General features: G+C 53.9%; 104 protein-coding genes, 4 pseudogenes and 1 riboswitch (1 of these 109 running past the window's edge). Of the genes and pseudogenes, 50 read left to right on the forward strand and 58 right to left on the reverse strand.

The window, feature by feature from the left end; translation table 11 throughout:
• Positions 1–443: 443 nt before the first annotated feature.
• The gene (locus HZZ01_RS12735; RefSeq protein ID WP_179897861.1) at positions 444–1,640 is read right to left on the reverse strand and encodes an MFS transporter; all 1,197 of its coding nucleotides are present in this window, start codon (positions 1,638–1,640) and stop codon (positions 444–446) included.
• A 305-nt stretch (positions 1,641–1,945) separates the two neighbouring features.
• On the opposite strand from HZZ01_RS12735, the gene HZZ01_RS12740 reads away from it, so the two are divergent.
• A complete protein-coding gene (locus tag HZZ01_RS12740; protein WP_179897863.1) occupies positions 1,946–2,695 on the forward strand; it encodes an NAD(P)-dependent oxidoreductase in 750 nt (249 codons plus the stop codon).
• 123 nt (positions 2,696–2,818) lie between these two features.
• On the opposite strand, the gene HZZ01_RS12745 is transcribed toward HZZ01_RS12740, so the two are convergent.
• The gene (locus HZZ01_RS12745) at positions 2,819–3,712 is read right to left on the reverse strand and encodes an ABC transporter six-transmembrane domain-containing protein (protein WP_179897865.1); all 894 of its coding nucleotides are present in this window, start codon (positions 3,710–3,712) and stop codon (positions 2,819–2,821) included.
• A gap of 104 nt (positions 3,713–3,816) precedes the next feature.
• Here HZZ01_RS12745 and HZZ01_RS12750 point away from each other — a divergent pair, with 104 nt between their 5' ends.
• From HZZ01_RS12750 to eco, 4 genes are all read left to right on the forward strand, one after another.
• Complete coding sequence (locus tag HZZ01_RS12750) at positions 3,817–4,392, forward strand: TetR/AcrR family transcriptional regulator (RefSeq protein WP_179897867.1); 576 nt, start codon at positions 3,817–3,819, stop codon at positions 4,390–4,392.
• A 473-nt stretch (positions 4,393–4,865) separates the two neighbouring features.
• The gene (locus tag HZZ01_RS12755; RefSeq protein WP_179897869.1) at positions 4,866–6,251 is read left to right on the forward strand and encodes a diaminobutyrate--2-oxoglutarate transaminase; all 1,386 of its coding nucleotides are present in this window, start codon (positions 4,866–4,868) and stop codon (positions 6,249–6,251) included.
• Positions 6,252–6,265: 14 nt separating this feature from the next.
• Positions 6,266–7,732: an aspartate aminotransferase family protein gene (locus HZZ01_RS12760; RefSeq protein ID WP_179897871.1), complete on the forward strand. Its 1,467-nt coding sequence runs from the start codon at positions 6,266–6,268 to the stop codon at positions 7,730–7,732.
• Positions 7,733–8,003: 271 nt separating this feature from the next.
• Positions 8,004–8,510, forward strand: coding sequence for a serine protease inhibitor ecotin (gene eco / locus HZZ01_RS12765; RefSeq protein WP_179897873.1), 507 nt, complete (start codon positions 8,004–8,006; stop codon positions 8,508–8,510).
• Positions 8,511–8,680: 170 nt separating this feature from the next.
• On the opposite strand, the gene HZZ01_RS12770 is transcribed toward eco, so the two are convergent.
• Positions 8,681–10,018 (reverse strand): MFS transporter, encoded by a 1,338-nt coding sequence (locus HZZ01_RS12770; RefSeq protein ID WP_370463482.1) that lies wholly within the window; start codon positions 10,016–10,018, stop codon positions 8,681–8,683.
• 183 nt (positions 10,019–10,201) lie between these two features.
• On the opposite strand from HZZ01_RS12770, the gene HZZ01_RS12775 reads away from it, so the two are divergent.
• On the forward strand, positions 10,202–10,510 hold the full coding sequence (locus tag HZZ01_RS12775; RefSeq protein ID WP_179898361.1) for a VF530 family DNA-binding protein: 309 nt from the start codon (positions 10,202–10,204) through the stop codon (positions 10,508–10,510).
• 71 nt (positions 10,511–10,581) lie between these two features.
• Here HZZ01_RS12775 and mqo read toward each other — a convergent pair whose 3' ends face one another.
• The gene (mqo, locus tag HZZ01_RS12780; protein ID WP_179897875.1) at positions 10,582–12,231 is read right to left on the reverse strand and encodes a malate dehydrogenase (quinone); all 1,650 of its coding nucleotides are present in this window, start codon (positions 12,229–12,231) and stop codon (positions 10,582–10,584) included.
• Positions 12,232–12,582: 351 nt separating this feature from the next.
• On the opposite strand from mqo, the gene HZZ01_RS12785 reads away from it, so the two are divergent.
• Complete coding sequence (locus HZZ01_RS12785) at positions 12,583–14,172, forward strand: sensor histidine kinase (protein ID WP_218928201.1); 1,590 nt, start codon at positions 12,583–12,585, stop codon at positions 14,170–14,172.
• Complete coding sequence (gene dcuR / locus HZZ01_RS12790; RefSeq protein ID WP_179897879.1) at positions 14,169–14,888, forward strand: two-component system response regulator DcuR; 720 nt, start codon at positions 14,169–14,171, stop codon at positions 14,886–14,888. The genes HZZ01_RS12785 and dcuR overlap by 4 nt, the downstream gene beginning before the upstream one ends.
• Here the strand turns inward: dcuR and HZZ01_RS12795 are convergent.
• Both HZZ01_RS12795 and HZZ01_RS12800 read right to left on the reverse strand, forming a co-directional pair.
• On the reverse strand, positions 14,882–15,844 hold the full coding sequence (locus HZZ01_RS12795; protein ID WP_179897881.1) for an FAD:protein FMN transferase: 963 nt from the start codon (positions 15,842–15,844) through the stop codon (positions 14,882–14,884). The genes dcuR and HZZ01_RS12795 overlap by 7 nt on opposite strands.
• A gap of 64 nt (positions 15,845–15,908) precedes the next feature.
• On the reverse strand, positions 15,909–18,689 hold the full coding sequence (locus tag HZZ01_RS12800; RefSeq protein WP_179897883.1) for a flavocytochrome c: 2,781 nt from the start codon (positions 18,687–18,689) through the stop codon (positions 15,909–15,911).
• A 592-nt stretch (positions 18,690–19,281) separates the two neighbouring features.
• Here HZZ01_RS12800 and HZZ01_RS12805 point away from each other — a divergent pair.
• Entirely contained in the window at positions 19,282–20,790 is a 1,509-nt protein-coding gene (locus tag HZZ01_RS12805) for a DASS family sodium-coupled anion symporter (RefSeq protein ID WP_179897885.1), read from the forward strand.
• Positions 20,791–20,946: 156 nt separating this feature from the next.
• Positions 20,947–22,593, forward strand: coding sequence for a class I fumarate hydratase FumA (gene fumA / locus HZZ01_RS12810; protein ID WP_179897887.1), 1,647 nt, complete (start codon positions 20,947–20,949; stop codon positions 22,591–22,593).
• 46 nt (positions 22,594–22,639) lie between these two features.
• Here fumA and HZZ01_RS12815 read toward each other — a convergent pair whose 3' ends face one another.
• Both HZZ01_RS12815 and HZZ01_RS12820 read right to left on the reverse strand, forming a co-directional pair.
• Positions 22,640–23,296 carry an SDR family oxidoreductase gene (locus HZZ01_RS12815; RefSeq protein ID WP_179897889.1) on the reverse strand — a complete coding sequence of 219 codons (657 nt, stop codon included), beginning with the start codon at positions 23,294–23,296 and terminating at the stop codon, positions 22,640–22,642.
• A gap of 87 nt (positions 23,297–23,383) precedes the next feature.
• Positions 23,384–24,451 carry an SDR family oxidoreductase gene (locus tag HZZ01_RS12820; protein ID WP_179897891.1) on the reverse strand — a complete coding sequence of 356 codons (1,068 nt, stop codon included), beginning with the start codon at positions 24,449–24,451 and terminating at the stop codon, positions 23,384–23,386.
• Between the two features lie 100 nt (positions 24,452–24,551).
• Here HZZ01_RS12820 and HZZ01_RS12825 point away from each other — a divergent pair, with 100 nt between their 5' ends.
• The 4 genes from HZZ01_RS12825 (at position 24,552) to HZZ01_RS12840 (ending at position 29,162) form a co-directional block, all read left to right on the forward strand.
• Complete coding sequence (locus tag HZZ01_RS12825; protein WP_179897893.1) at positions 24,552–25,454, forward strand: LysR family transcriptional regulator; 903 nt, start codon at positions 24,552–24,554, stop codon at positions 25,452–25,454.
• 320 nt (positions 25,455–25,774) lie between these two features.
• Positions 25,775–27,217, forward strand: coding sequence for a sugar porter family MFS transporter (locus tag HZZ01_RS12830; RefSeq protein WP_179897895.1), 1,443 nt, complete (start codon positions 25,775–25,777; stop codon positions 27,215–27,217).
• 96 nt (positions 27,218–27,313) lie between these two features.
• Entirely contained in the window at positions 27,314–28,141 is an 828-nt protein-coding gene (locus HZZ01_RS12835) for a TIM barrel protein (RefSeq protein WP_304622171.1), read from the forward strand.
• Positions 28,142–28,151: 10 nt separating this feature from the next.
• Positions 28,152–29,162 carry a Gfo/Idh/MocA family protein gene (locus HZZ01_RS12840; protein WP_179897897.1) on the forward strand — a complete coding sequence of 337 codons (1,011 nt, stop codon included), beginning with the start codon at positions 28,152–28,154 and terminating at the stop codon, positions 29,160–29,162.
• A gap of 117 nt (positions 29,163–29,279) precedes the next feature.
• Here the strand turns inward: HZZ01_RS12840 and HZZ01_RS12845 are convergent, their stop codons facing one another.
• The 4 genes from HZZ01_RS12845 to HZZ01_RS12860 form a co-directional block, all read right to left on the reverse strand.
• On the reverse strand, positions 29,280–29,753 hold the full coding sequence (locus HZZ01_RS12845) for an OmpA family protein (protein WP_179897899.1): 474 nt from the start codon (positions 29,751–29,753) through the stop codon (positions 29,280–29,282).
• Positions 29,754–29,766: 13 nt separating this feature from the next.
• A complete protein-coding gene (locus tag HZZ01_RS12850) occupies positions 29,767–30,975 on the reverse strand; it encodes a diguanylate cyclase domain-containing protein (protein WP_179897906.1) in 1,209 nt (402 codons plus the stop codon).
• A gap of 1 nt (position 30,976) precedes the next feature.
• Positions 30,977–31,531 carry a YfiR family protein gene (locus tag HZZ01_RS12855; RefSeq protein ID WP_179897908.1) on the reverse strand — a complete coding sequence of 185 codons (555 nt, stop codon included), beginning with the start codon at positions 31,529–31,531 and terminating at the stop codon, positions 30,977–30,979.
• Between the two features lie 264 nt (positions 31,532–31,795).
• Positions 31,796–32,701: a LysR family transcriptional regulator gene (locus tag HZZ01_RS12860; protein WP_179897909.1), complete on the reverse strand. Its 906-nt coding sequence runs from the start codon at positions 32,699–32,701 to the stop codon at positions 31,796–31,798.
• A 156-nt stretch (positions 32,702–32,857) separates the two neighbouring features.
• Between HZZ01_RS12860 and HZZ01_RS12865 the strand changes: the two genes are divergently transcribed.
• Complete coding sequence (locus HZZ01_RS12865; RefSeq protein ID WP_179897912.1) at positions 32,858–33,151, forward strand: DUF1330 domain-containing protein; 294 nt, start codon at positions 32,858–32,860, stop codon at positions 33,149–33,151.
• 264 nt (positions 33,152–33,415) lie between these two features.
• Here the strand turns inward: HZZ01_RS12865 and HZZ01_RS12870 are convergent, their stop codons facing one another.
• Entirely contained in the window at positions 33,416–34,774 is a 1,359-nt protein-coding gene (locus HZZ01_RS12870) for a heavy metal sensor histidine kinase (RefSeq protein WP_179897914.1), read from the reverse strand.
• Entirely contained in the window at positions 34,767–35,447 is a 681-nt protein-coding gene (gene hprR / locus HZZ01_RS12875) for a response regulator transcription factor HprR (protein ID WP_179897916.1), read from the reverse strand. Before hprR ends, HZZ01_RS12870 begins: the two co-directional genes overlap by 8 nt.
• 136 nt (positions 35,448–35,583) lie before the next feature.
• On the opposite strand from hprR, the gene uraH reads away from it, so the two are divergent.
• The 4 genes from uraH to HZZ01_RS12895 all read left to right on the forward strand — a co-directional run bounded on the left by uraH (position 35,584) and on the right by HZZ01_RS12895 (position 38,590).
• Entirely contained in the window at positions 35,584–35,988 is a 405-nt protein-coding gene (uraH, locus tag HZZ01_RS12880; RefSeq protein WP_179897917.1) for a hydroxyisourate hydrolase, read from the forward strand.
• Between the two features lie 5 nt (positions 35,989–35,993).
• Entirely contained in the window at positions 35,994–36,485 is a 492-nt protein-coding gene (locus HZZ01_RS12885; RefSeq protein ID WP_179897919.1) for a heme-binding protein, read from the forward strand.
• Between the two features lie 255 nt (positions 36,486–36,740).
• On the forward strand, positions 36,741–37,133 hold the full coding sequence (locus tag HZZ01_RS12890; RefSeq protein ID WP_179897921.1) for a VOC family protein: 393 nt from the start codon (positions 36,741–36,743) through the stop codon (positions 37,131–37,133).
• 281 nt (positions 37,134–37,414) lie between these two features.
• Positions 37,415–38,590, forward strand: coding sequence for a dienelactone hydrolase family protein (locus HZZ01_RS12895; RefSeq protein ID WP_370463470.1), 1,176 nt, complete (start codon positions 37,415–37,417; stop codon positions 38,588–38,590).
• A 226-nt stretch (positions 38,591–38,816) separates the two neighbouring features.
• Here HZZ01_RS12895 and HZZ01_RS12900 read toward each other — a convergent pair whose 3' ends face one another.
• Positions 38,817–39,593 (reverse strand): thioesterase family protein, encoded by a 777-nt coding sequence (locus HZZ01_RS12900; RefSeq protein WP_179897923.1) that lies wholly within the window; start codon positions 39,591–39,593, stop codon positions 38,817–38,819.
• Positions 39,594–39,812: 219 nt separating this feature from the next.
• Positions 39,813–40,456, reverse strand: a pseudogene (locus tag HZZ01_RS12905) (transposase); the annotation flags it as partial.
• A 270-nt stretch (positions 40,457–40,726) separates the two neighbouring features.
• Between HZZ01_RS12905 and nhaA the strand changes: the two are divergent.
• The 3 genes and pseudogenes from nhaA (at position 40,727) to HZZ01_RS21195 (ending at position 42,983) form a co-directional block, all read left to right on the forward strand.
• A complete protein-coding gene (gene nhaA / locus HZZ01_RS12910; protein ID WP_179897925.1) occupies positions 40,727–41,908 on the forward strand; it encodes a Na+/H+ antiporter NhaA in 1,182 nt (393 codons plus the stop codon).
• A 460-nt stretch (positions 41,909–42,368) separates the two neighbouring features.
• Positions 42,369–42,649 (forward strand): annotated as a pseudogene (locus HZZ01_RS21190) (histidine phosphatase family protein); the annotation flags it as partial.
• 52 nt (positions 42,650–42,701) lie between these two features.
• Positions 42,702–42,983 carry a histidine phosphatase family protein gene (locus tag HZZ01_RS21195; protein WP_370463471.1) on the forward strand — a complete coding sequence of 94 codons (282 nt, stop codon included), beginning with the start codon at positions 42,702–42,704 and terminating at the stop codon, positions 42,981–42,983.
• Between the two features lie 312 nt (positions 42,984–43,295).
• Here HZZ01_RS21195 and hemH read toward each other — a convergent pair whose 3' ends face one another.
• Positions 43,296–44,267 (reverse strand): ferrochelatase, encoded by a 972-nt coding sequence (hemH, locus tag HZZ01_RS12920; RefSeq protein ID WP_179897927.1) that lies wholly within the window; start codon positions 44,265–44,267, stop codon positions 43,296–43,298.
• 624 nt (positions 44,268–44,891) lie between these two features.
• On the opposite strand from hemH, the gene HZZ01_RS12925 reads away from it, so the two are divergent.
• On the forward strand, positions 44,892–45,323 hold the full coding sequence (locus tag HZZ01_RS12925) for a diaminohydroxyphosphoribosylaminopyrimidine deaminase (RefSeq protein WP_179897929.1): 432 nt from the start codon (positions 44,892–44,894) through the stop codon (positions 45,321–45,323).
• A 278-nt stretch (positions 45,324–45,601) separates the two neighbouring features.
• On the opposite strand, the gene HZZ01_RS12930 is transcribed toward HZZ01_RS12925, so the two are convergent.
• The 3 genes from HZZ01_RS12930 to HZZ01_RS12940 form a co-directional block, all read right to left on the reverse strand.
• On the reverse strand, positions 45,602–47,539 hold the full coding sequence (locus HZZ01_RS12930; RefSeq protein WP_008924516.1) for a methyl-accepting chemotaxis protein: 1,938 nt from the start codon (positions 47,537–47,539) through the stop codon (positions 45,602–45,604).
• A 324-nt stretch (positions 47,540–47,863) separates the two neighbouring features.
• Complete coding sequence (locus HZZ01_RS12935) at positions 47,864–48,658, reverse strand: NAD(P)H-dependent oxidoreductase (protein WP_179897931.1); 795 nt, start codon at positions 48,656–48,658, stop codon at positions 47,864–47,866.
• Positions 48,655–49,560: a DMT family transporter gene (locus HZZ01_RS12940; RefSeq protein ID WP_370463472.1), complete on the reverse strand. Its 906-nt coding sequence runs from the start codon at positions 49,558–49,560 to the stop codon at positions 48,655–48,657. The genes HZZ01_RS12935 and HZZ01_RS12940 overlap by 4 nt, the downstream gene beginning before the upstream one ends.
• 144 nt (positions 49,561–49,704) lie before the next feature.
• Here HZZ01_RS12940 and HZZ01_RS12945 point away from each other — a divergent pair, with 144 nt between their 5' ends.
• Positions 49,705–50,514, forward strand: coding sequence for a helix-turn-helix domain-containing protein (locus HZZ01_RS12945; RefSeq protein WP_218928191.1), 810 nt, complete (start codon positions 49,705–49,707; stop codon positions 50,512–50,514).
• A gap of 340 nt (positions 50,515–50,854) precedes the next feature.
• Positions 50,855–51,754 (forward strand): alpha/beta fold hydrolase, encoded by a 900-nt coding sequence (locus tag HZZ01_RS12950; protein WP_179897935.1) that lies wholly within the window; start codon positions 50,855–50,857, stop codon positions 51,752–51,754.
• A gap of 204 nt (positions 51,755–51,958) precedes the next feature.
• On the opposite strand, the gene malT is transcribed toward HZZ01_RS12950, so the two are convergent.
• Positions 51,959–54,661, reverse strand: coding sequence for an HTH-type transcriptional regulator MalT (gene malT, locus HZZ01_RS12955; protein WP_179897937.1), 2,703 nt, complete (start codon positions 54,659–54,661; stop codon positions 51,959–51,961).
• Between the two features lie 282 nt (positions 54,662–54,943).
• On the opposite strand from malT, the gene malP reads away from it, so the two are divergent.
• Together malP and malQ are read left to right on the forward strand one after the other, a co-directional pair.
• A complete protein-coding gene (gene malP / locus HZZ01_RS12960; RefSeq protein WP_179897938.1) occupies positions 54,944–57,346 on the forward strand; it encodes a maltodextrin phosphorylase in 2,403 nt (800 codons plus the stop codon).
• 8 nt (positions 57,347–57,354) lie between these two features.
• Entirely contained in the window at positions 57,355–59,430 is a 2,076-nt protein-coding gene (gene malQ, locus HZZ01_RS12965; protein ID WP_179897940.1) for a 4-alpha-glucanotransferase, read from the forward strand.
• A gap of 231 nt (positions 59,431–59,661) precedes the next feature.
• Here the strand turns inward: malQ and malM are convergent, their stop codons facing one another.
• From malM to malK, 3 genes are all read right to left on the reverse strand, one after another.
• Positions 59,662–60,600, reverse strand: coding sequence for a maltose operon protein MalM (malM, locus tag HZZ01_RS12970; protein WP_179897942.1), 939 nt, complete (start codon positions 60,598–60,600; stop codon positions 59,662–59,664).
• Positions 60,601–60,704: 104 nt separating this feature from the next.
• Positions 60,705–62,006, reverse strand: coding sequence for a maltoporin (locus tag HZZ01_RS12975; RefSeq protein ID WP_179897944.1), 1,302 nt, complete (start codon positions 62,004–62,006; stop codon positions 60,705–60,707).
• A gap of 44 nt (positions 62,007–62,050) precedes the next feature.
• Entirely contained in the window at positions 62,051–63,160 is a 1,110-nt protein-coding gene (malK, locus tag HZZ01_RS12980; protein ID WP_179897946.1) for a maltose/maltodextrin ABC transporter ATP-binding protein MalK, read from the reverse strand.
• 362 nt (positions 63,161–63,522) lie between these two features.
• Here malK and malE point away from each other — a divergent pair, with 362 nt between their 5' ends.
• The 3 genes from malE to malG are packed head-to-tail and all read left to right on the forward strand — an operon-like array spanning position 63,523 to position 67,195.
• Positions 63,523–64,713, forward strand: coding sequence for a maltose/maltodextrin ABC transporter substrate-binding protein MalE (gene malE, locus HZZ01_RS12985; protein ID WP_179897948.1), 1,191 nt, complete (start codon positions 63,523–63,525; stop codon positions 64,711–64,713).
• Between the two features lie 55 nt (positions 64,714–64,768).
• Entirely contained in the window at positions 64,769–66,295 is a 1,527-nt protein-coding gene (gene malF, locus HZZ01_RS12990; protein WP_179897950.1) for a maltose ABC transporter permease MalF, read from the forward strand.
• Between the two features lie 9 nt (positions 66,296–66,304).
• A complete protein-coding gene (malG, locus tag HZZ01_RS12995; protein WP_090964585.1) occupies positions 66,305–67,195 on the forward strand; it encodes a maltose ABC transporter permease MalG in 891 nt (296 codons plus the stop codon).
• An 85-nt stretch (positions 67,196–67,280) separates the two neighbouring features.
• Here malG and HZZ01_RS13000 read toward each other — a convergent pair whose 3' ends face one another.
• The 7 genes from HZZ01_RS13000 to HZZ01_RS20985 all read right to left on the reverse strand — a co-directional run bounded on the left by HZZ01_RS13000 (position 67,281) and on the right by HZZ01_RS20985 (position 72,358).
• The gene (locus HZZ01_RS13000) at positions 67,281–67,889 is read right to left on the reverse strand and encodes a TetR/AcrR family transcriptional regulator (RefSeq protein WP_179897952.1); all 609 of its coding nucleotides are present in this window, start codon (positions 67,887–67,889) and stop codon (positions 67,281–67,283) included.
• Position 67,890: 1 nt separating this feature from the next.
• Positions 67,891–68,481, reverse strand: coding sequence for an NAD(P)H-dependent oxidoreductase (locus HZZ01_RS13005; RefSeq protein WP_179897954.1), 591 nt, complete (start codon positions 68,479–68,481; stop codon positions 67,891–67,893).
• Positions 68,482–68,617: 136 nt separating this feature from the next.
• A complete protein-coding gene (locus tag HZZ01_RS13010; protein ID WP_179897956.1) occupies positions 68,618–69,286 on the reverse strand; it encodes a methionine ABC transporter permease in 669 nt (222 codons plus the stop codon).
• The gene (locus HZZ01_RS13015; RefSeq protein WP_179897958.1) at positions 69,274–70,062 is read right to left on the reverse strand and encodes a methionine ABC transporter ATP-binding protein; all 789 of its coding nucleotides are present in this window, start codon (positions 70,060–70,062) and stop codon (positions 69,274–69,276) included. Before HZZ01_RS13015 ends, HZZ01_RS13010 begins: the two co-directional genes overlap by 13 nt.
• Entirely contained in the window at positions 70,055–70,858 is an 804-nt protein-coding gene (locus HZZ01_RS13020; RefSeq protein WP_179898365.1) for a MetQ/NlpA family ABC transporter substrate-binding protein, read from the reverse strand. Before HZZ01_RS13020 ends, HZZ01_RS13015 begins: the two co-directional genes overlap by 8 nt.
• A 22-nt stretch (positions 70,859–70,880) precedes the next feature.
• The gene (locus tag HZZ01_RS13025; protein ID WP_179898366.1) at positions 70,881–71,900 is read right to left on the reverse strand and encodes an isopenicillin N synthase family oxygenase; all 1,020 of its coding nucleotides are present in this window, start codon (positions 71,898–71,900) and stop codon (positions 70,881–70,883) included.
• A gap of 335 nt (positions 71,901–72,235) precedes the next feature.
• Entirely contained in the window at positions 72,236–72,358 is a 123-nt protein-coding gene (locus HZZ01_RS20985) for a hypothetical protein (protein WP_255434225.1), read from the reverse strand.
• 19 nt (positions 72,359–72,377) lie between these two features.
• On the opposite strand from HZZ01_RS20985, the gene proP reads away from it, so the two are divergent.
• Positions 72,378–73,844 (forward strand): glycine betaine/L-proline transporter ProP, encoded by a 1,467-nt coding sequence (gene proP / locus HZZ01_RS13030; protein WP_179897960.1) that lies wholly within the window; start codon positions 72,378–72,380, stop codon positions 73,842–73,844.
• Between the two features lie 431 nt (positions 73,845–74,275).
• Here the strand turns inward: proP and HZZ01_RS13040 are convergent, their stop codons facing one another.
• The 5 genes from HZZ01_RS13040 to HZZ01_RS13060 all read right to left on the reverse strand — a co-directional run bounded on the left by HZZ01_RS13040 (position 74,276) and on the right by HZZ01_RS13060 (position 78,238).
• Complete coding sequence (locus HZZ01_RS13040; RefSeq protein WP_255434226.1) at positions 74,276–74,719, reverse strand: cupin domain-containing protein; 444 nt, start codon at positions 74,717–74,719, stop codon at positions 74,276–74,278.
• A 124-nt stretch (positions 74,720–74,843) separates the two neighbouring features.
• Positions 74,844–75,314: a cyclophilin-like fold protein gene (locus HZZ01_RS13045; RefSeq protein WP_255434227.1), complete on the reverse strand. Its 471-nt coding sequence runs from the start codon at positions 75,312–75,314 to the stop codon at positions 74,844–74,846.
• A gap of 175 nt (positions 75,315–75,489) precedes the next feature.
• Positions 75,490–75,855 carry a hypothetical protein gene (locus tag HZZ01_RS13050; RefSeq protein WP_370463473.1) on the reverse strand — a complete coding sequence of 122 codons (366 nt, stop codon included), beginning with the start codon at positions 75,853–75,855 and terminating at the stop codon, positions 75,490–75,492.
• Between the two features lie 997 nt (positions 75,856–76,852).
• A complete protein-coding gene (locus tag HZZ01_RS13055) occupies positions 76,853–77,524 on the reverse strand; it encodes a class I SAM-dependent methyltransferase (RefSeq protein ID WP_179897962.1) in 672 nt (223 codons plus the stop codon).
• Positions 77,525–77,689: 165 nt separating this feature from the next.
• Entirely contained in the window at positions 77,690–78,238 is a 549-nt protein-coding gene (locus HZZ01_RS13060; RefSeq protein ID WP_179897964.1) for a YbhB/YbcL family Raf kinase inhibitor-like protein, read from the reverse strand.
• 256 nt (positions 78,239–78,494) lie between these two features.
• On the opposite strand from HZZ01_RS13060, the gene HZZ01_RS13065 reads away from it, so the two are divergent.
• On the forward strand, positions 78,495–79,373 hold the full coding sequence (locus tag HZZ01_RS13065) for a LysR family transcriptional regulator (protein WP_179897965.1): 879 nt from the start codon (positions 78,495–78,497) through the stop codon (positions 79,371–79,373).
• A gap of 14 nt (positions 79,374–79,387) precedes the next feature.
• On the opposite strand, the gene HZZ01_RS13070 is transcribed toward HZZ01_RS13065, so the two are convergent.
• Positions 79,388–81,025 carry a dihydroxyacetone kinase subunit DhaK gene (locus tag HZZ01_RS13070; RefSeq protein WP_179897967.1) on the reverse strand — a complete coding sequence of 546 codons (1,638 nt, stop codon included), beginning with the start codon at positions 81,023–81,025 and terminating at the stop codon, positions 79,388–79,390.
• Positions 81,026–81,282: 257 nt separating this feature from the next.
• Between HZZ01_RS13070 and fucO the strand changes: the two genes are divergently transcribed.
• The 5 genes from fucO (at position 81,283) to glsB (ending at position 85,560) form a co-directional block, all read left to right on the forward strand.
• Positions 81,283–82,431, forward strand: a complete 1,149-nt coding sequence (gene fucO, locus HZZ01_RS13075) for a lactaldehyde reductase (RefSeq protein ID WP_179897969.1) — start codon at positions 81,283–81,285, stop codon at positions 82,429–82,431.
• A 308-nt stretch (positions 82,432–82,739) separates the two neighbouring features.
• Positions 82,740–82,913, forward strand: a complete 174-nt coding sequence (locus HZZ01_RS13080) for a GhoT/OrtT family toxin (RefSeq protein ID WP_008924737.1) — start codon at positions 82,740–82,742, stop codon at positions 82,911–82,913.
• A gap of 104 nt (positions 82,914–83,017) precedes the next feature.
• Positions 83,018–83,188 carry a hypothetical protein gene (locus HZZ01_RS13085; protein ID WP_179897971.1) on the forward strand — a complete coding sequence of 57 codons (171 nt, stop codon included), beginning with the start codon at positions 83,018–83,020 and terminating at the stop codon, positions 83,186–83,188.
• A 174-nt stretch (positions 83,189–83,362) separates the two neighbouring features.
• Entirely contained in the window at positions 83,363–84,562 is a 1,200-nt protein-coding gene (locus HZZ01_RS13090; RefSeq protein ID WP_179897973.1) for an MFS transporter, read from the forward strand.
• A 44-nt stretch (positions 84,563–84,606) separates the two neighbouring features.
• The gene (glsB, locus tag HZZ01_RS13095) at positions 84,607–85,560 is read left to right on the forward strand and encodes a glutaminase B (RefSeq protein ID WP_218928192.1); all 954 of its coding nucleotides are present in this window, start codon (positions 84,607–84,609) and stop codon (positions 85,558–85,560) included.
• Between the two features lie 189 nt (positions 85,561–85,749).
• Here the strand turns inward: glsB and HZZ01_RS13100 are convergent, their stop codons facing one another.
• The 4 genes and pseudogenes from HZZ01_RS13100 to HZZ01_RS13115 form a co-directional block, all read right to left on the reverse strand.
• Complete coding sequence (locus HZZ01_RS13100; protein ID WP_179897977.1) at positions 85,750–86,394, reverse strand: DUF2931 family protein; 645 nt, start codon at positions 86,392–86,394, stop codon at positions 85,750–85,752.
• Positions 86,385–88,264, reverse strand: a pseudogene (locus tag HZZ01_RS13105) (phospholipase effector Tle1 domain-containing protein). Before HZZ01_RS13105 ends, HZZ01_RS13100 begins: the two are co-directional and overlap by 10 nt.
• A gap of 55 nt (positions 88,265–88,319) precedes the next feature.
• Positions 88,320–88,789, reverse strand: a pseudogene (locus tag HZZ01_RS13110) (resolvase); the annotation flags it as partial.
• A gap of 160 nt (positions 88,790–88,949) precedes the next feature.
• A complete protein-coding gene (locus tag HZZ01_RS13115) occupies positions 88,950–89,888 on the reverse strand; it encodes a D-2-hydroxyacid dehydrogenase (protein ID WP_179897979.1) in 939 nt (312 codons plus the stop codon).
• A 219-nt stretch (positions 89,889–90,107) separates the two neighbouring features.
• Between HZZ01_RS13115 and HZZ01_RS13120 the strand changes: the two genes are divergently transcribed.
• The 3 genes from HZZ01_RS13120 (at position 90,108) to HZZ01_RS13130 (ending at position 93,107) form a co-directional block, all read left to right on the forward strand.
• The gene (locus tag HZZ01_RS13120) at positions 90,108–90,515 is read left to right on the forward strand and encodes a DUF2946 domain-containing protein (RefSeq protein WP_179897981.1); all 408 of its coding nucleotides are present in this window, start codon (positions 90,108–90,110) and stop codon (positions 90,513–90,515) included.
• Between the two features lie 57 nt (positions 90,516–90,572).
• Entirely contained in the window at positions 90,573–92,303 is a 1,731-nt protein-coding gene (locus HZZ01_RS13125; protein ID WP_179897983.1) for a DUF2534 family protein, read from the forward strand.
• A 126-nt stretch (positions 92,304–92,429) separates the two neighbouring features.
• A complete protein-coding gene (locus tag HZZ01_RS13130; protein WP_179897985.1) occupies positions 92,430–93,107 on the forward strand; it encodes a pirin family protein in 678 nt (225 codons plus the stop codon).
• A 42-nt stretch (positions 93,108–93,149) separates the two neighbouring features.
• Here HZZ01_RS13130 and HZZ01_RS13135 read toward each other — a convergent pair whose 3' ends face one another.
• Complete coding sequence (locus HZZ01_RS13135) at positions 93,150–93,377, reverse strand: hypothetical protein (protein WP_179897987.1); 228 nt, start codon at positions 93,375–93,377, stop codon at positions 93,150–93,152.
• Between the two features lie 173 nt (positions 93,378–93,550).
• Here HZZ01_RS13135 and HZZ01_RS13140 point away from each other — a divergent pair, with 173 nt between their 5' ends.
• The 6 genes from HZZ01_RS13140 (at position 93,551) to crtB (ending at position 100,052) form a co-directional block, all read left to right on the forward strand.
• On the forward strand, positions 93,551–94,081 hold the full coding sequence (locus HZZ01_RS13140; RefSeq protein WP_179898369.1) for a YtfJ family protein: 531 nt from the start codon (positions 93,551–93,553) through the stop codon (positions 94,079–94,081).
• A 209-nt stretch (positions 94,082–94,290) separates the two neighbouring features.
• Positions 94,291–95,199 (forward strand): polyprenyl synthetase family protein, encoded by a 909-nt coding sequence (locus HZZ01_RS13145; protein WP_179898370.1) that lies wholly within the window; start codon positions 94,291–94,293, stop codon positions 95,197–95,199.
• A gap of 9 nt (positions 95,200–95,208) precedes the next feature.
• A complete protein-coding gene (locus HZZ01_RS13150) occupies positions 95,209–96,504 on the forward strand; it encodes a glycosyltransferase (protein ID WP_179897989.1) in 1,296 nt (431 codons plus the stop codon).
• Positions 96,491–97,651, forward strand: coding sequence for a lycopene beta-cyclase CrtY (gene crtY, locus HZZ01_RS13155; protein ID WP_179897990.1), 1,161 nt, complete (start codon positions 96,491–96,493; stop codon positions 97,649–97,651). The genes HZZ01_RS13150 and crtY overlap by 14 nt, the downstream gene beginning before the upstream one ends.
• Positions 97,648–99,126 carry a phytoene desaturase gene (locus HZZ01_RS13160; protein WP_179897992.1) on the forward strand — a complete coding sequence of 493 codons (1,479 nt, stop codon included), beginning with the start codon at positions 97,648–97,650 and terminating at the stop codon, positions 99,124–99,126. The genes crtY and HZZ01_RS13160 overlap by 4 nt, the downstream gene beginning before the upstream one ends.
• Entirely contained in the window at positions 99,123–100,052 is a 930-nt protein-coding gene (crtB, locus tag HZZ01_RS13165) for a 15-cis-phytoene synthase CrtB (protein WP_179897994.1), read from the forward strand. Before HZZ01_RS13160 ends, crtB begins: the two co-directional genes overlap by 4 nt.
• Here crtB and HZZ01_RS13170 read toward each other — a convergent pair.
• Positions 99,991–100,518: a sterol desaturase family protein gene (locus tag HZZ01_RS13170; protein WP_179897996.1), complete on the reverse strand. Its 528-nt coding sequence runs from the start codon at positions 100,516–100,518 to the stop codon at positions 99,991–99,993. The genes crtB and HZZ01_RS13170 overlap by 62 nt on opposite strands.
• A gap of 147 nt (positions 100,519–100,665) precedes the next feature.
• Positions 100,666–100,935, reverse strand: a complete 270-nt coding sequence (locus HZZ01_RS13175; RefSeq protein ID WP_179897998.1) for a hypothetical protein — start codon at positions 100,933–100,935, stop codon at positions 100,666–100,668.
• 316 nt (positions 100,936–101,251) lie between these two features.
• Here HZZ01_RS13175 and HZZ01_RS13180 point away from each other — a divergent pair, with 316 nt between their 5' ends.
• Together HZZ01_RS13180 and HZZ01_RS13185 are read left to right on the forward strand one after the other, a co-directional pair.
• Positions 101,252–101,794, forward strand: a complete 543-nt coding sequence (locus tag HZZ01_RS13180) for a thioredoxin domain-containing protein (protein WP_179897999.1) — start codon at positions 101,252–101,254, stop codon at positions 101,792–101,794.
• A gap of 222 nt (positions 101,795–102,016) precedes the next feature.
• The gene (locus HZZ01_RS13185; protein ID WP_179898001.1) at positions 102,017–102,430 is read left to right on the forward strand and encodes an ASCH domain-containing protein; all 414 of its coding nucleotides are present in this window, start codon (positions 102,017–102,019) and stop codon (positions 102,428–102,430) included.
• Positions 102,431–102,438: 8 nt separating this feature from the next.
• Here the strand turns inward: HZZ01_RS13185 and HZZ01_RS13190 are convergent, their stop codons facing one another.
• The 8 genes from HZZ01_RS13190 to HZZ01_RS21000 form a co-directional block, all read right to left on the reverse strand.
• A complete protein-coding gene (locus HZZ01_RS13190; protein ID WP_179898003.1) occupies positions 102,439–103,407 on the reverse strand; it encodes a HesA/MoeB/ThiF family protein in 969 nt (322 codons plus the stop codon).
• A gap of 9 nt (positions 103,408–103,416) precedes the next feature.
• A complete protein-coding gene (locus HZZ01_RS13195) occupies positions 103,417–104,172 on the reverse strand; it encodes a thiazole synthase (RefSeq protein ID WP_179898005.1) in 756 nt (251 codons plus the stop codon).
• Positions 104,173–104,174: 2 nt separating this feature from the next.
• Positions 104,175–104,372, reverse strand: coding sequence for a sulfur carrier protein ThiS (gene thiS / locus HZZ01_RS13200; RefSeq protein ID WP_090964665.1), 198 nt, complete (start codon positions 104,370–104,372; stop codon positions 104,175–104,177).
• Complete coding sequence (locus HZZ01_RS13205; protein WP_179898007.1) at positions 104,356–105,300, reverse strand: FAD-dependent oxidoreductase; 945 nt, start codon at positions 105,298–105,300, stop codon at positions 104,356–104,358. Before HZZ01_RS13205 ends, thiS begins: the two co-directional genes overlap by 17 nt.
• 131 nt (positions 105,301–105,431) lie before the next feature.
• A riboswitch (TPP riboswitch) is annotated at positions 105,432–105,551 on the reverse strand.
• Positions 105,552–105,614: 63 nt separating this feature from the next.
• Complete coding sequence (locus HZZ01_RS13210) at positions 105,615–106,160, reverse strand: cysteine hydrolase family protein (protein WP_179898009.1); 546 nt, start codon at positions 106,158–106,160, stop codon at positions 105,615–105,617.
• A 245-nt stretch (positions 106,161–106,405) separates the two neighbouring features.
• Entirely contained in the window at positions 106,406–106,720 is a 315-nt protein-coding gene (locus HZZ01_RS13215; RefSeq protein ID WP_010247494.1) for a helix-turn-helix transcriptional regulator, read from the reverse strand.
• 16 nt (positions 106,721–106,736) lie between these two features.
• Positions 106,737–107,855, reverse strand: coding sequence for an alkene reductase (locus HZZ01_RS13220; RefSeq protein ID WP_179898011.1), 1,119 nt, complete (start codon positions 107,853–107,855; stop codon positions 106,737–106,739).
• 151 nt (positions 107,856–108,006) lie between these two features.
• The gene (locus HZZ01_RS21000; protein ID WP_255434230.1) at positions 108,007–108,960 is read right to left on the reverse strand and encodes a hypothetical protein; all 954 of its coding nucleotides are present in this window, start codon (positions 108,958–108,960) and stop codon (positions 108,007–108,009) included.
• Between the two features lie 152 nt (positions 108,961–109,112).
• Between HZZ01_RS21000 and HZZ01_RS13230 the strand changes: the two genes are divergently transcribed.
• Positions 109,113–109,643, forward strand: coding sequence for an AAA family ATPase (locus tag HZZ01_RS13230; protein ID WP_179898372.1), 531 nt, complete (start codon positions 109,113–109,115; stop codon positions 109,641–109,643).
• Between the two features lie 86 nt (positions 109,644–109,729).
• On the opposite strand, the gene HZZ01_RS13235 is transcribed toward HZZ01_RS13230, so the two are convergent.
• On the reverse strand, positions 109,730–110,359 hold the full coding sequence (locus HZZ01_RS13235; protein ID WP_179898373.1) for a LysE family translocator: 630 nt from the start codon (positions 110,357–110,359) through the stop codon (positions 109,730–109,732).
• A 137-nt stretch (positions 110,360–110,496) separates the two neighbouring features.
• Complete coding sequence (locus HZZ01_RS13240; protein WP_179898013.1) at positions 110,497–111,006, reverse strand: GNAT family N-acetyltransferase; 510 nt, start codon at positions 111,004–111,006, stop codon at positions 110,497–110,499.
• Between the two features lie 63 nt (positions 111,007–111,069).
• Here HZZ01_RS13240 and HZZ01_RS13245 point away from each other — a divergent pair, with 63 nt between their 5' ends.
• Positions 111,070–111,648 carry an XRE family transcriptional regulator gene (locus HZZ01_RS13245; protein WP_090964680.1) on the forward strand — a complete coding sequence of 193 codons (579 nt, stop codon included), beginning with the start codon at positions 111,070–111,072 and terminating at the stop codon, positions 111,646–111,648.
• Positions 111,649–111,742: 94 nt separating this feature from the next.
• Here the strand turns inward: HZZ01_RS13245 and HZZ01_RS13250 are convergent, their stop codons facing one another.
• From HZZ01_RS13250 to HZZ01_RS13265, 4 genes are all read right to left on the reverse strand, one after another.
• On the reverse strand, positions 111,743–112,198 hold the full coding sequence (locus HZZ01_RS13250) for a GNAT family N-acetyltransferase (protein WP_179898374.1): 456 nt from the start codon (positions 112,196–112,198) through the stop codon (positions 111,743–111,745).
• A gap of 312 nt (positions 112,199–112,510) precedes the next feature.
• Positions 112,511–113,542 (reverse strand): methionine synthase, encoded by a 1,032-nt coding sequence (locus HZZ01_RS13255; RefSeq protein WP_179898015.1) that lies wholly within the window; start codon positions 113,540–113,542, stop codon positions 112,511–112,513.
• A gap of 27 nt (positions 113,543–113,569) precedes the next feature.
• Positions 113,570–114,550 (reverse strand): DUF1852 domain-containing protein, encoded by a 981-nt coding sequence (locus HZZ01_RS13260; RefSeq protein ID WP_179898018.1) that lies wholly within the window; start codon positions 114,548–114,550, stop codon positions 113,570–113,572.
• A gap of 322 nt (positions 114,551–114,872) precedes the next feature.
• A protein-coding gene (locus HZZ01_RS13265) for a GNAT family N-acetyltransferase (protein WP_255434231.1) crosses the window boundary here: on the reverse strand, positions 114,873–115,343 show its 3' portion. It continues 72 nt past the right edge of the window; 471 of the gene's 543 nt are visible here — the last part of the coding sequence; the start codon falls outside the window, past its right edge; it ends in the stop codon at positions 114,873–114,875.

The following is a 115,343-nucleotide window of genomic DNA, read 5'->3' on the forward strand; positions in this document are numbered from 1 at the left end:
AAACCAGTCATTTTATTAGACATCGATATTTCCTTAATTTATGAGCCACTACGTGGCGAAGATGGCCTGTCTTTCAGAAGGTAACTTACCAGGCTTTTAGGAGGAGACTCACAAAGAAAGGGTATCTAGAGATATCGCTTGCACTGAGGGCTGCTTTACTAAAACTGCTTTGATAAGGTCTGTGTTCCAAACCGATGGCGCTATTAAGCCATGCCCGATCGACTTTGGCAAACATTATTTAATTTAATTCAAACATCCGGACGTCCGGACCCCCCGTATTGATTTGCTTGTCCTTTTTATATTCCGGCGTCGGAAAAGGATAATCATCACTGAACGGTCAGAGAATAAAAATCACAGCGCTCAATCGTTGTTGAAAAACTATACGGCGCATTTGCCATAACGCGCAGCGACAAACAGTATCGCTGCGCCCTGCTCTTTCACTGTCAGGCAAGTTGAGCCTGCTGACGGGCGGCATGTCGCGCCGTCATCACAAAAACAATAAGACCGGCAACACCCAGCGCAACGCCCACCCAGGCAGTAGAAATCCACCCGTAGCCCAGCGACACCGTCAGGCCACCGAGATATGCACCCATCGCATTGGCAATGTTCAGCGCCGAGTGGTTCATCGCGGCTGCCAGGGTTTGCGAATCATTGGCAACATCCATCAGGCGAATCTGCAGGGACGGCAGCAACACCGAGCAGGTGCCGATCAGGAAGGTCGCCAGCAGTCCGGTTGCCACATGCTGAACCAGCACCGGGAAAGCCAGCATTACCAGCACGTTCCATAACAGCGTCCAGCCAATAATGTTCAGCACCGAACCATCAGCCAGACGGCCGCCGACCAGATTACCGATGATCATCCCCAGCCCAAACGCCACCATCGCCCAGGGGATCAGCGAGGGAGCGATGCCCGCAATGTTAATCAGCGTCGGCGCGATATAACTGAAGATAGCAAACATGCCGCCAAAACCCACTGCACCCACCAGCAGGGTCAGCAGCACCTGTGAATTTTTCAGCGCGCCCAGTTCACGCAGCGGATGCGCATCTGCATCGCCAGCCGTGTAAGGCACATAGCGGCCAATCAGCAGGCAGGTGAGCAGACCAATCGCGCCGACAAAGGTGAACACCACATGCCAGCTGAAAAGCTGCCCTATCCAGGAGCCCAGCGGCACGCCAATCAGCGTCGCGACGGTCAGTCCCAGCATCAGTGACGCCAGTGCACGACCACGCCGTTCAATCGGCACCAGTGAAGCCGCCACCAGCGACGCGACGCCAAAATAAGCGCCGTGTGGCAGGCCGGTGAGAAAGCGCGCTACCAGCAGGCCGTGATAGCTATCAGCCATCGCACTGGCGACATTGCCGATGCTGAACAGCGCCATCAGGATCAGCAGCAGTGACTTACGCGCCATCCGCGCCGCCAGTACCGCAATAAACGGTGCACCTACCACCACACCCAGCGCGTAACTGGCGATGGCGTTGCCCGCCTGCGGTTCGGTAATTGCCAGAGAGCGTGACACATCCGGCAGCAGGCCCATCATGATGAACTCACCGGTACCAATGCCAAAGCCGCCCAGCGCAAGGGCCAGCAATGCCCAGCGGACAAAACCGGCATCGTCGGTTTTATGATTTTTTCTTAACACAATTGATTCCCAATGGCCTGAGCTGAAAGAACGGAAATGAGCCGGAGGGAGAAAGCAGAACGTGTTCCCGTCCGGATGAAGCGGTCAGACTATAAAAAGGAAGAACACGCTTAGCAACCCATTTTGTGATCAGGCGCACACTTGAGACTGCAACAGCGAAAGCTTTAATCCGTGCAGCTCTGGCGCAAATTGCGCGGTGTCAGTTCACAATCCTGAGAGGTCATCAGGGTGTGTGTCAGGAATGTCTGCTTAACTCGTCGGCTAGCGTTAACTGACGTAACCGGACACTTAACAGGACTCAGTAAATGACGACCAGAGTTATTCTTCTTACCGGTGCCAGCGGGCGAATCGGCCGGACGTTCTTTGCAGCCAGCCAGAATCACTACCGTTTTATCCTGACCGATCGGCGGGAGCCGGACTACGTAATCCCTGTCCCCCACCGTTTTGTCGTGGCGGATCTGTCACAACCTGATATAGCGGCGACCTTACTGGCCGAAGAGCCTGTCGATACGGTTATCCATCTTGCCGGTATCCCTGATGCACAGGCCAGTTTCGACGATTTGTTGCCGGCGAATATCCTCTCCACCACCTGGTTACTCAAGGCAGCAGCCGAACATCGCTGTCGTCGTCTGGTCTTTGCCAGCAGTGCGCAGACTATTGAAGGCTATCCGAAAGATGTGCAGATCCATCCCGGCATGGCCGTTTCACCTGCGAATCTCTATGGTGTCACCAAATGTTATGGTGAAGCGCTCTGCGCTTTCTATGCCAGCCAGCATGGTCTGAGTAGCGTGGCGCTAAGAATCGGGGCGTTTGAACCGGCACTGGATAACCGCCAGCATAATGCACGGGATTACAGCGCCTGGCTCAGTCCCGATGATGCCGTCAGATTGCTGAGCGGTGCTGTCGAAGCAGAGAACATAGCCTTCTTTATTGGCTACGGCATTTCCGATAACCGTTTCAAACGCTTTGATCTGACACAGACGCGGGAGATGCTGAGCTATACGCCGTCTGATAACGCATTCCGGACATTCAGGCCGGGTGAACTGGATTATTAAACCGTGCCGATCTGGAGCCGGGTTGTTACGCTTACCCTCCATACCCGCCGGCGAATTCGGCGGGAGTTTCATTGTGACTGCCAGAGACTGAATCCAGACTTAATATGGCCTCAAGGAAGCTACTCATTGCGAGCCTGTATTCACCCGGCGGCCAATGTCTTTCAGCTGTGAATATTTCTCCAGCAGCTGTGGACCATCATCCAGGCTCATGGCAAACATCCACATATAGGTCATGACCGAATAGATGTGACCCGCATCGGTGCCGCCACGGCCTGACATCACCGCGATAGTGACAGCAAACAGCAGCGCCGCGACGCTACCGATCGCCAGATAACCACACGCTTCCCGATCGGAGAGGCGAATCCGCAGGCTGGCCAGCACGCCATAGTGACGGCCCAGAGACGCGGCGTTTGCGTTGCTGACAAAACTCACCTCTTTCTCCAGCCGGTTATTCAGACGACCAAAGAGCGCGTCGTTTTTGCGGGTAAACCCCGGCAGGAAACAGGCGAAGAACAACAGGATCGCCAGGCAGCCTGCGCCGGTCCAGAACTCGATAGCCAGCAGCATCACGGCGGCACCGGTCATCGACGCCAGCGACGTGATCAGCACCGGCAGATGCTTCTCGAAAAAGTCGACAAACTCCCGTGACAACGCCACGCGTGCAGCAATGGTAGATGCGCTGTGGTTTTCGCTACGCTGCGCCACAATTACCGGCACGGCCAGCTCAGCGTAGATGCGGGCAAAGGTGCGGGTATCCACGCTGCGTCGTGCTGCGCCGATGGCCCACATGGTAAAGACCATCGCCGCATAGAGTACCGCGTGCCATGTCCTGCCGGAGATGATCGCATTGATCGCAAACCCCGCCAGCAGCGGATAGAGGAGATACATGAAATTTTCCGCCACCACCAGCAGCAGTGTAAGGAACAGCTTGCGGCTATGGCGACGGCCGAGCATTTTTAATGTCAGAATAGCGCTGCGGGGAGCCGCAACAGTAAGGATCGTTTTTGAGGAATGCATATTTTCTGTTTCTGATATCATCACTCTTGAGCGGTTGCTCAAGTATGAAAAGCAGTCTATTTGAGCAACCGCTCAAAGTCAACGTGACCGTTATTGGGAGAATAATGAAAGAGTCAGCTGAAGCACTGAGAATCAAAATACTGGATGCAGCGATAGTGCTGTTTATCGAAAAAGGGATCGAAAAAGTCACCACCCGGGAACTCACCGAGTCCGTGGGGATTTCGCGCAGTCATATCTACCACTATTTCAGTAACTGGCAGACGCTCTGCCTGGCGGCGCTGGAGCGTTTTATGCGAGTGGATTTCGAAGCGTTTGCTGACTCCCTGACGCTGCTCACGCCCCGCCAGCGTTTACTCACTCTGTTTGAAAGCCATCTGCCGAGCGCACCCGATGCGACCTGGCAACTCTATGCCTCGTTCTGGCAGACCGCTGCCCACAATGAAGCCTATGCTACGCTGGCCGATGAGATGACAACGGTGTGGCAGGGGCTGGTGGAAGGCATTATTCGTGACGGCGTCACGGATAATACGTTTCACTGTGCTGATGTGCCTCGCACTGCCAGGCAGATCAGCGCCATGCTCAACGGTTATGCCGACCTGCTGACCATCAATCCTTCTGAAAAGAAAGCATTTGAGGCACTGGCAGACTTAAATCAATTTATTGATATTGTCCTGTCATAAAACTGTTCATCCGGTTTATTAACGACACGAGAACGGCCAGATATTAATTAAATGTTAATGAAAGGTTTATTATTTTAATTATTGTGCGCTTTTTGCCCGCAATAAATGCGGCTTCGCCAGTTAAACTGACTTATGCTTTTTCCGTCTGAAAAGTCCCCTTTTTGATAGCGTTTTTTGCGGGAAACAGCTGTTTACACAGATTATTATCATTGATTTAGCGCAAGGTGAATCGGGTAAGTTGGTGTTTTTACGCCATTAATTAGAAAACTATGAGCGAAGCGGCAAGGATGTACACGGTCACAAACCCACCAACTGATTGATTACTAAAGCAAAGAATCCGCTATCTGCCGATAAAATTAATCATTGAGTCGGACCTTAAAAACCCCTATATTGGCCGCGCTTTATACATAGCCACCCCTTTTAATTTATTTATTCAACTGTGACGCTACGCCCGTTACGGTTGTAGGAGAGATATGATGACGGATAAAGTCCGTATTGATAGTTTGAATGCACAGAACGTAAACGCAACCAACGAAACCTATTTAGCCCGTCAGGCTGAATTTGAATCAAACGTTCGCAGTTATCCGCGCAAATTGCCGTTCGCAATTGCGAAAGCTCAGGGCGTCTGGATCACTGACGTCGAGAATAATCAGTATCTCGACTGTCTTGCGGGTGCAGGAACGCTGGCACTGGGACATAACCATCCAGACGTTCTGCAGAGTATTCAACATGTCATTACCAGCGGCTTGCCGTTACATACTCTTGATTTAACTACGCCTTTAAAAGATGAGTTCTCTGAGTACCTGCTCTCCTTATTACCGGGCCAGGGCAAAGAGTACTGCCTGCAATTTACCGGCCCATCTGGAGCAGATGCCGTAGAAGCGGCGCTGAAACTGGCGAAAAAGCACACCGGCCGTTCCGGCATCATAAGCTTCTCTGGTGCATATCACGGTATGACCCACGGTGCCCTGTCGGTCACCGGCAATCTCTCTCCGAAAGAAGCCGTTGATGGCATGATGCCGGAAGTGCAGTTCATGCCTTATCCGCACCTCTATCGCTGCCCGCTGGGCATTGGCGGTGAAGCGGGCGTGAAAGCTCTGACTTACTACTTCGAAAACCTGATCAACGACGTTGAAAGCGGCGTTCGTAAACCAGCAGCCGTGATTCTGGAAGCAGTTCAGGGCGAAGGCGGTGTTAACCCGGCTCCGGCTGAGTGGCTGCAGCGCATCCGTAAAGTGACCAAAGAGCATGGCATTCTGCTGATTATCGACGAAGTCCAGGCGGGTATCGCCCGCACCGGTAAATTCTTCGCCTTTGAGCACGCTGGTATCGAACCAGACATCATTGTGATGTCCAAAGCGGTCGGCGGCGGTCTGCCACTGGCAGTGCTGGGCATTAAGAAAGAGTTCGACGCCTGGTCTCCGGGTCACCACACCGGCACCTTCCGCGGTAACCAGCTGGCAATGGCCACCGGCCTGACCACGCTGAAACTGCTGAAAGATAACAATATCGCTGACAAAGTTGCGGCACAGGGCGAATGGCTGAAAGGTAAACTGGGTGAGCTGCAACAGCGCTATCCGGTTATCGGCAATGTGCGCGGTCTGGGTCTGATGATCGGTATCGAGCTGGTTAAACCTGACGAAGCCGCTGACCACATGGGCAGTTTCCCGGCAGACGGCGAACTGTCTGCGCTGGTTCAGAAGAAATGTTTCGAGAACGGCCTGATTCTGGAGCGTGGCGGGCGTCACGGCAGCGTATTACGTCTGCTGCCTTCCCTGCTGATCACGGATGCAGAACTTGACGTGTTTATGGATAAATTTGAAAACGCCCTGCTGTCAGCTGGCGTGAAACCAGTTTGAGTGGAGTGAATGCAATGTCCCGGTTAAACCCGATTCTGGCGGCCTCAGCACAGAGTACCGAGGCCTACCAGCAGGCGATTGCCCAGAGTAGTGCGGCTGTCGTCAAGTGGCTGGAACAACCTGAGATGTATCAGGGAAAAACCGTCGCAGAGCTACGCGAGCGCATCACGCTGGACTTTAATCCTCAGGGCCTGGGCAACCAGGCCGCGATTGAACGCGCTATTGAGTACTTCCTCAAAGACAGCCTGTCGGTGCATCACCCACAGTGTGTGGCACACCTGCACTGTCCGAGCCTGGTCATCAGCCAGGCGGCGGAAGTGCTGATCAACGCCACCAACCAGAGCATGGATTCATGGGATCAGGCACCGTCTGCCACCCTGATTGAAATGAAGCTGATTGAATGGCTGCGTACCCAGGTAGGGTATCAGCCTGGCGACGCGGGCGTCTTCACCAGCGGCGGCACCCAGAGCAATCTGATGGGTCTGATGCTGGCGCGTGACGCCTGGTTTGCCCGTCAGGGACACTCTGTTCAGCAGGATGGCTTAACCGGCGATCTGAAGAAGATTAAAGTCTTCTGCTCAGAGAACGCACACTTCTCCGTTCAGAAGAACATGGCGCTGTTGGGTCTGGGTTATCAGTCTGTCACGCAGGTGAAATGTGACCGCTATGCCCGCATGGATATGGATGACCTGCGCCATAAGCTTGCTGCATCTAAAGCCAACGGCGAAAACATTCTGGCGATCGTTGCCACAGCCGGTACCACCGATGCCGGTGCGATCGATCCACTGCGTGAAATCGCGGCGCTGGCGGCGGAAGAGAACATCTGGGTGCACGTTGATGCGGCCTGGGGCGGCGCACTGCTGCTCTCAGAAAAGTATCGCGACTATCTGGATGGCATTGAGCTGGTGGATTCCATCACCCTCGACTTCCACAAGCAGTTCTTCCAGACCATCAGCTGTGGCGCTTTCCTGCTGAAGGAAGCGCGTCACTATGAACTGATGCGCTATCAGGCGGCTTACCTGAACTCTGAGTTCGATGAAGCCCAGGGCGTGCCGAATCTGGTGTCTAAATCGCTGCAGACCACCCGCCGTTTTGATGCACTGAAACTGTGGATGGGGCTGGAAGCGCTGGGTCAGAAGCAGTATGCCGAAATCATCGATCATGGTGTGACACTGGCACAACAGGTTGCACAATATGTTGATGAGCAGCCTGCACTGGAGCTGGTCATGAAGCCACAACTGGCCAGCGTGCTGTTCCGCTATCGTCCGGCAAATCTGGGGCACTTCAGCAATGCAGATATCGCTCTGCTGAACCAGCGTATTGGTGATGCCCTGCTGGAATCAGGACGTGCTAACGTCGGTGTGACCGAGCATGATGGCGTAACCTGCCTGAAGATGACCCTGCTGAACCCGACGGTGACACTGGAAGATATCAAAGTGTTGCTGACGCTGGTCGAGACCACGGCACAACAGCTGGTGTAATCGCGCCAGGCTGATGGGTCGTAATGAATGAAAGGCTCCCTTGTGGAGCCTTTTTTTTGGTTTTCGCCGGGAAGTCTGACACGTGGAACTCAATGTACTGCTGCTATGTACAAATGAATGTAAATATAAGCATACAGAAAAAATTCAGCGCATTAGCTTGCAAGAGTGACATAAAATAATGAGTTTGAATAAAATAGTAGCGATTGCCACGGAATAAACCACAAAATAATGGACGTTTATGTGGCGCAAACTCCAATTAAGGATCTGATAAATGCGCAGGATTACAACACTCACAATAGGATTACTGGCTGCTACCTCTCTTTCAACCGGCCTTGCAACCGCCGCACAGCCTTTAGCGACGCTTGCGCCCTATCCTCAGGCAGAGAAAGGAAATATTCGACAGGTCATTGAGTTGCCGACACGTCAGAATGAATCGTCTTATAAGATTGAGCTGTTGATAGGCCAGACACTTGAAGTGGACTGTAACCAGCACGTCCTCGCTGGAAAGTTGCAGGTCGGAACCGTACAGGGCTGGGGCTACGATTACTTTGTCTTTAAGACCCCAGAAAAAGCAGATGCTGCCATGACAATGTCGACAATGATGGCCTGCCCCGACGGTAACAAAAGGAAGAAGTTTGTGACGGCTAACCTGGGTACCGCTGGCATGCTGAATTACAACAGTAAGCTGCCGATCGTGGTCTATACCCCGGCGAATGTAGAGGTTAAGTATCGCACCTGGAAAGCAAGCGAAACGCTCGGGAGCGCTCAGCAGAAATAACCGCGGGCTGCTATTGATTAACGCCTCCCGCCCTTAAGGCAGGTGCTCATTGACCTGCCTTAAATCAGCAGACCGCCCTCTGTTCTCTCCGGCTTACTCATACATCATTCCTCTTTTCACCGCCTGACGGCACATTAACACCTGCCATATGTCATGTAATCTCGCGCTTATCAGTGCGCTGGAGGCTCGTCCAGCAGCCGCAAATGGTCATCTTTGTTCAGCGTCATCAGTGCCATAATACTCACCAGCGCTGTCGCCATCACATACCAGGCGGGAATATCGGGATTACCCGTCTCTTTTATCAGCCCGGTGATGATTAATCCGGCGCAGCCGGAAAATACCGCATTGGAGAGCGAATAGGCCAGTCCCAGCCCGGTGTAGCGTACGCGCGTCGGGAACATCTCGGCCAGCATCGCGGGACCCGGCCCTGCCAGCAAGCCGACCACTCCGCCCGCGACAAACACCACCAGCGCTTTTAACAGCAGGCCGGAACTTTCTGACTGCAGCACATTGAGCAGCGGCAAAGAGAGCACCAGCAACAGTACCGCTGCGGAGACCATCACCGTACGGCGGCCAATCCTGTCGCTCAGCATTCCAGCCGGGATAATGGTGGCGGCGAAGCCGAGGTTAGATATCACCGCAATCAGCAGCGCCTGATTAAAGCCAGTGTGCAGCGAAGCCTGCAGGTAAGTCGGCATGATCACCAGCCAGGTGTAACCCGCTGCCGACCACACCATCAGTCGGCAGATGCCCAGCAGAATCGTTTTTAGCGTGTCGCCCAGGCTGGCATCAACTTTTGCTACAGGTTGCGCCTGTTGCTGAATAAATGCCGGCGTCTCCTCCATCTGCATCCGCAGCCAGAGCGCCAGAACACCCAGCGGCAGCGCGACAAAGAACGGGATGCGCCAGCCCCAGCTCAGCATCTGCTCCGGCGTCAGCAGCACAGAGAGCAGCGCGACAATGCCCGCACCGGCCAGCAAACCCAGCGCGACGGTAAAGGATTGCCACGCGCCATACAGACCCCGCTTGCCGCGCGGCGCAAATTCCGTCATGAGTGAAACCGCCCCGCCATACTCGCCCCCGGCGAAAAGCCCCTGCAGGATACGCAGGCCGGTTACGATCAGCGGCGCCAGGATGCCCGACTGAGCGTAAGTGGGAACCAAACCGATTGCTGCCGTCGCCAGCGTCATCATGATCAATACAAAGATCAGCGTGGGTTTGCGCCCGATGCGATCGCCCATCCGGCCAAAGATGATCGCACCAAGTGGACGGAAGAAAAAGGCGATAGCAAATGAGGCATAGGTCAGCAGCAGCCCGGTCAGCGCCGATTCCCCTTCCAGCCGGAAGAAGTTCTGCGCAATAACGGTAGCCAGAAAGCCATAAACCGCGAACTCATACCATTCAATGAAATTCCCTACTGAACCGGCAAGCAGAGCACGTTTACGGCTGGCGGAGCTGAGCAGATTATCGGCGGGTACCGTCAAAGCAGGCGATCCTTTTTGTCGCATCATCAGTTGCTTATGATTACCACACTCGCTGCATGCCTGCGCGCTCTTCTGCCCATCGCGTTAACCCCGACACATAAAAGTCGCGATGATACGTCGCTGGTGAGCTTTTTCACCTTGAGTCCTTGCACATCCGCTTTACGGTTGTCAGGATGTGCGGCATTGACTGAATCAGGCGGATAGATGATGAACGCACACACCTCAAAAGATCCTCTGCATGGCGTAACGCTGGAGATGCAGATTAACAGTTTAGTCGCGCAGTATGGCTGGGCGGAGCTGGGAAAACGGATCAATATTAACTGCTTTAAAAGCGATCCCAGTGTTAAATCAAGTCTGAAGTTTTTACGTCGTACGCCCTGGGCGCGGGCTGAAGTTGAAGCGCTTTATCTCGACTCGTTAAGCACGCAATCCGCAACGCGTGAAGAACCGGCAGACACCGATCAGGCCACTGCTGACGATCCCTGGGGCAACTGGCGCGGTAAAACGCCGGAGTGACACCGATAAAGCGGCAATTAAAAAGCCCGCGCAGGTTAACCTGTGCGGGCTTTTTTTACGTCAGGTCGCTGTTACAGCGCCATATCGTGTTTCGCTGAAGGCGCAGCTTTCTCAGGCTGTGCAGCCGGCGCGTCTGCGGTTTTGCCCTCCATGTTGATCACTGGTGGCGTTGTCAGCTGCAGAGTTGCAGCGGTCTCATTCCAGACCTGCTGCAGCAATGGCACATTGTCATTCAGTTTCTGACCGTAGCCCGGAATCATCTTGTGGATTTTTGCCTGCCATTCAGGTGACTTAAACTCTTCCGGGAACAGTTTCTGCATCACGCTCAGAGAGATCGGCGCGGCGGTTGATGCACCAGGAGAAGCACCCAGCAGCGCAGCGACAGTTTTCTGCTGATCGGTCACAATTTCTGTACCCAGTTTCAGCACGCCACCTTTGTCAGCATCTTTCTTGATGATCTGAACACGCTGACCAGCCTGAATCAGTTTCCAGTCCTCTTTCTTGGCGTCCGGATAGTACTCTTTCAACGCTTCGAAACGGTCTTCTTCCGTCAGCATCACCTGACCCACCAGGTATTTCACCAGGTCGAAGTTATCCATACCCACATCGGTCATCGGCACGATGTTATGGGTGGTGGTGGTGCTCAGCAGATCAAACAGTGAACCATTTTTCAGGAACTTAGTTGAGAAAGTCGCGAACGGTCCAAACAGCACGACGCGTTTGCCATCCAGATAACGGGTATCCAGATGCGGAACGGACATTGGCGGTGCACCCGTTGATGCCTGACCATAAACTTTCGCCAGGTGACGATCGGCAATCGCTTTGTTCTCGGTAACCAGGAATGAGCCGCCCACCGGGAAGCCTGCATAGTTATCTGCTTCCGGAATGCCGGTTTTCTGCAGTAATTTCAGCGCGCCGCCGCCAGCACCGATAAAGACATATTTCGCATCAACAGCACGTTCGTTGCCGTTTTTGGCGTCTTTAATAGTGACATGCCAGGAGTTGTCGCCGTTACGTTTGAAGTCAGTGACCTCAGACGAGGTTTCCAGACGGAAGTTATCATTCTTTTTCAGGCTGCCGATCAACTGACGGGTGATTTCACCGTAGTTAACGTCAGTACCCACTGGCGTCCAGGTCGCAGCCACTTTCTGCTGGGGATCACGACCTTCCATGACCAGCGGTGCCCACTGCGCGATCTGCTTGTGATCGGTAGAGAACTTCATGCCCTGGAACAGCGCGGTTTTCTGCAGCGCAGCATAGCGTTTGGTCAGGAAGTCGACGTTGTCGCCCCAGACAAAGCTCATATGTGGCGTTGAGTTGATGAAAGAGCGCGGATCGTGCATCACGCCCTCTTTAATCTGTGAACTCCAGAACTGGCGTGAAATCATGAACGCTTCGTTTATTTCCAGCGCTTTAGAAACGTCGATAGAACCGTCTTTACGCTCAGGCGTATAGTTCAGCTCCATGTTGGCAGAGTGACCGGTACCGGCATTATTCCAGCCGTTAGAGGATTCCAGTGCCACGCCATCCAGCTTCTCAACCATGATCTGTTTCCAGCCAGGCTGCAGCTCTTCCAGCATGGTGCCCATTGAGGCGCTCATAATGCCGCCGCCAATTAACAGGACGTCAGTTTTTTCTGGTGAGGTTTCAGCATGGAGGGCTGAAGAAACTAACAGGGCCGCGAGGGAAAGGGTGGGAATAACTTTCTTTGAATTCATCATTTTAATCTACAGCTCAGACGGTACTGGTTAAAAAAAGTCCTCAAAGTTTAAAATAATGTTATTTATGAGTTAATGTGAAAATAGTTATAAAATTAAAAATAGCAATTTAGCCTTATTTTAATTACAAAAGGCTTACCGAATTAATTTCATATTTTAACCACACATTAAGGATGTCCTTTGAATTATACAATCCCCTAACACAAATATTGTTAACTGGCGATCGCCCACGCGCAGCCCGCTAAAACTGTACTGATGCGGTGAGTTAGCGTATGTTTTCCGGCGATCTCCCACCCGCGCTGAACATCCATGAAAAGCCAACCACAGAAACGACATGCCGTGACTAAACGACCCATGAAACTCAGTACCCTGACCTCGCTGATGATGACTGCGGTTATCATCACCGTTCTGGTCGCTGTCCATCTGCTCTACTTCGTGCAGATTGATAACTTTGCGCAGTCGCATCTCAAAGACAAGGCGATGGCGGTCGCACGAACGCTGGCAGACACGCCAGAAGTACAGCGTGGTTTACTGTTGCCGGATAGCAGCGGTCAGATTCAGCCACTGGCTGAAGCGGCGCGCAAGCGCAATGGTCTGCTGTTTGTGGTGGTCACAGATATGAAGGGTATTCGATTCTCCCACCCGAACCCGGCGGTGATCGGCAAACATTTTGTCGGCAACGATATCTATCCGGCTCTCGGTGGTCGGGAAAATGTGGCGGTCAATCATGGCGTTCTGGTGGAGGCACTGCGGGTGTTTACACCGGTCTATGACGCACAGCATCAGCAGATCGGTGTGGTGGCGATCGGCATCGCGCTGAATGATGTGGCGGCGCAGATTGCTAAAAGTCGCTGGAATATCGTCTGGACCGTCTTATTTGGTGGTCTTGTGGGCATGCTGGGTATTTTTATTCTGGTCAGGCGACTCAAAACCATCTTACTTGGGCTGGAGCCGCACGAAATTTCCAGCTTGTTCGAGCAGCGACAGGCGATTCTCAATTCGATTAAAGAGGGTGTGATTGCGGTCGATGATCAATCGCGTGTCAGCCTGATCAACCACGCGGCGCAACAGCTGCTGCATGAGACTACGCGCAAAATGCCATTAAGCGGCGATCTGATTGCCGAAGAGAGCGTGATGCACCGCCATCAGCAGGATGCCCTGGATGCGGGCAAAGCCTGGCACGATCAGGAGCTGACGCTGGGTAACCGCATTCTGATCAGTAACACCGTGCCGGTTCGCAGTCGTGACCGCATTATTGGCGCGGTGACCACTTTCAGAGACAAGACCGAGATCAGCCAGCTGATGCAGCGTCTGGACGGCATGGTAAACTATGTAGACGCGTTACGTGAGCGGTCCCATGAATTCATGAACAAGCTGCATGTGATTCTGGGCCTGCTACATATGAAAAATTATGCACAAATGGAAGAGTACATTCTGAAAACGGCCAACGCTTATCAGACGGAGATTGGGTCGCTGATGCAGAAGATCAAATCGCCGGTCATCGCCGGCTTTCTGCTCAGCAAAATCAATCGGGTGACCGATGAAGGCCATCAGCTGATTATTGATGAAGCGAGTTTTCTGCCCGACTGCGGCAGCGAGGCGCAGAATGCCGTCCTGATCACCGTGCTGGGCAATTTAATTGAAAATGCGCTTGAGGCGCTGGACCCGGAAACCGAAGGGGAAATTCATCTCATGCTGCATTATCAGAATGGCTGGTTAGCCTGCGAAGTGAGTGATGACGGGCCCGGTATTGACGGCACACAGCTCAGCGCCATTTTTGAGCGTGGCGTCTCGTCGAAAGGCGATGATCGCGGTGTCGGATTGTTTCTGGTTAAGCAACAAACAGAAAGCCTGGGCGGCAGCGTCAGTGTTGAGTCGGAACCGGGTGTATTCACCCAATTCTTAGTGCAACTTCCGTGGGAGAGAGGAATGATTACCCAATGATCAATGTGTTAGTTGTCGATGATGACGCTATGGTAGCCGAGCTGAACCGCTGCTATATCGGGCAGATCCCAGGCTTTACCTGCTGTGGCACCGCCTCAACCTTACAGCAGGCTAAGGAGCGGCTGGCGCTGGATGAGCCACAGGTTGATTTGATCCTGCTTGATATCTATATGCAGCAGGAAAACGGTCTCGACCTGCTGCCGGAACTGCGCAGCGCAGGTCGTCCGGTCGACGTGATTATTATCTCGTCAGCCGCCGATGCCGCCACCATCAAAACCTCACTCAACTATGGCGTAGTAGATTATCTGATCAAGCCTTTCCAGTTTGCCCGCTTCGAAGAGGCGCTGACCGGCTGGCGACAGAAGAAATCGCTAATGGATAATCATCAGTTCTACCAGCAGTCAGACGTTGATCAGCTGTTACATGGTAATCCGCCAGGCGCCAACGAGCAGAAACGTCTGCCGAAAGGATTAACGCCACAGACGCTTCGCACACTGTGCCTGTGGATCGATGCGCATCCGGGCAGCGAGTTTTCTACCGATGAACTGGCAACGGAAGTAAATATCTCCCGCGTCTCCTGCCGCAAATACCTGATCTGGCTGGCGCAGATTAATATTCTGTTCACCAGCATTCACTATGGCGTCACGGGCCGTCCGGTTTACCGCTATCGGCTGCAACCGGAGTATCACACTCTGCTCAAACAATACTGTCAGTGAACCAGCTGGTAATCGGTGTCCAGTAACTGAAATGAAAAGTGACGTTGTGACGAGCAGATCACCTGCCTGTCACGGGTCACAAAAATCGCTTCAATGCCCCGTTTATCAGCCAGGCAGGCAATCCCCTTTTCGACGCCCAGGCCATAGAGCAGCGTAGTGTAGATGTCGCCATCCAGTGATCGATCAGAGATCACGGTGACGCTCAGCAGATCATTATTCAGCGGATAACCGCTATGGGGATTGAGGATGTGATGATAACAGACGCCCTCAAGCTCGAAATAGCGTTCATAGATACCCGATGTCACCACCGAGCGATTATTCACCCCAATCACCCCAATCAGCTCATCAGCCTCACCAAAAGGTTTTTTCAGGCCGATTGCCCAGCCCGCTTCATCGGGTGGCGCGCCCACCGTCTGCACGTTTCCACCCAGATTAATCAACGCACTACTGACCTGCTGCTGGCGTAAAAACGCCTGAACAAGATCGGCGATATACCCTTTGGCGATGGCACCCAGGTCAATTTCCATCCCGGGCCTTGCCAGCATGACAGTGCGGTTTGCGGCATCCAGTATCACTTCATGCGGATTCGTCAGCGCCATGCGCGCCTGAAGCTCGGTTTCCGAGGGAACGCTGTGGCCCTGAAAGCCAATCTTCCAGCACTTCACCAGCGGGCCGATAGCCAGGTTGAACAGGCTGTCCGGGAGTAAGCTCACCGCATGCGCGCAGGCAATCAAATCAAAAACTGGCTGGCTGACGATGACCGGATGCTGCCCTGCCGCGTGGTTAATTTCCATCACTTCAGACGCCGCGCGGTTAACCGTCAGGAGATTTTCCTGCTGTTTAATCAGGCGGAAAACCTGTCCGGCCAGCGTCTGGTTGTCATCGAAAAGTTTAAGCAGAATGGGCGACCCCATTAAGACAGCGGAGTAAGCATAGACACGCGCATCAGTTAACATAGGCGACTCTGCTTTTAAAAGGAAAATACCGGCACCCGCAGAATGCGGATGCCGGAGACTGCCGTTAATGTCGGGCGTAAGCGGCGGCGTTACCACCGGCCAGAATACCAAAGATGATGATATCCGCGACAGCGTTACCGCCGATACGGTTCGCACCGTGGATGCCGCCAACCACTTCACCACACGCCCAGGCACCGTTGATTACCTGTTTCTGGCTGTCCAGCACGGCTGTTGTGGTGTCGATAGTGACGCCACCCATAGTGTGGTGAACACCCGGAGCAACACGAATCGCGTAGAACGGCGCTTCACTCAGCGGATGACGCAGCGCGGTCTGACGACCAAAGTCTTCATCCTTCTGCATAATGACGAAGTTGTTGTAACGTGCCAGCGTTGCTTCCAGGGTGTGATGCTCACTCATGTTGAGTTTCACCGCCAGTTCCGCCACGGTTGGCGCGCTGATGACAAAGCCTTTGGCGATGTATTCATCAGCCGCTTTGTTGTTCATGCGCACCTGCTCGTCAAATACAATCCAGGCACTCTTCTCTGGCAGCGCGATAATCTGAGCGGAAACTTTGTCGCGGGTTTCCATTTCGTTGTAGAAACGCTCGCCCGCCTGGCTGACAAGAATAGCACCGCCGCCACGAATGGATTCGGAGACCAGATAAGAGGTGGTCTGCTCAACCGTTGGGTGAATCTGGATTTCGCCCATATCCACGGTGCCGGCACCAATTTTTTCCAGCATCGCAATACCGCTGCCGGTGGCGCCTTTATGGTTGGTCGTCACGAAGCCATCAAGTTCAGGACGGTATTTCACCACCAGCTCACGGTTCGCACTGAATCCACCGGTCGCCACAATGACGCTTTTGGCGTTCAGAATACGGCTGTCGTTGTACTCATCAACCACTTTCACGCCCGCTACAGCCCCATTCTCATAGAGGATCTCGGCGACGGAGGTTTCCAGCAGGACTTCGATGTTGCGGCTGTTGATATTTTTTACCAGGCCGCTAATCAGGAACCCACCCACCGCTGAGCGGTCAGCCGGACGGTGAGTACGGTCGATGCTCATTCCGCCGGTAATAGTGATGTCGTTAAGCTCAATGCCTTTATCTGCCAGCCACTCAATGGCCTCAGGTGCCAGGTCAACAAACTCACGCAGCAGCACCGGATTGTTTTTGAACTGGCCTCCTTTCAGGGTCTCTTCATAGAACAACTCTTTGCTGTCTTCAATACCTTTGAGTTTCTGGAAGCGGGTTTCAGCGGCGTTCATGCCTACAGACGCTTTAATCGTGTTGCCGCCAATGGTCGGCATCTTCTCGATGATCACCACGCGCGCGCCTTCATCGTGCGCCTGAATTGCCGCTGCCAGACCGGCACCGCCGCTACCCACAATCACCACATCGTAGTTCTGTGGTGCGTTAGGGTTACCGCCCTCCTCGATCACATGCTCTTTGCTGGAGGTGGTCATCGCGCGGGAAACCGCTTTTTTCAGCGCCTCACTCTGGGTGGTTGCGCCGGTAATTGCATCGACGTGTGGGCTGTTCGCCACCAGGATGCGGCTGCGCAGGCTTTCAAAGGTGGTGGTGAAGTCCACATCCAGCGTGTCATCCGGCACCAGCGAGATGTCGGTGATACGGTCGGTATCCAGCGTGACGTTAATTTTCAGTTTCAGCGCTTCGGCTTCGACTTTTTCCTGATAGACGCCCGCTTTGTATTTACGTCCAGATTCGCTGGTGTCGCGGATCATCGCATCGACCAGTGAGAAGCGCCACAGCGGTTCAGGAATCTGAAGCTCTTCGCGTTTGTTGCTGTCGATGTAGAGTTCAAGGTGCTCATTGTTGATGATGCGATCAGTCCAGTTCGGATAGGCAATACAGGCTTTACCAATCGCCACCAGATCGTAGCCTTTCTCCAGCGCCAGTTCCGCATCGGCTTTATTTACCACGCCGCCAACACCAATCACCGGCACTTTTGCCAGCTCAGGTGAACGCATCGCGACAAATTTCTCAATCAGCGGCGTCGGGTCCTGAGTATCGACAATCGACGGGCGCAGCAGCTGACCCACAGAGAAGTGAACGTAATCGAGTCCACGCGCGGCCAGTTTTTCCAGCAGATACAGCGTGTCATCAAAGCGGATGCCGGGGACTTCAATCTCTTCCGGTGAGAAGCGATAGCCGATGATGAAGGAATTATGAGCGAAGCGTTCAGCCATCTTGTGGGTGATTTCCAGCACTTCCAGCGGGAAGCGCGCGCGGTTATCACGACTGCCGCCCCACTTGTCATCACGCTGGTTAGAGTTGGGTGAATAGAACTGCTGAATCAGGTAGGTGTTGGCACCATGAATTTCAACGCCATCGAAACCAGCCTTAATGGCGCGGTTCACCGCATCACCAAATTTGGTGATCATGGTATCGACTTCTTCGGCACTCAGCGCCAGAGGTTTGGTTGCCCCTTCACGCGGTGCCGCGATAGCGCTTGGCGCAACCGGCGTTTTCCCGCCAATCAGTTCCGGCTCGACCATGCGGCCACCGTGATAGATCTGCAGGATAGCAGTAGAGCCTTCAGATTTGATTGCGTCCGCGATACGTTTCAGACCGGGAATTTTGTTGTCGCTGTCGATAGCAATGGCACCCGGAAATGCCGGGCCACGGTTATCAATAAAGCAGCACTCAACGATCACGGTTCCGATGCTGCCAGCACGTGCGCGATAGTACTCGACCAGCTCGCTGGTGACAGTGCCGTCATAAAAGCCGGTACAGGTGGTCATGGGTGCCATCACCAGTCGGTTTTTTAAAACAGCGCCATTAGGCAGGGTCAGTGGATTAAGGATGGGAGTGAGAGATTTCATTGCGATAAACTCCAAGATTTAAAAGTCTGGAAATTTTTTAGCGGACGCAAGTTATCGCTTAATTAAGTGGTCCGATGTCATGCCGTTAATATACACATTTCTTTGCTTTCATAAGCGATAAATTTACTTTTTTAACTTTTAAACCATCTGGAGTTTTTTATTTGCCGTAAGGATAAAGTGAAGTTATATTGATTGTTAACTAAGCGTTACCAAAAATCAACCAATGATTTACATTAAAAATAAATCTTTTATAATCATTTAGTTAAACAATAAAATTCGATTTCTATGAACTAATGACTTATCGACCAGCTTCACAAAACCGTCAAAATACCGATGTTGTAAATATAAATAAAAAATAAATGTTAAAAAATCGGGAATAATGATTTATTTTCTTTGATCTGGATCAAAATCTATATTTGCAGAAATCGCATCATATTTACATGGATTTAAAAAAGCTGCTCAATGGTTAAGCAGCTGATTATACAAAATCAGTGCATCGCGGTTTATTCACACTATTAAGAATAAGAAAGAAAGTCATCAGTGAAGGTCCGGGGCGCAAATCGCATTCTTCTTAACTTGCAGATAAAACACTATGAAAACACTCTCAGCTGTTACTGAACCCCCAAAAGCCGCTCCCGCGGCGCCCGGTAAAAAGAAAGCTATTATGCTGGCTCTGCCGGTAATCGTTGCCATATTACTGTTACTGGTACCGACACCCGCCGGTCTCGAACCCTATGCCTGGCACTTCTTCGCCATCTTCGTCGGTGTCATTGTCGGATTAATCTTTGAACCGCTGCCTGGCGCGGTGATCGGTTTGACCGGCGTGGTAGTCATTGCGCTGTTCAGCCAGTTCCTTCTTTTCAGCCCAGCCGAGCTGGCTAATCCGAAATTCAAAGTCGCCAGTGAGTCCTTTAAGTGGGCAGTCAGCGGTTTCGGCAACTCCACGGTCTGGCTCATCTTCGGTGCCTTTATGTTTGCCGCAGGTTATGACAAAACGCAGTTTGGTCGTCGCCTGGCCCTGATTCTGGTGAAGTATCTGGGTCGCCGCAGTCTGACGCTGGGGTATGCCATTACCTTTGCTGACCTGCTTCTCGCGCCGTTTACCCCATCAAACACCGCGCGCAGTGGTGGCACTATTTACCCGATTATCGCCAACCTGCCGCCGTTGTATGGCTCTAAACCGAACGACCCGAGCGCCCGTAAAATCGGTTCATACCTGATGTGGGTCGCGATTACCGCAGCCTGTATCACGAGTTCTATGTTCCTCTCAGCACTGGCGCCTAACTTGCTGGCGCTGGCGCTGGTGAAAAGCATCGTCGGTTTTGATATCTCATGGGGCATGTGGTTCCTGGCCTTCCTGCCACTGGGCTTACTGCTGATTCTGACCATGCCGCTGCTGGCTTACTGGTTCTACCCGCCTGAAGTCAAAATCAACGATGAAGTGCCGAAATGGGCCATCGCGGAACTGGAAAAACTGGGCCGACTGACCCGTAACGAAATCCTGCTGCTGGTGTTTGTGGTCTGTGCCCTGCTGATGTGGATTTTCGCGACATCCTGGATCGAGCCGGCGATGGCGGCGCTGCTGGTGGTGGTACTGATGCTGTGGACTGGCGTCCTGAACTGGAACGACATTACCAGTAACAAACCGGCCTGGAACACCTTTGCCTGGTTCGCGACCCTGGTAGCACTGGCCGATGGCCTGGCCCGCGTCGGCTTCATCACCTGGTTAGGTAAAGAGGGAGGCATGTTGCTGCAGGGTTATGACCCGCAGGTTTCAGCGGTAGTCCTGTTGATTGCCTTCTTCCTGCTGCACTATCTGTTTGCCAGTACTACCGCCCATACTACCGCGCTGTTACCGGCCATGCTGACCATCGCAGCCTCAATTCCAGGCATCAATATGCCGGTCTTCTGCCTGATGCTCTGTACCTCTCTGGGTGTGATGGGCATCATCACACCCTACGGCACCGGCCCAAGCCCGATTTACTACGGCAGCGGTTATCTGCCTACCAAAGATTACTGGCGCCTGGGTACGATTTTCGGTGCCATCTTCTTAGGTTCTATGATGCTGATTGCCTATCCGTGGATGGTGTGGATGTTCTGACGGATACAACATGCAGATCAACGCGTTATAAGATACCATTCCTGCACTTCCCCACCGCACCCGCGGTGGGGAAGCATAATAAACGATTAATTCGCCTATGATGTTGCGCCCCGCAGCCTGCACGCGGAGGTTCAGCCGGTCATTAAGTGAGAAAAAATGTCGAACAAACCTTTTGTCTATCAGAACCCTTTTCCGCTGTCCCACGAAGATACTGAATACTATTTGCTGAGTCGCGAGCATGTCTCCGTTGCCGAGTTTGAGGGTCAGGAGATCCTTAAAGTTGAACCTCAGGCACTCACGCTGCTGAGTCAGCAGGCTTTTCATGACGCCTCTTTCATGCTGCGGCCGGCCCACCAGCAGCAGGTTGCCTCCATCCTTGAGGACCCTGAAGCCAGCGACAATGACAAATATGTCGCTCTGCAGTTTTTAAGAAACTCTGAGATTGCCGCTAAAGGCGTGCTGCCAACCTGTCAGGATACCGGTACCGCGATCATCATGGGCAAAAAGGGCCAGCGCGTCTGGACCGGCGGTGGCGATGAGGCTGCGCTGTCACAGGGTATCTACAACACCTACATTGAAGATAACCTGCGCTATTCACAGAATGCCGCGCTGGATATGTACAAAGAGGTGAATACCGGCACTAACCTCCCCGCGCAGATCGACCTCTACAGCGTGGATGGCGATGAGTACAAATTCCTCTGCATCGCCAAAGGCGGCGGCTCCGCCAACAAAACGTATCTCTATCAGGAAACCAAAGCGCTGCTGAGTCCGGGCAAGCTGAAAAATTACCTGGTGGATAAGATGCGTACCCTCGGCACCGCAGCCTGTCCGCCTTACCATATTGCGTTTGTTATCGGCGGCACCTCGGCTGAAAGCACCCTGAAAACCGTTAAGCTCGCCTCGACGCACTATTACGATGGCTTACCGACTGAAGGTAATGAGCACGGTCAGGCGTTCCGCGACGTTCAGCTGGAGCAGGAACTGCTGGAAGCCGCGCAGCAGCTCGGCCTCGGCGCACAGTTTGGCGGCAAGTATTTCGCCCACGACATCCGCGTGGTGCGTCTGCCGCGTCACGGTGCATCATGCCCGATCGGCATGGGCGTCTCCTGCTCAGCAGACCGTAACATCAAAGCGAAGATTAACCGTGAAGGTATCTGGATTGAGAAACTGGAAGCCAACCCAGGTCGCCTGATTCCGGAAGCGCTTCGTCAGCAGGGCGAAGGTGAAGTGTTGCAGGTGAATCTTAACCGTCCGATGGAAGAGATTCTGGCCCAGCTCTCCGCGTATCCGGTCTCTACCCGCCTCTCACTCACTGGCACCATTATCGTGGCGCGTGATATTGCGCATGCCAAACTCAAAGAGCGCATTGATAACGGTGAAGGATTACCGCAGTACATTAAAGATCACCCTGTCTATTACGCTGGTCCGGCCAAAACGCCTGAAGGCTATGCTTCCGGTTCACTCGGCCCGACCACTGCAGGCCGCATGGACTCCTACGTGGATCTGCTGCAGGCCCACGGCGGCAGTAAGATCATGCTGGCGAAAGGCAACCGCAGTCAGCAGGTGACCGATGCCTGTCATAAACATGGCGGCTTCTATCTGGGCAGCATTGGCGGCCCGGCTGCCGTGCTTGCACAGCAGAGCATCAAAAGTCTGGTATGCGTGGAATATCCTGAGCTGGGAATGGAAGCGATCTGGAAAATCGAGGTGGAGAACTTCCCTGCCTTCATCCTGGTCGATGACAAAGGTAACGATTTCTTCCAGCACATTGAACGCGCGCACTGCGCAAAATGCGTTAAGTAACCTATGCGTTAAGAAAGAAAAAAAGCCCCGATTACGGGGCTTTTTTTTAACCACGCTGCAACCGCTTCAACGCCACATCAATCTGCACCTCACCCTGGGTGAGTTCGATGATCTGATACTTAATGGCCGGATTTTCGATTAACCCGACCAGTGTCGCTGCAACATCTTCGCGCGGGATTTCCCCATACGGAATAGCCAGATCGGCATGAACCCGACCTGTACCGGCTTCATCGGTTAGTGTTCCCGGCCGCAGGATCACCCACTCCAGCTTACTCGCCACCAGCTCAGCATCCGCCAGACGCTTCACACGCATGTAATTTTCAAATCCTTCTGACGGCGTTTTGCCACGGCCTGCATCCGGGAATGCTGAGACCAGCAGGAAGCGCGAGACTCCTGCCTGCTCTGCTGCGGCTACCGCCAGCTTTAGCCCGTCACCATCAATGGCATTAGTCAGCTCGATCCCGGCACCGCCCGCACCCGCCGTAAAGACAGCCACGTCATGACCAGTCATAAGATCTGCCAGTGCCGTCACGCTCAGCTGCTGAATATCCCCAGCAACAGGCTTTGCGCCTGCGGCCTGAAGCGTCTCAGCCTGTTCCGGTTTGCGGTGCAACGCCGTCACTGTATGGCCTTTACTACTCAGCTGACGGGTCAGCTGTTGGCCAACCTTGCCTGCCGCGCCGATAATGAAACATGTCGTCATAGGATGCGATCCTTCTTCACTGATTAGGTGCCAGAGTATAACCTCTGCCAGAAACATAACAGGCGCCTGATGCGGCGCCTGCTGGTTTTATTCCGGAATGACTTTTTCCGCTTTCAGCTTATCAAACAGCTGCGTAAAGGAGTCAAGCGTGCTGCGGTAACCGATGAAGCCCGCTTTGCGGCTTTTACTCATATCGGTAAAGGCTTCCATCGGACGACCCAGGTCCGCATCGGTATGCCACCATGAAGCCAGCTTAGTCACATCAGCCTCCCGCAGTTGATGCTGCTCTGCAATCACCTTCCATGCACTGGCGGCTTCCTGCATGCGATTTTCCAGCGGCATCATCTGCGCCGGATAGTCCGCGGCTTCAATACCAAAATAGTCAGCCAGTTTTGGCCACATCCAGTTCCAGCGGAAAACGTCGCCGTTTACGGCATTGAAATCCTGATTCGCGCCATTCGGTGACGTGGCAGCCCAATGCAGCTGCTCAGCCAGCAGGCCCGCATCGGTCATATCAACAATACCATTCCACTGCTCAGGGGATCCCGGGAAGATAAATGGCCAGCCCTTCTCTTTACACAGCGTCGCGTAAACCGCCAGCGTCTGCCCCATATTCATCGCGTTACCCACGGCATGCCCGATGATGGTATGCGGACGGTGCACGCTCCAGCGGTAGTCGTATTTCTCAGCGCCCGCGAAGACTTCATCTTCCTGCGCGTAGTAGAAGTTATCGACCGGCTGACGGCCCTGCTCTTCGCGGAACGGCGTGACCGGCACTGCCCCTTTGCCGTATGCTTCAAACGGCCCCAGGTAATGCTTCAGCCCGGTGACCAGCGCCACATGCGAACCCTTCAGGCGATCGCCGAGTGCCTCAATGACATTACGTACCATGCCGCCGTTAACACGAATGTTCTCTTTCTCATTTTCCTGACGCGCCCAAACGCTGAAGAACAGCGCGTCCGGTTTTACTGTTTTCAGCGCGTCACGGACGGCATCTGCGTCGGTCAGGTCGGCTGTCAGGCTCGTCGCGCCTTCAGGAACGGCACCGCGTCCGCGTGACAAACCGGTCACCTGCCAGCCTTCGTTTTGTAATTTCTCTGCCAGTGCGCGACCAATAACGCCGCTGATGCCCACAATTAAAGCGTGCTTTTTCATTTGATTTCTCCTCGTTTTGCGTAATGCTAAGCCTAATAGAGAATTCAGTTCTTATCTCTGGCATTTATTCACAGCATTCTCAACCTGAGTTCATTAATCAATGCACGATCACCGCCTCAAAGATATTCTGCCGTTTGTTGCCAGCGTCGAGTGCGGCAGCTTTACCGCCGCGGCTGAGCGTCTGCACGTGACCGGCTCTGCGGTCAGTAAAAGCGTCAGCCGCCTGGAAACACGCTTAGGCTCGCGACTGCTGGAGCGCACTACCCGGAGCCTGCACCTCACCGACGCGGGCACCGCTTATTATCAGACCTGCCTGCGCATCCTGGAGGATTTGGCCGAAGCCGAAGCGGTGCTGGCGGCCCAGCGCACTATTCCGTCCGGACGCCTGCGCCTGGCCGTGCCCACCACCTATGGCCGCCTCAACGTCATGCCGCTGCTGATGCCCTTTTGCCAGCAGCACCCGGAACTGGCGCTGAGCCTGAGTTTGTCCGATCGTTTTGTTGACCTGTTTGAAGAGGGTGTGGATGTCGCGGTGCGCATCGGCGGTGCACCTGACCTGCCCGCTTCGCTGGGCTGCCGTAACATGGGCCGCGAGCAGATGCAGTTCTGTGCCTCCCCCGCCTATCTGGCCCGCGAAGGACGCCCGGAGAATGAGGCGGCGTTGCTTAACCACCGCGCCATCCTTTACGAACGCGTGGATGGCACCCCCAAACCCTGGCTGTTCACCACCGACGATGGTCAGCCACACTGGCGCGAGGTGCCGTTCCGGCTGGCACTGGGTGACGTCGATGCCCAGCTTCAGGCGGTGATTGCCGGATTAGGCGTGGCGCAGATGCCCTCCTGGCTCATTCAGCGCGCCGTAGCAGCCGGTGAACTGGAGATTATTTTGCCGCAGTTGCAGCCCGATGGGCTGACGCTGAGCGTGGTATGGCCCCGTCGGAAACAATTCCTGCCCAAAGTTGATGCGCTGTTGTCGACGCTGAGTGCCCTCTCTATTCGCTGATCTTGCTTAATTCCCTCTATCACGGTTGGGATATTTCATCCTGACCGTATTCCACTCCCGGACCCCGACACTATTTTCTGCCTCTTCTGCCCTGCCTGAAAGGCGGCCAGCTCATCAATTCACCGAATAACCCGCTTAAATATAATACTTTTATTTTTGCTTTGATGGGATCCCATCAAAATAAAAAGGGCGAAAGGCTTGAGCTCACATAATGAAAACTAAGTTTCAAATATAATTTAACCCGAAATAAAAATATCAGTAGGGTGATGTCTTCTTCATGTTCTGACGTTTTGTCTTTGCCGTTATTACCAGGAGTATTCATGGAAAAAGAACTCTATATCTCGTCGAACCCGGCCTCCGGTCCAAATAGCGCCACTCGCACCGAGCCTTTTGTGAAGATTATTGCGCTGGTCGCCACCCTGGGTGGATTGCTGTTCGGCTACGACACGGGTGTCGTCTCGGGTGCGTTGCTTTTCATGCGCGGCGACCTGCATCTCACGCCGTTTACCACCGGGCTGGTCACCAGTTCCCTGCTCTTTGGCGCAGCCTTCGGCGCGCTAGCCGCCGGTCATCTGGCAGATGGTCTGGGCAGACGACGTATTATCATTGCGCTGGCACTGATCTTCGCCCTGGGCGCCGTCGGGTCAGCCCTGGCACCAGACGTCACATGGATGATCGCCTCACGCCTGTTCCTGGGCTTTGCCGTGGGTGGCGCAGCCGCCACTGTGCCGGTCTACATCGCGGAAATCGCGCCCGCTAACAAACGCGGCCAGCTGGTTACCTTGCAGGAATTGATGATCGTCAGTGGTCAGCTTCTGGCATACATATCAAACGCCACCTTTAACGACATCTGGGGCGGCGAAAATACCTGGCGCTGGATGCTGGCGCTGTCAATTGTGCCCGCCGTTCTGCTCTGGATCGGCATGATATTTATGCCAGAAACCCCACGCTGGCACGTGATGAAAGGCCGCAGTCAGGCTGCTCGTGAGGTGCTGGAAAAGACCCGCGCCGCTGAAGATGTTGAGTGGGAACTGGAAGAGATTGAGGAAACCATCGAAGAGAACCGTCAGCGTGGCAAAGGCCGTCTGCGCGATCTTGCGACGCCGTGGCTGATGAAAATCTTCCTGCTGGGCGTAGGTATCGCCGCCATTCAGCAACTGACCGGCGTCAATACCATCATGTATTACGCGCCCACCATGCTGACCGCCGCCGGATTGAGCAACGATGCCGCGCTGTTCGCCACCATCGCCAATGGGGTGATATCCGTCATCATGACGCTGGTCGGAATCGGGTTAATCGGCAAGGTCGGCCGTCGCCCGCTGGTGTTGATCGGACAGATGGGCTGCACCTGCTGCCTGTTCTTTATCGGTCTGGTCTGCTGGCTCATGCCGGAATACATCAGTGGTACGGTCAACCTGCTGCGGGCATATCTGGTGCTGGCGGGCATGCTGATGTTTCTCTGTTTCCAGCAGGGCGCGCTGTCACCGGTCACCTGGCTGCTGCTGTCGGAGATCTTCCCGGCCAGGATGCGCGGCATTTGTATGGGCGGCGCAGTCTTCTCACTGTGGATCGCTAATTTTGCCATCTCTATGGCCTTCCCGCTGTTATTAGCCGCATTTGGTCTGGCTGGTGCCTTCTTTATATTCGCGGCAATCGGCATTGGTGGTTCTGTTTTTGTTGTGAAGTTTATTCCCGAAACCCGGGGAAGAAGTCTGGAGCAGGTCGAACACTATTTCTATGCGCTCTATAACGGCAAAAAATAATGCCTGACGCTGCGCACTGAAAAAATACGACCCGCGTCATTACGCTGACGACCCGATTGCTATTAACACCGACACCCTACGTTCAAGGAAATTGTTATGAGCCTGAATATTCCCAACGCGCGTTTTTGCATCAACCGTAAAATCGCGCCCAGCCTCACCCTTCCGCAGTTTTTTAAACTGGTCAGCCAGCTCGGTATTAACAATGTCGAGCTGCGAAACGATATGCCCAGCGGACGCGTGACCGACGACCTCACCGGTGATGAGGTCAAAGCGCTGGCGCGTGAGTCAGGCATCCGGATTGCCACCATTAATGCGCTCTACCCGTTTAACCAGCTGAATGAAGAGGTGCTGCAGCGCGCCCGCCAGCTGTTAAGCGATGCGCAGGCGGTTGGCGCTGAAGCGCTGGTACTCTGCCCGCTCAATGACGGCACGCCCATCAGCGCCGCCGACACGATCCACGCGCTAAAAACCCTTGGCCCACTGTTCGCCGACGCGGGTATTCAGGGGCTGGTCGAGCCGCTGGGCTTTCCGCAAAGCTCACTGCGCTCAGCAACCCAGGCGCAGACGCTAATCCGTGAAGCAGGCGTGCCGTTCAGATTGCTGATCGATACCTTCCATCATCATCTGTTTGAGGATGCGGAGCAGACTTTTGAGCAGAAGATCAACATTCAGCAAATCGGTCTGGTTCACCTTTCCGGCGTCACCGACCCACGCCCGGTCAGTCAGCTCACCGACGAAGAGCGCATCATGCTCAGCGCAGATGACAGATTGCGCAGCAAACAGCAGGTCGAACGACTGGAGAAGCTGGGTTACACCGGTCTTTACGCCTTTGAGCCGTTCTCATCCGTGATGAACAGCTGGCAGGAAGCGGACATCACCCGCGAAATTCGCGACAGCATCCAGCTGTTAAACCACTCAGCTTAAGGGAACCATCATGACAATTAACATTGGTGTAATCGGCACCGGCGCAATCGGCCGTGAACATATCCGTCGTTGCAGTACCGTTTTACAGAATGCGCGCGTGGTGGCACTCAACGACATTAACCGCGATAACTGCCAGCAGATTGTTAATGCGCTGACGCCGGAAGCACGTATTTATGACAATGCGATCGATCTGATCAACGATCCGCAGGTTAACGCGGTGCTGGTCACCTCCTGGGGTCCGACGCATGAGGCCTTTGTGCTGGCCTGTATCGAGGCGGGCAAGGCGGTGTTCTGTGAGAAACCACTGGCGGTCACCGCTCAGGGCTGTATGAACATTGTGGAAGCAGAAATTAAAGCCGGACGTCAGCTGGTGCAGGTCGGCTTTATGCGCCCCTATGACAGCGGCTACCGTGCACTGAAAGCGGTGATCGATAGCGGTGAGATTGGCGAGCCTTTAATGCTGCATTGCGCGCACCGCAACCCGGAAGTGGGCGACAGCTACACCACCGACATGGCGATCACCGACACGTTAATCCATGAACTGGATGTGCTGCGCTGGCTGCTGAATGATGACTATGCCAGCGTGCAGGTAATCTTCCCGCGTAAAACCCGCAAGGCATCGTCACACCTGCGCGATCCGCAAATCGTGTTGCTGGAGACCACCAAAGGCGCACGTATCGATGTCGAAATCTTCGTGAACTGTGAATATGGTTACGACATTCAGTGTGAAGTCGTGGGTGAAAGCGGCGTTGCTCGCCTGCCGGAACCCGTTTCTGTGCAGACGCGCAGCGCGGCAAAACTCTCTACCACCCTTCTCACTGACTGGAAAAAACGCTTTATTGATGCCTATGACGTGGAGTTGCAGGCGTTTATCAACAACGTCATCAGCCGTGAGATGACAGGTCCTTCTGCGTGGGATGGCTACGCCGCTGCGGTAGCGGCGGATGCCTGCGTCGCGGCGCAAACGTCCGGAGAGATTGTGCCGGTTAAGATGGCAGATAAACCGGCGTTTTATCGCTGACAGAAACAGTGCACGGCGGGCTCCGCCGTGCATTCCCTTCTCCATTTCCCCGTTTATCAGCAGCGCGCCACGCTCCGGGACACCCGCCGATACGCACAGAAAAGGGCTGCTGGCCTATCACGGTGCCGTGATCACAATGGCAACACGCCGGTTTTGCGCACGCCCTTGCGCGCTGTTGTTGCTGGTAACCGGCGCACTCATGCCCAATCCACGCGTGACAATGTTTTCTCGCGGAATCGCCGCACCTTCCGCCCATTGCGCCGCTACCGCATTCGCTCTTTTAAACGACAGCTGCTGGTTATAATCGGGTTTGCCGTAATTGTCGGTATGTCCGTCGATGCGCACATGCTGAATGCCGGTCGACGCCAGATTTTTTGCCATCACCTGAAGAGTACTTTTGCTGGCAGGCGTCAGTTCTGATTCGTTTACCCCAAACAGAATCTTATCGGATAAACCTAATCCCCAGCCTTCCATGTTCTGCGTGAATCCAGCACTTTTCATCGCTGCGATTTGTGCCTCACTAAAACGCTCTTTCGACTGACAACCCAACAGAGCCAGAGTAAACAGCATCAGGGAAATGTTCTTCTTCATATTCACGCCTTATTTACGCCTTATTTGTTCGCTTATTCCTGTACATATCCATATCGGCACGTTCGAGAATGGACTCAACCGTATCACCGCGCTGTGACCACGCATAGCCGATGGTCACTGAGGTCGTAATCGGCATGCCGTCTGCAACAACAATTTTTTCCATCATGACGTTATGAATGCTCTGCATGAGTTGCTGTAACTGCTCCTCAACGGCGCGGCTGCTGACCAGCACGGCAAATTCATCCCCGCCTAAGCGGGCGACTAAATCCTGATCAGATGCCAGTGATAAGAGGCGCGATCCTATGGCTTTTAACACGTCATCCCCGGCAGCATGCCCCCAGTTATCATTGATGCTCTTGAAGCGATCGCCATCCAGAAACAGTAGAGCAAAACGCTCATGGGCATATTGCTGCTCAAGGAGCTGAGTCAGTCGGGCAGAAAAGGCGCTGCGGTTAGCCAGGCCGGTCAGCGGGTCTTCCAGCGCTTTGGCGGCCAGCGAAAGATTGTCACGCATCAGCGACGCCTTGAGCGATTGCATCTCCATTAGCAGCGAATTCAGATCATCTGAAAAAAGCTGAAACTCCCGGATCGGGCCGCCCGGAATACGCAGTGAAAAATCGCCAGAATGAATTACATAGTGAATCGAACTGGTGATGGTGCGCAGCGTCGCAATCATTCCCCGATGCAGAAATTCACTTAACAGAAGCGAGATAAGCAGTACGCAGAGCATCCCGCTGGTCAGAATCATGAATGAGTAGCGGATAAAACTGACTGCACCGGACACGGTACCTTCCAGCGTCAACGTACCAACGGCGGCGTCAGCGTGAATGATATTGACGTTGAGGGGCTTGAGGTAAATCCACTCACGCAGCATACGCGAATACCAGCCCGTATTTTCCTGCTGCGCATTCCACTGGACCAGAACAATCTGATCCCGGGTAACCAGTTTTGCCGAGGCGTACATGCCTTCATTACCAAGCCGTTCTATTTTATTACGTGCGTCGTAACTGTCGGCAAATACGGTAGCTGCCGTTAATGTTGTACTCAGAGTCGAACCAATTAATTCGAGGTTCCGTTTCTCATAATTTTTAATAAACAGCAAGGACGTTGAGGAGAGCAACAGCCAGCACAACAGTAATATCACCGCAGAATTGATGGTGCTTATTTTCCGCAGTTTATTGCGGATCGAGGATTTGTCATTTCTTAATTTATCGAATTTCATCTTATTCGCTTCCCTCGCGGGAGAGCAAAAGCACATCCGGACTCACCCTGACACCGCTTCGGGTAAGCGAATCAAGGTTAACGGAAAAATGCGTATGGTCAGGTTGAAAAATCAGGCAAAAAGCGGCGCCCACAGTACACTCCGCATTGTTCTCTGCAAGCGTAAGAACGGCTCTTCCGTGAAACTGCTGAATAGCCTCCACCTGCTGCTGCGGCGTCTGATCGCCGAAATAGACGGCGTCGCAGCGATGCAGCGCGATGTCGTTTACGTTAGCCAGATAGACCACGGTAAAGGTCGCCGCCGGAGATGCGGAATGTTGCGGCAAAGAGAGATGCCGCGCTGAAGATAAAGCACATAATTCAGGGTTTTTTAAACCCGGCCATTGGGTGAAGCTAATAATACCGCTGACAATACGATTGGCTTTGTCGTCTTTAATTTCGGCCCAGGCAAAATGAGGGAGTAGCAACAGAATAAGGGACGTAAAAACGATTTTCCAGATGTGACGCAGCAGAAGCAGCACATCGATTTCATGATGAATTTGATATTTATCTATCATACTGCGTTCCAGTAATACTACGCACGGCGGGAGACCTGAATAAGCGCGAAAATATTAGCACAGCGGCAGTTACAATTGCACACGGATTTTAATCAGTACCAGCCATGACTGTATTTTTATCGTTTATTCCTGATATTAATCTGGGCCATCATTACCCGTCTGGTTGATGTGCAGTTAAGCCATCTGCCCAGATTATGCGCGGTGTCATGATGCGTTATTATCTGTCCGACATGATCTTATCTGGCGTAAGCGTCACGAATCAGATTAGTCGAAATAGGGTTTGAGAATGTCTTCCGTCCATTGCATAAAGGCCCTGACACGTCGCGACAGATTACGTCGGTGGGCGACAACAAATGAGGCACTGAGCGGCTCGGGACGCAGGTCCGGGAGAACTTCCACCAGCGCGCCGCGTTCTATAAAGGGCGCGAGTGTGGCGTAGCCGCCCTGAATCAGGCCCAACCCGGCCAGTCCCGCCTCATGATAGGCTGGTACGCTGTTGACCCGCATCGCACCGGGTAAAAGCAGCATTTTGTAGCCGTCATCGGCTGGATACTCCCATCCCTCAGGCTTTGAGCCAAAGCTCCGCTGGTAATGAACCAGTTTGTGGCCCTGATTGCGCAGATCATCAATGGTCTGCGGCACCCCAACGCGTGCCAGATAGCCAGGGCTGGCGGCATTGATCATGCGAAGCTTTCCCAGCGGCCGGGCAATCAGCGTCTCATCCATGATCGGTCCCAGGCGGATGACACAGTCGAATCCTTCATGAACCAAATCAACCCGCCGGTCACTGCCTGAAAGTTCAATCTCCAGTTCAGGATGGGCTTCAAGCAGCTGTGGCAAGGCGGGGATCACTACGCTCTGGGCCAGCACGGCTGGCATATCAACACGTATCCTGCCCCGCAATGCTATCCCGTCGTGAGCGAACATGGTCTGCAACTCCTCGACTTCCGACAGCAGTTCCCGTGCGCGTGCATAAAAAGCCCGTCCATCCTCCGTTAACTGTACGGTCCGCGTGGTGCGGTGCAGGAGCGTCGCGCCGGTCACCTTTTCAAGTTCCCGGACCACCAGTGATGCACGGCCTTTCTGGATCCCCATGCTTTCGGCTGCCTGAGTAAAACTCTTCATTTCAGCCACACGCGCAAAAATCGTCAGTGCCTCGAGGTTTTTCATTGTTTCCCTTCAGAGTAACAGTGCGTAATTTTTTGCGTAATTTATCACCTTATTAATAGCTAATAGAGTGCTTTCACACCGCAGAATTTATACAACGCGACAACAAGGCAAACCTGCTCACAGAGAAAAGGTTTCCCCTTCAGGAAGGAGAGAGAAATGAACAAAGGTTATTTAATCGCTCACGTGACCGTATCAGATCCTGACGCCTATGCTGAATATGCCAGAGCAGCTGGCGAGGCCATGCAGGAATTTAATCCAAAGATCGTTGCCTGGTCAGGGCACTATGCAAATCTGGAGGGAGAGGCTCATGAACGGCATGTCGTTTTTGAGTTCAGCTCTTTTGACGAAGCCAGACGATTTTATGAAAGCCCTGCGTATCAGGCTGCCAGGTTGTTGCGCGCAGGGGCTGCACACGGGACGTTTGTGCTGGTCGAAGGAGCGAGTCTTTAAACACTTCATCGTCGTGCGCCGATGCAGACGCCAGCGAACCCTGGCCCACAGGATGTCGCCAGAATGCTGAGTGTTGCCTGACTTAACCGGTGAACGCCGCTTTTATTGTTCTTTTAATTGACGCTGCCTGACCACACTGTCGGTAAGGTAGCGTGCAACAGGCAAGAGGATGGCTGTGTCTGGCTTTGTTACTTCCGCAGAGCGTTTCAATCCTCCTCTGCTACTTTCATTAAAGCCACACAGATAAAATTTTCGTACAGACGCTCACTTTCGGGGCAGGTGCAGACCAAAGATATTCTGCCCGCTCTCATGCCGATAGTAAGCCTTTCCACCATGCAGAGCGGCGATTGCGCGCACCAGCGACAGTCCCAGCCCGCTTCCGGCCGTATGACGGACGTTGTCGCCACGCCAGAAGCGTTCAAATAATTTTTCAGGCTCCTCCAGCTCTTCGCCCGCGTTTGACGCCTCAACCTCAACAGAGTCAGCGTGATGATACGTGATGACCTGAATCGTGCCTTTTTCTGGAGAGTAACGAATGGCGTTGATCAACAAATTGCTCATCGCACGCTGGAACAGCATTTTGTCCGCGGTGAGGCTGCCTTTAGTGCTCAGCTCAATGACCTTTTCCTGCTCTTCCGCAACAGGTTCAAGAAAGTCGATCAGTGCTTCCAGCGCATCCTGTAGCAGGAAGTCCTGTTTATTAAGTCTGATATTGTGGTGCGTCGCGCGCGCCAGAAAGAGAATGTTTTCAGTCAGACGCGACAGACTCTCCAGCTCTTCAATGTTGCCTTCAATCAGCGTCTGATATTCAACGGTAGAACGTTCATGACCCAGCGCAACCTGATTCTGGCCCAGTAACACATTAATGGGCGTGCGGATTTCGTGCGCCAGATCGTCGGCAAATTGGGTCAGACGGATAAAGTCCGTGGATAAGCGCTGACGCATAGCGTTAAGCGCGTTGCCAATCGGTAGCAGCTCTTGCGGAATAGCCTGAAGCGGCACGGGCTGATTTAACCGATCACTGGCCGTTTCTGCCACGATCTTACTTAACCGGCCGATCGCCCTTAGCCCTCTGCGAATCAGCAGCGGACTGACAGCGGCGCACAGCAAAATGGCCGCCAGTGAAACCAGAATGCTTTGCTGGCGATAACGTTCCAGCATTAGTGCTCGCTCCCGCGCGACCCTGGCGAGCGTAATGGTTACCGGCCCGAGTGATGAGTTTGCCTGCAAGCTTAACGCCGACGCCTCAGTCTTATCTGCATTAATCCAGCGGTACAGCTGTTTTTCACTGGGTGGAGTGCTGGCTGGCGTGGGCGAGATCACGGGCAACGTTATCCCGGTATGATTAATACTGACGTTTTGCTCATATTGCGAGCGGATGCTGAGAATGTCCTGATGGATATCGACCATCCGATTGAAGTAGAGTGGCAGCGAGCTGGGATGGGCACCATCTTCAAGCAGTTGTCTTAACTGCGCCGCCCGGTTAATCAGCGTTTGATCGTCCCGCCATACCAGTTCGCTGCGTAAAGCTTTATACAGAATCAGGCTAATGCCGCCACAGGCCATCGCCATGATTAGCGTAAAAATCACTGTCAGCCGCAGCGTCAGAGACGGGCTAGTCACCCTCAATCCCCTTTTTGGACAGGCAGTATCCCATGCCCCTTACCGTTGTGATGAGCTTTTGAGGAAAGGGATCGTCGACTTTACGGCGCAAACGGCGGATAGCAACATCGACGATGTTGGTTTCACTGTCGAAATTAACCCCCCATATCTCGCTGGCCAGCAGCGTCCGGGGCAGAATCTCACCGTGACGGCTGGCGAGCAGCCACAACAGCATGAACTCTTTACGCGTCAGCGTCAGAGTGACGCTGTCACGTACAACCTGAAAGCGCGCTGAGTCCATCACAAGATCGCCCACCTGCAGTACGCTACTGTGCGGCTGCTGCTGCCGAAGTTGGTTTCTCACACGAGCCAGAAGCTCCGCAAAAGAAAACGGCTTAACCAGGTAATCATTGGCTCCCAGTTCCAGCCCTTTCACCCGATCATCCACCGAGTCTCTTGCTGTCAGACAAATCACCGGAGTCTGACTGGCGGTACGCAGGGTTTTCAGCACCTGCCACCCATCCATTCCCGGCAGCATAATATCCAGTATCACCAGACTGTAGGGATGTGACAGCCCGAGATGCAGGCCATCCCGTCCATCTGCGGCGTAATCCACGATGTAGCCCGCTTCTTCAAGCCCCTTACGCACCCAGGCGCTCGCCTTCTGGTTATCTTCGATCAGTAATAGTTTCATCGGCGCAGTTTGCCATGAAATTTATGACCGCCCCAGCGTTTCAGCGCCAGATGACAATATGGTCATCTTTCTGTCAGGCAGAACGAACAACCGTACCGGTATAACAGCGGGGTGATTAACACCGGAGTATTAAAAAATGAAAAAGAACCTCACTGCCCTGGCCCTCGCTGCGTTGCTTGCCGTTCCCGCGGTCAGTTTCGCAGCCAGTAAAAATCCGCTGAGCGTTCATGTGCTGAACCAGCAAACCGGCCTTCCGGCCTCAGAGGTTGAGGTGATGCTTGAACAGAAACAGGGAGAAAGCTGGAAAGTACTGAATACTGCCAATACCAACCAGCAGGGTCGGATTGATGCCCTTTGGCCAGCAAAGCCTTTTGAAGCGGGTGATTATCGGGTGATTTTTAAAACCGGTCACTATTTTGTGGTACATCATCAGCAGAGCTTTTTCCCCGAAATCCCGGTGGAGTTCCATATCACCAATACCACCTATCACATTCCGTTGCTGCTGAGCCAGTACGGTTACTCCACCTATCGCGGGAGCTGAAATAAATGAAACGTTTACTGCTAGCATTGATGCTGACAACCGGACCTGCCGTGGCGCTCGCTGCTGAACCAGCCTCCGTCTATGACATGACGCAGGCGCTGAGTAACCAACTGGCAACGGAAGCCTTGTCCGCCTGCCATAATATGCATCGTCAGGGCGTAGTCGCCGTGGTGGATCGGGGTGGAAACCTGGTCACGCTGATGCGGGACGATAACGTGGGTCCTCACAACACCCAGGCAGCCTGGCGAAAAGCGTTTACTGCGCTCTCCACCAAAACGCCGACCAGACAACTGACCATAAAAGCGCAATCATCACCGGAAAGCGTCAACCTGAATACGGTTAATGAACTCTTGCTGCTTGGTGGTGGTGTTCCCGTGCAGTATCGCGGCCAGTGGATCGGCGCTATTGGCATGGCAGGCACCGGTGGCGCGGAGTCAGACGATCACTGTGGGACCGAAGCGATTAACAAAGTGCTGGGTAACAGCAAGCAACCGTAATCATGATGAACGCGTGGCGGATATATTCCTGCCAGACATGGGGAAGAAGCAGTTCCCCGTGCTGTTCAAATACGTCGCCGCCGAAACGTCTGCTATGTTCCAAAAGCGGACGTTATAAACGACTTCTATGTTGAATATCGGAAGCCGCCATCGATGAGATCTTATGGTAAATCGAGTGTTGTCATGTGCCTGGTGGGTTGTTTATCAAAAATGACTAAGAGAGTCTCTTTGGTAATAACAATCAGGAAGGCGACTATGAAGATAACGAAGATTGACCACATACACGTCTACGTCGGGAACATTGAACTGGCAGAACGCTGGTACCAGGAGGTTCCTGGCTTTTCCCGCGACGACTCGCTGTACTTCTGGTTTGAGCAGGGAGGGCCGCTAGTTATCAGAAATAACGGCGCATCACTTTCCCTGTTTCTCAGGAAAAATCAGCATCCCGGGCATACGGTGGCTTTCGCCGTAGAAGCGGCTGCGTTTCTCAGTTTTGTGCCTGCTCTCAACGCTAAAGGCATCCCGTTTACCGTATGCGATCACGATGTATCTATGTCCGTGTACTTTAACGATCTTAGCGATAATAAGATTGAGCTGACCAGTTATGAATATCTTCTGGCAAAGCAGCTATTGGAGAGCATTGTATAGCTTTCTCCATTAACTGAAGTCGGAGCGCAATAGGGTTGTTACGTTCAATATGGCAGAACTTCCCTGTCACTATCATTTTGACGTCCGCATCTCGCTCATAGCTGACATTGCAGGGTAGGTTTTAGTGTTCATTGCTTGTCAGCGTAGCCGCCTCTTTGAACACGTCATCCTCACAGCCTCAGTAATAATTGGTTAAGGAATTTATTCCGCTCAACAGTACTGGCCGACACATTATCGCGCTAACTTGACTTTTCACACCCCAGTAAGCGAGGCCGGGCCGCGTGTTTATATCGTCATCATTAAAGCAGCCATCAGGTGGGTTTCTTTTTCTTCTTTGTACATGGCTTACGGTACATACCACTATTGTTGCCGCTGATTCTGTTAAAGAAAATCAGCAGTTTGAAGGTCTCATCAGAGAACCTCTGATGCTGAGCGTCACACTGCCGGACGGTAAACCTGCTTTACTTGATGCCTTCGTTACCCGGCCGGCCGGATTTAAACGCTGGCCTGTCGCGCTGATCACCAATGGCACAGTGGGTACGGCTGAATTCGATCGCTGGGAAATGAATCCTAACCGAATGTCGGGTACGGCCCTGACGTTCGCTCGCCATGGTTACGCTGCAGTTGTCGTACTCAGGGAGGGTTATGGTTATTCAAGCGGTGGGGCCGAGTATACAGGCGGGACCTGTGTGCGGCCGCAGCATGATCTGGCAAAGAAACGGGACACTGAAGACCTGCTGGGTGCGCTCAGCGCTATCAGGCTCCAGCCATGGGCATCCCGCAATGAGGCGATTCTTGCAGGAATGTCAGCCGGTGGATTTGGCGTACTGGCCGCCGGTGCTGGACGGCCATCCGGTATTAAAGCCATTATTAACTTCGACGGAGGACGAGGTGCTGCAGACAACGCGTCAGTGTGTGACAAAGCGGGCTTGCTGAAAACATTCGCTGCTATGGGGGCCGCTTCACACGCACCCTCACTCTGGCTCTATTCACTGAATGACAGGTTATTCCCGCCTCTTACAGGCATTTCTTTTTTTAACAGTTACGCGTCAGCAGGGGGGTCGGGGAGATTTGTCGTGATGCCACCTTATGGGATTAATGGCCATGTTTTTATGGAATCCGCTCCCGAAAGTTTCTGGTGGGGTCCGGTGGCAAAATTTCTTCGTGAAAAGGGATTGCCATATCGGGAGGAAGTTGCGGTCAGCAGGAAAAAAATGCCATTCCCCCCTTCCCTTAATAACGCAGCGGGAACGTCAGCATTCAGAGAATATCAATCTGCGCAGCTGTATGAAAAAGCATTTGCTATGGATTCCTCAGGAGACTGGGGAGTATCTTACTGGGCGCGCTCAGCCCCGGAAGCCGCAGCGACTGCACTCAGAAATTGCCAGAAACATCTGAAGAACACATGGGGAAAATGTCGGATTTACGCTGTCAACAATGCAGTTGTTCAGGACTGAAAGCCGCCACTTCATCATAAACTACCCAGGCTTGACGTCCGCTTTGTGCCAGAAGCGGACGTTGCAAACCCGGATGAATAGTTTATCTGACTAAATTTAGAGGGTGTAGAAAAAATAAATTAAGCTTTCACTCCTTTGTATGAATAGCCTCCATGGCATGTCTAAAACCGGACGTCCTTTCGGACGTCCTCGCTCGATTGCCGCCGGGTACTATCCCTTTCCCCTCCTAAGCAAAAATTGCAACGGTCTGGCGTCCCAATATGATCAAGTTCCCCTGCTCGTCCCACACCTCCATATCTTGTAAAGAATAACCATGCGCCGCCCAACGACTAATAGATCGCAGCAAGAACCATCCGCCTGGCAAGGCCAGGCGAACGAAATCGATAGTCCACGAAACTGAGCTTATGGGTGCAGGCTTGGTAAACGCAGTAAAAGCTGCAGGCGGCAACGCATCGGCGAGTGCCACAAGTGCTACAGCAGGATGCACACCGTCAGCACTCAAATGTTTTACCCAGACGAGCAACTCTGGATTTTTTGCGCCGGAGATCACTTCTGAACCACCGGCCGGGCGCATTTCAAAATTGAAAGCACAGGCGGGAACAAACCTGGGGTCACGCACTGCTTCTGGATAGTGCAGGGGAGCTTTTACAGATGGTCGCGGGACTTGTTCGTGGGCTATCTGACTTTCGCGTTCTTGGGCGAACAGCATCGTAGTGTGAAGTACCACTGAGTTTCCGGCCAGGCAGTCAGCTCCTATAGAAGTCAGGGACTTGCCACTACGCAGTTCTTTCGAAGCAAACGTCAACTCACCTGTCGCTGGAGCAACAAAAGTCACCTGCATCGTCTTGATGGGGGGTAAATCAGGCTTAGAATGAACAACGGTCTGAAGTGCTAGTGCGGCAGAAAGACCACCATAAACGGTACGTCCTTGAAACCAGCCTGCCGGAACGTGAAAAGGTACTGAAGGATCGAAACCAGTGATAATGTCAGTTAGGGAATGCATGAAGTGCGTCCTCGGTTGGTTGAGATTAGGCTCGTGGCGTAATACATCACTAGGGGGAATACTACCCCTCATTTCCCACCTCGCCATCAAAGCCACCCACGATTCCCAACCACTCTAATGGAGTACTTTGCTCAGGATCATGAATTATTTTTTATTTATACCGAAAACGAGATAGTCATATTTATTGTTGGCCGGACATCTGGGAAGGTGTAGACAAAATCATGTCGTGAGTCGGCGTGCGAGTATTCGAGCCTCGGCCAACCAAACCCATGCCTCGCTTACCGCAAAAAGACGATCGTGATGCATGATCTGTCGCCGAGCCCTCTCATTCCAGGCATGAGTTCGCTCCACTACCCATCGCTTGTGCATGACCACAAATCCAGCCTGAACAGGCCCCACTGAAAATAGATCGCCTTGTTTAGAGTGCCATTGCCCTGTTCTTCTGTCATTCGGGCCACGGGTGACTTGAAAATCGATAGCGTGCAGTTGATGGTGGCGCTGTGCCCATCAACTGCTTACGCACTATCAACAAAGAGCGTGCTCAGTGACGGATGTTTTTCCTTCGATTACGCCACCGCATCATTGGCCACGTCGAGAGCCTGCACGCTTGCAGCACTGATACTTACAGCCAGCAGCAGGCCCAATGTACCGACAACCAAACTCCGTTTACGCCCCTTCACTTTTTTGCCTGCGTCACAGCAGCTGTCACCGCCTTGATGAGAACTACGAGTCGACTGTGAATCCAGGATAGCAGCTGACGGGCTGTCAGCGCGTTCTTCCCGCTCACGCCATTGAGCTCGCAAGTGATCATGCGCTTCCAGTAACGTCCGCCGGGAGTGAAGTGGTGGCACTTTCCACCCTCCCGATACAGCAGCCATGAATGACAGGGAAACGCTTAAAGAATAGCGAATTATTTTCTTAATTGGCTGCTATTTATTCCGGCATCCAGGATGCTTTTTTCTTTACTTTAATTTACCTCTCTGCAGGGATGCCAGGTCAGTAAAATGATAAAATAATGGCAATTGGATTTCATCACAACCTACTGAATTTACTTATTATTTTTCCGATAAATAATCAGATGATTGGGAGGTATCTGTCTGTTTTCTGTTGCCAGCGCTTTTGGGAAATTTTATATGACGCAACAATCTACAGGAGTGGCCGGAAAGGTCATAAAGCCTGTGTCCGACTTTTTCAGCTCGCCGATCGCGGGCGGCATCGTTCTGATACTTGCTTCCCTTGCTGCCATTATTGTGGCGAACTCAACGCTGCATGAGAGTTATGAGTCGTTGCTAAAGCTAAAGGCAGGCGGACTGTCTGTTGAGCACTGGGTCAATGACGCCCTGATGGCTGTCTTTTTCATGATGGTCGGGCTGGAAATCAAACGTGAACTGCTGACGGGGCAGCTGGTTACCTGGAGTCAGCGCGCGCTGCCGGGCTTTGCTGCACTTGGTGGAATGGTTGTACCTGCGCTGATTTACACTGGCTTCAACGTCGGTCATGGTGATGCCCTGGCAGGATGGGCTATTCCGGCCGCCACCGATATTGCGTTTGCGCTTGGCGTACTGGCGCTGCTTGGCAGCCGCGTACCTTCCTCACTGAAAGTTTTTCTGTCTGCGCTGGCTATTCTGGATGACATGGGTGCCGTTGCCATTATTGCGCTCTTTTACACCAGCGACATCTCACTCATCATGCTTGGTGCCGCTACGATGATGGTCATACTGCTGTTTTTACTTAACCGCGCAGGCGTGACTCGCCTGCTACCATACCTCGCGGCAGGCTGTCTGCTCTGGTTCTTCATGCTGCAGTCCGGGGTTCACGCAACCATTGCTGGCATTGTACTGGCGTTCTGTATCCCACTACGGAAGAAAGATCGGGATAATAAAGTACCACTGGACCGGCTGGAACACGCCATCAATCCCTGGGTAACATTTCTTATTCTTCCCCTGTTCGGCTTTGCCAATGCCGGAGTCGCGCTTTCAGGAATGACGATGGACGACCTGCTTTCATCCGTGCCGGTTGGTGTCGCTCTGGGGCTTTTCATAGGCAAGCAGATCGGGATTTTCGGCCTGTCACTGCTGGCTGTACGCCTGGGGCTGGCGCGCCGACCGGATAACAGCAGCTGGACGCAGGTTTACGGCGTTTCTGTGCTGTGCGGCATTGGCTTTACGATGAGTCTGTTCATCGGCAATCTGGCTTTTGCGGGCAATACGCTACTGATAGATGAGGTTAAAGTTGGCGTGCTTGCTGGCTCACTTCTGGCCGTGGTGGCAGGGATGCTGATTCTACGTTTCAGCAGTGCTTCACCAGTGCGTTAATCTGCCAGTTATCTGAGCGGTACAGGGCATTGTACCGCTCAGACTTCAAGTCCTATCGCTTGCGTGTTTTTATGTGCAACGAGCTTCAAGTGCTCTGCAGATGAATACTATTACGCAATGACTGAGCGTACTCTACAAGCAATGATAAGTGATTATTCACCGCCTTCGCACCTGCAACCTGATAGCCATTTTAACTTAACAAAATGCCTTATTGGTCTGTTTCAGTTGCCATAAATATAAAGTCCGTTTTTCGGTCATAGCGGACATTGGCTCGCGTGTTAGTCCGCTTTGTGCCAGAAGCGGACGTTAACTTCGTTCAATGCATCACTCCTGAGATTGAACAGAACAATTTTCATCTGCACGTGTTTCTGCTTTCCGTCCAGAGTAGAAAAATCCTTGCATATTAATGGCATGAGTTTATTTTGGTACTTAAATCAACAGCATTTATGGCCCTTTAATGATGCAAGTGATACTTGTTCGACACGCTGAAACAGAGTGGAATGTGAAAGGTATTATTCAGGGCCATAGTGATAGCGCATTGACTCTTCGGGGGGGCGCCAAACGTCAACCTTACTGGCAGCGTTTGCAGCGAGTGATTACCAGGTAGAATGTGTTTACGCTTCTACGCTCGGCCGTGCCTTGCACATGGGGCAGAGCCTGGCCGAGAGCTTTGGTTGCTCACTGATAGCTGAACTGGCTCTGAAAGAACAGGCATTTGGTGACTTTGAAGGCATGACAACCGTACAGCTCTCGCAACACAATCCGGACGCTGCAAAGGCGTTATTCAAACTTGATGCAGAGTATTGTCCGCCAGGGGGGAGTCTCTCTCACATGCATCGCAGCGAATTATGCATTTTTTATCCAATCTGGAAAAAAACGACATCATCAAACAATATGTATTGTGTCTCACGGGCAGGTCATTCAGGGCTTGCTTGCGATTCTAAAAAGTGGAGCTGTGGATGATTTTCACAGGTTTGGACAACCCAACGCGAGTTACTCCGTTTTCCACCTGAATAATGGCATATGTGACACTCTCAGGTGGGGAATTGCTACACATTTACGTCTCCTGGAATAACCGTTACCTTTAAGTCATTCAGTCATTCAGTCATTCAGTCATTCAGTCATTCAGTCATTCAGTCATTCAGTCATTCAGTCAAAGCTATCATGATTTAAGTACAACGCTCGCTTTTCGCTCATAGCTGACTTGCCCCTGAATAATGACTCATACCCACGCACAAGACAGGTGCTTGCAGCGGGAGTCGCTAGTTTTCCAGCGGCCCCTATAACGCCGTCCCGGCACGTATCAAATACATGTCCGGGAGGGCCCACTTCTGGTTTCACTATGAATGTTGACACCTGCAACATCCTGCCCACAAGAGAGTGAAAATCATGCCTGAAACCGATTAAGGTCCACAAGTTGTCGCAGCATCTCGATATGAATCGGCTTATCATTAAGCGCCGGTATGTACGTAAAGGATGTACCCCCCGCATGCATAAAAATCTCCCTGTTCTGCTCATCAAGCTCCTCAAGGGTTTCTAAACAGTCTGATGCGAACCCAGGGCTGATGACATGCAGGCTTTTTATTCCTTCATTCGGTAGATTTTTAATCGTCTCATCAGTATAAGGCGTTAACCATGGCTCTCTGCCGAATCTTGACTGGAACGTCATCACTATTTTCAATGACGGCATATTGATTGCTTCAATGAGTAATTTTGTCGTTAACTCACATCTTTGAGGGTATTGGTCCCCCTCTTTGACAAACCTGACCGGTATACCATGATATGAAATCAACAATGCATCTGGAATGCCGTTAGCTTCGAAAGATGCCTGAACGGATGCTCTTAACGCTTCAATGTAGGCAGGGTGATCGGCATAGTCATTGATGAAATTTATAGAGGGTGTATACCGGTTCTTCATTACCTGCAGGTGACGACTCACACTATCCCAAACGGAAGAAACGGTCGAAGATGAAAACTGCGGATACAAAGGAATGACGATAATTTTATCGACGCCTTTTTCCAGTAGCCTGTCAATTGCACCACCTATACTCGGCTCGCCATAACTCATCCCCAGCTCAACGGGCATACCTGTCACTTCTTCAAGCGCACGGGCTTGCCTGACGCTGTAAACCATGAGAGGAGAACCTTCCTCCATCCAAATCGAAGAATATAATTTCGCCACTCGTTTTGCACGTAATGGGATAATCACGCCATGTAGAATGGGGCACCAAATGATTCTCGGTAAGTCGACCACTCTGTAGTCATGCAGAAATTTAGATAAAAATTTCTTTACCGCAACAGGCGTTGGTTCTTTTGGTGTTCCAAGGTTAACAATCAAAACACCCTGTTTATTCGTCATTAGGTGGGGCCCTCAAAGCCATTGTCACTAATTCACTCATGTCAGTCACTCCGTAGCAGCTTATCTTAAAGGCCTCAATTTGACCTCATTTTACAGAAGTCATTGAAATGCAGATTTACTGTTTCACGGCTTATGATGCTATGAATCTGATTGCAGCCATCGCTTTGACTCAATGGTCATGATTTTAGGACATTTCATCAGTAAAAACATTACTTTCTCTATCGTCAGATTTAACCGGTGCGGGGCTACACGACGTCATTATTGGAGTCGGCGTGTGGGGTTGGTTGGCTGGAGGAGGTGAGAAAAACCGCATCTGGATGCCCGCGCAGAAGCATGCCTTAGGCTTTATCTTTTTATGCGTATAAGTGATGAAGGCGACTGGCCTGCTACCTGTTAATGCTTACAGAACGCTGTTAGCAATGTCCGCCTCTCGCTCATTGCGGACAAAATATGCGCTGTTACCGTCCGCTTTGTGCCAGGAGTGGAAGTATCAAAGGGTTTGTGTGAGTTAACTTACGAGAGATTGATCATAACTTACGAGCAATTAATCTAAATAATGGGCATTCATGCCGGCTGGTTTGAAAATATTAAGTCTATGATTTTCATATTTGGACATAAAAACGGATGAGCGAAAATTTAGTATTCATGTTGTTAGCGCTTGAAAAATCACGTCAAGCCTTACCGGGCTGCAGGCCAAATCCACCTGTAGGGTGCGTGATTATCCATAAAAGGGCAGTGGTTTCCGAAGGCTTCACTCAACTTCCAGGTCATCATCACGCAGAGATAGACGCCATTTCAAAATTAACAGTTCCAATTAGTGAATGTGAAATCTTTGTCACACTTGAACCCTGCTCCTATCAAGGAAGAACCCCTTCCTGTGCCTTGACACTTGCTGACCTGAAACCACGCCATGTCTATGTGGCCATGGAAGATCCGCATCCTCGAAACCGTGGAGAAGGACTCAGAATTTTAGAAAATGCAGTAGTCAGCTTTACTCTAGGCATTGGTAAACTGGAGGTAGAGAATTTTCTATCTCCCTATCTGGCGAAGTACTAGGCCGTGTGGACATAACAAGACTGTATCAGCCAAAGGTCCGCTGTTCGTTCTGACCTGCTCCATTATGATTCACACAGTAGACTGTTACCAATGTCCGCTTTTCGCTCATAGCGGACCTTGCAGCACGTATGTCCGCTTTGTGCCAACGTTACGTAAGGAAGGAATTAAGCCATCCCGTAGGATGGCTTATGGAATACTGTTACTGAGATGACAGGCCTAAGAAATGCGCCTGGCAGCACGCCGTTTACAGACATATAAAAAAGCACTTAACAGAAATTTTAACCAGCGTTTGTGCGGAACACGCTAACCGCGTCCCTCAGATTAGCGGCTCGACTTGCAAGTTCATCAGCAGACGATGCTGACTCTTCAACGAGCACGGCATTCTGCTGTGTGACCTGATCCATCTGAGTAACGGCAATATTTATCTGCGATACGCCTGCACTCTGCTCTTCTGAAGAAGATGAAATCTCTCTCACCAGCTGTGCTGTCTGTTCAATCGCATCCATACTCTCCTTCACTTTTTCACCTGCATCCCGGGCCATCGAAATGCCCTGCTCAGCATTCTCCACAGACTGTTCGATCAGTCCTTTAATTTCTTTCGCCGCGCCAGCCGAGCGCTGTGCCAGCGATCTGACTTCCGCCGCAACAACCGCAAAGCCCTTACCGTGCTCACCGGCCCGGGCAGCTTCAACAGCCGCGTTTAACGCGAGAATATTCGTCTGAAACGCAATCCCATCAATGACAGAAATGATTTCCTTAATCTGCCCTGCACTGCTGCTGATTTTCTCCATGGAACCCAGCACTGATTCCATTGCCTGACCGCCACGCAATGCCGCGCTGGTAGCCGAGCTGGCCATTTCTGCAGCATGGCGGGTGTTTTCAGCATTGTTGCCGATGATCGAAGAGAGTTGTTCCATACTGGCGGCTGTTTCAGCCAGCGATGCAGCCTGTTCTTCCGTCCTCGCAGAAAGATCGCCGTTACCGCGGGCAATCTCCTCAGATGAGGTGGCAATGGTGACAGCATTACTTTTAATGTTTTCTACCGTCACCGTCAGGCGCTGACTCATCTGCAGTAATGCCTTAAGCAGACCGGCTGTTTCATTGCGTCCTGTCACGGAAAAAGATGCGGTCAGATCGCCTTCTGCCACTTCAAGCGCAAGCTTGGACGCGGCACCGATAGGTCGTGTTACAGAACGGATAATAATCAATGCGAAAACGACAGAAAGCAGGACCATAAAGAGAAGAACGCTCAGCAAACCATACTGTGCATGCCGGTGGTCCGTAATCTGCTGGTTCAGCATGTCATTCAGTTCATTACCGCCCGCAATCGCGTAGGTGCTGAATCTGTTAATCGCGCTGGTAAAAAGTGCGGCATAGTCCTGAGGACTCTGATTCGTCATACTGCGGCTAATAAATAACTCACCTGCAGTTTTCAGGGCATTTTGGGCTTCCTGTACGGCCCCGTCGGCATCGGCACTGAATTTCTGCTTCAGCCCTGTATCAGACGAAAAAAGCTTCTCTGAGTCCTGAGCAAACATATCCAGATTATAGGCACCCGTGCTGATTAATGATTCCATACGGACAGAGTCAGCCTCACTAACGGCTTCTTTCCTGGCAAGCAGTGAAGTCCCGAACGCACGAATTTTACCCAGACTTTCGGTAAGCTCAGGCAATGATGAGAAATTGCTGGTAATCAGGCGGTACGTACTGATATCTGAATCAAGCGACAGACCGTAAAAATCCAGCACGTCGCGGTTTGTGTTAAGAAGTTTGCGGATGAGTTGCGCATGTGCGTCAAGGCTGGCCGTTTGATCCAGTTTCGAAGCATCAATGTCCTGCTGCAGCGCGTCCCACTGTGCACGCACCCCATTAATTTTATCGATTAAACCCGCACTGCCTTCTGTCTGCGCCATCTCTTTCTTGATGACATCGGTGATAGTAACAATGTCATCTCTAACACTTAGACGCGATGAGGTGGCAGGATTTTTTTGCGCAATAGCGAGGGCTGTTTCAGCGCGATGGCGCTGTATCAGATTCAACAGGGCAAGGATTTTGTTTTCAGCAGGCACTCCTGTTACTTCTTTCTGCTTGTCCTGAATATATTTATTACCTTCTGACACAAAAAGCACGGTAGGAACTGAAAAAAGAACAAGGCAAAACAAGCCCAGAATTGCAAACTTAGCGGTAAGATTAATATTGTTAAGAATATTACTCATTTTTACATCCTGCTGAATTAATTATTATAAGAACAAAAATAATGCAGATTGAAAGCATCTTAATCATCATTATCGGTTAACTGTTCATTAACTTTATAGCAGGCGTAAGAAAGGGAATGTTTAGGTTGAATTGCAACAAGGTCTAACCTGTCACCCAGTAATTAGCCCATGTTGATGTTATTAATTACCTCATAAGAGGTAGGAAAGATTGTTAATATCAATTTCTCTCTTAACGAGTTTTATACATGATTCATGTCCGCTTTGTGCCAGAAGCGGACGTTGCTATCCGATCATTACCTGATAACTTTAAACCGGTTTTCGCTATTATTTCAGGTTGCGCGTATATGTACGGGCAGCAGCATCATGTGTCTGGCCTGCAGAAGAATTCCACTGAAAGCCGGTCTTCGCCTCGATTCCCGGACGCAGCCGCTGCTCATCGGTGTAATCTTCCCGGGAGTGAAAAAACAACGGCGTTTCCTGCTCAATATGACGCAGCCGGGTGGCCCACTGCTCCAGATATGCTTCTCTGTTTTCCTGCGATGTATTATCCGCCATCCATGCCATAAAAGGCAGCAGAACGTCGAAACCGGCGTAATGAAAAATGCCGTTATGGACCGGCCAGAAGATATGGTTGATATCGCCGTCCACGCCATCAGGTTCGTAAAGCGAAGAAGCGGTGCCCGTTGTGGCGCAAATCATGGCGCGTTTGCCCCTGAAGATGCCTGAATCATATTTTCGTCCGCTCTTATAGGCGAAGCCACGGGTAAACGTGCGGTCAACCCACCCCTTCATGATGGCGGGCATGCCAAACCACCACACCGGGAACTGGAAAATCATCAGATCGCACCACTGCATTTTTTCCTGCTCAGCGCGCACGTCGGGCGTGGCGCCGGTTGTGGCTTCCATCAGCTCCTGCTCTTTCGGGGCGTTAAAGAAGCCGGGATCGACGCGTTCACCGGGAATGTCATCTGCATCAAGCTGGCTTTTCCAGCCCATACGGTACAGGTCGCTGACCTGCACATCGTGTCCGGCCGCGTTCAGGGTGTTTACGGCGGCGTCTTTAAGCGCGCCGTTAAACGATTGCGGTTCCGGGTGGGCAAAAACGATAAGAACTTTCATGGATTTCTCCCTGTTGACTGACGATGGGCCTCAGCAGGCCGTCCGAATTTCGTGATAAACCACGGCCAGCCGCTGACAATGACTATGCCGCTCAGAATCAGTAATGTGCCCCAGATGAAGCCCGGCTGAGGCTGCTCGTTGAGAAACAGCATACCCGCCAGGACGCCGAAAACGGGCGTCATAAACGACAGTACGCCGAGCTGTGAGGCCAGATAAGTTTTCATCAGGCTGAACCAGGTCAGATAGCTGGCAAACCCCACGATAAAAATCTGGAAAAGCAGGCTCAGACTCCCGTTAACGCCCGGTCTGAAATGAAGCTGACCGCTGAACAGTGCGTAAAGCAGTAGTAAAATCCCGGCGCCGGTCAGCTGATAAAAGAGGGTATGTGATGCCGGAGCCTGACTCAGTGCAGTACAGCGCACCACGACAGTAGTGGCTCCCCAGGCCAGGCCAGCCAGCAGGCCCATCGCGTCACCGGTAAGCATCTTAACCACGTCACCGCTGCCGCTGTTGCCTGACAGAAACGCCACCGCAATGCCGGAAAACGCGACAAAAATACCTGCCCACTGCGCCGGTACGAGCCGCTCATCCGGATGAAACAGCTGCAGACCGACAGCGGCAAAGGCGGGGGCAGTGTAGAGAAACACGGCCATATGAGATGCGGAGGTAAAACGTAACCCTTCAGCAACAAACAGAAATTCCAGAGCAAACAGTAGCCCCACCACACATCCGGCCATCAGATATGGGCGGGACTGACGCAGTGATTCTTTTCTGCAGGTCATTACGACCAGCACAAGCAGAGCGGCAATCCCTGAACGGAGGGCAACCTGCAGTACAGGTGATATCTCATCCGCCACGCCTTTAATGGCAACCTGCTGTACACCCCATATGATGCACAGCATTGTCATTATTCCGCCTGCACGCAGGTCCGCATTTTTTCGCTTTAAAGTCACGTCTCTCTCCTGAAAATTTCAGTATGGCAGTGACGCGGATAAGGCATATAGTTTGAAAAGGACATTTTATAGCGTAAAACAGCAGGGGAATATATGAGTCTCACGGCATCTGTAATGCGTAACAAAAAGCTTATTGCGCCACCCTTCACGCGGGAGTTGCCGGGCCCGGCGTGGTTCCGGGTCGCTGACATGCCCGCCGGGGCTACTTATCCGGTGCATTCACATCCGTGGGGGGAGTTTGTCTATTCCTTCAGCGGAGTCATGGAGGTCAGGCTGGAAACCGATCACCTTACTGCGCCGGCCCACTATGGGATATGGCTGCCTCCGGGGGTTGTACATGAAGGGCTGAACCGCTATTCGGCTACCCACTGTTCACTTTATCTGATGCCTGAACTTTGCCAGGGCATGCCCGAAGCGCCCTGTGCTCTGGAGGTGAATTCACTGACCATTGCCATACTTGAGCACCTTCGTATGCATCCTCTCGCCTTGCCCCTTTCACAGCAAAATCACCGTCTCCTTGATGTGCTCCGGGACCAGCTGAGAACCGCAACGCGTTACAAAAATTTTCTACCCTATTCTGATGACCCGCTGCTTACGGTTATTCTGGAAAGACTCGAAAAAAATCCTGCGGATAATATACCTCTGGCAAAGCTGGCCTCCTTATCGGGCACGACAATAAGGACGCTGAACCGAAAATGTCAGGAAGCGCTCGGTATGCCGCTGAACGAGTGGCGTCAGCGAATGCGCGTGGTTAAGGCCATACACTTACTGGAAAAGGGCGGAAAAGTGGAGAACGTGGCCTTCGAAGTGGGTTATAGCAGCGCGTCATCGTTTATTGCCATGTTTCAGCGGCAGACCGGAATAACACCTGGTCAGGCGAGCAGCGCGCAGCCTCTCTTTTGAATGCGTCATTATCGTCTACGCGAAGTCAGCCAATCCTGATTCCGATATTTCGCTGCCATTTCCGTTGCGGCAGAACGTCCGATTTTCGCTCTAAGCAGACCTGCTACCGGTCTCGGTCCGCTTAGTGCCAGAAGCGGACGTTACTAATATCATGGTGTATTTATCAACGGGGAGCAGGTCAGCTCCAAATGGACATAGCACCGCAGAAACGCGTAAAGGGCGGCTGCGATGTTGCGGCTAAGTAGACTTTTGTTAAATGCTGTACCTCACATACAGAATCAGTGCATGCTTCATGTCAAAACTTCACAGGCAGTGAAACTTATAAACAAGGAATTTACACGTGATTGACTTTACTCGCTTTGTCGAGCGCTATGAACAGCTCAACTCCCTGCTACGGCCTCCTGAAAATATCGTCGAAAAGCAACTTAATGAGTTGTATATCAAGGCATATAAACCAAAAACGACTGTAGATGAGGTTCTTATCGTGTACCACGGTGGTGGGTTTAACTCTGACGCGGGGTACGAAATATTTGCTCGACAGTTAAGTTACACTCTGCCCGTCTGTGTTTGTCTTCTAGATATCCGTGGGCACGGTCGTTCGGCTGGGATCCGGGGAGATGCTTCAAGCCCTGATCAAATCTGGCGGAATGTTGATGCCGTCATTGATTATGTACGAGCCTGTTTCATTGATGCCCGGATTCACTTGCCTGGGCACTCCAGTGGCGGCGGCATGCTGATAAATTACTTAACTAAACACTCTTTATCGCGGGTTGTTGAAAGCCTGATCCTGCTTGCCCCTGCATTAGGCCCTTTTTCACCATCAAATCTGAACCGCGATTTTTCCATTCCCTTTGCATCAGTTAACCACTGGCCCTTCATAATCAATGCAGTAAGTGCGGGGTTTCTTTGTGGGCGTCGTAAGGGAGTAAAGCTTCATTTCCCCTGTGAGATAATCAATTCGAGGCCTGACTTTGTTCAGGTATATAGCGTAAATATGGCTAATGCCCTCACCCCCCGCAATCCTGAAAAGCAACTTAGAGAGATCTCTAGTCCAGTAAAAATCATGCTTGCTGAGCATGATGAACTGTTTGATGTAAGCCGAATGGATGAGTTTTTCAGGAGCTGCACCAATCCAAATATAAGCTGTCAGGTTGTGGAAAATAGTACGCATCTCGATTGTATTTTTGAGATAACGGATAGTATAAGGGAACACTTCACTGACCTGGCTTCAAAAATGTGATGCCTGAAAAAGAGTGTTTCGCTCGCGGTCGGGGTTGGGTTGTCTGTCGGGTGATGCAACCATCATGACTCACTGCGATAAAGTCCCGACATCAGGCTAATCAGAGCGCGTGATTCGCAGTAGAGTAACTGCCCCGCGTCCCATTTATACAGACCACCTGTTTCGGCGGTGAGCGGCTAAAGCCGCCCTATGAGATACCGGCCCTCAGACATAGCCCATCATTTTTAACAGCGACTGCACCTGATTCATCGCTTCGCTGCGATGGGTGACACCCAGCTTCTGATAGAGATTGCGGATGTGGGTTTTGATGGTAGTCGACGCTACTGCCAGCTCACCGGCGATTTGATCGTTGCTGTAGCCGGAATAGATCAGCCCCAGCACCTGCCATTCACGCTGCGTCAGCGGGCTGGTTCTAATCAGTTCCGGCACGTCAGGATGGTTGAGTAACCGGCTGACAAAACCTTCATCGAAATGGGCGAATTTGTGACGGTGATATTTGTTGATCTCCAGCAGGATGCGGCGGGCGCGATGGCTGTCCAGCTCATTCAGGGTATTTAACTGAATCAGCTGACGCAGTTGCTGCGCCATCATCTCGCCTTCGATCACAAAATGGCTGATAAAGCCGGTGCTGCGCGCCAGTTTCAGCGCGTCAATCAGCACGCGCTGCGCCTCCGCTTTGCGGTTGGTCTGCCAGTAGATCTGATTCAGCAGCAGCAGGTTACGGTTTAAGTCGCTCATCAGACGCAGGGCGCGGGCATTTTCATTCAGCTCCTCCAGCACCACTTCCGCCTGGCTGACATCACCCAGCAGGATCTGCGCGCGGGCGATATTCCGCCACTGCCCCTGCAGAAAATGGTTGTTGGCGAAGGCGGGCTTGGGTGTCTGTCGCATCCAGTCGCGGGCGTTCTGACTGTCGCCGGTCATCTGCCAGTAGATCACCCGGACTTTATCGGCATTAGCGATCCAGTCGCTGTGCCAGTTGCCATTATTCAGCAGATTTTCCAGCCGGTTCAGATAGCTGCGGGCGTTATCAATGTTGCCGCGCGCGAGGGAGCACTGCACCAGCAGCCCCAGACACTGAATCTGCTGTTGCGGCTGGTAACCGTTCAGCACGTTGATCCCTTCGCGGGCCGCCTGCTCCGCTTCTTCCAGTCGGCCCCAGGCCCATAGCAGCTGAGCGCGAATGCGCAGCAGAAACTCATGCAGCGGGAACTGTGCCAGATGCTGCTCTTCTACCAGTACAAAGGCGCGGCTCTGGATCTCATAGGCGGCCTGCAAAAAGCCCTGCGCAAACAGAATCTCGCTCTGCTGAATCATGCTCCAGAGCGCGTAGTGCCACACTTCATCACGACGGGCCATCTGTTCAGTCTGCCGCATCAGCTTGAGTGAATCGTCCAGCTCGCCTTTGCAGTGCATCACTTCGCCATGTACGGAGGTCGCCACAATGCGGCTGTAGTGACGGCTGGCTGGCAGCGTATCGAGCGCCACTTTCGCCAGCCGCTCCGCTTCATCAGTATTGCCATCGTTGATCGCCACCTGAGCACGCAACGCATTAAATTCACCGCGAAGGGCCGCATCGATCTCGCAGCGGCTGGCCTGCTCAAAGCGGGCCAGCAGACTGTCCACTTCAGAGAAACGATGCTGAGTCTGCATCAGCCACGCCTGCAGCAGCACCAGCATCGGGTTCTCCAGCATCATCTCCCACGGCAGCGCTTTCAGGGAATTCTCCAGCAGCGGCAGCTCACTCTGATTAAACAGCGTCCAGGCATGCTTCAGCAGCACGTCCCGCAGCATGGATGCATCACCGGAGGCGAGTGCATGATGAATCGCCTCGCCAGGAAAACCCTGCGCCATCCAGCTCTCGGCCGCAGCCCGATGCAGCACAGGCAGCTCCACCGCCAGTTCCCATTGACAGCGCTGGCGCAGGAAGTTACCAAACAGTGGGTGGTAGCTGAACCAGCAGCCGGAGTCGTCCATGCGCTGCAGAAATAGCCCCTGCCGCTCGATCTCTTCCAGCCGCATCTGACCGTTCTCTTCACGGGTCACGCAGGCAATCAGCTCATCGTTCATTGAACGCAGCAGCGCGGTTTTCAGTAAGAAGTGGCGGGTGGGCAGATCGACATTATCCAGCACCTCTTCCACCAGATAGTCGGCAAGATGGCTGGCATTAATGCCGGAGAGACGCCGGGCGGAATGCTGAGCCGAACTGGCACCCTGTCGCGCCGACAGCACGATCAGTTGCAGTGCTGTCGCCCAGCCCGCAACATCATCACAGAGTCGGCTGCTCTCGTCGCTTTCCAGCGGTGCCGCCAGCCGGCAGTCAAAAAACTGCTGGGCCTCCTGATGGGTAAAAGCGAGCTGCTGGCTGCCCAGCTCTATCAGTTGCTCACGCACCCGCAGGTTAGCGATACCGAGCTGCGGCAGATTACGTGACATCAGAATCAGCGTCAGATTTTCAGGCTGATGGCGCAGGAAAAAGCGCATCGCGTCGTGAATCGCCGGATTGGTGATCAGATGGTAATCATCAACAATCAGCCACAGCGGCTGCTGCCACTCCACCAGCTCAATAAAGAGCTGAGAAAACAGCGCATTGAGATTCACATATTGCCGCTTCTGCGCCAGCAGTTCACTGCGGGGACAGCCGCCGTGAGTGGCCTGTTGCAGTGCCGCAATCAGGTAATCGGCAAAGCGCTCTGGCTGATTATCGCCCTCATCTAAAGAAACCCAGCCCAGATCGCTTTTGCTCGCCGCCCACTGCGACACCAAAGTGGTTTTACCGTAGCCCGCAGGACTGGTGACCAGCACCAGCCGATAGTTACCGGCAGCGGTGAGCTTTTGGAGCAATCTTTCACGGATGACGGTGCCCTGAAGACGGACCGGGCGACTGAGTTTGGCGGGTATTAGCATGGGCGCGCGTTTCTCCATTCGTCGAGCGCATCATTATTTTACGCTTCGTAATTATTCCTTACACAGGTTCAGCATTTCGTCTGATGAATGCAAGCAAACCCATTAACTAAACTTTACAAAAGCGTGCGCTATCACACTCCTTCGCCGATTTAGGAATTGCCTCATCCTCTCCACCCTCCCTATCCTCCTGCGCTAATTCTTTTCGGGAGGATGAGCGTAAGTTTCCTCACGGGCAGACTGTCGTCACATTGACCCATTTTCTGTTTTTACAGGACATCAACCATGACACAGCCCGAATTCAACCCGCTTCAGTTCAATGCTGCCCTGACCCGTCAGTGGCAGCGTTTTGGCCTGCGCGATGCGCAGGAGATGACACATGCACAGTGGTGGCAGGCACTCAGCGGTGCACTGGCCGACATGCTGGCCGCGCAGCCTGCTCCCCCAGCCCCGACAGAACTGCGTCATGTGAACTATCTGTCGATGGAGTTTCTGATGGGTCGCCTGACCGGCAATAACCTTCTGAATCTGGGCTGGTATAACGCGGTTAACGACGCGCTCTCTGAGTGGAATATTTCACTGACCGACGTGCTGGAAAATGAAACCGATCCGGCGCTGGGGAACGGCGGCCTGGGTCGTCTGGCGGCCTGTTTTCTGGATTCCATGGCGAATGTGGGTCAGCCCGCTACTGGCTACGGTCTGAACTATCAGTATGGTCTGTTTCGCCAGCGTTTTGAACAGGGCGCGCAGGTCGAAGGGCCGGATGACTGGCAGCGCGATAGCTATCCGTGGTTTAACCATAACGCCGCGCTGAACGTGCGTGTCGGACTGGGCGGTAAAGTGGTGACGGTTGCGGGTCAGCCGCAGTGGCAACCGGCGTTTGAGCTGCTCGGCGAAGCCTGGGATTTGCCGGTAGTCGGTTTTGAGAATGGCATCAGCCAGCCACTGCGTTTGTGGCAGGCGAAACATGCTCAGCCGTTCAACCTCAGCCGCTTTAACGACGGCGATTTTCTGCGTGCGGAGCAACAGGGCATTGATGCAGAAAAACTCACCAAAGTGCTCTACCCCAATGACAATCATCAGAACGGTAAAAAACTGCGTCTGATGCAGCAATATTTTCAGTGCGCCTGTGCGCTGGCAGACATTCTGCGTCGCCACCATCTGGCCGGACGCAGCATCGAAACGCTGGCCGATCACGAAGTCATCCAGCTGAACGACACCCATCCGACGCTGGCGATTCCGGAGCTGATGCGTCTGCTGCTGGATGAGCATCAACTTAGCTGGGAGCGCGCGTGGCAGATCACCCAGCATACCTTTGCCTACACCAATCACACGCTGATGCCGGAGGCGCTGGAGTGCTGGGATGTGCGCCTGGTGCGCAGTCTGCTGCCGCGCCATATGATGATCATTAATACTCTGAATGCGCAGCTGAAAACGGCTGTCACATCGCGCTGGCCGGACGATGACGCAAAATGGGGGAAACTGGCGCTGGTGCACAATAACCAGCTCCGCATGGCCAACCTTTGCGTCACCAGTGGCTTCGCGGTCAATGGTGTCGCGGCGCTGCACTCGAAACTGGTGGTACAGGATCTCTTCCCGGAATATCACCAGATGTGGCCGGAGAAATTCCATAACGTGACCAATGGCATTACACCGCGCCGCTGGATTAATCAGTGCAACCCGGCGCTGAGTGCGCTGATTAGCCGAACGCTGCAAAAGCCCTGGCTGAACGATCTTGATGCCCTGCAGGGGCTGGAAGCCTTTGCGGATGACGCCACGTTCCGCGCGGAATATCGCACCATCAAACAGCAGAATAAACAGGCGCTGGTCGGCTGGATCAAAAACCGGACCGGCATCGAAATCGACCCCACCGCGCTGTTTGATGTGCAGATTAAGCGCCTGCATGAATACAAACGTCAGCATCTGAGCCTGCTGCACATCATTGCGCTGTGGCAGACACTGGTCACCGATCCGCAGGCGAACCGCGTACCGCGCGTGGTGCTGTTTGGCGCCAAAGCCGCACCAGGTTATGCGCTGGCAAAAAACATCATCTACGCCATCAACAAAGTGGCCGAGGTGATCAACCAGGATCCGCGCATCGGCGACCGCCTGAAGGTGGTGTTTATTCCCGATTACAACGTCTCCGTCGCCGAGCGGCTGATTCCGGCCGCTGACCTTTCTGAACAGATCTCAACTGCCGGTAAAGAAGCCTCCGGCACCGGTAACATGAAACTGGCGCTTAACGGTGCCCTGACCATCGGCACACTTGATGGGGCGAATGTTGAGATCGCTGAGCAGGTGGGCAGTGAAAACATCTTTATTTTCGGGCATACCGTGGAACAGGTGGTGGCCTTAAAAGCCAGTGGCTATGCTCCGGCGCAGTGGCGCAAAAAAGATCCGCAGCTCAATCAGGTGTTACAGGCACTGGAAGATGGCACCTTCAGTCAGGGCGATCTTCACGCTTTTGACGCAATGCTGCACAGTCTCGGCCCGGAAGGCGGCGATCCTTATCTGGTGCTGGCAGACTTCCAGCCCTACCTGCACGCGCAAGCGCAGGTTGAGCTGCTGTGGAGCGATCAGGAAGCCTGGACACGTGCCACCATCCTCAATACCGCACGCTGTGGCATGTTCAGCTCCGATCGCGCAATCCGCGATTATCAGCAACGCATCTGGCAAGCGAAACGCTAAGGAATGCCATGAAAACAGAACCTGTTATGGATGATTTTTCCCTGGCAGGCATCGCCGCTGAGTATATCAATGCTCACGGCAAGCCTCAGGCGATCCCAACCCTGACCCGCCAGCGTTTGCTGGCGGTGATGCAGCCTCCCCATGCGCTGAGCACACCGCTGCCACCGGTGGTGATTTTCCGCAGCGGCGATCTGCTGAGCCTGTCGCCACAGCTGATTGACGATGCCCACTGGCATCTCACCCGCGAGTCGGGTGAGATCAGCTCGGGCCGCTGCCAGCCCGCGCAGCCGCTGCATCTGCCGCCGCTGCCCGAAGGCTACCATCAGCTGACGCTGCAACAGGGCGCGCAGCAGTGGTCGTGCCGGGTGATTATTGCCCCGGCCCGCTGTTATGAACCGCCAGCCCTGCTGGCAGGTGAATCCCTGTGGGGCGCCTGCGTGCAGCTTTACACCCTGCGCTCCGCGCAGAACTGGGGCGTTGGCGACTTTGGCGATCTGCGCCGGATGCTACCGGACGTCGCCGCACGTGGTGGCGCGTTTATCGGCCTTAATCCAGTCCATGCGCTGTTTCCCTCCAGCCCGGAAAGCGCCAGTCCTTACAGCCCTTCGTCACGGCGCTGGCTTAATGTGCTCTACATCGATGTCAGTGCGGTCACTGACTTCCAGTTGAGCGTGGCTGCGCAGGCCTGGTGGCAACAGCCCGAAACGCAGCAGACGCTGGAGCAGGCACGCGCAACTGAATGGGTCGATTATGCAGCGGTAACCCGACTCAAAATTCAGGCGTTAAGCCTGGCCTGGCCGCAGTTTACCCAGCGCGATGCCGCCGATCCTGAGGTGCAGGCATTTACCGCATTTATCCGTGAGGGTGGCGAAAGCTTGCAGCATCAGGCGCTGTTTGATGCGCTGCATGCCGACCAGATAGCGCAGGATAGCGGGCGCTGGGGCTGGCCAGTGTGGCCGGAGGCGTTTCAGAGTCCTGGCAGTCCGGCCGTAAAGACCTTCCTGGCGCAACATCAGGATCAGGTGCGCTTCTGGCTCTGGCTGCAGTGGCTGGCCGCGCAGCAGTTTGAAAGCTGCTGGGACGTCTGTCAGCAGCAGCAGATGCCCATCGGACTTTACCGCGATCTGGCGGTAGGTGTCGCACAGGGTGGCGCAGAGACCTGGAGCGAGCGCGATCTCTACTGTATGAATGCCAGCATCGGTGCGCCACCCGATATTCTCGGCCCTCGCGGCCAGGACTGGGGATTACCGCCCATGGATCCGCAGGTGATGCGACAGCGCGCCTCGGAGCCGTGGATCGCCCTGCTGCGCGCCAATATGCGCCACTGCGGCGCGCTGCGTATTGACCATGTGATGGCACTAATGCGGCTGTGGTGGATCCCGGCCGGTGAAAGCGCGATGCACGGGGCTTATGTGCACTATCCCATCGACGATCTGCTGGCGATTCTGGCGCTGGAAAGCCAGCGTCATCGCTGCATGGTGATTGGCGAAGACCTGGGCACCGTTCCGGAAGCGATTGTCGATAAGCTGAGGGATGGGGGCGTTTACTCCTACAAGGTGCTCTGGTTCGAACAGACTTCAGAAACCGGTTTTCGCCCGCCCGCCAGCTGGCCACGGCAGGCAATGGCTGTCGCCACCACACATGACCTCCCGACACTGCGTGGCTGGTGGCAAAGTAACGATCTGACAACCGGCGCGCAACTCGGTCTCTATCCGGACAAGGTGGTGCTGGCCGGGCTGTATCAGGATCGGCTTCGGGCCAGGCAGGCGCTGCTGAACAGTCTGCATCGGGTCGGCGCGCTGCCGAAACGTGCCGGACGCGATGCACGCCACACCGGCATGAGCAAAGCGTTAAACCGGGCGATGCAGCGCTATCTGGCAGACAGCCACAGCGCCCTGCTGGGCCTGCAACCGGAGGATTGGCTGGACATGGCCGCGCCGGTGAACATTCCCGGCACCAGTGATGAATATCCGAACTGGCGACGCAAATTGAGCGTGCCGCTGGAGGCGCTATTCAGTGATTCGCAGACCGAAGGGTTGTTGCGCGATTTGACGGCACGACGGAAGGGGTCAGTGCGGAATTAAGCACTGACGTTCAGAACTCAGGAAGTATAAACCCTGGAACTATTCCAGGGTTTTAGAATCCGTTAGCTAACCTGGTTAGCATGACAACGCTCACCCCTCAACGTTCTCCTGACCGGCAACGTTAAGTAAGATCGGTTAAGGTCTCAACCCATTACATTCATGATTTACACGCCAAAAAAAGGTGCGCCAGAGCGCACCAGATGGAACAACATCAACAGTGTCGGGGCAGCTTCACCCCTTGCCTTTAACACTACTGATAAAGGTTTGCCGTGCAGAGGTAGACCCCAGCCGCTCGGCTTCATCCAGCAGTTTCAGCGCCTTGTCGATATTGCCGCTGTTCACCGCCTGGGTAATCTTCTGGTTAAAGTAACTCTCGGTGTCGCTCATGATCGGTTCCGCACGGGCTTTTGGCGCGGGCACGGCGGACGGTGCCTGAGCCGGTGCTGCGCTGTACGCTGCCGCTGGTGCGGTATTGCCGACGGTGACTGCACTCGCGCCGGATGAACCAAACAGCGGCCCGACCAGGATCGAGGAGCCGGAACTGGTCTGCATCTTCAGCTTCATGGTGCCTTCGCGGCTGTGGCTGGCGACCGGATCGGGAATATCCGGTACCGCATGGCCGGTGCCCTGGGCGTAAGCCTTGGCTGGATCAAGCAACGTGGTGGTCTGGGTCAGATCGCTGTCGGTGGTGAACACCAGCAGGTAAATCTTTTGCTGGCCCAGCGCCGGGGTTAATTTCATTACCCCTTCCAGCCGATCTGCCGCCATCACGCCCGGCTTCTGATAGGTAAAGTAGCGGCTCGGGAACCAGGCCGCTGGGCGCAGGTTTTCGTCCAGCACCAGCACGTTAGGTGCGAAAACCTGACCGTTCGCCACTTCACTGTTCAGCGTCAGCGTCAGTTCGCCGATATTCGCTGGCAGACTGTAAGCCGCGACCGGCCCGGCAATGTGGGGCGCATTCAGCGTCTGTCCGCTGTTGGCGAGTTTTGTGGTCTGCGTCTGAGAGGCCGCCAGCGGCTGCCAGCTCAGGCGTTGCAGAGATTCAGGTGCGACGACCGGTGCGGAAGAGAGATCCTGCGGCACCAGATTGACCTCCGCCAGGGCGGGAAGCGTGTGTCCTGTCAGTAACGCCGCCGTCAGGCAGAGTGCAGCCAGTTTTTTCATTTTCATTATGCGTACCTTATTGCAGGTCGCGGTGTGAACCAGGCAATGGCACACCGCGACCAAAGAGATCCATCAGGCGCGAGTCCGCGCCCGTCAGAAAAGGTTCTGGCTTACCACCAGATTTCCATCTGCGCGCCGAAGGTCACTTCGTCATCGTTGCCACGGCTGTTGGTCAGGATGCCGTTGCCGGTGGAGTCCGCCGAGGCGAAGGAGGTGAGATCGCCGGAGTTATCTTTGCTGTAGCCCCACTTCTCATCCCATTTGGCGTAGGTTGCGAACAAACGCAGCGCCGGACGTGACCAGATGCTGTCACCGGCCTGCCACTGCTGTGCCAGCGTCACTTTGTACTGGCCGTTGCGCTCGTTTGCCTGCTGCGATTTGACGTTGTCGTAGCCCAGCTCCAGCAGGGTGCTCATGATTGGCGTCCATTTGTACATTGGTCGGACACCCACGGTGTACCACTCGGTGCCACGGTTGTTGTCCAGATCGATGTTCTGATACATGGCGACGTACATCAGGTCCCAGCGTTCCGCCAGCGAGATGGCGCCGTGATCGAGAACGCGGTACATGTCACCGTTGTTATTGATATTGGTGCCCTGCGGCACGCCTTTGCCCTGCGAGGTCATCGCGTCGGTGGCGTATTGCAGCACAAATTTGTTGTAGCCTTTCAGCATGCTCTGGGTATGTTCAGCCGTGAACATCCAGCCATCTTTAGAGGCGCCATCTTCAATACGGTAGCCATCACGGGCATTAGCACGACCATAATCGACACCCAGCTCGAGCACGCCGTTCGGGTTGGTTTCCAGTCCAGCCAGACGCACATCAAACACGTCGTTGGCGGTGCTGGTGGCGAAGTCACGGATACGATCGCTGGAGAAGGTATAAGAGCCGCCCGCCTCAGAAGAACGGGTTGCGGCGAAAGAGAGCTTACCGAAGCCGAGATCCACATCTTCCAGACCCGCGCCCGGACCCGAGATATCCCAGTAGTAGAAGTCGATCATGTGAACGTCATGACGCTGATAAAAACGCTTACCGGCCCAGATGGTTGAACCTGGCAGTGCATCGATCAGGTTTTTACCTTTAACGTTGGCTTCACGGAACGCGGGTGAGGTTGCTTCCCAGTCATTCTGCTGTGCCACGGAGTAAGCCACGTTGGTGTCGAAATAGAAGCTTTTATCACCCTCTTTCCACACTTCCTGGCCTAATTTCAATTCGGCATAGGTTTCACATTCGTTGCCCAGACGGTACTTACTTTGGGCGCCGGTGGCCTGGAAACATTGCTGTTCGCCACCGCTACCGGTCCAGCCAATGCCGGAACGGGCGTAACCGGTAAAATCAACCGCCATCGTCGGGGCGGAGAGGGTTCCCACCGCGACGGCAACGGCGATGGGAAGTTTGCGCAGAGTTAACATTTTCTATCTCCTGAGGTCATTGCTTTTATTGTTTTTTGGCAGGGCTATACACCCGGCTCCTGATACAGCCTGCGGCACGCGCTCCCGTCCTCGCGGAACAGGTGACAACGCTCGGGCGGCAGGCCAATACCGAGGATGGCGCCCTCTTTTACCAGCACGACGTCTTCCTGGCGGTAGACCAGGTTCTGACGGATAGCGGGAATCTCGATGTGGATCTGTGTTTCATGCCCCAGCTGTTCCACCACCTGCACTTCCCCTTCAAGGGTGACGTCGGCGATATCGCTGGAGAGCAGATGTTCCGGGCGAATGCCCAGTGACATATTGCTGCCAACCTGAACCCCGGCACTGTCAACCGGCAGCCACACCAGTTGCTGATTAGGCAACCGCACCTGAACCTGGTCGATGGCGGTGGCGGTCACTTTGACCGGCAGGAAATTCATTTTTGGTGATCCGATAAACCCGGCAACAAAGCGGTTGGCGGGATAGTGGTAGAGTTCAAGCGGCTTGCCGACCTGCGCAATACGCCCGGCATCCAGCACCACGATCTTGTCAGCCAGCGTCATCGCTTCGATCTGATCGTGGGTGACATAAATCATGGTGCGCTTCAGGCGCTTATGGAGACGGGAGATCTCGATCCGCATCTGGACGCGCAGCGCGGCATCGAGGTTCGACAGCGGTTCATCCAGCAGAAATACGCGCGGTTCCGCCACCAGCGTGCGGCCAATCGCCACGCGCTGACGCTGCCCCCCAGACAGGGCTTTGGGGCGGCGATCGAGCAGGTGCGCCAGTTGCAGAATTTCTGCCACCTGATTAACGCGCTGATGAATTTCCGCTTTTTTCACTCCGGCCAGCTTCAGGCCAAAGGACATGTTCTCCGCCACCGACAGATGGGGATAAAGCGCATAGGACTGAAACACCATGCCAATGCCGCGTTCAGCAGGTGGTACGTCATTCATGCGCTGGTCGCCGATTAACAGCTCGCCACTGGTGATGGTCTCCAGTCCGGCAATCATGCGCAGCAGCGTCGATTTGCCACAGCCTGATGGGCCGACGAAAACTACAAATTCCCCTTCACGAATGGTGAGATCGATATCTTTCGACACCACCGTATCGCCCCAGGCTTTCGTGACATTGCGTAACACAACGCTCGCCATGATCCCTTCCCTCTTAGCTGCATAGTCGTGTCTGCTCAGCGGCAGACGGGTTCCGGGGCTCACTATGCGAGAGGAAACAATCGGTAACATCCTCCGCCATAACGCAAACTACTGGGGGAGGAGGCGGGAGGAGGAGAAATGCGGGCTGACGCCCCGGCCCGGGGGCTGCCGCGCTTTTTTGTGATCGCTAACTCAGACCCGAGGGATTTTTTGCCGCGTAAGCGCCCGCTTCAGGTGCTTTTTGCCAGCGCGATCACAGCGATTGCGCCTGGGGCGTAGAGCGGAGGAGGATGAGAAGCCCTGGCGGATACGCACAATGATGCCGACAAAGCATTCACCACTTCCGCTAACAGGATGGATTTATGACAATGAAAACCGGAACACGAATTCTGGCCCTTTCTGCCCTCTCTGCTGTGCTCTTTTCAGCCAGCGCGATGGCAAAAATTGAGGAAGGTAAACTGGTCATCTGGATCAACGGTGACAAGGGCTACAACGGCCTTGCCGACGTGGGTAAGAAATTTGAGAAGGAGACCGGCATTAAAGTCACGGTCGAACATCCTGACAAAATGGAAGAGAAGTATCCGCAGGTTGCGGCGACCGGCGATGGCCCGGATATTATCTTCTGGGCACATGACCGTTTTGGCGGCTACGCACAGTCGGGCCTGCTGGCGGAGGTGACGCCGGACGCCAGCTTCCGCGAGAAGATCTTCCCGTTCACGTGGGACGCGGTACGTTTCGACGGCAAGCTGATTGGCTATCCGATTTCGGTTGAGGCGCTGTCACTGATTTACAACAAAAAGCTGCTGCCGAACCCGCCGAAAACCTGGGAAGAGATTGCCGGACTCGACAAGCAACTGCGCGCCAAAAGCAAAAGCGCCATCATGTTTAACCTGCAGGAACCCTACTTCACCTGGCCATTGCTGGCCGCAGGCGGGGCTTACGCCTTTAAGCTCACCGACGGTCATTATGATGTGAAGGATGTTGGCGTCGATAACGCCGGAGCGAAAGCGGGCATGCAGTTCCTGGTCGATCAGGTTAAAGCCAAAACCCTGAATGCCGACACCGATTACTCCATTGCTGAAGCCGCCTTTAACAAAGGCGAAACCGCCATGACCATTAATGGTCCGTGGGCGTGGGGCAACCTCGACAAGAGCGGCATCGACTATGGCGTCACTGAACTGCCCACGCTGAAGGGTAAACCGTCGAAAGCCTTTGTCGGCGTGCTGAGCGCCGGGATCAACGCCGCCAGTCCAAACAAAGAGCTGGCGAAAGAGTTCCTGGAGAACTATCTGCTGACCGATTCCGGACTGGAAATGGTCAATAAAGACAAGCCGCTGGGCGCCGTGGCGCTGAAATCTTACCAGCAGAGGCTGGAAAAAGATCCGCGTATTGCCGCCACCATGAGCAACGCTAAACAGGGCGACATCATGCCTAATATCCCGCAGATGGCAGCCTTCTGGTACGCGATGCGTACCGCCACCCTGAATGCGCTGGGCGGTCGTCAGAGCGTTGACGCCGCACTGAAAGATGCCCAGGCCCGTCTGAAGAAGTAATCCTTCTATGCCGGGGTCATCCCCGGCTTGAGTGACCGTTAAGGAAAACCGCATCATGTCAGGAAAACCGAAAACGCGCAGTCTGCTGCTAAAAAGCGTTCTCATCGGGATCGGCTGTCTGCTGGTCGGCTATCTGCTGGTGCTGATGTATGCGCAGGGCGAATATCTGTTTGCGCTGCTGACGCTCATCCTCAGTGCGACCGGGCTGTGGATTTTTGCAAATCGTCGCGCCTATGCGTGGCGTTATGTCTATCCCGGCGTGGCCGGAATGGCGCTGTTTGTATTATTCCCCCTCGCCTGCACCATCGCTATCGCCTTTACCAACTACAGCAGCACCAACCAGCTCACCTTTGAGCGGGCGCAGCAGGTACTGCTGGGCCGCACATTCCAGTCGGGTGAAGCAGTCAGTTTCTCACTGTTCCCGGCTGGCGATCGCTGGCAGCTGGTGCTGAACGATGGTAAAGCAGACGTTGTCTCGCCGCCGTTTACGTTTGGCCCGGAACAGACGCTGAAAATGGCCCCCGCGACGCCACCCGCTGGCGAACGCGCGACCTTAAGAGTGATCACCACTAACCGTCAGGCGCTGAGCCAGATCCGTGCCGAACTGCCGGATGGCCGTCAGCTGCGGATGAGTTCACTGCGTCAGTTCTCCGGTACCCAGCCACTCTATCGGGTTGGCGCGCAGGATGAGCTGATTAATCAGCAAAGCGGCACGCATTACCGCGCCAATCCGCAGACCGGCTTCTATCAGGCCGTGAACGCGGACAATACGTGGGATAACGAAACCTTAAGCCCCGGCTTTACCGTGAATACCGGCTGGAAAAACTTTGTGCGGGTGTTTACTGACGAAGGAATTCAGAAGCCGTTCCTGGCGATATTTGGCTGGACGCTGCTCTTCTCGCTGATCACCGTGGTGCTGACCGTCGCCGTAGGCATGGTGCTGGCCTGTCTGGTGCAATGGGAGGCGCTGCGCGGCAAAGCCGTTTATCGGGTGATGCTGATTCTGCCCTATGCCGTTCCGGCGTTTATCTCGATCCTGATTTTCAAAGGCTTGTTTAACCAGAGCTTTGGTGAGATCAACGTGATGCTTAGCGCGCTATTTGGCGTGAAGCCCGCGTGGTTCAGCGATCCGACGCTGGCGCGCACCATGCTGATTATCGTCAACACCTGGCTCGGTTATCCCTACATGATGATCCTCTGCATGGGACTGCTGAAAGCCATTCCCGACGATCTCTATGAAGCCTCGGCGATGGACGGAGCAGGCCCGCTGCAGAACTTCTTCCTGATCACCCTGCCGCTGCTGCTGAAGCCTTTGATGCCGCTGATGATTGCCAGCTTTGCCTTCAATTTTAATAACTTTGTGCTGGTGCAGTTACTGACCAACGGCGGACCGGATCGACTCGGCACCACCACGCCAGCTGGTTATACCGATTTGCTGGTGAACTATACCTGGCGTATCGCCTTTGAGGGCGGCGGCGGGCAGGACTTTGGTCTGGCAGCCGCCATCGCCACGCTGATCTTCCTGCTGGTGGGTGCGCTGGCGGTCATTAACCTGAAAGCCTCGCGGATGAAGTTCGACTAAGGAGTTGTTATGGCTATGGTACAACCCAAATCACAACGGCTGCGTCTGTTCACCACGCATCTGCTGCTGCTGTTATTTATCGCAGCGATTCTTTTCCCGCTGCTGATGGTGATCGCGATTTCCCTGCGCGCCGGTAACTTCGCCACTGGCAGCCTGATCCCGGAGCAGATCTCCTGGGAGCACTGGCGGCTGGCGCTGGGTTTCAGCGTGGAACATGCAGATGGACGGGTCACCCCGCCGCCTTTTCCGGTGCTGCTGTGGTTATGGAACTCGATCAAAATTGCAGCCATTAGTGCGCTGGGGATTGTGGCACTCTCGACTACCTGCGCCTATGCGTTTGCCCGCATGCGCTTTACCGGTCGCGCCAGCCTGCTGAAGGGGATGCTGATTTTCCAGATGTTCCCGGCGGTGTTGTCGCTGGTGGCGCTCTATGCGCTGTTTGATCGTCTTGGCCAGTATCTGCCTTTTATCGGGCTGAATACTCACGGTGGGGTGATCTTCGCCTACATGGGCGGCATCGCGCTGCATGTCTGGACCATCAAAGGCTATTTCGAAACGATTGACGGATCCCTGGAAGAAGCCGCCGCGCTGGATGGTGCAACACCGTGGCAGGCGTTCCGGCTGGTGCTGCTGCCACTGTCGGTGCCGATTCTGGCGGTAGTGTTTATTCTGGCGTTTATCGCCGCGGTCACTGAAGTGCCGGTTGCGTCGCTGTTGCTGCGTGACGTCAACAGCTACACCCTGGCAGTCGGGATGCAGCAGTATCTCAATCCGCAAAACTATTTATGGGGAGATTTTGCCGCGGCGGCGGTGCTCTCCGCGATTCCGATTACCCTGGTGTTCCTGCTGGCTCAGCGCTGGCTGGTAAGCGGGTTAACCGCGGGCGGGGTGAAAGGCTAAACGATCATCATTGTACGTTGCCACTGCTTACACAACGCCTGTTGTGGTTGAATGATTCGGCGGCCTGGGGGCCGCCTTTTTTATGCTAATCCGATTCCAACGCACGGCTGCCTGCCACCAGCGCCACGACCATGGCCGATATCGCCTGCTCTCCTTCCGGTTGGCTGACATCGCCGCGTGCCACCGCGCCTGCGATGGCATCCGCGCCCCCCAGTAAGCCCCACATTCCTGCTTCAGGGATCCCGCTGCTGCCCGTGAACGGCGCAAACCAGCGCTGGCAGCGGGCAATAAAGTCGAGCTGATAGTGGCGTTTGACGGCGGCCAGTTCCGGTGAGGTGCTGAGTGCTGACAGCAATTCCGGAATCTCGCGCCCCTCTGTCATCACACAGTCGACATAACAGGTCGCGAGCACGTCCGCTCTTTGTTGCATCACCCTCGGCGCAGCATTCATCGCCGCTTCCATCCGTTCGGTCTGGCGGCAATCAAAATCGTCATACAATGCCGCCAGCAACCCATGACGGGTAGTGAAGTGATCATAAACGACCGGCTTACTCACCCCCGCCGCGTCGCCGACCCGCGCCAGGGTCAGCGCCTCGCTGCCCTCGGTCTGCATTATCTGCCACGCGACGTCCGACAATTGCCTGCGTCGGGCCTCGCGTGACAGACGCTTACGGGGCGTTTTTTCAACGGTCATGTTATTCCTGATGCGCGAATACACGCTGGCCCAGTTGCTGCGCCAGCAGATAGTGTGACTCAGGATAACCTTCATCGCCGCTGAGCAACAACTCGCTGGTCACCACCGGCGCACCACAATAATCAAAGATGCCCTGATCGATCTGATTCCGCATGCTGGCGAAATAGCCGCGCCGCAGATAAGTGCGGGTGTCCGCCGCGCCAATCGCCACCAGATGAACGGGAAGATGGCTGAGGCGTTTAACAATCCGGCCATCCTGCTCATCAAAGGCCCAACCCGCAATGAAGACGCGGTCGATCCAGCCTTTAAGCTGGGCGGGAAACGACCACCAGTAGACCGGATAGACCAGCACCAGCGCATCGGCGCGGTCCAGTCGCTGCTGTTCGGCCAGCACATCCTGCGAAACGGCCCCCAGACCGTTGAAATGCTGGTGATCGCTGAGCGTAAAACGGGGATCAAACCCTTCTGCTGCCAGATCGACTTTTTCAGCCGTATGGTGGCCTGTCGAGATAATGCCCTGCACCAGCCGATCTGCCACGCGGTGGGTATGCGCATCCTGATTGGGATGGGAAGTCACTATTAATGCATGCATTGTCGTTACCTTACCTGTTCAGCCATTAAGCTACTAAAGGTAAGTTACTATTGGTAGGTTAGCAAGTGGCAACGTCAGGTCTATTCGCTGACCGCATGTGCTGTTAAAACGTCCCTGTCGTCAGAAAGGACTGCGTTTAGCGACGATAAGCCAGCACGCGTACCAGTCGATCACCGAGTTTCTGAATCAGCATCACCAGCGCCAGCAGCACCACAATCGTAGCCGCCATGATCTGATTATCGAAGCGCTGATAACCGTAGCGAATCGCCAGATCCCCCAGCCCGCCACCGCCCACCACGCCTGCCATTGCCGAGAAACCAATCAGCATGACAATCGTCAGGGTAACACCCGCCACCAGCGCGGGCAGCGCTTCCGGCAACAGCACGCGGCTGACGATATGCCAAAGCGTGCCGCCCATCGACACTACCGCTTCAATCCGGCCACGATCGACCTCATCCAGGGCGTTCTGGACGATGCGGGCAAAGAAAGGAAACGCCCCCAGCGTAATCGGCACAATCGCCGCCGTACTCCCCAGCGTGGTGCCGACCAGCAGCCGGGTAAAGGGGATCAACGCAATCAGCAGCACCACAAACGGCAAGGCGCGTCCGGTGTTCACCAGCGTATTCAGCAGCAGTGAAATCGTGCGATTAGGCAGAATACCTGTCGGCCGGGTCAGAAACAGCAGCACGCCGACCGGCAATCCTATCGCCACCGTAAAAAGAGCCGCCAGCAGCACCATGTAGAGGGTTTCACCCGTGGCGTTCAGCAGCAGTTCCTGAAATCGATCACGACTCATGCTACGCATCGTGTTAATGCCTCACGCTGATATTTTTCGATAAACGCCCGATCTGCTTCGCCATCCTTCAGCAGCATTTTGCGCAGGCGTCCCTCTTCACGTCCCATGATCTGGCTCAGGCTGCCGCTCTCAACCAGCTGGCCATTTTCAAGCAACGCTGCGCCGTCACAGATGCGCTTTACCACCGCCATTTCATGCGTGATCAGCACAATGGTGATATTGAGCTGTTGCTGAATGTCTGCCAGCAGATCGAGAATCGAGGTGGTGGTTTCAGGGTCCAGCGCGCTGGTCGCCTCATCGCACAACAGATAACGGGGTCGGGCAGCCAGCGCACGGGCAATGCCGACGCGCTGTTTCTGCCCACCGGAGAGCTGCGATGGCCAGGCTTTAGCGAAGGACTCCAGCCCCACCAGCTTCAGCAGAGACGCAACCCGCACGCGGCGTTCAGTTTTTGAGACACCAGCAATCTCCAGCGCCAGATCGACGTTGTCCTGCACGTTGCGTGAATGCAGCAGATTGAAGTGCTGAAAGATCATTCCCATCTGCTGTCGCTGCTGACGCAGTTGCGCCAGACTCATCGCGGCGAGATCCTGGCCATCAATCTCGATTCGCCCACTGGAAGGATTCTCCAGCCGGTTCAGGCAGCGCAGCAGCGTGCTTTTGCCTGCCCCGCTCCGGCCGAGGATGCCAAAAATGGTCCCCTCTTCAATGGTGAGCGAGATGTCGTCTAATGCTGGCGAAGAGGCGCCAGCGTAATGTTTGCTGAGATGACTGATTTTAATCATGCTGCTGGTCCGCGACCGGAATCACAGAGCCCTGATAATTTTTACGGATAAATTCCGCCACCTGCGGCGAGCGCAGATCTTTTGCCAGCTGCAACACGCGCGGATCTTTCGCCCGTTCTGGCGTGGTCACCAGCAGGTTGGCGTAGGGATTATGCGCCGCCGACTCCAGACCCAGCGCATCTTTCGCTGGCGTCAGCCCGGCTTCAAGCGCGTAGTTGCCATTTATTACGGCGGTATCCACATCATCCAGCGAGCGCGGCAGTTGCGGCGACTCAATCTCAACAATCTTGATTTTTTTCGGGTTCTCACTGATATCTTTCGGCGTCACCAGCGTTAAGCCCGTTTCGCCCTTCGCATTAAGTTTTATCACCCCTTTGTCCTGCAACAGCCACAGCGCACGGCTCAGGTTGGTGGTATTGTTCGGTACCGCAATGCTGGCACCCTCTGGCAGCCCTGACAGTGATTTCACCTTGCGCGAGTAAATCCCCAGCGGCTCAATGTGCACGCTGGCGACCACCGCAAAGGATTTCCCCAGCGCCTTCTCCTGATCTTTTAAGTAGGGCAGATGCTGAAAGTAGTTGGCATCCACATCCCCGGCGGCCAGCAACTCATTGGCATTCACGCCACCGCTCAGATCAACAATTTTGATATCCAGTTTAGGATCCAGGGTTTTGACATACTCCAGGATCTCCGCGTGCGGCAACGGATCGGCTGCCACACGTAGCGGTGCGGCCTGCAGGCTTTGAGCAATCAGCAGTGAAAGACCGGCAAGAACCTGAAAGCGCTTTTTAATCATCATCATTTCTCTTTTGTTGTTATCAGTGAGTGTTATGTTCAGGGTAGAAACGCCGGGCGACTTCCGGATGCGAACGCAACCGGCCCTTGAGGTAATTCCAGCCGACTTCACGCAGTAACGGGTTAAGCGGATCGCTGCTCGGTCCCTGCGCCAGATGAGCCAGTTGGGCAGGCAGTTGATAGATTGGCACTACCGCGTCCAGCTGGGCGCCCAGGAAAAAGGCAATGGACAGGCGCTCACTGATCTGCGGTGGCGAGACCACGCGATGCACCGTCGCGCGCAGATAGCCGTTAGTCGCCAGCTCCAGTAGTTCGCCAATGTTCACCACAAAGGCGCCCGGCAGCGGCGATGCATCGATCCAGTTGTCCGATGTCACTTCAACCTGTAAGCCCGGCTGGTCGTCCTGCAATAACATGGTCAGGAAGCCCGAATCTTTATGCGCGCCAACACCCTGGCGTGATTCGCCTTCGGTGCGGCCCGGATAGCGAATCAGCTTGATATGTTCGTTGGGGTAGTCGCCATAGAGGTTGTCGAACGCGTTGCGCGGCAGCGTTAGCGCTTCGGCAAAGGCACGCAGTAACGCCAGCGCCACCGCCGTCATCTGCTGCTGCCAGCGGGTGACCACGGTCTGTAGTTCAGGCAGGGCTTCAGGCCACTGATTCGGCCCCTGCATCCGTTGCCAGGTGGGTGAATCGGCAGTCACGGGCAATGCTTCCCGTTCCGCACCAATATCAAACTGCTCGCGATAGTCAGGCTGGCTTCGGGTTATTTCCACACCCGCCCGGTTATAGCCACGAAAATGCGGGGAGTTAGCCATCGCTACCGCGGATTTTTCCGCCTGTGGCAGGGCAAAAAATTTCCGCGCGACGTCCTGAACCTCATCTGATAATTCACGGTCAATGCCGTGATTGATTAAATAGAAGAAACCGACATCACGCGCGGCCTGGCTGAGTTTTTCCAGGATTTGTTGCTGCTGCTGTTGATTACCTGACAATAACGAGAAATCAATTACCGGTAATTCTGCGGGGCTTAACGCACTCATCATTAACACTCTGTTGGCATCGAATAGCGTTACACTGCCACTTCATTTATGCGTTAACTACCAACTAATCCTGCTATGTATATGCGGCAGATGGGAATATCTCACCTGTTCTTAGCTTTTCCAGCCACAGATTACTCTGCGCGGTAGATCCTCTTTTTTGGCGATAATGATGGCGAAAACAGCGAAAAACAGATCCACACATAAAAAGAGCTGCTAACACGTAATATTTCCAAATGTTTGTGAGAGTAAGCAGTCATGAGTTAGAGCACCGTGCTGAATTTGTCATTAAAGTTAGTTATTTCGGCTGAAAACTTGCAAAACCTTACAATCGTGGTCTATGGTTTACCGGCTGCGGCTTTTGCCGCTTCACTTAAAATTTTTCGGCTTCTTATAGCTTTCATTTCCACGGTTTCTCCTGAACATTGTTTGCGGCTGCGAAAGCTATAAGACTCCTTCATTGATGCACCTGAGGAGAATATGGACACCAGAAACTCATCGTCTGAACACCCAAAGAAACATTTCTGGAACAGGAAGCCTAAAGAGCTGACTGTCGACGACATTACCGTGATCGATAACGACATGCTGAAACGTGCGGTAGGCGCAGCGGCGTTAGGTAATGCGATGGAATGGTTCGACTTTGGTGTGTACAGCTATCTCGCCGTCATCATCGGCAAAGTCTTTTTCCCGGATGCCAACAACGCGGTGCAGCTGATTGCCACCTTTGGTACCTTCGCGGCGGCCTTCCTGGTACGTCCTATTGGCGGCCTGGTGTTTGGCCCGCTGGGTGACCGCATCGGCCGGCAGAAAGTGCTGGCGATGACAATGATCATGATGTCGATCGGGACATTCTGTATCGGTCTGATCCCGGCATACTCTTCGATTGGGATCATGGCACCGATTCTGCTGCTGGTAGCACGTCTGATTCAGGGCTTCTCGACCGGTGGTGAGTATGGCGGTGCCGCGACCTTTATCGCGGAGTACTCCACCGATAAGCGCCGTGGTTTTATGGGCAGCTTCCTGGAGTTCGGCACCATCGGGGGTTATCTGATGGGTGCCAGCCTGGTAACGGTGATGACGACCGTGATGTCTAATGAGGCCATGATGTCCTGGGGCTGGCGCGTGCCGTTCTTTATCGCCGCCCCACTGGGCCTGTTTGGTCTCTATGTGCGACTGAAACTGGAAGAGACACCCGCCTTCCAGCAGCATATGGAAAAACAGGAAGCGCTGGAGCAGAGCAAACCGCGTCTGACGCTGATGCAGATGCTGAGCAAATACCGCGCACCGATGATGAAATGTATCGGTCTGGTGCTGCTGTTTAACGTCTCGAACTACATGCTGACGTCGTACATGCCGAGCTACCTGACCGGTGTACTGGGTCTGCCAGAGTTAAGTGGCCTGCTTCTGGTAATGGTGGCGATGTTTGTGATGATGCCGCTGACGCTGCTGTGGGGTCGCTGGACTGACCGTATCGGTCGTCGTCCGGTCATTGCCTTTGGTGCAGTGGGTCTGATCCTCCTCGCTATCCCAAGCTTTATGCTGATCGGGTCCGGTAATATGTGGGCGGTATTTGGCGGTCTGATGATTCTGGGGGTGTTGCACACCTGCTTCAGCGGCACTATGCCTTCGACGCTGCCCGCGCTGTTTACAACTGATATCCGTTACAGTGCGCTGGCCATCGGCTTCAACCTGTCGGTTTCGCTGTTTGGTGGTACGACACCGCTGATTACCGCGTGGCTGGTGGATACCACTAAAAACAACATGATGCCGGCCTACTACATGATGGGCGCGGGCGTGATTGGCCTGCTGACTATCCTGACAGTACGTGAAACGGCCCGTCAACCGCTGACCGGTTCATCACCTGCGGTAGCAACTAAAGCGGAAGCGCATCGCCTGATTGATAAGCTGCGTAAACGGCCTAAGCCTGCCGCGACAGCGAGTAAATAAGTGTTCTGACACCCTGCTCTGCAGGGTGTTTTTTTATCTGCCGACAATCACTTTAGCTGGCTGATTCAGCCGCCCTGAAACGCGTGACTATCCATGTCCTTGTATGTTCAAAGCAGAGCCGGGATGGGTCTGAAATTATCCTGTTTTAGCTGATGCCGGTCATCACGGCTATTCTGGATTACCTGCTGCTGGGTAATACGCTGCCGTGGTCAGGCGTCACGCGTATGGCGGCTATCATGGGCTACGTTTAACGGAAGATATTGTACGTAAGGTTATTTTTGTATCAGATAAAGATCTTTCGCAGGCGGACCTGATTACCCGCGCAGTCATAATCGCCACAATTATCATTCCATCCCACCACGCGTTTAATGGGAGATGGAATGCTTAGACATTATTGCTCTCACCACTCTATTTGCCTGAACATAACACGATCAATCATGAATTTTCACGCCAAGACAACCCCGTACAAATTCAGGGTTAAAGTGCTTTACGGCATCACCAAGCCAGTGTTTTACCCCTGGCGGGCATTGAATGACATCCCCTGCGTGCACGGTTTTCCGTTCTCCACCCCACTCCTGGACCCAACCGGTACCGGAGGTAATAACCAGTGTCTGTCCAGACGGGTGAGTATGCCAGTCAGAACGCGCGCCGGGTACAAAGGTGACATTGGCCGCCCCTGCTCTTTGTGGTGCTACCGGAGAAAAGAGCGGGTCAATATAAGCACGTCCGGTAAAGTGATCGGCGGGTTCGGCAATCGTTGCACAACTGCCGGTTTGCGACAGTTTCATTTGAGCTGAAGTGGCGGTTTCACCGTATGCGGACATACCTGTGAAGAACAAGAGTGATGCGGCTACATAGGTGAAACGGATCATCATAATCTCCTTTTGTGAATGAAATGGCTGATTCAGTACTGGAACAGAAAATGTAGTCACCCGATAAATAAAAACGGGCAGAACAGAGCGACGGCGATGCCGGTAAAAGCGTATTCGGGGGTGAAGATTACTCAGTCAGCAGTTCAAATCTGGCGCTATATACGTCAGGGTGAACGGGCAAAGCGTCCGGCTCATCTAACTGGCCTAATTTAATTAAGCCGCTGGCATAGCCATGTGGTTTATAGAAAATAGCCAGATTTCCCCATGGAGCATAAAGCGCGATATCCCCTTTTTTCGCGGCCGTGCCTGCCGGGGAACCCGCGGTAGACAAACGGCCGGGTAAATCGCTTATTTTCTCCTCCCCGGCATAATCTTTCAGATTCAATGTAAGCGGTAAAAGTGCTGCAAACTCACGGCTTGCCTGACTGTCATTGAGGGTCGCGGTAATCGTTTTGTCGTCGAAAATGATGCGTAATTTCATCGGATTTTCCTGTGTATAACGTGTAACTGCCGCAGCCGGAAATATCGTGATCAAGGCCAGCACTACCCCCCCGAGCAAGCCGGGTAGTACCGATTGCGTTTTAGAATAAATAAGCATGACCAGGCCCCGCTCATAGAGTGTTTTCAGCTATTTTTAACAGAATAAAACAGCTTGTTAATAGCGATTATCAGAATAGAAAAATGAAAAAAATTCATTAATTGTTTCGGTGACCACTGCCATTTTGTGTCGGGTAAACGGTAGCAAACCTATCCTACCGCTTCAGGATATGCACTTATTCTGCGCTGAGTGATGCCATATCAATAACGAAACGGTGTGCCCTATCCCCCTGTTCGGGACGGGCCCAAGCATCGTTAATCTGCTCGATATTAATCATTTCGCACTCTGGATAGACATTATGCGTTGCACAGAAATCCAGAACTTCCTGGGTTTCCGCCATGCCCTCGCTCAGCGAACCTGCAACACGGCGACGTCCCATGACCAGAGGGATCGTCAACGTTTCCTCCATCAGCCCAATCTGACCGACGATGACCAACGAGCCATCAATATCTAACGGCGGAGTGATGGTGTCGAAATCAAAGCTCCTGCGGCTAAATAATGATGACATAATCACGAGATAGAAAATAATAACTATCCTCATTTTTTATATTATAAATAAGGAAAATAAATGAATCACAGACAGTTACCGGAATGCATTTTCCAGAGCGGTCTTCATGCATCGTTCAGGCGAAAGAATGGAACGAGCTGAGTTACCGCTCAAATGGGCTTACGCTGCTCATTTGCGCGAACACGTTGTGGAATAGTGCTTACATAAAAAGGCCCTTAATCTTTTGAAAAAGAATGACCTGAAGCTCAATGGGTAATTGTTGTTACACCTGTTTCCACTGGCCCGTGAGCCTATTAATCTGACGGGGGATCACTGAGAGAATGGGGGGAGCGTGAGGGTAAGTTGACATTTCCTGCTATGAAGCAGGTGAATGGGCCACTGAAGCTATTCTGAGTTAGCATTACCGCCAGAGACATTATTGATTTCACTTTCAGTCAGTTCTCTAAGCATGTCATTTATCCTCTTTTGGAAACTATTTTTGTTACTACCACGTTCGAGATAATTACTGCTACACCAACTGTTAACGAAAGGGATAAAGAAGGGTGTGAAATATAGAAAGCACTTCTCGAAATGAATTTAACGATTACAGCGGTAATCACGACACACAAAAACAAGGTAAGCACCTTCTCCTGAATAACTGATTTCATAATCATGCCCTCATGTTTACATAAACCGTAATAACAATGAATGTATATAAAATGAATGTATATTAAAAAGAGCGATACGCCGAGAAAAAGGCTACCTTTTGAAACAAAGGAATTCAAAATATTCATAAGAGGTACCCGGGAAGAGTATTTGGACGGACCTATGTAACTCAACCTCACTGCTGAGTCACTGAATTGCCAGCCAACCCGACCCTGAATATTCGGACGTTGTCGGGATGTTTTTAGCCGCTATGAGGACGGCACAGGTATCAGTGCAGCTCATCTTCACCAAAACTTCGATGATCTCTGCATTTCTGCTTTGTACGGTGAGTTTAACCAGTAGATGTAAACCACTATCTGGAGCGTTCTGCGGATGACACAGCACGTTACTGCTTCACCGAACAGACGATTGTGGCATGATCCCACCATTTATTTTTATTAACTCTGAACGCCTCCACATTAAAATGTGCTTTTTGTGCTTCATCAATTAACCCCGTAAGCGGAATCAGCGTCCGCAAGGGTCGGCCTTCTTTCAGTAAATGATGCCTGAGTGGATCATACGCTTCAATATCTTCGAATTGACGGGGAGTTCCGCACATGGAACCGATGACAAATCGCCCTCCGGATCGGAGCAGTCTCCTTACCTCTGCAAAGAAGAGGTTGCGCGCGTCATCTATAAGGCAATGTAAACAACTGCCATCAATAATCAGCTCAAACATTGCGCCCTGGCATTGATGAATATTGCAGACATCGCCAACAATAAATCTTGCGGGAAGTCCGGCTTGCTGAAAACGATCTTCTGCCCATCTGATAGCCGTTTCTGACCAGTCAACTCCCCAGACAGAATATCCCAGCTCAGCAAGCGACTGCGCTGCCATTGCTCCATTCCCACATCCCATCTCAAGTATCGGTGTACCAGGGTGTGGTAAATACTGGTGTGTGTAAAGCCACCGGAATATTTCCTCCTGCTGTTTTTTGGCTCTGGGATAACCCTCACCAGCCCAGGCGAGAGCGCCATTTGCCATGAGTTGCCTGTAATGTCTCTCATAGGGATTCATGCCAGAAACACCTTTCCGATAATACCCACTCTGCTTTATACGTCAGAGCCGCTCCTGAGGAACAGAGTCTGCATCGCTCACAAACAGACAGTTTAATGCAGGTTTGCATTGAGCAGGATGATCGGCCAGAAACTACGGCCCAGCTGCCCTATGCAAACATGCAGATTACTCATTGCTGAAGCGGCCTACCGTGCTGGCCGCGCCCAGCGCATGGCCTTTAAGCTGCGCCAACAGCTCTGCCTGTGTTAATCCGGCTTTCAGCTGCCCCACCGGTAAATCGGTGGCAATCAGCACAAAGTTATAGTGATGCAGACCACTGCCTGCTGGCGGGCAAGGCCCGTAATAGTGCTGCGTGCCGGGCGTATTTTTTCCGCCGGTGTACTCTTTGCCCTGCGTCAGCGCACCCTGCGCAAAGGACTTCCGGCTGGCCGCAATGTTATAGGCCACCATGTGGGTAACACCCAGCCCTTTCGCCCCAACCGGATCGGTCATCAGCAGCACCAGACTGCGGGTGCCTGTCGGCGTCGCGGACCAGTTCAATTCGGGAGAGATATTCTCACCAGTGCAGGAAGGATTACTTTTATTAGCACCAGCGAACTTTTTATCCAGTAGCGCATTATCGCTGAAGTCCTGGGATTGCAGCGTAAACACCGACGCCGCCAGCGTGGTCACAGGCAAAACGGCCAGCACCGTTGCGCAGAGTAATTTTTTCACCAGCCACTCCTTTTATCAGATTATCCTGGAAAGTTTCCAGAGGTACGACGACACTGCCTGCTTACTATAACGGCTTTAGCGCAGTTGACCCGGCAGCCTGACTGTTTAGTACCAGCGGAACGGCAAATCTTTGATCTCCGTCGCGCAGACACGGGCAGTGGACGCGTTGCCCTGTGACGCATTACCCGATATAAGTTAACGCCTGCGGCTGAAATTTCGCCTGAATCCCCGTCACTGTCACCGATAAGTGGACATTATGCAGATTGAAGATCTCCGGATTTACGTCGCCGTGATGCATGCTGGCAACTTTACTGCAGCGGCTGAACAATTGATGTTATCGAAACAGTATGTCAGCCGCCGCATGGCCGCGCTGGAGGCGTCATTAGGCGTTCGCCTGCTAATCCGCAATACACGCAAGCTGTCAGTAACCGATGCGGGACTGCTGTTTGCGCAGCATGCTCAGCGTATCCTGGATGAGATTCAGGAAGCGGAACTGGCAGTGTCGGAGCAACAGCAGGCACTGCGCGGCACCTTCCGCATTAATCTGCCGATGTCCTTTGGTATGAGCCACCTGTCGCCGCTGTTCGCCGAATTCCTGACGCACCATCCGGCGCTGCAATTTCAGATTGAGCTGGCGGACCGTTATGTCGATGTGATTGGTGAGGGGGTGGACATGGCGATTCGAATCGGCACCCTGGCAGACTCCACCCTGATTGCCCGCCCGCTTGGCGAGTTAAAACGCGTGATCTGCTGCAGTCCCGACTATCTGAAACGGGCTGGCACCCCGCAGCAGCCAGAAGAGTTACTGCAACACGCCTGTCTGCGCTACGGACGTGAAGGTCAGAATGGCTGGGAACTGCAGGTTAACGGCAAAGCAAAATGGCTGGCGGTTCAGGGGCCGATGGTGAGTAATAACGGCGAAGTGCTGCGTGATGCGGCCCTGGCAGGCCTGGGACTGGTGTTGTTACCCGCCTTTATCGTTGAGACCGCCCTGCAACGTGGTGAGCTGGTAACGGTACTTGACGGCTGCCAGCCGCCCCCTCTCGCCCTGAATGCGGTTTACCCGCAACACAGGCAGCGTAGCGAAGTAAACCGTCAGTTGCTGGCCTTTCTGCAGGCGCGTTTAACGCCGTGAGAGAGCCGGAAAGCTTAACGCTGTTTTAATGCCGCAAAGACTCTGGCAACCGCAACGGCACCTGGATCGGGCACGCCGTTGAGGTTGGCGCTATTAAGATAAGATGATCGTCCTGCCTTTGCTTTCCCCATGCTGGCGGTCGCGTCACTGCCCTGTTGCGCCGCATCAGCTGCATCAGCAAGCGGTTTACCCGCCACCAGCGCCTCGATTGCGGGTTGCAGCGCATCAATCAGCGTACGATCGCCGGGCTGTGCCCCGCCATACTGCTTCATCTTTTCCAGACCCTGCTGCAGGGCTTCGGGAAGCGCCCCACCTTCTGACAGTTGCTGCGCGGCAGCGGTGAAAAAGATCGCCATCAGCACGCCGCTGGAGCCGCCCATCACTGTCGCAAGTCGCTCACCCGTCACCGCGAGCAGATCGGGCAAAACATTCAACGGTAGCTTTTTGTCTGCACATTCACGCTGGATCTGGCGCGCGCCAGCAGCAAAGGTTGAGCCGGTATCGCCATCACCGACCTGGGCATCCAGTTTGTTCAGCTCGCTTTCGCTGGCGATTAGCGTTTCACAAATGCGGTTTACAATCGCCGCGACTGTCGGGTTATCGGAAGGTTCCTGCGGATGCGCTGTTGCCTCTTTTGTCGCATCAACTGGCTGCAACGGCGTTATCTTAACCGCCGGAACCCAGCCGCTAACCTCAACCGGCGCGCAGATCGCCTCTTCAAACTGCGGCGTGAGTGTCATGCAGGTGACGGAAAAGCCTTTCATATCAAGCGCGGTCATCAGCGGAGCGGGGCCGATCAGATAATCGCTGCCGCGGCTGAGTGGCGACTCAATCAGGTCCTGTGTAACCAGACTCATCTCCAGCGCGGACATACCGCCAAGATTATTCACCAGCAGCGCGCGTGGCTGGTCGTTGCCCGGCATCACCTTCTCCAGCAGATGCTGCACAATTTGCTGACTGTTCTGGGTTTGCATCACGTCAACACCCGGCTCACCGTGGATCCCCAGTCCCATTTCAACGCTGCCGTCAGGGATACGCTGGCCGGTCTGTTCATCCGGCAGATGGCAGCTTGAGAGTGCAACGCCCATCGTTGCGACTGCACGACTGGCGGCCTCTGCCGCCCCGGTCACCGTCGAAAGATCATCACCGCGCTCAGCGACGAAACCCGCCACCTTATGCACCAGCAACGTGCCTGCTACGCCGCGTGGCTGGGGATTATCGGGCAACGCAACATCGTCACCGACAATCACCATATTGACGCTGAATCCCGCTTTTCGGGCCTTTTCAGCCGCCAGCCCAAAGTTGAGGCGATCACCGGTGTAGTTTTTCACAATCAGCAGACATCCCGCCTCACCGGTAATGTTGATGATAGCGTTATAAACCGCGTCAACACTGGGAGAGGCAAACACATCCCCACAGACTGCTGCCGTCAGCATCCCTTTGCCAATGAAGCCGACATGCGCCGGTTCATGGCCGGATCCCCCACCGGAAATGAGCGCGACCTGCTGTTTTTTCCAGTCCTTGCGCATCACGATGCGAATGTGTGGATCGACCTTCAGCCGTACCAGATTGCGCCACGGACTGGCATAAATCATGCCATCCAGCGCGCTGTTGACGAGATCATCCTTTTTATTCATTACGAATCGGGTCATGTCTTCATTCCTCATGGGCGTGCGGGGTTGCTGGTGAATCAGTGTTACATACCTCGGCTGATAGTGAGAAACCCCCGAAAGGGCGATGCGTCTGATGTGAGACATCACGCACAAAAGTGGCTGACCCAGGCACACTATTTTTTACTAATTGATTGATTTATATCAACTGTCTTTACCCGGAACTGAGAGGTTCTGCTCAGAAGCAGAACCGGGAATCACGCATGGTAAAAATTCATTTGTTAACAGAGGATGTTTTAATGACCCAACGTATGATTCTCAACGAAACCGCCTGGTTTGGCGCAGGTGCTTTACGTCATTTACCGGAAGAAGTCGCGCGTCGTGGGATGCGAAAAGCGCTGATCGTCACTGACAAAGCGTTGGTCGCTGCGGGTGCGCTGAAGAAGGTGACCGATCTGCTGGATAAGCACCAGCTTGAGTGGTCGGTTTATGATGAAGTGGTGCCCAATCCCACCATCCGGGTTGTGCAACAGGGCGTTGCGGTGTTCAGAGACTCAGGTGCCGACTACCTGATCGCGATTGGCGGTGGTTCACCCCAGGATACCAGCAAGGCAATCGGCATTATTATTAATAATCCTGAATTTGAAGACGTGCGCAGTCTGGAAGGCGTCACGCCTACCCGCCATCCGTGTGTGCCTATCATCGCAATCCCGACCACCGCAGGCACGGCCGCAGAAGTGACGATTAATTACGTCATTACCGATGAAGAGAATCGTCGTAAGTTTGTCTGTGTCGATCCGCATGACATTCCGAAAGTAGCGATTATTGATGCGGAAATGATGGCGAGTATGCCCGCTTCGCTGAAAGCCGCGACCGGCATAGATGCGTTAACCCATGCGATTGAGGGCTACATCACGCGCGGTGCATGGACGCTGACCGACATGCTGCACCTCAAAGCCATTGAAATTATCAGCCAGTCGCTGCGCGAATCGGTGGCGGGTAACATTATGGCGGTTGAGCAGATGGCGCTGGGACAGTATGTCGCCGGAATGGGCTTCTCCAATGTCGGTCTCGGTCTGGTGCATGGCATGGCACATCCGCTGGGTGCCTTTTATAACGTGCCGCACGGTGTAGCGAACGCTATTCTGCTGCCACAGGTGATGGCATGGAATGCCGCCAGTACGGGCGAAAAATATCGCGATATCGCCCGCGCAATGGGGGTGAAACAGGTCGCGTCCATGTCGCTGGATCAGGCGCGGGAAGCGGCGGTGGCCGCGGTTCGTCAGCTCTGTCGCGATGTGGGTATTCCGCGCTCTCTGCGTGAAGTGGGCTTACAGGAGGCGGATATCCCTGCACTGGCCCAGGCGGCGCTGGATGATGTCTGCACCGGCGGCAACCCACGGACGCCTGACCTGGAAGAGGTGATGGCGCTGTACCGCCAGAGTTAAGTCACGCCCTTCTTTGCGCTGTCATATCTTGCCCGCGGCTTGCGGGCTTTTTTACGTCCTGCGAAAGATTAACCCCGGAGTATTCGCCATCGGGTGTTACGAGGCACGCGCGTTAGCAGCAAAGGTTTCAGCGGCTTTTTGCGGTCTGGTTTCAGCCTGAAATCGCCCGCAGTAATAATGCCGTACAGAGAACATACAGGAACTTAACCCATGATTTCTTTAGATGCTAAACCCTTCCCCTCTTGATCTGGATCACAAAAATCCGCATCATGCGCAGCGAAAGCCTTCATGACGCTGCGGAGATCACGATGACACTGTACCAGGGTATGCTCATTTTCTATGCCGTTGTTGCACTGGTCGCTACGCTGATCACGTTCTTCATCGCCAAAGATAAGCTGAGTATCAAACTGCTGAGCGCCTTTTTAGTGGGTGCGACCTGGCCGATGAGTTTTCCTGTCGCGCTGATGTTTGCGCTGTTTTAGTTGACAGACTCCCCTTAGCAGCCACACTCAGGTAAGACGTCTCTGACCTGTAAACCGCCGATCTCCGACGTGACCTTATTCATGACGGTTAATAAGGAGAGGCTATGCGCGTTGTCAGTGTGATGATTCTGGTGTCTCTTCTCAGTGCCTGCAGTGCTCCGTGGCACGCTGAAAAACCGGTCCCTGCGGCCGAAACCCGTCAGCAGACCTGCCAGCCCGGAACCAATCCCAGCCAGAATGACTGCGGTCACTTCCCTGAACCTGCATTCCACTGATGGATATAATGGCCAACAGTGCTGCGAGATCGCATTTGCGCTATTTCATCGCATAACAAGGCTTTACACTCCGCTGACCGGTCAGTAAAGTAGCGCCCAGACATCAATTCTGATGCGTAAGCGTTAACGTCAAGCAACGCCCCCGCAGTACTGCTGCCTGTGATGATTCCTGCCATGAAGCCTGTACGACACCCTGCTAAACCGCTCGCTGCGTTTTCCAGCGCCACATTTTTTTTGTTCGTCCTGCTGCTCACTGCGGCAAATCTCCGTGCACCGATTACCGTCGCGGGTCCGGTACTTCAGGATATCCGCGAGACCTTTGGACTCAGCGCCGGTGAAGCGGGCCTGTTTAATTTTATTCCCCTGATGCTGTTTGCTCTGCTCGCCCCACCCGCCGCCTGGCTGGGAAATCACCTTGGGCTGGAGCGCAGTCTATGGGGCGCGCTGTGCCTGATCACGGCCGGTTCCCTGTTGCGCTGGCACCCCGCTGAAGCCGCGTTGTGGGGCGGAACACTGCTGCTTAGCGCAGGCATTGCCGCCGCCAACGTGCTGCTACCGCCACTGATTAAACGCGATTTTACCGCCCATACCGCCAAATATATTGGCCTGTATGCCGCCACCATGTCGATTACCGCCAGTATGGCTTCCGGCATTGCTGTGCCGCTGAGCCAACTATCCACAGCGGGCTGGCGACTCTCGCTGGTCGTGTGGGCGCTGCCAGGGCTGATTGCGCTGCTCGCCTGGCTGCCGCTGTTACGTCAGCGGCAATCAACCTTAGCGCCAACCGGCGCGCCCGTTGCACATCGTCATCCGTGGCGATCGGCTGGCGGCTGGCAAATCGCGTTTTTTATGGCGCTGCAATCGCTGGCGTTTTATACCCTGATCGACTGGTTTACCGTATTTGCGCAGGATAATGGTTTCAGTCAGGCCAGCGCAGGCTGGTTGCTGTTCTGGTATCAGGCGATAGCAATTGTCGCTAACCTGGGCTGTATGGTGGCGCTGAAGCGGGTCAAAGATGCCCGGCTTACTGCATTCATCGCTTCATCAGGTATTTTCCTCGGCATGCTGGGTTTGCTGCTTAATCCGCAGTGGGCTGCCGTGTGGCTGACACTGGCCGGACTGGGCGCAGGGGCATCGCTGGTGCTCTGTCTCTCGCTGTTTAATCTGCGCGCCACCAATCATCGCCAGGCCTCGCAGCTGTCGGGCATGGCGCAGTGTGTGGGTTATGCACTGGCGGCGCTCGGGCCACTGTTCTTTGGCATACTGCATGAGCTGAGCGGTAACTGGACGCTGCCCTTTAGCGTGCTGACACTACTGAGCCTGAGCCAGATGCTGCTGTCTCCGCTGGCTGCGCAGTCAAAACCTATCAGCTAAAAATGCGGCTTAGCCGTTAACAATTAACGCCTTGCTGATCGCGAATGCGGTCAGCGAAAATCGATGGGAGAAGGTGCGTGTCTGAACTGAATAATGCTCTGCTGCAGGAAATCCTGGATCAGGTGCGCCCGCTGGTCCGTCAGGGAAAAGTGGCTAACTACATTCCTGCGCTGGCGGATGTGGCTGCTGACAATCTGGCGATCGCGGTTTGTCTGCGTGACGGCACACTCTTTCAGGCAGGTGATGCTGAGACGCGCTTTTCGATTCAGTCGATCTCCAAAGCGCTGTCACTGACTGTGGCGCTGACCCGCTATGAGGACAGTGAAATCTGGCAGCGTGTCGGTAAAGAGCCGTCAGGCCAGCCCTTTAATTCGCTGGTGCAACTGGAGCTGGAACAGGGAAAGCCGCGCAACCCGTTTATTAATGCCGGTGCGCTGGTGATCTGCGATCTGCTTGAGACCCGACTGACCGCCCCGCGTCAGCGAATGCTGGAAATTGTGCGCCAGCTTAGCCAGCAGCCCGATATCAACTATGATCGCCACGTTGCCCGCTCTGAATTTGAACATTCTGCCCGCAATGCCGCCATCGCCTGGTTGATGAAGTCGTTTGGCAATTTCGATAACGATGTCACCAGCGTGATGCAGACCTATTTCCATTATTGTTCGCTGTCGATGAACTGCGTTGAGCTGGCTCGCACATTTATCTATCTGGCAAATCAGGGCAAAACGCTGGATGGCAGCCAGATGATTACACCGCGCCAGGCGCGGCAGATCAACGCGCTGATGATTACCAGCGGGATGTATGATGGCGCAGGCGAATTCGCATGGCGGGTCGGGATGCCGGCTAAGTCAGGTGTAGGAGGCGGGATTATCGCTATTATTCCAGGCGAGATGAGTATTGCCGTCTGGTCGCCTGGGCTGGACAGCGCCGGTAATTCACTGGCCGGGACCGCTGTGCTGGAGTTACTGACCGACAAGCTGGGCCGTTCGATATTTTGACTTTGTTGAGGGCGGGAGTGACAGGCTCGCCATGATGAAATGCAATGGAGTCCCATTATTCCTGCAAGCTGATTTGAATTATCCTTATGGGGCTTCGTTTGGGAAATGGAAAATATTGTACGTTAAGGCTAAAAATTGACCATTAAACCCAAAGGATCTTAAGAAGGTCCTTCGGGGGTAATTGGTGGGTTACCAGTTTCCGTAAGGGTAGTTTTTCCCTTTGATGAAATCTTTTATATCTTTGTCATATCCATAAGAAAAATCGCTCTTGGTTACCCCTTTGCAAATATCCAGTTTATCTCCAGACACTGTTTTCATAACTGATGGCGTTACGCGATAACTAATTTCCCCCCGAGCTACCCCGCTTAACCAGACAGCAACCTTCCCCTCAGGAGCCAACCCAATTTGCACAGTATTATGTGAATCATGTTCCCCATAAGGATTCTGCATTTTTTCCACAACGCTCTCAGGAAGAGTCAAGTGGGTTTCATACACCTTTTTGTCTATCACCGAGTCCCAACAAAAAAGAATATGCTTTGGGGCGTTATCAACGTGATTCCAGTGCCCATTGAGGGCGCGAGTACTATCATTCCATTCACCAATCACGCCATTCAGAGCCTTCGTGCTATCGAGAGTATTAAACCTATAAATCGTTCCGTCAGTCCCCTGGACAACGGCGAACGTTACCACCGCGGGCAGTGCTTTTGGCGTGAAAAAGTTAAATTTCCACTCAGTCGGAATATCATTTTTGACTGAGGTATTGGGCTGGTCAGTTCCGTGGCAGGCCGTCAGCACAAGCACCAGGATCAGACCGGCCAGACGAATTATTTCCATATTTTATTCCCGTCCATATCGTAGACCGTCCGCTGCCAGCGCTCGTCCGGCCGGTTGGTGAACGTCACCAGCTTCGCCGGTTTGACCGCTCCGCTGATCATCCCCTGACCGTCCCGCACCACGCTGTTCCAGTTGGCTGAGCAGTGAATATATTTTTCGGCCAGCATCAGGATTTCTGATGTAGTGAAGCCGGGTGCAGACTTACCACTTCTTATGGCACGGCCCATCACTATCGCTTTTTCACACAAACTATTGAGTTCTCGTCGAAGTTTTATTCTGCATTTGTATCTCGAATAGGATCAAATACCGCTCCCGCATCCTGCGCCGCATCGAGCATCACCCGCAGCACTACCTTCGACCAGTCATTACGCGTGGGGCGGTCAATCACCAGCGCGGCACCGCTGCGCTTTTGCTGCGTGCCGTAGCGGTCAGTGGCCAGCCTGTCGTCATACCAGGTGTCCGCATCTACCACCACCGCATTCAGCAGCGGTGATATCGCCGGATAACTATCCATCGCTTTAAGCTGCGTGCGGATCTGCCGGTAAATTCGCGTTTCCGTATCCGGGGTGGAAAGCGGCACCGTTTCAAACTCCGGCCGGGTCAGGAAACAGGCTTCGTGCTCGTCAGGGTTGTAGCCGCCGCCAATGTCGGAATGAACACCGGGCAGGGCCAGCTCCGGCCACGCCGCCTTCACGATGTTCAGCGCGAAGTTAAACCTGCACTCGTGCTGCGCGGTGATATGAAAAACCTTCTCCGCAACGCCAGGGTGCAGCACCAGATTAACCTCGCCGGTGTCCGCGCTGTGCGGATTGAGGCCGTTAACCGGCGTTCCGATAGCTGCCACGGTGTCAAATATCCCCAGAAAGCGGGTTTTACCTCCGGGCGTACCGGAAAATTCATTGCCAGCCAGTCCGGCTTTAATCGCCGCAATAATCGCGCTGTCCTGACTGAATACCCGGTTGGCAAAATGTCGCGCCGCAGCCGCTCCCCGGCTGAAGCCGAAAATATCAAACTGCAATTCCCTGACGAGTTCCACATCAGTTTCGGATGGCCTGGCTAAATAGTCTTTGATAGCAGTAGCCAGTGCCGCAACAGCCTTGTCCGTTTTTCTCACCACACCGGTGTCGCCCCGTCCGGTGCCCATTCCGTAAGTGCTGTCACCTTCTCCACGTTCTGTGCCGATCCCCTCGATATAAACAGCCTGCTGCCCTTGCGTTCCGTCATCGGGAAAATCGGTGGTATACAGCATATTGAGCCAGTGCACGTTGGTGTAATAACCGAGATAACTGCCAGCAGCAGTGCTACTGTAACCCCGTTTCAGCCGGGTGCACTGAATTAAAGCAGACTGGGCATCGGCATCATTCAGCCCAAAATGTTCACCGGTGCAGGCCTTTTGACGGTCTGCACTGTTATCCGCGTTGTTGCCGGTGCCGTCGAAGAACACTCCTATCGTCAGCGTAATTTCCCGTTTCTTTTTCTTCGCCGCCTGCGCGTACTGCTCAGGCTCAACGGACTGCTGCGCCTTTCTCTCAGCAGCCTGTGTCCGCTCTGCCGCAAGCCCGGCGTTGCAATCTCTCTCATAGGTGTGAGTCTCGACGGAAGGAATAAACTTCGCCCGGCAGGGACAGGAGCTGTAGCTGTCGAGAGACCCCGCCCACACTTTCAGCACGCCGCCGACTTCATAGGTATCCCCCATGCCGCCACAGACCTGGAAGCGCCCGGGATGCTTCCCGCAGGTCACCGGATCACCCTCCCTGACCCGCTGGCGCTCAATGCCGCCGATTTCATAAGTATCATCCTCCGCCCCCGACAGAATGCGCCCGCCGCAGGTGGTTCTGTCCAGGTGATACAAAAAGAATCCCGTTGCCATAATCCCTCATGAACAAAGTGGTTATAAAATCAGCACATCATACCTTACTCATGACTTAACCAGAATCTTCGGCTTCTGATTGCCGGTACAGTGCCTGGATGCGGCAGATTTGCGAAAGGCTGTAGCCCGTTACGTCTGAGGTTTCGCGGATACTCATTTTTTTACCTGCCGGTAGTACAGGACTTTCTGATGCCGTTCCTGATCGGCCTGTTTTCCCCGGTAATTACCCAGCGAATGGGCCCGTTCAATTCTCTGCTTCTGGCGCTGGCGACGGCTCAGCCAGTCTTTATGTGACATCGCGGCCATCAGGTCGCTAAGCATGTGATTGGTGGCGGTTATCACGGCGCGGGTGATTGGGTCAGCCTGCGAAGGATCTTTATCTGACAACGACTGCCATGAGGTGGGGACATCCAGGCTGACAATCCGCAGCTCATGTTGTTCTATCTGCTTTTTCAGTGTCATCCAGTCGCCGTTGCTCAGGCGGGTCAGGTGGTCTATCTGCTCAACCAGCAAAAGCGGAACTCTTGTGGCAAGTACAGCGCCATAACATCCCGGGCATTATCCGGCTAAGTCAGAAATTGCCGGAATATCGCCTTATGAGGCACAGGCGTGCTGTTCTTTTTCACTGGCCAGAATCCTTTCTGTTCCTGAAGCCAAGTCGGGCATGACACCTATCCCGTCCGTTTCAGCTGACCACATTAATCGGCTCGCCCTGAATAAAGGCCTCAATATTGTCCATTACGCCAGTTACCAGATTCTCGACGCCGCTGCGACTCGCCCAGGCGATGTGAGGCGTCAGCAGCAGATTGGGTAAATCCCTCAGAAGCGGGTTATCGATTGCGGGCGGTTCGCTGCTTAGCACATCCAGCGCCGCGCCCCCAATCACACCTTCTTCCAACGCGTCAGCAAGATCGGCCTCGTTAATGAGTCCGCCGCGAGCGGTATTGATCAGCAGCGCATGCGGTAGCATTTTTTCCAGCGCCGCGCGATCGATCATCTGGCGGGTACTGTCACTTAACGGGCAGTGCAGCGAAATAATGTCACTGGTCGCCAGCATCTGTTCAAAGCTGACATAACCCTCACGCACTCTGTCACTTCCTTTGCGCTCGGCGTACTGCACCTGCATTCCCAGCGCCTGAGCCAGCCTGCCGACAGCCTGACCAATATCGCCTTTGCCCGCGATACCCAGCGTAGCGCCCCCAATATCGCCTATCGGCTGTCGATGCAGACAGAAATGTTGAGCCTGTGGCCAATCGATGCGTGTAGTGCTGGCATAAGCCATTATCTGACGGCGCAGGGAAAAAATCGCTGCGATCACCGCCTCTGAAACGCTCTGGGTTGAGTAGCCCGGAACATTACTGACCACGATGCCGCAGGCACGACAGGCATCAAGATCGATACAGTCATAACCGGTCGCGGCGACACAGATAAATCGCAGTTCGGGTAGCTGCTCCAGGGTCTCAGCACGCAGCGGCACTTTGTTGGTGATAGCCACACTCGCACCCGTAAGCGCCGACACGATGTCACTGACCGGGGTCTGCGCGCGAATCTCCCAGTCCGCATCTTGCTGCCCGGTCGGCAGCGATAAAGGCAGCGTATCACCATCCAGCATGACAATTTTCATTCTCAGTCCTTAACCGATTCGGTTTAAACGCAGCCGAATCATTAATGTTATTTGTATGTGTTGCGTGGGTAACAACTAAGTTAAATGATGCTGAAATTAAAGTGAATATGTTCAAAGAGTGCGAATTTTTTCGGAACAGATGCCACTTTATTTAACCCTTTTATCCCCTTCGCGTTACACTGCCGCCCTGAATTATGGCCCCTTATACGCGTTCAAATAATGCAGAGATCCTCCTTCACACAACAACTTACTGCCGGTATTGCGATACTGGCCGTACTGCTGTTGTTTATTGCCCCGATGATCTCAAAGAATCTGGCTGAACATCGTGCCTCAATGCAGGATGCCGCTGTCATGAGTGCAGAGATGCCCATGATGGATCATCACAGCGAGATGGCCATGTCGGACCACGGGATGATGATGGGTCAGGGCTTTGCCTGTGGCTACTGTGATTTACTGGTACATGTGCCACTGATGCTTTGGGTATTTATTCCTTTCATCTGGTGGATGTGTCTGATCAGCCGCGCCCCGCCGCCTTCAGCCATTAACCCGCCTCACTGGCGACGGCTACTGCGTCTTCATCGACCACGCGCACCACCCTGTTTCACGTCACACTCAATGTTAACTTAATCGATTGCGTGACAGCGTCACTTGATCGCCTTTGTCTTTTAAAAAGTGTGGAATGCTATGTCCTCTCATCGGGAAATGTCCCCTGCACCACGCGGCACCGTTTTTAACCTGTTTCGCCGCCTGCATTTTTATATTGGCCTGTTTATTGCGCCGTTCATTTTTGTCGCCGCCCTCACTGGGACGCTCTACGTTCTGACACCGCAACTGGAACAGGCGATTTACCATGATGCCCTGACTACTGACGCGCAAGGTTTAGCACAACCGCTGTCAGCGCAGATTGCCGCTGCTCGTGCCCGAGCCGGTGAAACCGCACGCATTTACGCCGTGCGTCCCGCACCGGGCCCACAGGATACAACCCGGGTGCAGTTTGCTGAGCCTCAGCTGGGCCCATCTGAGTCACGCTCGTTGTTTATCGATCCCTACACCCTGCAGGTGAAAGGCGATATGACGGTGTATGGCACCAGCGGCGTGTTGCCCCTGCGCATGTGGCTGGATCAGCTGCATCGCGGCCTGCTGCTGGGTGATTTTGGCCGTAACTACAGTGAACTGGCGGCTTCGTGGCTGTGGGTCGCCGCGCTGGGCGGGATCGTTTTATGGGCGGGCACCCGCACGCCCCGCACCCGTAAGAAAGTGCGCAGCGGCTTTGCAGCAATGCGTCACTGGCACGTTACGCTGGGCCTGCTGCTGGCCATCGGCCTGGTCTTCTTCTCAGTCACGGGGCTGACCTGGTCACAGTGGGCGGGCAACAACATCGATAAGATGCGCAGCGACTTTGGCTGGACAACGCCGCAGGTCAATATTGCACTTAACGGTGACGCACCTGCCGAAGCCGCTGACCCGCATGCTGATCACCGTGGCACGATGGAAGGGATGACGATGTCCGGAATGACCATGCCAGCGAAAACCGCTGTGCCAGTAATCCTGAATCAGCCTGATATCAGCTGGGATAAGGCACTGGCTGCTGCACGTCAGGCCGGACTGCATGCCACGAAACTGGAATTGCGCCAGCCTAAGAACGCTGAACAGGCATGGACGGTTTCAGAGATTGATCGCAGCTGGCCGAGCCAGGTCGATGCGGTTTCCATTAATCCGGTTGATTTCAGCGTGGTCGATCGTGTTGAGTTTGCCAGCTTCCCACTGGTGGCGAAACTGACCCGCTGGGGCGTAGATGCCCATATGGGTGTGCTGTTTGGTTTGCCTAATCAGCTGATTCTGGCGCTGTTCGGCTTTGGACTCTGCACGATGATTGTGCTGGGCTATCGCATGTGGTGGATACGCCGCCCGGCTGTTCCGCAACTCAGCCCATCGCAGACGCTGTTAGCCGCCTGGCTGGCACTGCCGCGCTATGCGCAGGGCACCAGCCTGATCGTGATGCTGGCGCTGGGCTATGCCCTGCCCGTCATGGGTGTCAGCCTGCTTGTCCTGATACTGCTGGATATTCAGCGCTGGCGCAGCGCGCAACGCGCGTCGGTCGTCCAGGTAGAAATCGCGCCGGATAAGCAATCGCCACTGGCCATTGTTCAGTCGCGCTTTGCCGGTAAGCGCAAAGAGATGCGTTATTTTCTGCGCAGCGTGACGGTGCTGGCGCTGATCGTCATTTCGGTGATGGCGAATGCGATGATTGGCGGCGTGATTGATCAGTATCAGATCCCCTTCAGCCACTGGTCGCTGACCATGTATATCACTCAGGCAATGATGATCCTGCTCTACTCCACGGTTTTCACCGGACTGTTGTCGATTCCGCTCTGGTATTTCTTTCTGGGTGAAAGTGACGAACAGGGCAAGTAAGCTGCCAGCACAGCAGACTGTGCTTTAATCAAAATAACTGACAAAGCCGGGCAAATCTCCCGGCTTCTCATTCTCCGCCTGAGGTCTATGATCGGTGTTATGAGTCACTTTATTTAAGAGCTAACCATGAACATTGTGCGAGCAAATCCTGAACAACTTTTTGAATACGGTCCTTTTACCGTCCGCCGTCAGCGGCCTGGCGAGGCGTTCAGCCCGCTGGTCAGTATTGACCTGATGTCACTGAAACTGGATGCCCGGATCCCGATGCAGCATCATCAGGATGAAGAAGTGTTTACTTATCTGTGGCGCGGGTCGATGCAACATCAGGACAGCAACGGCGAGCGTACCCAGCTCTCCGCCAAACGGGTAATGGTGGTGAATGCGGGTGATGGCGTTCAGTACGAAGAGTCAGTGCCGTTGTATGAAGCGGAGCTGTTGCAGGCGGTTATCCGGCCATCGCAACCGGGCGGTGAAGCGATGACTCAGGTGCTGGAGCGCGATCAGGGCATCATGACGAATGGATGGACCGAACTGGCCGGGCCGGAAGAGTCTGACGCTCCGCTGGAACTGCGCCAGGAAGTCTATATCTACGACACGCTGCTGGAACGCAACCAGACGCTGAATGTGCCATCGATGCCGGGCTTTTTCGCCTATCTCACCGTGCTTGAAGGGATTATTCGCATCGGCGACCAGCGACTGGGTCGCGGTGATGCCGTCAGCAGTCTGGATTCCAGCATTGAGATCGTGGGCGACCGCGATGCCAATCTGGTCTGCTTCCTGGTGAAAGCCGATAATTTTGCATAACAAAGCGCGGGAAAGTTCCCGCGCTATTCTTCTGTTCCGCGCTTAAAGCGTTTTACGTTGCTGCATCGCCTGAACCCGTTTGTAAGCATGATCAAACTGGCGGACATCGTCACGGAGCCAATGGCGTTGCGTCAACGGTGCATTATCCAGCGCCTGTGGCAGCGGCACCCCTGCCAGCGATCCCCGGCAGCAAAAGGCGCGCGCCAGCGTTGGGGTGGCGATGCCGATATAACGGGCAAATTCAGGTAACGTCATCAGTGCTGTACTCATTTTCCACCTCCTGCTAACAAATTATTCCCTGTATTTTCAGCCCAGTTCTTAAATGGTTTTATTGATCTGAAACATAGATGTGGTACTAATCTTCTGCCTGCTAATGAGATAGCTCGCCTCGCCTGATGCAAAACGAGAAAAGAAGTGAGGAACCCGTGCGCCATTATGGATTGATGATTGCCCTGCTGTTTTCCGGCTTTGCCACTGCTCACACCCTGACGCCAGGCCAGCCTGTACCACCCGTCTACGTTGCCGATAAAGGCGAAATGATGCTGAATCAGGGTGACATCACTTATCAACGCTGGAACAGTCAGACCCTGACCGGAAAAGTGCGTCTGGTGATTCATGTGGCAGGGCGTCTTTCTGCGAAAGATCAGAGTGAACCCTTAATTAAAGCCCTGCAGGGAGCCAGTCTGCCACGCGACCGATTTCAGACCACCACCATCGTCAATACTGACGATGCCCTTCCGGGCAGTGCCATTTTTGTGGTGCGCAGCATCGCTTCCAGTAAAAAAGCTGACCCCTGGCAGCAATTCATTATCGACAGCAGCGGTGTGACCGCCCATAGCTGGCATCTTCAGCCAGAAGGTGCCTCCGTTGTGGTCATTGATCCAGAGGGGATTGTGCGCTTCGCTAAAGATGGCGCATTATCTGATGAGGATGTTGCCAGCGTGATGAAAGCGCTGCGCGCATTACTGGGCTGATTCAGGCAGAATGACCCACTGCGAAACGCGGAATGCTGCTGAATTTGCCGACATTTTTGATACTGTGGACTACGCTTAGTTGTAATGGAATCACCCGCCGTTCTTTGAAAACCTGCCAACTATGCTGTGGCAGTCGGGGACGATTATTGAAGATGGCATCGAAGAATTTCGACCTGCTGCGACTTCCTCTGTAGATAAGGACAGCCATGATGACGGTCTGTGCAGAACAACACGTCAATTTCAACCACAGTGATGCAGCCAGCCTGTTAAACGACATTGAGCAACGACTTGATCAGCTTTTACCGGTTGAGAGTGAACGTGACCTGGTGGGCGCTGCCATGCGCGACGGTGCGCTGGCACCGGGAAAGCGCATTCGCCCGCTGCTGCTATTACTGGCTGCGCGCGATCTCGGCTGCAACGCCACGCCCACCGGGCTGCTTGATCTTGCCTGTGCTGTGGAGATGGTCCATGCCGCCTCCCTGATTCTGGATGACATGCCCTGCATGGATGATGCGCAGTTACGCCGTGGACGTCCGACCATTCACTGCCAATATGGCGAACATGTGGCGATTCTGGCCGCAGTGGCCCTGCTGAGTAAAGCATTTGGCGTAGTCGCCATGGCAGAAGGCTTAACAGCCGCTGCCAGGGCAGACGCGGTCGCGGAGTTATCTCACGCGGTCGGCATGCAGGGTCTGGTGCAGGGCCAGTTTAAAGATCTCTCAGAAGGTGATAAGCCCCGCAGCGCCGACGCCATTCTGATGACCAATCACTACAAAACCAGCACGCTGTTCTGTGCCTCCATGCAGATGGCCTCTATTGTGGCAGAAGTCCCGAAAGAGGCACGCGAACAGCTGCACCGGTTTTCACTTAATCTCGGTCAGGCTTTTCAGCTACTGGACGATCTCACCGACGGCATGGCTGATACCGGCAAAGATGCCCATCAGGATGAGGGGAAATCGACGCTGGTGAATCTGCTGGGGCCACAGGCGGTGGAAACGCGACTGCGCGATCATCTGCGCTGCGCCAGCGAGCATCTGCTCTCGGCCTGCCAGGACGGTTATGCCACTCATCATTTTGTTCAGGCCTGGTTTGAGAAAAAACTCGCTGCCGTCAGTTAAGGATGCTGCATGAGTCACTTTGCGGTCATTGCACCGCCCTTCTATAGCCATGTGCAGGCGCTCGCGCATCTTAGCCAGGCCTTAATCACACGTGGACACCAGATTACTTTTATCCAGCAGACGGACGTTAGCGCGCTACTTACCGACAAGCGGATCGGCTTTTTCCCGCTAGGCTTAGCCTCACATCCTGCGGGCAGTCTGGCCCATACTCTGCAGCTGGCGGCGCATCCTCTTGGCCCGTCGATGCTGAAACTGATTAATGAGATGGCCCGCAGCACCGATATGCTCTGTCGCGAACTGCCCGTGGTCCTGAACACTCTGGCGATTGATGGCGTGATCGTCGATCAGATGGAGCCTGCCGGCGCACTGGCAGCAGAATCGCTGAACCTGCCTTTTGTCTCGGTGGCTTGTGCGTTGCCACTTAATCGTGAGGCGGATTTCCCGCTGGCTGTGATGCCGTTTGAGTATGGCAGCAGCGACCAGGCACGTGATCGTTATCGCACCAGCGAAAAAATCTATGACTGGCTGATGCGTCGTCACGATCGGGTTATCGCCAGAAATGCCCATGCGTTAGGGTTAACGCCACGGGAAAAACTGCACCACTGTTTTTCACCGCTGGCGCAGATCAGTCAGCTGCTCCCGGAACTCGATTTCCCCCGCCAGGCGCTGCCCGATCATTTCCACTCCGTGGGCCCGCTGCGCGCTGCGGAATCATCAACGGCGGTGTCGCAACCGCGCTATTTCCCGCATGGCGACAGAACGCGTATTTTTGCCTCCCTCGGCACCCTGCAGGGCCATCGCTACGGTCTGTTCAAAACCATCGTCCGCGCCTGTCAGGAGATCGATGCGCAGTTATTGCTGGCGCATTGTGGTCGCCTGTCACCGTTTCAGGCAGAGAAACTCGCGCAGGCCAGCCATGTTCAGGTGGTCGATTTTGCCGATCAGGCGGCTGCTCTGGCACAGGCCGATCTGGCAATCACCCACGGCGGTATGAACACGGTGCTGGACGCGGTTAATCATCTGACGCCACTGCTGGTAATCCCTCTGGCCTTCGATCAGCCGGGTGTCGCTGCCAGAGTGGTCTGGCACGGTATCGGGCGTCGGGCGTCACGTTTCACCACCAGCCACTCAATGGCCCGTCAGCTTCAGACCTTACTGGCTGATGAGCGCTACGGCCAGCGGATGAAAACGCTGCGCGCTGCCCTTCGTCAGGCCGGCGGCACAGCGCTGGCGGCAGATATCGTCGAACAGGCGATGCTGACCCGCGAACCCGTCATCACCAGGAGAGATTATGCCTCGGTTTGATCTGATTCTGGTGGGCGCGGGGCTGGCGAACGGCCTGATTGCCCTGCGACTGCGCCAGCAGCAGCCTGCCCTGCGCATTCTGATAATTGACGCCGGGAGCGAACCGGGTGCGCATCATACCTGGTCGTTTCATGCGGAAGATCTCACCGAAACGCAGCATCACTGGGTCGCCCCGCTGGTGGTTCATCACTGGCCCGGTTATGAAGTGCGCTTTCCGCAACGAAATCGTTCCCTGAACAGTGGCTATTTGTGCGTGACCGCGGAACGCTTCGCGCAGGTCATCCGTGACAGATTTGCATCGGATCTGCTATTGAACACCAGAGTGGCGAACGTTGCTTCACGGTCGGTCACGCTGGAGGATGGCCGGGTACTGAAAACTGATGCGGTGATCGATGGTCGCGGCTACCAGCCCGATTCGGCGCTGCGCATGGGCTTTCAGTCGTTTGTCGGACAGGAGTGGCAGCTCAGTGAACCACACGGCCTGACCGTGCCGATCATCATGGACGCAACGGTGGATCAGCAGGCAGGCTATCGCTTTGTCTACAGTCTGCCCTTTTCGGCTGATACGCTGCTGATTGAAGATACGCACTATATTGATAACGCTACGCTGGATGGCGATCACGCCCGGCAGAACATCCGTCACTATGCCGCGCAGCAGGGCTGGACGTTAAACCGGCTGCTACGCGAAGAGCAGGGCGCGTTACCGATTACACTGACCGGTGACGTTGCCGCCTTCTGGGAGAAACGCGATTTACCCTGCAGCGGTCTGCGTGCCGGGTTATTCCATCCCACCACCGGCTACTCTCTGCCGCTGGCGGTCGCGATGGCTGACCGGCTGGCACAGATGCGGACGTTTACCTCTGAAACACTGCACGCCAGCATTGCGCAATTTGCCTCACAGGCCTGGCAGCAGCAGCGCTTCTTCCGCATGCTTAACCGCATGCTATTTATGGCGGGTCCGGCTGACCAGCGCTGGCAGGTGATGCAACGTTTTTACGGCCTTCCCGAAGGTCTGCTCGCCCGTTTTTATGCGGGAAAACTTACTTTGTCTGATCGGCTGCGTATCTTAAGCGGCAAACCACCGGTTCCCGTACTGGCGGCGTTACAGGCTATTATGACTCCTCACCGTCAACAGGCGATGCAATGAATAGAACGACAGTAATTGGCGCAGGCTTTGGTGGTCTGGCTCTGGCAATTCGCCTTCAGGCGTCAGGCATTCCCACCCGACTGCTGGAGCAGCGTGACAAGCCTGGCGGCCGGGCTTATGTCTACGAGGATCAGGGCTACACCTTTGATGCCGGTCCGACGGTGATCACCGATCCCAGCGCCATTGAAGAGCTTTTCACCCTGGCGGGCAAAAAGCTCTCCGACTATGTTGAGCTGCTGCCAGTCAGGCCGTTTTATCGCCTCTGCTGGGAGTCCGGCAAGGTGTTCAGTTATGACAACGATCAGCCTGCGCTGGAAACACAGATTGCCGCGTTTAATCCACGCGATGTTGAAGGCTATCGTCGCTTCCTGGATTATTCGCGCGCGGTGTTTGCGGAAGGCTATCTGAAGCTCGGCACCGTACCGTTTCTGTCGTTCCGCGACATGCTGCGTGCCGCTCCGCAGCTGGCCAAATTACAGGCGTGGCGAAGTGTCTACAGCAAAGTGGCGAGCTACATTGAAGATGAGCATCTGCGTCAGGCGTTCTCTTTCCACTCGCTGCTCGTAGGCGGAAATCCGTTTGCCACCTCGTCAATCTATACTCTGATTCATGCCCTGGAGCGTGAATGGGGCGTCTGGTTCCCGCGCGGCGGCACTGGCGCACTGGTGCGGGGTATGGTCAAACTGTTTGAAGATCTGGGCGGCGAAGTGGAGCTGAATGCCAGCGTTGCCCGGCTGGAGACGCAGAAAAATAAAATTACCGCCGTGCATCTGAAAGATGGCCGGGTATTCCCGACCCGCGCGGTTGCCTCTAACGCGGATGTCGTTCACACCTACCGCGAACTGCTGAGCCAGCATCCGGCGTCTATGGCACAGGGAAAATCTCTGCAGAACAAGCGTATGAGCAACTCGCTCTTCGTGATCTATTTTGGACTCAATCATCATCACGATCAGCTGGCGCACCACACGGTCTGCTTTGGCCCACGCTACCGCGAATTAATTGATGAGATCTTTAACAAAGACGCCCTGGCTGAAGACTTCTCGCTCTATCTGCATGCGCCCTGTGTGACCGATCCGTCACTGGCGCCGGAAGGCTGCGGCAGCTATTACGTGCTGGCACCGGTGCCACATCTCGGCACCGCCGATATCGACTGGTCCGTTGAAGGTCCTCGCCTGCGCGATCGCATCTTTGACTATCTGGAAGAGCATTACATGCCGGGCCTGCGCAGCCAGCTGGTGACGCATCGCATCTTCACGCCGTTTGATTTCCGCGATGAGTTGAATGCGTATCAGGGGTCTGCGTTCTCAGTAGAGCCGATCCTGACGCAAAGCGCCTGGTTCCGGCCTCATAACCGCGATAAAAATATCAACAATCTCTACCTGGTCGGTGCTGGCACCCATCCGGGCGCGGGTATTCCCGGCGTGATTGGCTCGGCCAAGGCCACCGCAGGATTGATGCTGGAGGATCTGGGTTGAATAGTCCGTCACTGCTCGATCATGCCGTAGAAACCATGGAGGTGGGTTCAAAAAGCTTCGCCACTGCATCGAAGCTGTTTGATGCCAAAACCCGACGCAGTGTGCTGATGCTCTACTCCTGGTGCCGTCACTGTGACGATGTGATTGACGATCAGGTGCTGGGATTCAGTAACGATACGCCATCGCTGCAATCCGCCGAACAGCGCCTGGCGCAACTGGAGATGAAAACGCGTCAGGCCTATGCCGGTTCGCAGATGCATGAGCCTGCCTTTGCGGCCTTCCAGGAGGTGGCGATGGCGCACGACATTCTGCCGGCTTACGCGTTTGATCATCTGGCGGGCTTTGCGATGGATGTGCAGGAGACGCGCTATCAGACGCTTGAGGATACGCTGCGCTACTGCTATCACGTGGCGGGCGTGGTAGGTCTGATGATGGCGCAGATTATGGGCGTGCGCGACAATCCCACGCTGGATCGCGCCTGCGATCTCGGTCTGGCGTTTCAGCTGACCAACATTGCACGTGATATTGTTGAGGATGCTGAAGCAGGACGCTGTTATCTGCCCGCAGAGTGGCTTGCTGAAGAGGGACTGACGCGAGAGACGCTGGCTGCGCCGGAAAATCGCCAGGCGCTCAGCCGTGTTGCCCGTCGTCTGGTGGAGACAGCAGAGCCTTATTACCATTCGGCTTCGGCTGGCCTGCCGGGCTTACCGCTGCGCTCAGCGTGGGCGATTGCAACTGCAAAACAGGTCTATCGTAAGATTGGTATGAAGGTGGTTCAGGCGGGCTCACAGGCGTGGGACATACGTCAGTCCACCAGCACGCCAGAGAAACTGGCTATGCTGGTGGCGGCATCCGGTCAGGCGGTTACTTCCCGGATGGCGCGTCATGCTCCGCGCCCTGCTTACCTCTGGCAGCGCCCCGTTTAACGCCGTGACGTTCCCGCAACGTCGTCTGCAGTTTTGACAGCGGCGGCGCATAGAGGAAACCAAACGACACACAATCCTCTTTGCCCCGTACCGCATGATGCATGCGGTGCGCCATATAGAGTCGGCGCAGATAACCCCGACGTGGAACATAGCGGAAGGGCCAGCGCTGATGGACCAGCCCGTCATGAACAATAAAATAGAGCAGGCCATACAGCGTCATCCCTGCACCGATCCACTGCAACGGCCAGACGCCTGTGCTGCCCAGATAAATAAGCAAAATCGACAGGCAGGCAAAGACGACAGCGTAAAGATCGTTAACCTCAAACCAGCCTTTATGCGGTTCATGATGTGACAGATGCCAGCCCCAACCCCAGCCATGCATAATATATTTGTGCGCCAGTGCAGCCGTTATCTCCATACCGATAACAGTGACCAGAACAATCAGGGCATTCCAAATCCACAACATAGTTTCTCCCGAGCATGCATCCTGCAAAGTGGCGCAGAGGGATAATTTTAACAGAGATTGGAGGAAACAGGCTTCACGGGAAAAATAAGAGGAAAAATTACGTATGCATGAATGAAAAGCATTCCCCATGAGGCAGCGACTGAACCTTTAAAGCAGCTCGTTATCCATCGGCGTGCGAAAAGCATGGCGTGCGGCGATCATCAACTGACTGGCTGTCACGGTTGTGGGTAATCGCATCAGAATTTTACTCGCCTGCCAGTAACAGAGCACCATGACCTCATCCTCTTCCTGTTCAGCCAGCTCATGCAGCCGGACACGCAGTGACAGCACATCAATGGTCTGCTGCGCATCCAGCATGTCAGAGATCGTCTGATTAATGACGCGATGGAGAGTTTTCCAGGTGAGATCGGTATACAAAATTAACCTCTTCTAACGCTTATCGGCTTCCTGCAGACAGGCAGCAGGGAAGTAGCAGAAATGGCTTCGTAAAACAGGAGAGCAAACTCTGCTGATAACTATAGCGGCTCTTCAGCGGCGATGCAGGCCAGCTGTTGAGAATGCTAAAGCCGATAATTTTAACGACAAAGGGTCCTGCCTGTCGCCTGTTCCGCACAGGTCAGCGACTGATTGCTGATTTTTGTAACAATTGCGGCTGATTCTTAGCTGGCTGAAGCAGAGAGGATTTGCCAGGGTAAATACCTTTACCGTTCCGTTTCTCTTAAAGGAGTTATTCATGAGTCAGCATGCAGATACGCTGGTCTGGGGCCATGGCCCGGCAATCTTCGAAGTCTTTCTGGAACCCACCTGTCCTTTTTCGGTTCGTACATTCAATAAATTAGACGCCTTACTGGCGCAGGCGGGTGAAGATAAGATCACCGTGAAGATCCGGCTGCAATCTCAGCCGTGGCACCTCTATTCCGGGCTGATTGTGCGCTACATTCTTGCCGCCGCCTGCAAAAGTAAAGACGCGGCGAAGAAGGTAATGCAGGCCGTGGCCGATCATCGTGAAGAATTCGAGTTCACCGATCACTGTACCGGCCCGAACCGTGATGCCACGCCGAATCTGATTCTGGCCCGCCTGAAAGAATACAGCGGCGTGGATGCCAGTGCCGCATTTGATCAGCCTGATCTGCAGAGCGCCATTAAATGGCACTGCAAATATGCCCGCCAGAACGGTATCCATGTTTCACCAACTTTTATGGTTAACGGTCTGGTGCAGCCTGAACTCAGCAGCGGTGACGACATTGAGCACTGGGCAAGTGTTCTGACTGGTTAGTTTTTGTGCGCGGTTGCCGCAGGCCGCGCAACACGGTCTCTCCCCTTTGCGATTCAGCACACACGCATTCTCAATATCCTGATAATTATGCCTGTTTTCCCGTGAGCAGGCCGGGTAAGCTATACCGCTATCAGCAGCATTACACCGCTGCTACATCATATTAACGGCGTCGCTGACCTGTTTTCACGCCAGTCAGGCGCCTGATTCATTGAGGAATTGCGGATGCCGATGACGCTTGAACAGATACAGGACAAATATCCGGGTGCATTTACAGATGCATTTGGTGATTCCCCGGAATTAGCCAGCGAGCTCGCAACGCTGATTATTGCCGGAAAAAAGGTGGCCAGCTGTGGTTCGTTACGCAGTTGGCAGGAGCAGGAAGCCTTGCCTCAGCCGGGCGGTTACAGCATTGTTCTGAACGGCGAACAGCAGCCCGTCTGCGTGATCCGTACCACCGGATTGTTCCTGACGCGCTTTGACCGCGTTACGCCAGAAATGGCGATGCTGGAGGGTGAAGGCGATCTCAGCCTCGATCACTGGCGGCAGGAACATCAGCGCTACTTCGAGCGTGCAGGCTATTACCACAGCGAAATGGAGCTGATCTTCGAGACCTTCCAGCTGGTCGAGGTGATTTAAACCGGCCCTTACAGCGCATTGGCTGCCATCAGCGCCAGCCGCGTAACACCACGCGCGGCGAGAGTCTCAGCAACCTGAGCCGCGCGCATACCACTGGCGCACACCAGCACCACGCGCTGATTCAATGGCGGCTGCCAGGCCGCTATCTGCTGTGGCAGAATCCGTAATACCTGCCCGGCCACACTGACCGGTGCCTCCTCCACGCTGCGCAATTCCACTATGCAATCGTCATCAGTGAGCATGAGTCGATCGATAAACGGCGTGCCCGGCGCTTCTGGCTCAGGTGCATCGTCGAAACGGAACTGCCGCACATGCCAGTTCACAAAGTCGCAGTGAATCATGCAGCCGAGCGGCGATGGCGTCAGCTTCAGTAATACGCTCAGCGCCATCTGCGCCTGCATGGCGCCCAGCGTTGCCACGGCTGGCCCCATCACGCCAGCCGTGTTGCAGTTACCCGACGTCACAGGCAACTGCGGGAACAGCGCGCGATAGCCGGGTGAACCCCCGCAGAATCCACCGACATAGCCTTTGCGACCTAACACCGACGCGCAGATGAGCGGCAGATCGCGCGGATAGCAGGTGTCCGAGAGCTGATAAGTGATCGCGAAGTTATCCGCCGCATCCACCACCAGATCGATTCCCTTCAGCGCCTCCGGGAGATGACTGGCACTCAGCCTGTATGGATGCGCCTCGACGCGGCAGTCAGGATTCCGCTGCGCCAGCGCGCGCTGAGCACAGATTGCTTTGGGCTGACCCACATCGTCGACGCCAAACAGCGTCTGCCGGTGGAGGTTGTGCAACTCAACCCGATCGCCATCATAAAGACGAATAAACCCGACGCCCGCGCCAGCCAGCAACGGTAGCAGCGTCGCGCTAAGCCCGCCCGCGCCCACCACCAGCACACGTGCCTCGCTCATCCGCTGCTGCCCCGCTTCGCCAATCTCCGGCAACATAGTCTGTCGCTGATAACGCTCCATCGCCGCTCCTTAAAACTGTGCCAGACCAAAAATGGGCGTTGAAGCTGACGCCATGTCGCGCTGCTCCATCAATCCCGCCTGAAACGCTTCGTGACCGCCATGGATCGCGGCAGCGAAGGCCCCGGCCATCCGCACTGGATCGCGCGCTTTTGCCACCGCCGTGTTGAGTAACACCGCGTCAAAGCCCATCTCCATCGCCTGCGCCGCCTGGCCTGGTGAGCCGATCCCCGCATCAATAATCAGCGGCACATCTTTAAACCACGCACGCATGGCACGCAGCCCTTCGATATTGCGCAGCCCCTGACCGGAGCCAATCGGCGCCCCCCAGGGCATCAGCACTTCACAGCCCGCTTCCAGTAGTTTCTCGCCGACAATCAGATCTTCGGTGGTGTAGGGAAAGACCTGGAAGCCGTCAGCGCAAAGGATCCGCGCGGCTTCAACCAGCGCAAAGGGGTCGGGTTGCAGCGTATCGGCATGACCGATGACCTCCAGCTTGATCCACGGCGTGTCGAACAGTTCGCGCGCCATCTGCGCCGTCGTCACCGCCTCTTTCACCGTGTGGCAGCCTGCGGTATTGGGCAGAATGCGTTTGTTAAGCTGTTGCAGCAGCGAGCGGAAAGCACCGCCTTCACTGCCTTCACGACGCAGGCTGACAGTAATAATCTCTGCGCCTGACGCGTCGATCGCCTGATGCAGAATGTCCGGGGACGGATATCCGGCGGTACCGAGCAGAAAGCGAGATTGCGGAGTGAATTGATAGAACATGGTTACCCTCCCTGCATCGGTGACAGGATTTCCAGCTGGCTACCCGCCTCAAGCGGCTGGCTGGCATAGCGGCTACGCGGCACAAATTCGCCGTTCAGCGCGGTGGCGACGGTGCGCGGGTCAATCTGCTGCTCCGCCATAAGCTCTGCCAGCGTGTCTGCATCGGTTTCAATCGTGTGCCCATTAAGTTGAACTCGCATGAGTCATCTCCTGAGTAAGTTGCAGCATGAGTTTTTCAGCCATAATCGGAGCCAGCAAAAAGCCGTGACGGTAAAGCCCGTTCAGCGAGAAACGACCCTTTTCATAGCGGACTTCAGGCAGGTTCTGTCGATAAGCGGGGCGCAGACCGGTGCCGCTCTCCACGATGCGCGCTTCGGCCAGCGCCGGATGCAGACTATAAGCGGCACTGAGCAGCTCCATCATCGCTCTGGCACTGATCGGGCTGCTATCGTGGCTTTCGACCATCGTGGCACCCAGCATGAAGTGCCCGTCTGCACGCGGCACCAGATAGCAGGGAAAGCGTGGGTGCAGCAGCCGGACAGGACGGGAGAACTGAACATCGGGGGTCTGGAGAATCAGCATTTCGCCCCTGACGGCGCGCAGCGCGGGCTGCTGATCTGCAGCGTGGATGCCACGGCAGTCAATGATTGTGCCGGTGGGTTTACCGCTGTGTAAGGGCACGCCAGCCTGCTGCAGTTTGTCGCGCAGTTGCTGCATCGCGCGGCGGGGATCAAGATGCGCCTCCGCTGCAAAAAACAGACCACGGGCAAAGCGATTTTCCAGCGCCGGCTCGATCTCTCCGGGGGCGACCCACTGATGCTGCTGCGTCATGCTGGCGAAACGTGTCAGTTCGCGGCTGTCACGCGGTGGCGCAACCACCAGCGTGCCCTGCTGTTCCACACCCTCCACGCGTTGCGCCCACCAGCCCGCAGCGTGCTGGCCCCATTCGATCACCTGCGGCGGCGCGCTTTCTGCTTCGCACCAGGGCGCGAGCATGCCGCCCGCCCAGTGTGAGGCGGCACGACAGTCAGGCTGCGTAATGATTTCGACGCTTTCTTCCCGCTCCACAAGCAGTGTGGCGACACACAACCCGGCCACACCGCTGCCAAGTACCGACCAGCGGCTCATGATGCCCACCGGCGAGGATGAGAGAAAATCAGGATGAGAAGTTTCACTTTGGCCTCGTTATCAGTTAACGAAGACCCGTGATACGGAGGGAAAAGGCAGAGACGTCGCGAATGCGCCCCTGCGGCAAGTATCTGATGCGATACCCGTCTTCCTACGCCAGTATCAACTGGGTCAGGTTCTAAGGGTCGCTAAGCCGCGCAATGCGCTATTAGCCTCTCAGTCTCTCTGGCGAGACTCCCCTGACGGGTTTAGTTGTAAGTTAAGCGGGCAGCTTCGTCAAGCTGCAGGCAGGGTGCAAAACCAGAAAATCGTGATTAACGGGCAGAACCAGACGACCAGTCAGCAGCGGTTGCCAGCGTCACAAAGGGTCCCGCCAGCGTCTGATTGTGATGACCAATAATACTTTCCGCAGAGAGATGTGGATTATCGACAGTGGTATGCGCATCGGAAATCAGTACAACGTTAAATCCCAGCTCCGGTGCGGCCCGACAGGTGGTATCAACACAGCACTCCGTTTTCATCCCGGCAATCACCAGTTGTTTTATGCCTCTTTGCTTAAGCTGAAGTTGCAGGCCGGTATCCCTGAAACAGCTGGGGTATTTTTTTGTGAAGACGACATCTGACTGCGGGTTAACCTGCAACGCCGGTATCAGACCAGTCAGCGGACTTTGCTCGTTGAAAGGAGAATTATCAGGCCCGATGTGTCGCGCAAAAAAGACGGGAACTTCAGACTGCCGTGCTTTGGTGATGAGCAGAGTGATATTCGACAGAATACGGTCTGCAGCAAAAGGCGCCGCTGGACCATAAAAAAGGCCCTGCTGCATGTCGATGATTAAAAGTGCACTTTCAGATGTCTTCATGACCTGGCTCCATTCAGTTTTAAGAACGGAGAACAGGTCCCCGTCCGGTTCGGCGGGGAGTGGGAATCTGTTGTGTCAGGTGCCCGTCACAGACTCGCCTACGCCGCCGCTGAGCGCGGTGGTGGTGACGGTGGTGAAAGTCAGAACTGACATAAACATTTTACGATCCTGAGTTGATGAATTCGTGAGGAGTCTCACCCGGCAGGAGAGGACCGGAATTTACATTACCCGGAACACTGTGGCTTTTAAAGCGCCTGCAGCGATTGCGTCACCGCGTCGGTGATTTCACGAATACGCGGTTCGGCGCGGCGATAATAGGTCCATTTGCCCACTTTGCTGGCTTCGACCAGGCCCGCATTGTGAAGTGCTTTCAGGCATAACGACGTGGCGGGCTGTGATAAGCCCGCCTTGTCCTGTATGAGGCTGGCGCAGACGCCATACTGATCGAAGGGATAGAGCTGGGTATAGCCCGCAAACGCTTCGTCAGGATTTTTAAGCCACTTCAGCACTGCCACTCTGGTCGGGTTGGACAGTAACTTCAGGGCATTTTCGGGGGACATGCCGCCTCACAGAATATCAGGATTGAAAAACAGGATAGTCAGTATAGCCTTTCTCAGTGCCGCCATACAGGGAGGCGTGATCGACCTCATTCAGCGGATAGCCTGATTTAATGCGCGCAGGCAGGTCAGGATTGGCGATAAACGAGCGGCCAAAACCAAACAGATCGCCCCAGCCTTTTTCCAGCACATGCTGTGCTTTTTCAGCCGTGTAACGACCCGAATAGATGATCGGAGATCGGAATGTTTCCCGCAGTGCGACGCGGAAACTTTCTGGCATGTCCGGGCTATTATCCCAGTCGGCTTCGGCAATAGAGAGATAGCCGACTCCCAGCGCATTCAGCATCTGCGCAGCGCGGATGTAGGTCGTATGGGGATCGCTTTCAACCAGTCCAAGATAGACGCGCTCTTCGTCAGTGCTTGAAAACAGTGGCGCAAATCTGACGCCAACACGATGGCTGCCAAATACCGAGCTGACCGCCTCAACGACTTCGCGCAGGAAGCGCAGACGATTCTCCGCTGAACCACCATATTCATCCGTACGGAAGTTAGTGTGCTCTGAAATAAACTGGTTAATCAGATAACCGTTGGCGGAATGCAGTTCCACGCCGTCAAAACCGGCCGCTTTGGCATTCTCAGCCGCACGACGGTAAAGTGCCACAATCTCTTTAACTTCCGCTGTGGTCAGTGCCCGTGGCTCGCTGGGTGCAGTTAATATCCCCGCCCCTGGCCCTGTCTCAATAAACACCCGGACGTTGTCGGCTGCAATAGCTGAAGGCGCCACCGGGGGCTGCTTCTCTGGCTGAAGTTCATTATGTGATACGCGGCCAACATGCCAGAGCTGGCAGAAAAGGGTGGCGCCTTCCTGATGAACCGCTTCTGTGACCTTTTTCCAGCCCGCGATCTGCGCGTCGCTGTGGATCCCCGGCGTCCATGCATAGCCCTGTCCACGGGGCTCAATCTGGGTGCCTTCGGTGACCATCAGTCCCGCACTGGCGCGCTGGCGGTAATACTCCACCATCATCTCGCCGGGAATGTTGCCCGGCTGCTCACTGCGGCAACGCGTCAGCGGCGGCAGTACAATGCGGTTACGAAGCGTGAGATCGCCCAGGTTCAGCGGGGTAAAAAGTGACGGCATAACAAAAAGTCCTCTGATGTGTGAAGGGCGACATTATATTTACACATTTAAATTTGTAAATGTGTAATCTGTGCTTTTTGTTCCGGGACTGTTTATTATGGGGGGATCCTGCAGACATCGCACTCAGGCCAGCTGCAGGATCATCAGGACATTATGAAGCGTATTTTTCAGTGAAGGCCTGCCATTGCTGGCGATAGATATCCATCTGTTTCAACGCACCATCAATAGACGATTGCGCAGCGTTGCCGGGGTTGGGCGTTGCACTGATTATTGCCGCAAAGGCACTGAATACAGCGTCTGTATTACCACCTGAATTCATGGCTGCCATCATGCTGTTCAGCTCAACCTGAGGCCGTGCGGTGCCGCTTTCAAACTTGTTGAGATTATCACGCGCACTCTCCTGCATGTGGCGAGTGCCATAACGCATAGCTAACGTCAGCGTATCCTGAGCGCCCGATAACATCGCACTGTTACGAATAGCCACTTTGACGTTTATCATCTGATCAGCGATGCCCGTTGCCTGTTTCTGGTTATCTCCGGAGACATATTTTTCAATCAGTTTATGGAGCTTAGACTGCGTCAGGGTCAGCGCCATGGCTTCAGCGGTATCGCTGTTATCGTACTGACCACGCCCCGCCTGACCTTCAACCAGCACCTGATGTAAGGCAGCAGCAAAGTCATCCATCGTGCTCTGCGTTTTGTCAGCGGTCATACTCAGGAGTGGACTCAGTGTGCTGGCATCTGAGCTGGTGTTGGGGTCGTTGAACAAGGCATACGCGAGGTTAATGGACGGCCCCTGGCCTGATGACTTTAACTCTGCCAGTGCCTTCAGATTTTTTTCCTGCTGCTCTGCCGCAATGGGCTCATCGCGGGCGTGTAAAAGCCGTGCTCTTGCCTCCGGGGAGATTACCACCACACTGGCCGGTAACTCTTTAGCGGTGATACTTTCTTTAATGCTGTCCGATGCTGTATTTGGTGTGATGAGCGTGGTTGAATATCCTCTTGCCACGTCTGTGCTAATGCCACTGATTAACCCCATAATGCCCTCTACGGTTTGTCTGGTTGAACAATTAATCGGCAGGATGTAACTCATCTTTACAGGCATATATTCAATCCGTGAGTGAGGCGACTTATTTGAGGTTTAACTATCAGCGCTATTACGACAGGACTTTACTTCACCATCTGTTCAGAATTATTAAGTTGAACCTTCAGCGGGTCAGCGCAACCAGACAGGGAATCTTCAGAGGAAACGTTGTGATTAATACACTTTCTTTAGACGCGCTTGGGCCACGCATTTGTATTATGGGGCCGTCTAACAGCGGGAAATCTACTCTGGCTGCTGCTATTTCTCGCAAAACAGCCTTGCCTGCCGTTCATCTGGATCAGCTTCACCATACTCCGGGCACTCAATGGATTCCCAGAGCACCGGCTGAGTTTATGCGTTTACACGCTGACGCGGTGAGTCAGGAAAAATGGGTGATGGATGGGAATTACACAAAATGTATTGAAGAACGTCTCGCGCGCGCCACAGGATTCATTCTTCTGGATGTAAAAGTACCTGTGGCGCTAATTCGGTATATTCGCAGATGTTATTCCTCCACACCACGCGTTGGAGGCCTGAAGATGAGCAGAGAGCATGTGACCCTGGAGATGCTGAAATATATTATCCTTACTGCGCCGAAGAATCGGAAGCGTCATAAGACGCTTTATGACCAGGTCAGACTGCCAAAACTTCGGCTAAATTCTTCAGGTGATTTTCAGGCCTGTCTGGAATACTGGGGCTTATAATTAAAAAGTGACTGTCCAGCCCCGCTTCTGTTAATCAACAGGCATCAGGCTCGTCAAAAGCGCGTTCAGCGATTCACCTGGCCCGGTTAGCTACGGCTGAATACCAGTTTCAGGCCTGCCAGCGCAAAGCAGCAGGCTAACAGAGCATCGAGTCCGCGACGAATGCGTCGGTAAAAGGCGCCCATGACAGAGGTTGAGAACAGCAGAGCATAACCGCCGAAGACCAGGACGCAAATGGCTGCACAACCGCAGAGGATTATCGGCAGTGTTGAGGCACTCCCATCCGGCCTCAGCGCAAATGACATAATCGCCACCCAGGTAAGAATTGCTTTGGGATTGCCGATATGCATCAGAATGCCCTGACGATACAATCTGCCATAAGCGACCCGCTCATCGCTGGCGGTAAAGTCACCGGTTTCCGTCCGCCGCAAAGCCGATTTACCCGCTTTATACGCCAGCCAGAGCAGATATAACCCGCCGCCAATTTTCAACGCAATCAGCAACTGTGCGAAGGTTGCCAGCACGGTCAGTACACCGCAGGCGGCCAGCAGCGCCCAGATCATCGACCCACTCACGACTCCCGCCGCCAGCGCCAGTGCAGCACCTCTGCCCTTTTTCATTGCCGTGCCCATAATGGCCATATTGCTTGGCCCGGGACTCGCCGTAGCGACAAGATAAGTGGTGAAGATCAGGACTAACTCGTGCGAAAGCGCCATCATTGCCTCGGTGATGAGTGGTTATCCATCTGTTATATCGGTCGTCGTATGAATTTACAATTCATTCACACGCTGCCGCTCAGCTTCCAAAGAATGTTCGCTAAAGCATGCGCACGTTAACTTTCAGGCAGTGCCAGTCAGGGATGATTGCGATCATCCAGACGCAACTGCATAAATGTCAGATCCAGCCAGCGCCCAAATTTATTGCCGACTTCTTTCATGGTGCCCGCCTCAGTGAAGCCCAGCTTTTTATGCAGCGTGATTGACGCTCTGTTTTCCGATTCAATACCCGCCACCATCACGTGCTTTTTGCTCTTACAGGCAAGTTGAATTAACGTCCGCATCAGGGCATCACCTATGCCTTGTCCCCGCGCGTTTTTATGAACGTAAACAGAATGCTCAACGGTGTGACGATATCCATCCCAGGGCCGCCAGTCACCGTATGAAGCATATCCCAGCACGCTATCATCATTGTTCGCTGCCACTATCACAGGAAAACCCGCCTGCTGACGACTGTGTATCCATTCGATACGATTAGCGACATCTACCCTGCTTTCATTCCAGATGGCCGTGGTGTTAAGCACCGCATCGTTGTAAATCTCAGCAATCACATCAGCATCACTTTCAATAGCCGCACGAATAATCATGGTAGACACCCCTTTGCTCACTCACTAAAGTAGATGAATTGTACACAATGATAGTTATCTATTATGTTAGATGAAATGTCCAGTAAAGAAGATAACCTGAATATCCGGATCGGATTAAAGGTTAAAGAGGAAAGAGAAAAACGCGGCTGGTCACTGACTGAACTGGCAGGTCACTCCGGTGTATCGCGGGCGATGATCCACAAAATCGAGCGTGGAGAGAGCAGCCCGACGGCAGTTCTGTTAGCCCGGCTATCGGGCTCTTTTGACATGAGCATCTCGCAGCTTCTGGCCCAGACAGAAGTTCAGACAGGCACGCTGGTCAGGCACGAAAATCAGCCGGTATGGCAGGATCCTGAGACCGGCTATTTGCGTCGGCACGTTTCACCGGGTGAGATGCCGGTCGATCTGGTCAGTGTCGAACTGCCGGCCAATACCGCTGTGCCGATGCCAGCTATCTCCTATATTTCAAGACGTCAGCTGATATGGGTATTGGAAGGGTCATTGACGTTCGAAGCGGGGTCGAGCACTTATGAAATGGCGGCTGGAGACTGTCTTGAACTGGGCGATCCAGCTGATTGTGTCTTCAGAAATAACACCAGCAAGGCATGTCGATACGCTGTGATCGTCCTGCGGCCAGTCTGATACGTTTAGTGGCAGAAATCCATCCGCGATGATGGATTTATAACGCGCTGTTTCTGAAAGCATTATCGTTATAGCACTGTTTAGCCAGGGTTATTTAACGATTATTTCCGGCATAGATATCAGGCCGGGTAATCGTCCAGATAAAGTTTTCCTGGTTAACGGGTTCATAACCAAGCTTTTTATAAAGCCAGGGGGCCGTTGTGGTACACAGCAGGATTCTGCGCAGTTTTATGAAAACCGGATGGTCATGAATTGATGCCATGAGCCATCTGCCCAGCCCCTTGCCCTGATACTCTTCCAGAATATAAACATCACTCAGCCAGGCGAAAGTCGCATAATCGGTAACCAGCCGGGCAAACCCTATTTGTGACTCATCATCATAGACACCAAAAGTCAGGCTGTTCTCTATCGACACGGCGACAGTATTCATGTCGATGCCAGCCGCCCAGGTTGAACGCGTCAGATATTGATGGATAGCCTTCTGGTCTAATTTTTCCTTATCGGTACTGATGAGATATGAGCTATTTCGCCATTCAAATACTGTATTCATCTTCACCCCTCTCCCTGATGATTTATTCATAACATCAGCCGTCAGGTTAGCCTGATCATGCAGTGACATCACTTATCTCATATCAGATATACCCTGTCTCCGTAGGCAGAATATCGGCGTGAAACATTTTTTTGAAGATGCGGATGGCGGGCAAAGTGAAGGTGATGGAGATGGGTGATGGATGATGGCGTTTTTTATGCTGACACTCATCTTTGTGCAAACCCACGTCTGGCACAGGGATGAAAACTCAGTCCGGCTTTTGATCTCTCTACAGTCAAATCGCCAGCCGGGCTAAGCCTGCTCAGGAAACGTTTATTTCCCCAGAATCTCTCTGCGGACAATCTCTGCGCCAGCACTTAACGCGTGAAGTTTACCATTCGCAACCTGACGCGGCAGAGGGATCATCCCGCAGTTGGTTGAAGGATAGAGATTTTCAGCATCCACAAACTGCAGCGCTTTGCGCAGCGTCTCAGCCACGGCTTCAGGCGTCTCAATCTCATGGGTTGCCACATCGATAGCACCGACCATGACTTTTTTACCGCGAATCAGCTCGATCAGGTCCATCGGAACGCGCGAGTTCTGACACTCCAGTGAAACGATATCAATTGCCGAACGCTGCAGTTTCGGGAAGACTTCTTCATACTGACGCCACTCGGTACCCAGCGTCTTCTTCCAGTCGGTATTCGCTTTAATGCCGTAGCCATAGCAGATGTGAACGGCGGTTTCGCACTTCAGACCTTCAATGGCACGCTCTAACGCAGCGATACCCCAGTCATTCACTTCATCAAAAAAGACGTTAAACGCAGGCTCATCAAACTGAATAATATCCACACCGGCTGCTTCTAACTCTTTAGCTTCCTGATTCAGGATTTTGGCGAATTCCCAGGCCAGCTTTTCGCGACTTTTGTAGTGATTGTCATAAAGGGTATCGATCATGGTCATCGGACCCGGCAGCGCCCACTTAATAGGACGATCGGTCAGCTTACGCAGGATTTTCGCATCTTCAACAAACACGGGCTTCTGACGTGAGACTTCACCCACCACGGTCGGGACGCTTGCGTCGTAACGATTACGGATGCGAACCACTTCGCGCTTTTCAAAATCTACGCCGCTGAGGTGTTCAATAAAGGTCGTCACGAAGTGCTGACGGGTCTGCTCGCCATCACTGACGATATCAATACCGGCCCGAACCTGATCGTCCAGACACAGACGCAGCGCATCTCTTTTGCCGTCAACTAACTCTTCATCCTGTAATTTCCAGGGTGACCAGAGCACTTCTGGCTGCGCAATCCAGGAAGGTTTAGGCAGGCTGCCAGCAGTGGATGTCGGTAATAAGGTTTTCATAGCAGGTGACCTTCTGGTTTTAATTAATCAAAGAACGAATTCAGCAGACCATTGCGCGAGAAGTGTCTGATTAGGCTTAATGAAATGCGCCTCAGTAAACCTGCCCTGCTCGACGGCCAGCCGGCTGCGCTCTTCGCGATCATAAACAATGCGGGTTAACGAATAATCCTGATGCTGCAGCGTGGGCTGGTAGCACTGTCCGGCTGCAGAATTCGCGTTATAAATTTCAGGACGATAGATTTTCTGGAAGGTTTCCATCGTACTGATGGTGCTAATCAGCTCAAGGTTGGTGTAATCACTGAGCAGATCGCCGTGGAAATAGAAGGCCAGAGGCGCGACACTGCCCTGCGGCATAAAGAAACGCACTTTCAGGCCCATTTTTCCGAAGTAAAAGTCAGTCAGGGAAGGCTCATCCTGCTGATACTCGATGCCCAGTACCGGATGCTGATTACCGGTGCGCACGTAGGTGTTTTTGCTCGATACGCTCAGGCAGATAACCGGGGATTTACTGAAGCTCTCTTTATAGGCCGCTGAGTTAACGAAGCTTTTGAAAATGTTACCGTGCAGCTGACCAAAATCATCCGGCAGACTGAAGGCTGTCTGGCCTTTATTGTGCTCTGCCAGTACGACACTGAAATCATAATCACGCACGTAAGATGAGAAGTTATTACCAACAATCCCTTCAATGCGTTGACCCGTTTTATGATCCACGATATGGGTTTTTAAGATTTCAATCGCAGGGAACAATTCGTCGTTACTTTCGGGACGAAGATTCAGCTCAGCAGAAATAATCTCAAGTTCAACAGAATAGCGATCGCTTTTTGGATTGTCCCAGTGCGCAAGCGCATTAAAACGGTTGTCGATCATCGCCAGTGCGTTATGGAGGTTTTCCTGTCGTTTTTCGCCGCGCGCTAAATTAGCGAAGTTAGTCGTCGCCCGCGTATTTTTCGAAGGGTTATAGTTTTCGTCGAAACGAATGCGCTTGAGGGTAAAGGCTAAGTTGTTCATCGCTATCGGGTATCCTGGTCGCTGATATGAAGGGTTGCGTTAAGGGTTTATCCAGCGTTGCTATCCCTTTACACACATTCATATGACTCAAAGTTATTAACAATTCTTACTTTATGCCTCAACAATGAGTTGAAAAAAAGTGATTAAATTTCAACGAACATGAAGGAAATTCATGTTGGATGTGCGGAATGGTTTTTTTTTCATGAGCCGAGCGATTATTAAAACACCAGCTGTTAAATTCGTGTGTGAAACGCCTCGCAGCAGGGAGATCCTGCTGACCACGACAGCAAGACGTCATGGAGTAACAGACGAGATCATGAGTTTAATCTGTCTTTATGCCGCTGAAGATAGCGTTCTTTGACAGAATTTTTGCAAAGCACACTGCGTCCTGGCGATTGATGTAAGGACCATAATTCTCAATACGCTCATAACCCTTTCTCTGATAGAAATTTACTGCTTTAAGGTTAACAGATCGCGTTTCAAGCCAGATTTGGCTATACCCCATATTCAGGGCTGATTTTTCCAGGAAAGAGAGTAACGCATTACCAATCGCCGGCACGCTACGATCTGAAAACATTCTTTTGAGTTCAGCAATATCCCCGGCTAACGGTCTGATTGCTCCGCACCCTACTGCCTCGCCCCTGTGGTTTCGGGCGAGTACCCAGAGCGATCTCTCCTCCTCCAAAGAGTCCATGGTGAAGTTACTTTTGCCATCATCACCCGTAATCGCCGCGAGTTCTGCTGACAGTTTGCTTATCAGAAGCTGGGATGCTGCTGAACGAGGATCTGCTTT

It is taken from the genome of Pantoea sp. WMus005, from assembly GCF_013415305.1.
Classification (GTDB): domain Bacteria; phylum Pseudomonadota; class Gammaproteobacteria; order Enterobacterales; family Enterobacteriaceae; genus Pantoea; species Pantoea rara.

Coding starts and splice junctions, on each gene's coding strand:
- HZZ01_RS13260 (WP_179898018.1), bottom strand. CDS start 114,550: ATGAACAACTTAGCCTTTACCCTCAAGCGCATTCGTTTCGACGAAAAC.
- fucO (WP_179897969.1), top strand. CDS start 81,283: ATGACCCAACGTATGATTCTCAACGAAACCGCCTGGTTTGGCGCAGGT.
- HZZ01_RS20985 (WP_255434225.1), bottom strand. CDS start 72,358: ATGAAGGAGTCTTATAGCTTTCGCAGCCGCAAACAATGTTCAGGAGAA.
- HZZ01_RS12900 (WP_179897923.1), bottom strand. CDS start 39,593: ATGCATTCCCTAACTGACATTATCACTGGTTTCGATCCTTCAGTACCT.
- HZZ01_RS13135 (WP_179897987.1), bottom strand. CDS start 93,377: ATGAGTACAGCACTGATGACGTTACCTGAATTTGCCCGTTATATCGGC.
- HZZ01_RS12845 (WP_179897899.1), bottom strand. CDS start 29,753: ATGAAGAAGAACATTTCCCTGATGCTGTTTACTCTGGCTCTGTTGGGT.
- HZZ01_RS13185 (WP_179898001.1), top strand. CDS start 102,017: ATGCCGATGACGCTTGAACAGATACAGGACAAATATCCGGGTGCATTT.
- HZZ01_RS12940 (WP_370463472.1), bottom strand. CDS start 49,560: ATGCTGTGCATCATATGGGGTGTACAGCAGGTTGCCATTAAAGGCGTG.
- fumA (WP_179897887.1), top strand. CDS start 20,947: ATGTCGAACAAACCTTTTGTCTATCAGAACCCTTTTCCGCTGTCCCAC.
- HZZ01_RS13025 (WP_179898366.1), bottom strand. CDS start 71,900: ATGAGTGCGTTAAGCCCCGCAGAATTACCGGTAATTGATTTCTCGTTA.
- HZZ01_RS12740 (WP_179897863.1), top strand. CDS start 1,946: ATGACGACCAGAGTTATTCTTCTTACCGGTGCCAGCGGGCGAATCGGC.
- HZZ01_RS13195 (WP_179898005.1), bottom strand. CDS start 104,172: ATGTTCTATCAATTCACTCCGCAATCTCGCTTTCTGCTCGGTACCGCC.
- HZZ01_RS13020 (WP_179898365.1), bottom strand. CDS start 70,858: ATGATTAAAAAGCGCTTTCAGGTTCTTGCCGGTCTTTCACTGCTGATT.
- HZZ01_RS12825 (WP_179897893.1), top strand. CDS start 24,552: ATGCACGATCACCGCCTCAAAGATATTCTGCCGTTTGTTGCCAGCGTC.
- dcuR (WP_179897879.1), top strand. CDS start 14,169: ATGATCAATGTGTTAGTTGTCGATGATGACGCTATGGTAGCCGAGCTG.
- HZZ01_RS13005 (WP_179897954.1), bottom strand. CDS start 68,481: ATGCATGCATTAATAGTGACTTCCCATCCCAATCAGGATGCGCATACC.
- HZZ01_RS12755 (WP_179897869.1), top strand. CDS start 4,866: ATGATGACGGATAAAGTCCGTATTGATAGTTTGAATGCACAGAACGTA.
- hemH (WP_179897927.1), bottom strand. CDS start 44,267: ATGACGAATAAACAGGGTGTTTTGATTGTTAACCTTGGAACACCAAAA.
- HZZ01_RS21000 (WP_255434230.1), bottom strand. CDS start 108,960: ATGCCTGTAAAGATGAGTTACATCCTGCCGATTAATTGTTCAACCAGA.
- malT (WP_179897937.1), bottom strand. CDS start 54,661: ATGCTAATACCCGCCAAACTCAGTCGCCCGGTCCGTCTTCAGGGCACC.
- HZZ01_RS13190 (WP_179898003.1), bottom strand. CDS start 103,407: ATGGAGCGTTATCAGCGACAGACTATGTTGCCGGAGATTGGCGAAGCG.
- HZZ01_RS12840 (WP_179897897.1), top strand. CDS start 28,152: ATGACAATTAACATTGGTGTAATCGGCACCGGCGCAATCGGCCGTGAA.
- HZZ01_RS13140 (WP_179898369.1), top strand. CDS start 93,551: ATGATTGCCCTGCTGTTTTCCGGCTTTGCCACTGCTCACACCCTGACG.
- HZZ01_RS13220 (WP_179898011.1), bottom strand. CDS start 107,855: ATGCCGTCACTTTTTACCCCGCTGAACCTGGGCGATCTCACGCTTCGT.
- HZZ01_RS13070 (WP_179897967.1), bottom strand. CDS start 81,025: ATGACCCGATTCGTAATGAATAAAAAGGATGATCTCGTCAACAGCGCG.
- HZZ01_RS13090 (WP_179897973.1), top strand. CDS start 83,363: ATGAAGCCTGTACGACACCCTGCTAAACCGCTCGCTGCGTTTTCCAGC.
- HZZ01_RS13000 (WP_179897952.1), bottom strand. CDS start 67,889: ATGACCGTTGAAAAAACGCCCCGTAAGCGTCTGTCACGCGAGGCCCGA.
- malM (WP_179897942.1), bottom strand. CDS start 60,600: ATGAAAATGAAAAAACTGGCTGCACTCTGCCTGACGGCGGCGTTACTG.
- HZZ01_RS13170 (WP_179897996.1), bottom strand. CDS start 100,518: ATGTTGTGGATTTGGAATGCCCTGATTGTTCTGGTCACTGTTATCGGT.
- HZZ01_RS13205 (WP_179898007.1), bottom strand. CDS start 105,300: ATGAGCCGCTGGTCGGTACTTGGCAGCGGTGTGGCCGGGTTGTGTGTC.
- HZZ01_RS13215 (WP_010247494.1), bottom strand. CDS start 106,720: ATGTCCCCCGAAAATGCCCTGAAGTTACTGTCCAACCCGACCAGAGTG.
- HZZ01_RS13180 (WP_179897999.1), top strand. CDS start 101,252: ATGAGTCAGCATGCAGATACGCTGGTCTGGGGCCATGGCCCGGCAATC.
- HZZ01_RS12975 (WP_179897944.1), bottom strand. CDS start 62,006: ATGTTAACTCTGCGCAAACTTCCCATCGCCGTTGCCGTCGCGGTGGGA.
- HZZ01_RS12745 (WP_179897865.1), bottom strand. CDS start 3,712: ATGCATTCCTCAAAAACGATCCTTACTGTTGCGGCTCCCCGCAGCGCT.
- HZZ01_RS13160 (WP_179897992.1), top strand. CDS start 97,648: ATGAATAGAACGACAGTAATTGGCGCAGGCTTTGGTGGTCTGGCTCTG.
- HZZ01_RS12930 (WP_008924516.1), bottom strand. CDS start 47,539: ATGAGTAATATTCTTAACAATATTAATCTTACCGCTAAGTTTGCAATT.
- HZZ01_RS13015 (WP_179897958.1), bottom strand. CDS start 70,062: ATGATTAAAATCAGTCATCTCAGCAAACATTACGCTGGCGCCTCTTCG.
- HZZ01_RS13120 (WP_179897981.1), top strand. CDS start 90,108: ATGCAGAGATCCTCCTTCACACAACAACTTACTGCCGGTATTGCGATA.
- HZZ01_RS12830 (WP_179897895.1), top strand. CDS start 25,775: ATGGAAAAAGAACTCTATATCTCGTCGAACCCGGCCTCCGGTCCAAAT.
- HZZ01_RS12785 (WP_218928201.1), top strand. CDS start 12,583: ATGAAACTCAGTACCCTGACCTCGCTGATGATGACTGCGGTTATCATC.
- HZZ01_RS12795 (WP_179897881.1), bottom strand. CDS start 15,844: ATGTTAACTGATGCGCGTGTCTATGCTTACTCCGCTGTCTTAATGGGG.
- thiS (WP_090964665.1), bottom strand. CDS start 104,372: ATGCGAGTTCAACTTAATGGGCACACGATTGAAACCGATGCAGACACG.
- HZZ01_RS12835 (WP_304622171.1), top strand. CDS start 27,314: ATGAGCCTGAATATTCCCAACGCGCGTTTTTGCATCAACCGTAAAATC.
- HZZ01_RS12935 (WP_179897931.1), bottom strand. CDS start 48,658: ATGAAAGTTCTTATCGTTTTTGCCCACCCGGAACCGCAATCGTTTAAC.
- HZZ01_RS13065 (WP_179897965.1), top strand. CDS start 78,495: ATGCAGATTGAAGATCTCCGGATTTACGTCGCCGTGATGCATGCTGGC.
- malK (WP_179897946.1), bottom strand. CDS start 63,160: ATGGCGAGCGTTGTGTTACGCAATGTCACGAAAGCCTGGGGCGATACG.
- HZZ01_RS12760 (WP_179897871.1), top strand. CDS start 6,266: ATGTCCCGGTTAAACCCGATTCTGGCGGCCTCAGCACAGAGTACCGAG.
- HZZ01_RS12820 (WP_179897891.1), bottom strand. CDS start 24,451: ATGAAAAAGCACGCTTTAATTGTGGGCATCAGCGGCGTTATTGGTCGC.
- HZZ01_RS12865 (WP_179897912.1), top strand. CDS start 32,858: ATGAACAAAGGTTATTTAATCGCTCACGTGACCGTATCAGATCCTGAC.
- HZZ01_RS13235 (WP_179898373.1), bottom strand. CDS start 110,359: ATGGCGCTTTCGCACGAGTTAGTCCTGATCTTCACCACTTATCTTGTC.
- HZZ01_RS13240 (WP_179898013.1), bottom strand. CDS start 111,006: ATGATTATTCGTGCGGCTATTGAAAGTGATGCTGATGTGATTGCTGAG.
- malQ (WP_179897940.1), top strand. CDS start 57,355: ATGAAAACAGAACCTGTTATGGATGATTTTTCCCTGGCAGGCATCGCC.
- HZZ01_RS12750 (WP_179897867.1), top strand. CDS start 3,817: ATGAAAGAGTCAGCTGAAGCACTGAGAATCAAAATACTGGATGCAGCG.
- malE (WP_179897948.1), top strand. CDS start 63,523: ATGACAATGAAAACCGGAACACGAATTCTGGCCCTTTCTGCCCTCTCT.
- HZZ01_RS13255 (WP_179898015.1), bottom strand. CDS start 113,542: ATGAAAACCTTATTACCGACATCCACTGCTGGCAGCCTGCCTAAACCT.
- malP (WP_179897938.1), top strand. CDS start 54,944: ATGACACAGCCCGAATTCAACCCGCTTCAGTTCAATGCTGCCCTGACC.
- malG (WP_090964585.1), top strand. CDS start 66,305: ATGGCTATGGTACAACCCAAATCACAACGGCTGCGTCTGTTCACCACG.
- HZZ01_RS12860 (WP_179897909.1), bottom strand. CDS start 32,701: ATGAAAAACCTCGAGGCACTGACGATTTTTGCGCGTGTGGCTGAAATG.
- HZZ01_RS13010 (WP_179897956.1), bottom strand. CDS start 69,286: ATGCGTAGCATGAGTCGTGATCGATTTCAGGAACTGCTGCTGAACGCC.
- HZZ01_RS13150 (WP_179897989.1), top strand. CDS start 95,209: ATGAGTCACTTTGCGGTCATTGCACCGCCCTTCTATAGCCATGTGCAG.
- crtY (WP_179897990.1), top strand. CDS start 96,491: ATGCCTCGGTTTGATCTGATTCTGGTGGGCGCGGGGCTGGCGAACGGC.
- HZZ01_RS12775 (WP_179898361.1), top strand. CDS start 10,202: ATGAACGCACACACCTCAAAAGATCCTCTGCATGGCGTAACGCTGGAG.
- mqo (WP_179897875.1), bottom strand. CDS start 12,231: ATGATGAATTCAAAGAAAGTTATTCCCACCCTTTCCCTCGCGGCCCTG.
- HZZ01_RS12805 (WP_179897885.1), top strand. CDS start 19,282: ATGAAAACACTCTCAGCTGTTACTGAACCCCCAAAAGCCGCTCCCGCG.
- HZZ01_RS12885 (WP_179897919.1), top strand. CDS start 35,994: ATGAAACGTTTACTGCTAGCATTGATGCTGACAACCGGACCTGCCGTG.
- HZZ01_RS12925 (WP_179897929.1), top strand. CDS start 44,892: ATGAGCGAAAATTTAGTATTCATGTTGTTAGCGCTTGAAAAATCACGT.
- HZZ01_RS21195 (WP_370463471.1), top strand. CDS start 42,702: ATGCAGAGTATTGTCCGCCAGGGGGGAGTCTCTCTCACATGCATCGCA.
- proP (WP_179897960.1), top strand. CDS start 72,378: ATGGACACCAGAAACTCATCGTCTGAACACCCAAAGAAACATTTCTGG.
- HZZ01_RS13115 (WP_179897979.1), bottom strand. CDS start 89,888: ATGAAAATTGTCATGCTGGATGGTGATACGCTGCCTTTATCGCTGCCG.
- nhaA (WP_179897925.1), top strand. CDS start 40,727: ATGACGCAACAATCTACAGGAGTGGCCGGAAAGGTCATAAAGCCTGTG.
- glsB (WP_218928192.1), top strand. CDS start 84,607: ATGCGGTCAGCGAAAATCGATGGGAGAAGGTGCGTGTCTGAACTGAAT.
- HZZ01_RS13210 (WP_179898009.1), bottom strand. CDS start 106,160: ATGAAGACATCTGAAAGTGCACTTTTAATCATCGACATGCAGCAGGGC.
- HZZ01_RS12890 (WP_179897921.1), top strand. CDS start 36,741: ATGAAGATAACGAAGATTGACCACATACACGTCTACGTCGGGAACATT.
- HZZ01_RS13040 (WP_255434226.1), bottom strand. CDS start 74,719: ATGATGATCCGTTTCACCTATGTAGCCGCATCACTCTTGTTCTTCACA.
- HZZ01_RS13085 (WP_179897971.1), top strand. CDS start 83,018: ATGCGCGTTGTCAGTGTGATGATTCTGGTGTCTCTTCTCAGTGCCTGC.
- HZZ01_RS13125 (WP_179897983.1), top strand. CDS start 90,573: ATGTCCTCTCATCGGGAAATGTCCCCTGCACCACGCGGCACCGTTTTT.
- HZZ01_RS12770 (WP_370463482.1), bottom strand. CDS start 10,018: ATGCGACAAAAAGGATCGCCTGCTTTGACGGTACCCGCCGATAATCTG.
- malF (WP_179897950.1), top strand. CDS start 64,769: ATGTCAGGAAAACCGAAAACGCGCAGTCTGCTGCTAAAAAGCGTTCTC.
- HZZ01_RS12945 (WP_218928191.1), top strand. CDS start 49,705: ATGAGTCTCACGGCATCTGTAATGCGTAACAAAAAGCTTATTGCGCCA.
- HZZ01_RS12850 (WP_179897906.1), bottom strand. CDS start 30,975: ATGAAATTCGATAAATTAAGAAATGACAAATCCTCGATCCGCAATAAA.
- HZZ01_RS13245 (WP_090964680.1), top strand. CDS start 111,070: ATGTTAGATGAAATGTCCAGTAAAGAAGATAACCTGAATATCCGGATC.
- HZZ01_RS13130 (WP_179897985.1), top strand. CDS start 92,430: ATGAACATTGTGCGAGCAAATCCTGAACAACTTTTTGAATACGGTCCT.
- HZZ01_RS13080 (WP_008924737.1), top strand. CDS start 82,740: ATGACACTGTACCAGGGTATGCTCATTTTCTATGCCGTTGTTGCACTG.
- eco (WP_179897873.1), top strand. CDS start 8,004: ATGCGCAGGATTACAACACTCACAATAGGATTACTGGCTGCTACCTCT.
- hprR (WP_179897916.1), bottom strand. CDS start 35,447: ATGAAACTATTACTGATCGAAGATAACCAGAAGGCGAGCGCCTGGGTG.
- HZZ01_RS13050 (WP_370463473.1), bottom strand. CDS start 75,855: ATGAGGATAGTTATTATTTTCTATCTCGTGATTATGTCATCATTATTT.
- HZZ01_RS12855 (WP_179897908.1), bottom strand. CDS start 31,531: ATGATAGATAAATATCAAATTCATCATGAAATCGATGTGCTGCTTCTG.
- HZZ01_RS13045 (WP_255434227.1), bottom strand. CDS start 75,314: ATGCTTATTTATTCTAAAACGCAATCGGTACTACCCGGCTTGCTCGGG.
- HZZ01_RS13055 (WP_179897962.1), bottom strand. CDS start 77,524: ATGAATCCCTATGAGAGACATTACAGGCAACTCATGGCAAATGGCGCT.
- HZZ01_RS13250 (WP_179898374.1), bottom strand. CDS start 112,198: ATGAATACAGTATTTGAATGGCGAAATAGCTCATATCTCATCAGTACC.
- HZZ01_RS12815 (WP_179897889.1), bottom strand. CDS start 23,296: ATGACGACATGTTTCATTATCGGCGCGGCAGGCAAGGTTGGCCAACAG.
- HZZ01_RS13100 (WP_179897977.1), bottom strand. CDS start 86,394: ATGGAAATAATTCGTCTGGCCGGTCTGATCCTGGTGCTTGTGCTGACG.
- HZZ01_RS12800 (WP_179897883.1), bottom strand. CDS start 18,689: ATGAAATCTCTCACTCCCATCCTTAATCCACTGACCCTGCCTAATGGC.
- uraH (WP_179897917.1), top strand. CDS start 35,584: ATGAAAAAGAACCTCACTGCCCTGGCCCTCGCTGCGTTGCTTGCCGTT.
- HZZ01_RS13145 (WP_179898370.1), top strand. CDS start 94,291: ATGACGGTCTGTGCAGAACAACACGTCAATTTCAACCACAGTGATGCA.